At 56.9% G+C, this 112,509-nt stretch carries 120 protein-coding genes, 1 tRNA gene and 1 pseudogene (1 of these 122 running past the window's edge); 74 read left to right on the top strand and 48 right to left on the bottom strand.

The genetic code is table 11. The features are described from left to right. Positions 1-109: 109 nt before the first annotated feature. Both DS906_RS17800 and DS906_RS17795 read left to right on the top strand, forming a co-directional pair. Positions 110-2,026, top strand: a complete 1,917-nt coding sequence (locus tag DS906_RS17800) for a DUF3604 domain-containing protein (protein WP_113791439.1) — start codon at positions 110-112, stop codon at positions 2,024-2,026. 5 nt (positions 2,027-2,031) lie between these two features. Continuing rightward, the gene (locus tag DS906_RS17795) at positions 2,032-3,819 is read left to right on the top strand and encodes a DUF3604 domain-containing protein (protein ID WP_158541342.1); all 1,788 of its coding nucleotides are present in this window, start codon (positions 2,032-2,034) and stop codon (positions 3,817-3,819) included. Positions 3,820-4,042: 223 nt separating this feature from the next. On the opposite strand, the gene xylB is transcribed toward DS906_RS17795, so the two are convergent. Further along, entirely contained in the window at positions 4,043-5,479 is a 1,437-nt protein-coding gene (gene xylB / locus DS906_RS17790) for a xylulokinase (RefSeq protein ID WP_113791437.1), read from the bottom strand. A 120-nt stretch (positions 5,480-5,599) separates the two neighbouring features. Here xylB and DS906_RS17785 point away from each other — a divergent pair, with 120 nt between their 5' ends. From DS906_RS17785 to DS906_RS17755, 7 genes are all read left to right on the top strand, one after another. Then, complete coding sequence (locus DS906_RS17785; RefSeq protein ID WP_113791436.1) at positions 5,600-6,625, top strand: LacI family DNA-binding transcriptional regulator; 1,026 nt, start codon at positions 5,600-5,602, stop codon at positions 6,623-6,625. A 94-nt stretch (positions 6,626-6,719) separates the two neighbouring features. Next, positions 6,720-8,021 (top strand): sugar ABC transporter substrate-binding protein, encoded by a 1,302-nt coding sequence (locus DS906_RS17780; RefSeq protein WP_113791435.1) that lies wholly within the window; start codon positions 6,720-6,722, stop codon positions 8,019-8,021. Positions 8,022-8,127: 106 nt separating this feature from the next. After that, the gene (locus DS906_RS17775; RefSeq protein WP_113791434.1) at positions 8,128-8,994 is read left to right on the top strand and encodes a carbohydrate ABC transporter permease; all 867 of its coding nucleotides are present in this window, start codon (positions 8,128-8,130) and stop codon (positions 8,992-8,994) included. Between the two features lie 12 nt (positions 8,995-9,006). Then, positions 9,007-9,837: a carbohydrate ABC transporter permease gene (locus DS906_RS17770; protein ID WP_113791433.1), complete on the top strand. Its 831-nt coding sequence runs from the start codon at positions 9,007-9,009 to the stop codon at positions 9,835-9,837. Between the two features lie 12 nt (positions 9,838-9,849). Continuing rightward, complete coding sequence (locus DS906_RS17765) at positions 9,850-10,854, top strand: ABC transporter ATP-binding protein (RefSeq protein ID WP_113791432.1); 1,005 nt, start codon at positions 9,850-9,852, stop codon at positions 10,852-10,854. Further along, a complete protein-coding gene (locus DS906_RS17760; protein ID WP_113791431.1) occupies positions 10,851-11,624 on the top strand; it encodes an L-iditol 2-dehydrogenase in 774 nt (257 codons plus the stop codon). Before DS906_RS17765 ends, DS906_RS17760 begins: the two co-directional genes overlap by 4 nt. Further along, positions 11,624-13,135, top strand: a complete 1,512-nt coding sequence (locus tag DS906_RS17755) for a mannitol dehydrogenase family protein (RefSeq protein WP_113791430.1) — start codon at positions 11,624-11,626, stop codon at positions 13,133-13,135. The genes DS906_RS17760 and DS906_RS17755 overlap by 1 nt, the downstream gene beginning before the upstream one ends. A 229-nt stretch (positions 13,136-13,364) precedes the next feature. Here DS906_RS17755 and DS906_RS17750 read toward each other — a convergent pair whose 3' ends face one another. Next, a complete protein-coding gene (locus DS906_RS17750; RefSeq protein ID WP_113791429.1) occupies positions 13,365-14,960 on the bottom strand; it encodes a GMC family oxidoreductase in 1,596 nt (531 codons plus the stop codon). Positions 14,961-15,069: 109 nt separating this feature from the next. Here DS906_RS17750 and DS906_RS17745 point away from each other — a divergent pair, with 109 nt between their 5' ends. From DS906_RS17745 to DS906_RS17730, 4 genes are all read left to right on the top strand, one after another. After that, positions 15,070-16,308 (top strand): TRAP transporter substrate-binding protein, encoded by a 1,239-nt coding sequence (locus tag DS906_RS17745; RefSeq protein WP_113791428.1) that lies wholly within the window; start codon positions 15,070-15,072, stop codon positions 16,306-16,308. 66 nt (positions 16,309-16,374) lie between these two features. Next, the gene (locus tag DS906_RS17740; RefSeq protein WP_113791427.1) at positions 16,375-17,040 is read left to right on the top strand and encodes a TRAP transporter small permease; all 666 of its coding nucleotides are present in this window, start codon (positions 16,375-16,377) and stop codon (positions 17,038-17,040) included. Further along, positions 17,040-18,398, top strand: a complete 1,359-nt coding sequence (locus DS906_RS17735; RefSeq protein WP_058276698.1) for a TRAP transporter large permease — start codon at positions 17,040-17,042, stop codon at positions 18,396-18,398. Before DS906_RS17740 ends, DS906_RS17735 begins: the two co-directional genes overlap by 1 nt. A gap of 11 nt (positions 18,399-18,409) precedes the next feature. Further along, the gene (locus DS906_RS17730; RefSeq protein ID WP_113791426.1) at positions 18,410-19,189 is read left to right on the top strand and encodes an IclR family transcriptional regulator; all 780 of its coding nucleotides are present in this window, start codon (positions 18,410-18,412) and stop codon (positions 19,187-19,189) included. A 100-nt stretch (positions 19,190-19,289) separates the two neighbouring features. On the opposite strand, the pseudogene DS906_RS22555 reads toward DS906_RS17730, so the two are convergent. Both DS906_RS22555 and DS906_RS17725 read right to left on the bottom strand, forming a co-directional pair. After that, positions 19,290-19,469: pseudogene (locus DS906_RS22555) on the bottom strand (IS5/IS1182 family transposase); the annotation flags it as partial. Positions 19,470-19,655: 186 nt separating this feature from the next. Further along, the gene (locus DS906_RS17725) at positions 19,656-20,666 is read right to left on the bottom strand and encodes a LysR family transcriptional regulator (RefSeq protein ID WP_158541341.1); all 1,011 of its coding nucleotides are present in this window, start codon (positions 20,664-20,666) and stop codon (positions 19,656-19,658) included. Here DS906_RS17725 and DS906_RS17720 point away from each other — a divergent pair. From DS906_RS17720 to DS906_RS17710, 3 genes are all read left to right on the top strand, one after another. Next, entirely contained in the window at positions 20,665-21,630 is a 966-nt protein-coding gene (locus tag DS906_RS17720) for an NAD(P)-dependent oxidoreductase (RefSeq protein ID WP_113791424.1), read from the top strand. The genes DS906_RS17725 and DS906_RS17720 overlap by 2 nt on opposite strands. 16 nt (positions 21,631-21,646) lie before the next feature. Continuing rightward, the gene (locus DS906_RS17715) at positions 21,647-22,483 is read left to right on the top strand and encodes a 3-methyl-2-oxobutanoate hydroxymethyltransferase (protein ID WP_158541340.1); all 837 of its coding nucleotides are present in this window, start codon (positions 21,647-21,649) and stop codon (positions 22,481-22,483) included. 100 nt (positions 22,484-22,583) lie between these two features. Then, positions 22,584-23,621, top strand: coding sequence for a sterol desaturase family protein (locus DS906_RS17710; RefSeq protein WP_147235305.1), 1,038 nt, complete (start codon positions 22,584-22,586; stop codon positions 23,619-23,621). 127 nt (positions 23,622-23,748) lie between these two features. Here the strand turns inward: DS906_RS17710 and DS906_RS17705 are convergent, their stop codons facing one another. Both DS906_RS17705 and DS906_RS17700 read right to left on the bottom strand, forming a co-directional pair. Beyond that, entirely contained in the window at positions 23,749-24,621 is an 873-nt protein-coding gene (locus DS906_RS17705; protein ID WP_113791421.1) for an amidohydrolase, read from the bottom strand. Beyond that, positions 24,618-25,622, bottom strand: coding sequence for an ester cyclase (locus tag DS906_RS17700; protein WP_369935280.1), 1,005 nt, complete (start codon positions 25,620-25,622; stop codon positions 24,618-24,620). Before DS906_RS17700 ends, DS906_RS17705 begins: the two co-directional genes overlap by 4 nt. Before the next feature lie 161 nt (positions 25,623-25,783). Between DS906_RS17700 and DS906_RS17695 the strand changes: the two genes are divergently transcribed. The 16 genes from DS906_RS17695 to DS906_RS17625 all read left to right on the top strand — a co-directional run bounded on the left by DS906_RS17695 (position 25,784) and on the right by DS906_RS17625 (position 40,481). After that, positions 25,784-26,857: an ABC transporter ATP-binding protein gene (locus DS906_RS17695; protein ID WP_113791419.1), complete on the top strand. Its 1,074-nt coding sequence runs from the start codon at positions 25,784-25,786 to the stop codon at positions 26,855-26,857. A 48-nt stretch (positions 26,858-26,905) separates the two neighbouring features. Beyond that, a complete protein-coding gene (locus DS906_RS17690; RefSeq protein WP_113791418.1) occupies positions 26,906-28,117 on the top strand; it encodes an ABC transporter substrate-binding protein in 1,212 nt (403 codons plus the stop codon). A 66-nt stretch (positions 28,118-28,183) separates the two neighbouring features. Beyond that, entirely contained in the window at positions 28,184-29,206 is a 1,023-nt protein-coding gene (locus DS906_RS17685) for a carbohydrate ABC transporter permease (protein WP_113791417.1), read from the top strand. 1 nt (position 29,207) lies between these two features. Continuing rightward, positions 29,208-30,362: a carbohydrate ABC transporter permease gene (locus tag DS906_RS17680; RefSeq protein WP_113791416.1), complete on the top strand. Its 1,155-nt coding sequence runs from the start codon at positions 29,208-29,210 to the stop codon at positions 30,360-30,362. A gap of 127 nt (positions 30,363-30,489) precedes the next feature. Further along, positions 30,490-31,020: an ester cyclase gene (locus tag DS906_RS17675; RefSeq protein ID WP_108859141.1), complete on the top strand. Its 531-nt coding sequence runs from the start codon at positions 30,490-30,492 to the stop codon at positions 31,018-31,020. Between the two features lie 11 nt (positions 31,021-31,031). Continuing rightward, a complete protein-coding gene (gene hisD / locus DS906_RS17670) occupies positions 31,032-32,363 on the top strand; it encodes a histidinol dehydrogenase (RefSeq protein WP_113791415.1) in 1,332 nt (443 codons plus the stop codon). Beyond that, a complete protein-coding gene (locus DS906_RS17665; RefSeq protein ID WP_113791414.1) occupies positions 32,360-33,412 on the top strand; it encodes an ester cyclase in 1,053 nt (350 codons plus the stop codon). Before hisD ends, DS906_RS17665 begins: the two co-directional genes overlap by 4 nt. Next, a complete protein-coding gene (locus tag DS906_RS17660) occupies positions 33,412-34,176 on the top strand; it encodes an SDR family NAD(P)-dependent oxidoreductase (protein WP_113791413.1) in 765 nt (254 codons plus the stop codon). The genes DS906_RS17665 and DS906_RS17660 overlap by 1 nt, the downstream gene beginning before the upstream one ends. After that, positions 34,176-35,219 carry a LacI family DNA-binding transcriptional regulator gene (locus DS906_RS17655; protein ID WP_199528594.1) on the top strand — a complete coding sequence of 348 codons (1,044 nt, stop codon included), beginning with the start codon at positions 34,176-34,178 and terminating at the stop codon, positions 35,217-35,219. Before DS906_RS17660 ends, DS906_RS17655 begins: the two co-directional genes overlap by 1 nt. Continuing rightward, complete coding sequence (locus tag DS906_RS17650; RefSeq protein WP_113791412.1) at positions 35,216-36,205, top strand: nuclear transport factor 2 family protein; 990 nt, start codon at positions 35,216-35,218, stop codon at positions 36,203-36,205. Before DS906_RS17655 ends, DS906_RS17650 begins: the two co-directional genes overlap by 4 nt. Further along, positions 36,206-36,334, top strand: coding sequence for a hypothetical protein (locus DS906_RS22650; protein ID WP_255415428.1), 129 nt, complete (start codon positions 36,206-36,208; stop codon positions 36,332-36,334). Positions 36,335-36,397: 63 nt separating this feature from the next. Next, positions 36,398-37,363 (top strand): cupin, encoded by a 966-nt coding sequence (locus DS906_RS17645; RefSeq protein WP_113791411.1) that lies wholly within the window; start codon positions 36,398-36,400, stop codon positions 37,361-37,363. Then, positions 37,360-37,962 (top strand): class I SAM-dependent methyltransferase, encoded by a 603-nt coding sequence (locus tag DS906_RS17640; RefSeq protein WP_113791410.1) that lies wholly within the window; start codon positions 37,360-37,362, stop codon positions 37,960-37,962. The genes DS906_RS17645 and DS906_RS17640 overlap by 4 nt, the downstream gene beginning before the upstream one ends. Before the next feature lie 10 nt (positions 37,963-37,972). Further along, positions 37,973-39,097: a cobalamin-independent methionine synthase II family protein gene (locus DS906_RS17635; protein WP_113791409.1), complete on the top strand. Its 1,125-nt coding sequence runs from the start codon at positions 37,973-37,975 to the stop codon at positions 39,095-39,097. After that, a complete protein-coding gene (locus DS906_RS17630; RefSeq protein ID WP_113791408.1) occupies positions 39,094-39,789 on the top strand; it encodes an alpha/beta fold hydrolase in 696 nt (231 codons plus the stop codon). Before DS906_RS17635 ends, DS906_RS17630 begins: the two co-directional genes overlap by 4 nt. Next, positions 39,786-40,481 (top strand): RraA family protein, encoded by a 696-nt coding sequence (locus DS906_RS17625; RefSeq protein WP_113791407.1) that lies wholly within the window; start codon positions 39,786-39,788, stop codon positions 40,479-40,481. Before DS906_RS17630 ends, DS906_RS17625 begins: the two co-directional genes overlap by 4 nt. Positions 40,482-40,660: 179 nt before the next feature. Here DS906_RS17625 and DS906_RS17620 read toward each other — a convergent pair whose 3' ends face one another. Next, positions 40,661-41,530: a LysR family transcriptional regulator gene (locus tag DS906_RS17620; RefSeq protein ID WP_113791406.1), complete on the bottom strand. Its 870-nt coding sequence runs from the start codon at positions 41,528-41,530 to the stop codon at positions 40,661-40,663. A gap of 119 nt (positions 41,531-41,649) precedes the next feature. Between DS906_RS17620 and DS906_RS17615 the strand changes: the two genes are divergently transcribed. Genes DS906_RS17615 through DS906_RS17605 form a run of 3 tightly spaced genes read left to right on the top strand, consistent with a single transcriptional unit; the run spans position 41,650 to position 44,018 of the window. Then, a complete protein-coding gene (locus DS906_RS17615) occupies positions 41,650-42,516 on the top strand; it encodes a hypothetical protein (RefSeq protein ID WP_233494832.1) in 867 nt (288 codons plus the stop codon). Positions 42,517-42,527: 11 nt separating this feature from the next. After that, positions 42,528-43,076 carry an isochorismatase family protein gene (locus DS906_RS17610; protein ID WP_113791404.1) on the top strand — a complete coding sequence of 183 codons (549 nt, stop codon included), beginning with the start codon at positions 42,528-42,530 and terminating at the stop codon, positions 43,074-43,076. 30 nt (positions 43,077-43,106) lie between these two features. Then, on the top strand, positions 43,107-44,018 hold the full coding sequence (locus tag DS906_RS17605) for an NAD(P)-dependent oxidoreductase (protein WP_113791403.1): 912 nt from the start codon (positions 43,107-43,109) through the stop codon (positions 44,016-44,018). Positions 44,019-44,134: 116 nt separating this feature from the next. On the opposite strand, the gene DS906_RS17600 is transcribed toward DS906_RS17605, so the two are convergent. Continuing rightward, positions 44,135-44,614, bottom strand: coding sequence for an Lrp/AsnC family transcriptional regulator (locus DS906_RS17600; protein ID WP_113791402.1), 480 nt, complete (start codon positions 44,612-44,614; stop codon positions 44,135-44,137). An 87-nt stretch (positions 44,615-44,701) separates the two neighbouring features. On the opposite strand from DS906_RS17600, the gene DS906_RS17595 reads away from it, so the two are divergent. From DS906_RS17595 to DS906_RS17580, 4 genes are all read left to right on the top strand, one after another. Continuing rightward, positions 44,702-45,712 carry a pyridoxal-phosphate dependent enzyme gene (locus DS906_RS17595; protein WP_113791401.1) on the top strand — a complete coding sequence of 337 codons (1,011 nt, stop codon included), beginning with the start codon at positions 44,702-44,704 and terminating at the stop codon, positions 45,710-45,712. Further along, positions 45,705-46,829, top strand: a complete 1,125-nt coding sequence (locus tag DS906_RS17590; RefSeq protein WP_113791400.1) for an amidohydrolase — start codon at positions 45,705-45,707, stop codon at positions 46,827-46,829. Before DS906_RS17595 ends, DS906_RS17590 begins: the two co-directional genes overlap by 8 nt. 471 nt (positions 46,830-47,300) lie before the next feature. After that, positions 47,301-47,777, top strand: coding sequence for a hypothetical protein (locus DS906_RS17585; RefSeq protein WP_113791399.1), 477 nt, complete (start codon positions 47,301-47,303; stop codon positions 47,775-47,777). Continuing rightward, a complete protein-coding gene (locus DS906_RS17580; RefSeq protein WP_113791398.1) occupies positions 47,774-48,709 on the top strand; it encodes a polyprenyl synthetase family protein in 936 nt (311 codons plus the stop codon). Before DS906_RS17585 ends, DS906_RS17580 begins: the two co-directional genes overlap by 4 nt. Here DS906_RS17580 and DS906_RS17575 read toward each other — a convergent pair whose 3' ends face one another. The 4 genes from DS906_RS17575 to DS906_RS17560 all read right to left on the bottom strand — a co-directional run bounded on the left by DS906_RS17575 (position 48,710) and on the right by DS906_RS17560 (position 54,750). Further along, the gene (locus DS906_RS17575; protein WP_113791397.1) at positions 48,710-51,991 is read right to left on the bottom strand and encodes an adenylate/guanylate cyclase domain-containing protein; all 3,282 of its coding nucleotides are present in this window, start codon (positions 51,989-51,991) and stop codon (positions 48,710-48,712) included. 33 nt (positions 51,992-52,024) lie between these two features. Beyond that, positions 52,025-53,812 carry an FAD-dependent oxidoreductase gene (locus tag DS906_RS17570; protein ID WP_113791396.1) on the bottom strand — a complete coding sequence of 596 codons (1,788 nt, stop codon included), beginning with the start codon at positions 53,810-53,812 and terminating at the stop codon, positions 52,025-52,027. A 393-nt stretch (positions 53,813-54,205) separates the two neighbouring features. Continuing rightward, a tRNA-Ala gene (locus DS906_RS17565) sits at positions 54,206-54,281 on the bottom strand. A gap of 142 nt (positions 54,282-54,423) precedes the next feature. After that, positions 54,424-54,750, bottom strand: coding sequence for a TIGR02300 family protein (locus DS906_RS17560; RefSeq protein WP_113791395.1), 327 nt, complete (start codon positions 54,748-54,750; stop codon positions 54,424-54,426). Between the two features lie 100 nt (positions 54,751-54,850). Between DS906_RS17560 and DS906_RS17555 the strand changes: the two genes are divergently transcribed. From DS906_RS17555 to DS906_RS17545, 3 genes are all read left to right on the top strand, one after another. Beyond that, complete coding sequence (locus tag DS906_RS17555) at positions 54,851-55,546, top strand: M48 family metallopeptidase (RefSeq protein ID WP_233494831.1); 696 nt, start codon at positions 54,851-54,853, stop codon at positions 55,544-55,546. Positions 55,547-55,576: 30 nt separating this feature from the next. Then, positions 55,577-56,224, top strand: coding sequence for a GntR family transcriptional regulator (locus DS906_RS17550; RefSeq protein WP_113791393.1), 648 nt, complete (start codon positions 55,577-55,579; stop codon positions 56,222-56,224). A 111-nt stretch (positions 56,225-56,335) separates the two neighbouring features. Next, positions 56,336-57,463 carry a lytic murein transglycosylase gene (locus DS906_RS17545; RefSeq protein WP_113791392.1) on the top strand — a complete coding sequence of 376 codons (1,128 nt, stop codon included), beginning with the start codon at positions 56,336-56,338 and terminating at the stop codon, positions 57,461-57,463. 4 nt (positions 57,464-57,467) lie between these two features. On the opposite strand, the gene DS906_RS17540 is transcribed toward DS906_RS17545, so the two are convergent. The 3 genes from DS906_RS17540 to DS906_RS17530 all read right to left on the bottom strand — a co-directional run bounded on the left by DS906_RS17540 (position 57,468) and on the right by DS906_RS17530 (position 60,047). After that, positions 57,468-58,430: an acetyl-CoA carboxylase carboxyltransferase subunit alpha gene (locus tag DS906_RS17540; protein WP_108861352.1), complete on the bottom strand. Its 963-nt coding sequence runs from the start codon at positions 58,428-58,430 to the stop codon at positions 57,468-57,470. A gap of 101 nt (positions 58,431-58,531) precedes the next feature. Further along, the gene (locus DS906_RS17535; protein ID WP_113791391.1) at positions 58,532-59,215 is read right to left on the bottom strand and encodes a hypothetical protein; all 684 of its coding nucleotides are present in this window, start codon (positions 59,213-59,215) and stop codon (positions 58,532-58,534) included. A gap of 235 nt (positions 59,216-59,450) precedes the next feature. Continuing rightward, positions 59,451-60,047 (bottom strand): LysE family translocator, encoded by a 597-nt coding sequence (locus tag DS906_RS17530; RefSeq protein ID WP_113791390.1) that lies wholly within the window; start codon positions 60,045-60,047, stop codon positions 59,451-59,453. Positions 60,048-60,120: 73 nt separating this feature from the next. Between DS906_RS17530 and DS906_RS17525 the strand changes: the two genes are divergently transcribed. Both DS906_RS17525 and DS906_RS17520 read left to right on the top strand, forming a co-directional pair. Beyond that, entirely contained in the window at positions 60,121-60,573 is a 453-nt protein-coding gene (locus DS906_RS17525; protein ID WP_113791389.1) for an Lrp/AsnC family transcriptional regulator, read from the top strand. Positions 60,574-60,749: 176 nt separating this feature from the next. Then, a complete protein-coding gene (locus tag DS906_RS17520) occupies positions 60,750-61,265 on the top strand; it encodes a PA14 domain-containing protein (protein ID WP_369935213.1) in 516 nt (171 codons plus the stop codon). A gap of 42 nt (positions 61,266-61,307) precedes the next feature. Here DS906_RS17520 and DS906_RS17515 read toward each other — a convergent pair whose 3' ends face one another. Next, the gene (locus DS906_RS17515; RefSeq protein ID WP_113791387.1) at positions 61,308-62,267 is read right to left on the bottom strand and encodes an L-malyl-CoA/beta-methylmalyl-CoA lyase; all 960 of its coding nucleotides are present in this window, start codon (positions 62,265-62,267) and stop codon (positions 61,308-61,310) included. 295 nt (positions 62,268-62,562) lie between these two features. Here DS906_RS17515 and dgcN point away from each other — a divergent pair, with 295 nt between their 5' ends. The 3 genes from dgcN to DS906_RS17500 all read left to right on the top strand — a co-directional run bounded on the left by dgcN (position 62,563) and on the right by DS906_RS17500 (position 65,473). Next, the gene (dgcN, locus tag DS906_RS17510) at positions 62,563-63,564 is read left to right on the top strand and encodes an N-acetyltransferase DgcN (RefSeq protein ID WP_113791386.1); all 1,002 of its coding nucleotides are present in this window, start codon (positions 62,563-62,565) and stop codon (positions 63,562-63,564) included. A gap of 71 nt (positions 63,565-63,635) precedes the next feature. Further along, positions 63,636-64,601 carry an N-acetyl-D-Glu racemase DgcA gene (dgcA, locus tag DS906_RS17505; RefSeq protein WP_113791385.1) on the top strand — a complete coding sequence of 322 codons (966 nt, stop codon included), beginning with the start codon at positions 63,636-63,638 and terminating at the stop codon, positions 64,599-64,601. Between the two features lie 11 nt (positions 64,602-64,612). Beyond that, complete coding sequence (locus DS906_RS17500; protein WP_113791384.1) at positions 64,613-65,473, top strand: D-amino-acid transaminase; 861 nt, start codon at positions 64,613-64,615, stop codon at positions 65,471-65,473. A gap of 43 nt (positions 65,474-65,516) precedes the next feature. Here DS906_RS17500 and DS906_RS17495 read toward each other — a convergent pair whose 3' ends face one another. The 3 genes from DS906_RS17495 to DS906_RS17485 form a co-directional block, all read right to left on the bottom strand. Further along, positions 65,517-65,831 (bottom strand): DUF1244 domain-containing protein, encoded by a 315-nt coding sequence (locus DS906_RS17495; protein ID WP_113791383.1) that lies wholly within the window; start codon positions 65,829-65,831, stop codon positions 65,517-65,519. Positions 65,832-65,908: 77 nt separating this feature from the next. Next, the gene (locus DS906_RS17490; RefSeq protein ID WP_113791382.1) at positions 65,909-66,148 is read right to left on the bottom strand and encodes a DUF6868 family protein; all 240 of its coding nucleotides are present in this window, start codon (positions 66,146-66,148) and stop codon (positions 65,909-65,911) included. A gap of 67 nt (positions 66,149-66,215) precedes the next feature. Beyond that, complete coding sequence (locus DS906_RS17485) at positions 66,216-66,953, bottom strand: N-formylglutamate amidohydrolase (protein ID WP_113791381.1); 738 nt, start codon at positions 66,951-66,953, stop codon at positions 66,216-66,218. A 132-nt stretch (positions 66,954-67,085) separates the two neighbouring features. Here DS906_RS17485 and pyk point away from each other — a divergent pair, with 132 nt between their 5' ends. From pyk to DS906_RS17455, 6 genes are all read left to right on the top strand, one after another. Continuing rightward, the gene (gene pyk, locus DS906_RS17480) at positions 67,086-68,531 is read left to right on the top strand and encodes a pyruvate kinase (RefSeq protein WP_113791380.1); all 1,446 of its coding nucleotides are present in this window, start codon (positions 67,086-67,088) and stop codon (positions 68,529-68,531) included. A 245-nt stretch (positions 68,532-68,776) separates the two neighbouring features. After that, entirely contained in the window at positions 68,777-69,214 is a 438-nt protein-coding gene (locus tag DS906_RS17475) for a universal stress protein (protein ID WP_113791379.1), read from the top strand. Positions 69,215-69,228: 14 nt separating this feature from the next. Next, complete coding sequence (locus DS906_RS17470) at positions 69,229-70,779, top strand: sodium:alanine symporter family protein (protein WP_113791378.1); 1,551 nt, start codon at positions 69,229-69,231, stop codon at positions 70,777-70,779. Positions 70,780-70,961: 182 nt separating this feature from the next. Next, a complete protein-coding gene (gene rpmI, locus DS906_RS17465; RefSeq protein ID WP_010443552.1) occupies positions 70,962-71,162 on the top strand; it encodes a 50S ribosomal protein L35 in 201 nt (66 codons plus the stop codon). A 14-nt stretch (positions 71,163-71,176) separates the two neighbouring features. Next, positions 71,177-71,542, top strand: coding sequence for a 50S ribosomal protein L20 (gene rplT / locus DS906_RS17460; protein WP_058279005.1), 366 nt, complete (start codon positions 71,177-71,179; stop codon positions 71,540-71,542). A 132-nt stretch (positions 71,543-71,674) separates the two neighbouring features. Further along, entirely contained in the window at positions 71,675-72,661 is a 987-nt protein-coding gene (locus DS906_RS17455; protein ID WP_113791377.1) for a hypothetical protein, read from the top strand. A 42-nt stretch (positions 72,662-72,703) separates the two neighbouring features. On the opposite strand, the gene DS906_RS17450 is transcribed toward DS906_RS17455, so the two are convergent. Both DS906_RS17450 and DS906_RS17445 read right to left on the bottom strand, forming a co-directional pair. Further along, positions 72,704-73,162: a hypothetical protein gene (locus DS906_RS17450; RefSeq protein WP_113791376.1), complete on the bottom strand. Its 459-nt coding sequence runs from the start codon at positions 73,160-73,162 to the stop codon at positions 72,704-72,706. 162 nt (positions 73,163-73,324) lie between these two features. Then, the gene (locus DS906_RS17445) at positions 73,325-74,716 is read right to left on the bottom strand and encodes an aspartate aminotransferase family protein (protein WP_113791375.1); all 1,392 of its coding nucleotides are present in this window, start codon (positions 74,714-74,716) and stop codon (positions 73,325-73,327) included. Positions 74,717-74,935: 219 nt separating this feature from the next. On the opposite strand from DS906_RS17445, the gene DS906_RS17440 reads away from it, so the two are divergent. Next, positions 74,936-76,564, top strand: a complete 1,629-nt coding sequence (locus tag DS906_RS17440; RefSeq protein WP_113791374.1) for an acyl-CoA synthetase — start codon at positions 74,936-74,938, stop codon at positions 76,562-76,564. Here DS906_RS17440 and DS906_RS17435 read toward each other — a convergent pair. The 7 genes from DS906_RS17435 to hmgA form a co-directional block, all read right to left on the bottom strand. Then, positions 76,561-76,902 carry a DOPA 4,5-dioxygenase family protein gene (locus tag DS906_RS17435; RefSeq protein ID WP_113791373.1) on the bottom strand — a complete coding sequence of 114 codons (342 nt, stop codon included), beginning with the start codon at positions 76,900-76,902 and terminating at the stop codon, positions 76,561-76,563. The genes DS906_RS17440 and DS906_RS17435 overlap by 4 nt on opposite strands. 87 nt (positions 76,903-76,989) lie before the next feature. Further along, a complete protein-coding gene (gene maiA, locus DS906_RS17430; protein WP_113791372.1) occupies positions 76,990-77,628 on the bottom strand; it encodes a maleylacetoacetate isomerase in 639 nt (212 codons plus the stop codon). 19 nt (positions 77,629-77,647) lie between these two features. Beyond that, positions 77,648-77,845 (bottom strand): DUF2783 domain-containing protein, encoded by a 198-nt coding sequence (locus tag DS906_RS17425; protein ID WP_113791371.1) that lies wholly within the window; start codon positions 77,843-77,845, stop codon positions 77,648-77,650. A 5-nt stretch (positions 77,846-77,850) separates the two neighbouring features. Then, entirely contained in the window at positions 77,851-79,461 is a 1,611-nt protein-coding gene (locus DS906_RS17420) for an FAD-dependent oxidoreductase (protein WP_113791370.1), read from the bottom strand. A gap of 137 nt (positions 79,462-79,598) precedes the next feature. Continuing rightward, entirely contained in the window at positions 79,599-80,549 is a 951-nt protein-coding gene (locus DS906_RS17415; protein WP_113791369.1) for an MBL fold metallo-hydrolase, read from the bottom strand. A 10-nt stretch (positions 80,550-80,559) separates the two neighbouring features. After that, on the bottom strand, positions 80,560-81,816 hold the full coding sequence (gene fahA, locus DS906_RS17410; RefSeq protein WP_113791368.1) for a fumarylacetoacetase: 1,257 nt from the start codon (positions 81,814-81,816) through the stop codon (positions 80,560-80,562). Between the two features lie 22 nt (positions 81,817-81,838). Next, positions 81,839-83,194, bottom strand: coding sequence for a homogentisate 1,2-dioxygenase (gene hmgA / locus DS906_RS17405; protein WP_113791367.1), 1,356 nt, complete (start codon positions 83,192-83,194; stop codon positions 81,839-81,841). Between the two features lie 57 nt (positions 83,195-83,251). Between hmgA and DS906_RS17400 the strand changes: the two genes are divergently transcribed. Together DS906_RS17400 and DS906_RS17395 are read left to right on the top strand one after the other, a co-directional pair. Further along, positions 83,252-83,704 (top strand): MarR family winged helix-turn-helix transcriptional regulator, encoded by a 453-nt coding sequence (locus tag DS906_RS17400; RefSeq protein ID WP_113791366.1) that lies wholly within the window; start codon positions 83,252-83,254, stop codon positions 83,702-83,704. A gap of 60 nt (positions 83,705-83,764) precedes the next feature. Further along, the gene (locus tag DS906_RS17395) at positions 83,765-85,009 is read left to right on the top strand and encodes an adenylate/guanylate cyclase domain-containing protein (protein ID WP_113791504.1); all 1,245 of its coding nucleotides are present in this window, start codon (positions 83,765-83,767) and stop codon (positions 85,007-85,009) included. A gap of 77 nt (positions 85,010-85,086) precedes the next feature. On the opposite strand, the gene DS906_RS17390 is transcribed toward DS906_RS17395, so the two are convergent. Both DS906_RS17390 and DS906_RS17385 read right to left on the bottom strand, forming a co-directional pair. Continuing rightward, positions 85,087-86,553 carry a uracil-xanthine permease family protein gene (locus DS906_RS17390; protein WP_113791365.1) on the bottom strand — a complete coding sequence of 489 codons (1,467 nt, stop codon included), beginning with the start codon at positions 86,551-86,553 and terminating at the stop codon, positions 85,087-85,089. A 322-nt stretch (positions 86,554-86,875) separates the two neighbouring features. Beyond that, positions 86,876-87,685 (bottom strand): division plane positioning ATPase MipZ, encoded by an 810-nt coding sequence (locus DS906_RS17385; RefSeq protein WP_113791364.1) that lies wholly within the window; start codon positions 87,683-87,685, stop codon positions 86,876-86,878. Between the two features lie 217 nt (positions 87,686-87,902). On the opposite strand from DS906_RS17385, the gene DS906_RS17380 reads away from it, so the two are divergent. From DS906_RS17380 to DS906_RS17370, 3 genes are all read left to right on the top strand, one after another. Beyond that, complete coding sequence (locus DS906_RS17380; protein ID WP_113791503.1) at positions 87,903-88,790, top strand: AEC family transporter; 888 nt, start codon at positions 87,903-87,905, stop codon at positions 88,788-88,790. A gap of 81 nt (positions 88,791-88,871) precedes the next feature. Beyond that, entirely contained in the window at positions 88,872-90,467 is a 1,596-nt protein-coding gene (locus DS906_RS17375) for an MFS transporter (RefSeq protein WP_113791363.1), read from the top strand. A 161-nt stretch (positions 90,468-90,628) separates the two neighbouring features. Further along, positions 90,629-90,991, top strand: coding sequence for an N-acetyltransferase (locus DS906_RS17370; protein WP_158541339.1), 363 nt, complete (start codon positions 90,629-90,631; stop codon positions 90,989-90,991). Positions 90,992-91,071: 80 nt separating this feature from the next. Here DS906_RS17370 and rpmE read toward each other — a convergent pair whose 3' ends face one another. Next, the gene (rpmE, locus tag DS906_RS17365; protein WP_010437577.1) at positions 91,072-91,293 is read right to left on the bottom strand and encodes a 50S ribosomal protein L31; all 222 of its coding nucleotides are present in this window, start codon (positions 91,291-91,293) and stop codon (positions 91,072-91,074) included. An 11-nt stretch (positions 91,294-91,304) separates the two neighbouring features. Further along, on the bottom strand, positions 91,305-91,688 hold the full coding sequence (gene rplS / locus DS906_RS17360) for a 50S ribosomal protein L19 (RefSeq protein WP_058273331.1): 384 nt from the start codon (positions 91,686-91,688) through the stop codon (positions 91,305-91,307). A 378-nt stretch (positions 91,689-92,066) separates the two neighbouring features. Between rplS and DS906_RS17355 the strand changes: the two genes are divergently transcribed. Beyond that, a complete protein-coding gene (locus DS906_RS17355; protein ID WP_113791361.1) occupies positions 92,067-92,870 on the top strand; it encodes a GH25 family lysozyme in 804 nt (267 codons plus the stop codon). Here the strand turns inward: DS906_RS17355 and DS906_RS17350 are convergent. The 12 genes from DS906_RS17350 to ffh all read right to left on the bottom strand — a co-directional run bounded on the left by DS906_RS17350 (position 92,867) and on the right by ffh (position 100,247). After that, positions 92,867-93,229 carry a hypothetical protein gene (locus DS906_RS17350; protein WP_147235301.1) on the bottom strand — a complete coding sequence of 121 codons (363 nt, stop codon included), beginning with the start codon at positions 93,227-93,229 and terminating at the stop codon, positions 92,867-92,869. The two genes, DS906_RS17355 and DS906_RS17350, sit on opposite strands and share 4 nt — an antisense overlap. A gap of 197 nt (positions 93,230-93,426) precedes the next feature. Continuing rightward, positions 93,427-94,236, bottom strand: a complete 810-nt coding sequence (gene trmD / locus DS906_RS17345; RefSeq protein ID WP_113791359.1) for a tRNA (guanosine(37)-N1)-methyltransferase TrmD — start codon at positions 94,234-94,236, stop codon at positions 93,427-93,429. Further along, entirely contained in the window at positions 94,233-95,048 is an 816-nt protein-coding gene (locus DS906_RS17340) for a hypothetical protein (protein ID WP_113791358.1), read from the bottom strand. Before DS906_RS17340 ends, trmD begins: the two co-directional genes overlap by 4 nt. Continuing rightward, positions 95,048-95,551, bottom strand: coding sequence for a ribosome maturation factor RimM (rimM, locus tag DS906_RS17335; RefSeq protein WP_113791357.1), 504 nt, complete (start codon positions 95,549-95,551; stop codon positions 95,048-95,050). The genes DS906_RS17340 and rimM overlap by 1 nt, the downstream gene beginning before the upstream one ends. Continuing rightward, a complete protein-coding gene (locus tag DS906_RS22550) occupies positions 95,544-95,693 on the bottom strand; it encodes a hypothetical protein (RefSeq protein WP_233494830.1) in 150 nt (49 codons plus the stop codon). The genes rimM and DS906_RS22550 overlap by 8 nt, the downstream gene beginning before the upstream one ends. Before the next feature lie 6 nt (positions 95,694-95,699). Further along, a complete protein-coding gene (gene bluB / locus DS906_RS17330) occupies positions 95,700-96,335 on the bottom strand; it encodes a 5,6-dimethylbenzimidazole synthase (protein ID WP_113791356.1) in 636 nt (211 codons plus the stop codon). Between the two features lie 12 nt (positions 96,336-96,347). Further along, a complete protein-coding gene (gene rpsP / locus DS906_RS17325) occupies positions 96,348-96,737 on the bottom strand; it encodes a 30S ribosomal protein S16 (RefSeq protein WP_113791502.1) in 390 nt (129 codons plus the stop codon). A 67-nt stretch (positions 96,738-96,804) separates the two neighbouring features. After that, positions 96,805-97,101 (bottom strand): chorismate mutase, encoded by a 297-nt coding sequence (locus tag DS906_RS17320; RefSeq protein WP_058273325.1) that lies wholly within the window; start codon positions 97,099-97,101, stop codon positions 96,805-96,807. Further along, entirely contained in the window at positions 97,098-97,649 is a 552-nt protein-coding gene (locus tag DS906_RS17315) for a GNAT family N-acetyltransferase (RefSeq protein WP_113791355.1), read from the bottom strand. The genes DS906_RS17320 and DS906_RS17315 overlap by 4 nt, the downstream gene beginning before the upstream one ends. Beyond that, positions 97,646-98,191 carry a GNAT family N-acetyltransferase gene (locus tag DS906_RS17310; protein ID WP_113791354.1) on the bottom strand — a complete coding sequence of 182 codons (546 nt, stop codon included), beginning with the start codon at positions 98,189-98,191 and terminating at the stop codon, positions 97,646-97,648. Before DS906_RS17310 ends, DS906_RS17315 begins: the two co-directional genes overlap by 4 nt. Continuing rightward, positions 98,188-98,745 (bottom strand): GNAT family N-acetyltransferase, encoded by a 558-nt coding sequence (locus tag DS906_RS17305; protein ID WP_147235299.1) that lies wholly within the window; start codon positions 98,743-98,745, stop codon positions 98,188-98,190. Before DS906_RS17305 ends, DS906_RS17310 begins: the two co-directional genes overlap by 4 nt. After that, the gene (gene ffh, locus DS906_RS17300) at positions 98,742-100,247 is read right to left on the bottom strand and encodes a signal recognition particle protein (RefSeq protein WP_113791352.1); all 1,506 of its coding nucleotides are present in this window, start codon (positions 100,245-100,247) and stop codon (positions 98,742-98,744) included. The genes DS906_RS17305 and ffh overlap by 4 nt, the downstream gene beginning before the upstream one ends. Positions 100,248-100,537: 290 nt before the next feature. On the opposite strand from ffh, the gene DS906_RS17295 reads away from it, so the two are divergent. Next, positions 100,538-100,924: a hypothetical protein gene (locus tag DS906_RS17295; RefSeq protein WP_113791351.1), complete on the top strand. Its 387-nt coding sequence runs from the start codon at positions 100,538-100,540 to the stop codon at positions 100,922-100,924. Between the two features lie 69 nt (positions 100,925-100,993). After that, positions 100,994-101,524 (top strand): prolyl-tRNA synthetase associated domain-containing protein, encoded by a 531-nt coding sequence (locus DS906_RS17290; protein ID WP_113791350.1) that lies wholly within the window; start codon positions 100,994-100,996, stop codon positions 101,522-101,524. Here DS906_RS17290 and DS906_RS17285 read toward each other — a convergent pair whose 3' ends face one another. Both DS906_RS17285 and DS906_RS17280 read right to left on the bottom strand, forming a co-directional pair. After that, a complete protein-coding gene (locus DS906_RS17285; RefSeq protein ID WP_113791349.1) occupies positions 101,525-102,265 on the bottom strand; it encodes an aspartate/glutamate racemase family protein in 741 nt (246 codons plus the stop codon). It lies immediately after the preceding gene. A gap of 71 nt (positions 102,266-102,336) precedes the next feature. Continuing rightward, positions 102,337-102,918: an FMN-dependent NADH-azoreductase gene (locus tag DS906_RS17280; protein ID WP_113791348.1), complete on the bottom strand. Its 582-nt coding sequence runs from the start codon at positions 102,916-102,918 to the stop codon at positions 102,337-102,339. 118 nt (positions 102,919-103,036) lie between these two features. Here DS906_RS17280 and DS906_RS17275 point away from each other — a divergent pair, with 118 nt between their 5' ends. The 4 genes from DS906_RS17275 (at position 103,037) to DS906_RS17260 (ending at position 105,687) form a co-directional block, all read left to right on the top strand. Continuing rightward, on the top strand, positions 103,037-103,915 hold the full coding sequence (locus DS906_RS17275; protein WP_108861312.1) for a LysR family transcriptional regulator: 879 nt from the start codon (positions 103,037-103,039) through the stop codon (positions 103,913-103,915). Beyond that, the gene (locus tag DS906_RS17270; RefSeq protein ID WP_113791347.1) at positions 103,912-104,826 is read left to right on the top strand and encodes a DMT family transporter; all 915 of its coding nucleotides are present in this window, start codon (positions 103,912-103,914) and stop codon (positions 104,824-104,826) included. Before DS906_RS17275 ends, DS906_RS17270 begins: the two co-directional genes overlap by 4 nt. 62 nt (positions 104,827-104,888) lie before the next feature. Continuing rightward, a complete protein-coding gene (locus tag DS906_RS17265; RefSeq protein ID WP_113791346.1) occupies positions 104,889-105,167 on the top strand; it encodes a hypothetical protein in 279 nt (92 codons plus the stop codon). 106 nt (positions 105,168-105,273) lie between these two features. Then, entirely contained in the window at positions 105,274-105,687 is a 414-nt protein-coding gene (locus tag DS906_RS17260; RefSeq protein ID WP_058273315.1) for a universal stress protein, read from the top strand. A 2-nt stretch (positions 105,688-105,689) separates the two neighbouring features. On the opposite strand, the gene DS906_RS17255 is transcribed toward DS906_RS17260, so the two are convergent. Next, positions 105,690-106,025 (bottom strand): helix-turn-helix transcriptional regulator, encoded by a 336-nt coding sequence (locus tag DS906_RS17255; protein ID WP_113791345.1) that lies wholly within the window; start codon positions 106,023-106,025, stop codon positions 105,690-105,692. A gap of 231 nt (positions 106,026-106,256) precedes the next feature. Between DS906_RS17255 and DS906_RS17250 the strand changes: the two genes are divergently transcribed. From DS906_RS17250 to DS906_RS17220, 7 genes are all read left to right on the top strand, one after another. Then, the gene (locus DS906_RS17250) at positions 106,257-106,589 is read left to right on the top strand and encodes an AtpZ/AtpI family protein (protein WP_113791344.1); all 333 of its coding nucleotides are present in this window, start codon (positions 106,257-106,259) and stop codon (positions 106,587-106,589) included. 2 nt (positions 106,590-106,591) lie between these two features. Further along, positions 106,592-107,350 (top strand): F0F1 ATP synthase subunit A, encoded by a 759-nt coding sequence (locus DS906_RS17245; protein ID WP_113791343.1) that lies wholly within the window; start codon positions 106,592-106,594, stop codon positions 107,348-107,350. Positions 107,351-107,398: 48 nt separating this feature from the next. Next, the gene (locus tag DS906_RS17240; RefSeq protein WP_005981269.1) at positions 107,399-107,623 is read left to right on the top strand and encodes a F0F1 ATP synthase subunit C; all 225 of its coding nucleotides are present in this window, start codon (positions 107,399-107,401) and stop codon (positions 107,621-107,623) included. An 86-nt stretch (positions 107,624-107,709) separates the two neighbouring features. Further along, positions 107,710-108,261 (top strand): F0F1 ATP synthase subunit B', encoded by a 552-nt coding sequence (locus tag DS906_RS17235; protein ID WP_058273311.1) that lies wholly within the window; start codon positions 107,710-107,712, stop codon positions 108,259-108,261. A 5-nt stretch (positions 108,262-108,266) separates the two neighbouring features. Further along, positions 108,267-108,827: a F0F1 ATP synthase subunit B gene (locus DS906_RS17230; RefSeq protein WP_113791342.1), complete on the top strand. Its 561-nt coding sequence runs from the start codon at positions 108,267-108,269 to the stop codon at positions 108,825-108,827. 295 nt (positions 108,828-109,122) lie between these two features. Next, a complete protein-coding gene (locus tag DS906_RS17225; protein ID WP_147235297.1) occupies positions 109,123-109,956 on the top strand; it encodes a hypothetical protein in 834 nt (277 codons plus the stop codon). 3 nt (positions 109,957-109,959) lie between these two features. Next, positions 109,960-110,742, top strand: a complete 783-nt coding sequence (locus DS906_RS17220) for a class I SAM-dependent methyltransferase (protein WP_113791340.1) — start codon at positions 109,960-109,962, stop codon at positions 110,740-110,742. Between the two features lie 3 nt (positions 110,743-110,745). Here the strand turns inward: DS906_RS17220 and DS906_RS17215 are convergent, their stop codons facing one another. Then, on the bottom strand, positions 110,746-111,516 hold the full coding sequence (locus DS906_RS17215; protein ID WP_113791339.1) for a FadR/GntR family transcriptional regulator: 771 nt from the start codon (positions 111,514-111,516) through the stop codon (positions 110,746-110,748). A 155-nt stretch (positions 111,517-111,671) separates the two neighbouring features. On the opposite strand from DS906_RS17215, the gene DS906_RS17210 reads away from it, so the two are divergent. Further along, positions 111,672-112,509: the 5' portion of a PLP-dependent aminotransferase family protein gene (locus DS906_RS17210; RefSeq protein ID WP_113791338.1), read on the top strand. It continues 362 nt past the right edge of the window; only the first 838 of its 1,200 coding nucleotides appear in the window; the start codon lies at positions 111,672-111,674; the stop codon falls past the right edge of the window.

The raw sequence follows: 112,509 nt of genomic DNA, 5'->3' as shown, positions 1-112,509 counted from the left end.
TGCTCAAACGGACGGCCTAACTCTTGCCAGCCACAAGTAGGTTGGCCCGGATGCACAACTATCGCAGCAAAAATAAACGCGGATGGGTATTTGAACGAAAGGGTTTGAGATGACCATGCATTTGACTCTGGCAACTGCACTTGCGGTGTCGCTGACTTTACCTGCGCTGGCGCAGGATACGGCCTCGGCCGACAACGCGGCTGGGGACCTCAAGGGGCAACCATATTCTCCCAATGCCAACCGGGGATTTCCGACGAGGGTTCTGTTTGGTGATACGCATGTCCATTCGGCATTGTCGGCGGATGCAGGTGGCGGTGGCACGACTTTGATGCCAAGAGACATGTACCGGTTTGCCCGAGGCGAGCAGGTGACGTCGAACACCGGGCAGCCCGTCAAGCTTGAGCGACCTTTCGACTTTTACATGCTCACTGAACATACCGATGGCGTGGGGGTGATTACCGACATCAAAAAAGGCGCGCCAAACATCATGGCGGACGCACAGGGCAAGAAGTTTCACGAAGCGTTCGCGAAGGGCGGTGACGAGGCCAAACAGGCCAGCATCGACCTGATCGCGCAATTCAGTCAGGGCACTTTAAGCCAGGCGTTGCTGTATCAACCCGGGATGCCAGGCTATGACAATACTTGGCGCGATCTGGTACAGGCCGCAGAGGAATTCAACGACCCGCATGTTTTTACTGCGATGATCGCTTATGAATGGACCTCGTTGACCGAAGGCAACAACCTGCATCGCAATGTCATCATTCGCGATGGACCTGAGAGGGCGTTGCAAGTGGTTCCATTCCTGATGGCGCCTCCAATGGGCAGCCCGGATCCCCGCGACTTGTGGAAATGGATGCAAAGCTATGAGGACAAGACCGGAGGGGACGTGCTTGCTATTCCGCACAATCCGAACCTCAGCAACGGCATCATGTTTGCGCTGAATGACACGTTGAACGACAATGCGCCTTTCGATCGAGAGTATCTGCAAACCCGGCAGCAATGGGAAAAGCTGGTTGAAATTGGCCAGACTAAAGGAGACAGCGAAACCCATCCGATGCTGTCCCCGACAGATGAATTTGCCGAATACGAACGGTGGGATTGGGCCAATCTGGATATCTCCGAAGCCAAGACGCCTGAGATGCTCGCCACGGAAATGGTGCGCAATACGCTAAGAAACGGCCTGGTTTTTGAGCAATCCGATGGGATCAACCCCTTCAAGCTGGGCTTTGTGGGTGGTTCGGATATCCACACCGGGCTGACCACGCAGCTCGACAACAACTTCTTTGGCGCCTTTACTTGGATGGAGCCGTCAAAAACCCGCGCCACCTCGGTGGCCAAGGGCAATGCGGATTTGGGAATTTCCTATAAGGGTTGGCAATATGCCACTCCGGGTCCGACGGCCGTCTGGGCCACTGAAAACACCCGGGCAGGTATCTTTGATGCGATGGAACGGCGCGAGGTCTATGCGACCACGGGCCCACGCATCACAGTGCGGTTCTTCGGCGGAGACTTCGTGGCCGACGACATCAAACACCGCGAGTTGGCACGGATCGGCTATTCAAAAGGTGTCCCGATGGGTGGTGATCTGGCGGGTAGCGATGCACCGTCTTTCCTTGTTTACGCCCTGCGTGATCCGATTGGTGCTAACCTGGACCGCATCCAGATTATCAAGGGCTGGGTTGATGCAAACGGCGAGACCCATGAAAAAATCCATGACGTGGTTTGGGCCGGTGATCGCACGCCCGGTGATGACGGTAAATTACCACCCGTCGGAAATACCGTCGATCTGAGCATCCCAAGCTGGACCAATGATATTGGCCGGGCCGAACTGGGTACCGTGTGGACTGATCCGGAGTTCGACCCCTCGCAGCACGCATTCTACTATGCCCGTGTTATCGAAATCCCAACGCCACGCTGGACCGCCTATGATGCGGTTCGCTTTGATGTCGACATGCCCGATGAGGTCAAGATGATCACGCAAGAGCGCGCTTACACCTCGCCGATCTGGTACACACCTGAAGGATGAAGCCGATGAAAACACTTATTATTGCGACATCCACCTTGGCGCTGTCGACTATGGCATTGGCGGAACCCAACCCCATGCGTAACGCATACTTTGGTGAGACCCATATGCATACGGCACTGTCGCTGGATGCATATATCGGTGGTGCACGATTGATGCCATCTGACAGCCTGCGTTTTGCCAAGGGCGAACCAGTCTTGGTAAATGGACGTCACAAACAATTGTCGCGCCCGCTCGATTTTGCAGCGGTCAGCGATCACGTGGAATATCTGGGCGAGATGTATTCGACGATATTCCCCAGGGCACCAGGATACGAGCAGGAAGATCTGCAACAACTACGCAGCCTGGAAACGCTGAAAGACAAACAGGACTGGTTTTATAAATACGTCATTGCCAACAATCGCGGCGAAAATCCCACGCACCCACCTTTTTATCAGGGGCCTGAGACCACCAAATCCGGTTGGCAGATCATTATAGACGCGGCCGAGGAACACAATGATCCGGGCAGTTTTACAGCCCTGATTGCCTTTGAGTGGTCGGCGGCACCAAACGGTGGCAACATGCATCGCAACGTGATTTTCCGCGATAGCGTGATCCCGGGCCTTCCGATGTCAAGCTACGACTCCAACAAGGTCGAAGACCTCTGGGACTGGTTGCAAAACGCACAAGACAATGGATCAACCCTTTTGGCGATCCCGCATAATTCGAACGCGTCAAAACAGCAGATGTTTCCCGAACTCAACAGTTTTGGCAAAGCTCCAGACAAGGACTGGGCCAGCACTCGGCAGGCTTGGGAGCCGCTGATCGAAATGATGCAGATCAAAGGTAATTCTGAGGTGCACGAAGCATTCTGGCAGGCGGATGAGTTCGCTGGTTTCGAAAACGCAAATTCCATCCAGAAAAACTCAAACCGGTATTTCCACAAGCGCGACTTTGTGCGCGAAGGGTTGAAACTGGGACTGGCGGCCCATCAGGAGTTGGGCGTAAACCCCTACAAATACGGGTTCATCGGCGGCACTGACAATCATAACGGTCTGATGTCTGATCTGGCCGAAGATGATTTTATCGGCGGTCACGGTCCCGAAGATGGCAGTGTTGATCGACGTCGCAAGGGCGGGGTTGGCGGTTGGATCGACGGGATCGACCTTTCGATTGGTTCACTTGCTGGTGTCTGGGCCGAGGAAAACACCCGAGCCTCGATTTGGGATGCGATGAAACGGCGTGAAGCTTTCGCTACATCCGGGCCTCGGGTCAAAGTGCGGATGTTCGGTGGCTCGGACCTTGCGGACAATCCCACCGACCCCGTTGCGATGGTGGAAGATGGCTATGAAAACGGCGTGCCGATGGGTGGTGATTTGATTGGAGCCAAAGCGCCCACTTTCACCGTTTATGCGCAAAAAGACCCGGACGGCGCTAATCTGGATCGGATCCAGATCATCAAGGGCTGGGTCGACGCAACGGGCGAGATCCACGAAGAGATCATTGACGTGGCCTGGTCCGGCGATCGCGAGATCGCCGCAGATGGCAAACTTCCTTCGGTGGGTAATACTGTCGATCTGAAAACTGCCCTGTATACGAACGACATTGGCGCCCCAACATTGATTGGCAGTTGGACTGACCCTGGTTTCGACCCAGAGCAAGGCGCGTTCTATTATGCACGTGCTATCGAGATTCCGACACCTAGGTGGTCGACGTATGATGCCGTTCGATCTGGCCTTCCTTTGTTGGAAGAAGTCCCCGCTACAATTCAGGAACGCGCCTGGGGCTCGCCGATCTGGTACACGCCCGCCGGATAAAGCCGTTTCTTGAACCTCAGAATATACCGCGCCTGCAAGTCGCTCAGCGAGTGTCAGGTATTGGCGAAGCTAAAACCTAAAGGACCGTATCAGCACCAAGGCCAGCGGTGTTTGTGGATTGCAGCCAATGGTTGCATTGTCCACGCGCTGTGAATTCAAAAGACGCCTTTCCGAAATGACGAAAAGCTGGTTCACACGATCAAAGCAAACGATTGTACCGAGGTCAGTCGACCGCCCTCACTGCAGTGTAAAGTCGGCGAAACAAAGTCAGTCTGTCGTGCAGTGCGCCTAGGTCAACGGGTTCAAATCTGTCTTTTGTCTCGGGCTGAACCGCCAGATCGGCAAGATCAAAAGTACCAACTCCACAAGCCGCCAGCTGGGCCGCGCCGTAGGCGGGGCCAGAATCCGATCCCTCAGAGCGTATCACCGGCTTTCCTGTCACCGTTGCAATCAGGCCCAGCAAGAGGTCTGATTGACTGCCACCGCCGATTGCAGCCAATTCCGGTAGATTTTCTATCGTGTCTCCGAAGCTCTGCGCGGCGTCAGCAAAACAAAAAGCAATTGCTTCGACTACGGAACGGCAGAGATCCGCGCGCGTTGTCGAATCCTCAAGACCAAAGAAACAGGCGCGAATATGTGGATCCCCAAGGGGGCTGCGTTCACCTGTCAAATACGGTAGGAAAATCGGTCCGCGATCACCGCTGACCGTTTCAGCAAGCGCAACAACTTCGGCAGCGGACAGCCCCAATTGACCGCCAATCCACGAAATCGGCCTTGCGCCGTTCAGCATAGCGGCCATTTGGTACCAACGGTCGGGCAATGTGTGCGCAAAAGCATGCACATAGCGTTCAGGATTAGGCTTGAACCGGCGGTCCGCTACGAACAACTGGCCGGACGTCCCTAGGGAAATAAAGCCACGTGCCGGTTCGGTGGCGCCCAGAGATACCGCCCCGGTTGCCGCGTCTCCGCCTCCGGCAACGACGCGCGCGCCGGGTTTCAACCCGGTTTCGGCTGCGGCGTGCGCCGTCACGGTTCCGACGACGACGTGGCCGTCGAAAACCTGCGGCAGCCAATCGGGCGCTACATCAGTGGCTTCGGCAATTCCGACGTGCCATTTTCGCGATGCCTGATCGAGCCACATTGTACCGGCTGCATCGGACGTGTCGGTTGCCAACTCTCCATGCAGGCATAACCCGATGTAATCCTTGGGCAGCAGGATATGAGCAAGTCGGGCATAGTGTGCCGGCTCATGATGTTTCAACCAGGCGATTTTGGGTGCCGTGAAACCCGGCAAAGGGAGGACGCCAGCGATATAACCAATCTGCGGCTGGGCTTCGCGCAGTTCACCGCACTCACGTACCGCTCTGCTGTCATTCCACAGGATCGCCGGGCGGATCGGGCGCAGATCGCGATCCAGCAAAACGGCCCCATGCATCTGACCGGACAACCCGATGGCCTGCACCTCAGACAGCGTGACCTGTTTTGCAAGTTGGCTCAATGCATCGCGCGTCGCCTGCCACCAAGTATCCGGGTGCTGCTCTGACCAACCGGGCTGCGGCGAGGAAGTCTTTATGTCTACTGAAGACGTTGCAAGAATTCGATGGGTATCCGCACAAACAAGTTTGACCGCTGATGTTCCGATATCTATCCCGAGAAACATTCAATCCCCTTGCCCGCAGAAACGCCCGGACCTTGCATGGCTATTGATTTTTTAGCGCGCGCAAAGAATATGTAAAAATAGGATAAGATCAAGGCGGCTCAGATCCGCAGGCAGACTGACATGACCAAAATAAAGAATATGGAAGAGTTCGCAGCCCTCAGCGGCATTTCGCGGCCTACGGTATCCAAGTACTTTCACGATCCCGACAGCGTTCGCCCGACAACACGCGCCCGTATCGAAGAGGCGTTGGAGCGGTTCGACTATCGCCCCAATATTTATGCAGTGAACCAGAACCGGAAACTGACCAAGAATATCGGCATCGTCGTGCCCTATCTGGCTGATCCGTTCTTTGCCGAAATCGCGCGTTATTTGGAGCAAAGCTGTATCGCAGCTGGGTATCGTCCGTCCCTCTTTAGCTCCCATGGCGAACAAAAACTGGAAAACGACATTCTGGACGGGCTGCAATCCATGAAGCCTGCCGGGGTTTTGTTGGCGCCATTGGGACGGACCTCAGACCAATCAGTGATCGAGAGGTTCTGCGCCAATGTGCCGACCGTATTGTTCGACAGTAATCTAGAAGGTCTGGGTGCCGCGTTTATCGGGTCGGACAATTTCAGCTTTGTGTCGCAGACCGTAGAATATATGACCCGGACGGGCGAGCCCCCGTCATTCTTCGAAATGCGAACGCCTGCGAACCCGAACGCCAATAAACGCCGAAAAGCCTATATTGAAGTCATGGAGCGTCTCGGGTTCGAGCCGCATATCATCAGAGTTGACGGTAAGGGCTGGGCGTTTGAAGAGATCGGTCACAAGGGTGCGCTGAAAGTTCTGGCGGAAAACGAGCTGCGAACAAACTCGGTCCTGTGCAGCAATGACCGGCTGGCAATCGGTTTTCTGGCGGCCTGCTACGAGCAAGGGATTCGGGTCGGGCGACGGGACGATTGCGCGCTGCGTCTGGCTTCAAATGACGATCATCCCTTCGCAAAGTTCACTTGCCCCTCTCTGACCACGGCTGCGCATGATTATGACAACGTTGCCGGGCGTAGCGTCGAAACTCTGTTTGAACTCATTGAAAGTGGAGGGAAATTTGAAACACGGTCGGAAACATTGTTCCCTGCAAGGCTGGTTTTGAGGGATTCCGCGTAGCTCCAAAAATTAACGCGCGTAAAGTTTTCATTGACGCCGCGACAATTTTTGCATTACGTTCTCTGTACGACATCCAAGCTCAGGGAGGACAGGGATGTATTTGAGAAACGCACTTCGTGCGGCGACTGCAATGACACTCGTCGCGACGGCAGCAGCTCATGCGGATACCTTAACAATAGCGACCGTGAACAACGGCGACATGATCCGGATGCAGGGCTATACCGATAAATTCACTGAGGCGACCGGCATTGACGTCGAATGGGTGACGTTGGAAGAAAACGTGCTGCGTCAGCGCGTAACGACCGACATCACGACCAAAGGCGGTACGTTCGACATCATGACAATCGGCATGTATGAGACGCCGATCTGGGGCGCGAATGGCTGGCTGGTGCCGCTGGATGGCCTGTCCGAAGAATACGACGTTGGTGACATTCTGCCCGCGATGGCAGGTGGCTTGAGCCATGACGGAACGCTTTTCGCGGCACCGTTCTATGGTGAAAGCTCGATGATCATGTACCGCGCTGACCTTATGGAAAAGGCGGGCATGGAAATGCCTGAGGCGCCGTCCTGGCAGTTCATCAAAGAGGCCGCCGCCGCGATGACCGACCGCGACGCTGAGATCAACGGCATCTGCCTTCGCGGCAAAGCCGGTTGGGGTGAAGGCGGAGCCTTTATCACTGCGATGTCCAATTCATTCGGCGCCCGGTGGTTCGACGAAGAATGGAAGCCACAGTTCGATCAGCCTGAATGGGCCGACACACTGAATTTCTACGTTGAAATGATGAACGAATCCGGTCCTGCCGGCTATGCCACCAATGGGTTTAACGAAAACCTGTCGCTGTTCCAGCAAGGCAAATGCGGTATGTGGATCGACGCGACAGTTGCGGCGTCTTTCGTGACCAACCCTGACGACTCTACGGTCGCGGATCACGTAGGATTTGCGCTGGCACCCGACACTGGATTGGGCAAGCGGTCCAATTGGCTTTGGGCGTGGGCACTGGCTATTCCTGCCGGCACACAGCAAGAAGATGCTGCCAAGCAATTCATCGAATGGGCGACCTCAAAGGACTACATTGAGCTAGTGGCCGAAAGCGAAGGCTGGGCAAACGTTCCCCCGGGCGCACGTACGTCTTTGTACGAAAATCCGGAATACCAAAAGGTTCCGTTTGCTAAGATGACACTAGACTCCATCCTGTCAGCTGATCCGAACAGCCCGACGGTAAAACCCGTCCCGTACGTTGGCATCCAGTTCGCCGCGATCCCGGAATTCGCAGGCATCGCCACACAGGTGAGCCAGGAGTTCTCGGCAGTATATGCCGGACAGCAAACGGTTGAGGAAGCACTTGCCAAAGCGCAGGCTTTCACGGCCGAAGAAATGGAAGCCGCCGGTTACTGAGGCATCCTCCCAACGGGTGGGCAGAGGTCTGCCCCCCGTTCAACCCTTCCACAATTCGCGTTTTTCTCGCAGGCTGAGTTACGCCTGAACAGAGAGGGTTTGCGTTATGGCTACTCAACATTCTCGATCAGTTGCCCGCCTGATGATGGCACCCGCAGTGGTCCTGCTGCTTGGCTGGATGCTCGTGCCTCTGACGATGACGCTGTATTTTTCTTTCAAGAAATACCTGCCGCTGCGAGGAGGTGATCTGGGTTGGGTCGGGTTCGACAACTACGTTCGTTTCGTATCCTCCAGTTCCTTCTGGCCCGCGGTTCAAGCAACATTGGTGATCGTTGGCGGCGTGCTGGTGATTACGGTCATTCTGGGCATTCTGCTGGCCATGCTGCTGGATCAGCCCATGTGGGGGCAGGGCGTTGTCCGCATCCTTGTGATCGCGCCATTCTTTGTCATGCCGACCGTATCAGCGCTGGTCTGGAAGAACATGTTCATGGACCCGGTGAACGGTTTGCTGGCCCATCTGTGGCGCTTTTTCGGGGCTGAACCGATTTCGTGGCTGTCCGAGGCTTCGATGACCTCGATTGTTATGATCGTATCCTGGCAGTGGCTTCCCTTTGCGACGCTGATCCTGCTGACCGCTATCCAGTCCCTGGACAGTGAACAGCTGGAAGCATCCGAGATGGACGGTGCGCCGGTTCTGAAACGCTTTTATCACATCATCCTGCCGCATCTTGGTCGCGCCATTACGATTGTGATCCTGATCCAGACGATCTTTCTACTGTCGATCTTCGCCGAGATTTTCGTGACCACCGGCGGCGCCTTCGGCACCCGCACACTGACCTACATGATCTTCCAGCGCGTGTTGGAAAGCCAGAACGTTGGCCTCGGATCAGCCGGCGGTGTCTATGCAATCATCCTTGCCAATATCGTTGCCATCTTCCTGATGCGCATCGTCGGCAAAAACCTGGACGCGTGAGGAGACAAAACCATGGCCCGCACCGTCACGACACAACGCAAAACACTAAACACGGCCCTTGCCTGGGCCGTAGGTCTGCTGATCTTTTTCCCGATCCTCTGGACGATCCTGACCAGCTTCAAGACCGAGGCGCAGGCGATTGCAAGCCCTCCGATCTTCCTCAACTTCGACTGGACGCTCGAAAATTACGCCATCGTGCAGGAACGCTCTGACTATATGCGGTTCCTGTGGAATTCAGTCATCATCGCCGGCGGATCGACCGTTCTGGGTGTAATCGTCGCGATACCCGCAGCCTGGGCGATGGCGTTTGTTCCGTCCAAACGCACCAAGGACATTCTGTTGTGGATGCTGTCCACAAAGATGTTGCCCGCAGTTGGTGTTCTGTACCCGATTTACTTGCTGTTCATTCAGCTGGGTTTGCTGGACAGTCGCGGTGGGCTGGTCGTGGTGCTGATGCTGATCAACCTGCCGATCATCGTCTGGATGCTCTACACCTATTTCCGCGAAATTCCGGGGGAAATCCTTGAAGCGGCACGGATGGACGGTGCGACGCTGAAAGAGGAAATCCTTTATATCCTGACGCCCATGGCCATCCCCGGCATCGCCTCGACCGTTCTGTTGAACTTCATCCTGGCCTGGAACGAGGCGTTCTGGACCCTAAACCTGACGGCCGTCGATGCGGCCCCGCTTACTGCATTCATCGCCAGCTATTCCAGCCCCGAAGGTCTGTTCTTTGCCAAACTCAGTGCGGCCTCGACCATGGCGATTGCACCCATCCTGATCCTTGGCTGGTTCAGCCAGAAACAACTTGTCCGCGGCCTGACTTTCGGCGCTGTGAAATAAGGAAGACTTCGCATGGGACGTATACAACTCAAGTCCGTGACCAAAAGCTTCGGCGACGTAGAGGTCATTCCCCCGCTGGATCTGACCATCGAAGATGGCGAGTTCACCGTATTTGTCGGCCCCTCGGGTTGCGGCAAGTCCACTCTGCTGCGCTTGATTGCGGGGCTGGAAGACATGACCTCTGGTTCCATCGACATTGACGGCGCCGACGCAACAGACGTGCCGCCTGCCAAACGCGGGCTGGCGATGGTGTTTCAATCCTACGCCTTGTACCCGCACATGACCGTTCGCAAAAACATCGCATTTCCGCTGCGCATGGCGAAACAGGATCAGGCCGAGATCGACAAGCGGGTCGAAGGTGCGGCGAGCGTTCTGAACCTGACTGACTACCTGGATCGTCGTCCCGGCCAACTGTCTGGCGGGCAACGCCAAAGGGTGGCCATCGGTCGGGCCATTGTGCGCGAACCGGCTGCATTCTTGTTTGATGAACCGCTGTCGAACCTGGATGCCGCCTTGCGCGTTGGCATGCGGCTGGAAATCAGCGAACTGCACGAACGTTTGGCGACTACGATGATCTACGTCACCCACGATCAGGTTGAGGCCATGACTATGGCCGACAAGATCGTTGTGCTTCAGGCAGGTGTGATCGAACAGGTTGGCAGCCCGTTGGAGCTGTACCGTACGCCGCGCAACCTGTTTGTTGCAGGCTTCATCGGTTCGCCCAAAATGAACTTCATCGAAGGTCCAGAGGCGGAAAAGCTCGGTGCCCAAACCATCGGAATTCGCCCTGAACACATTGCGGTGTCTGAATCTGAGGGAGACTGGTCCGGCGTCGTAAGCGTTTCTGAGCACCTTGGCTCGGACACTTTCTTCCACGTCCACGAAACAGGGTTGGCCGAGACCATCACCGTCCGTGCAGATGGCGAGGTCAGCTTTCGCCACGGCGACCGTATCTATCTGACGCCACGTTCAGATGTCATTCACCGGTTTGATGCGAAAGGTCTGCGGTTCGAATGACGCGTCTGACCGGCAAAACCGCCCTGATCACCGGGGCCGCGCGAGGCATCGGACTGGCGTTTGCCAGGGCTTATGTGGCTGAGGGCGCGCGCGTCGCCATCGCGGACATAGACGGGCAGCGTGCGCAGGACGCAGCAACTGAGATCGGCGCGGCCGCGTTGGCCGTCGAGATGGACGTGACCAGCCAACAAAGCATAGAAGACGCCGTTGCACGAACGGCTGCACATTTTGGCCCAATCGACATTCTGATCAACAACGCAGCGATCTTCTCCGCTGCTCCAATCGTTGAAGTTGAGCGCGCTGACTACAACCGCGTTTTTGATATCAACGTTGCTGGCGCGCTGTTTACGATGCAGGCCGTTGCGCGCCACATGATTGATCACGGAACCAAAGGTCGGATCATCAACATGGCATCGCAGGCAGGGCGTAGGGGCGAGCGGTTGGTCGCCGTGTACTGTGCCAGCAAAGCCGCGATCATATCCTTGACCCAATCGGCCGGGCTGAACCTGATCTCTCATGGGATCAACGTAAATGCCATTGCCCCTGGTGTTGTTGATGGCGAGCACTGGGATGGTGTTGATGCGTTTTTTGCAAAGCACGAAGGCAAACCACTGGGCCAGAAGAAACGCGAAGTGGCTGCAGCCGTTCCCTACGGCCGGATGGGCCGGGCCGAAGATCTGACCGGGATGGCAGTATTTCTGGCTTCTGAAGATGCAAAGTACATCGTCGCACAAACCTACAATGTCGATGGCGGAAACTGGATGAGCTGATGGACCCTGTGGCGAATGCAAAACCTTCGGTACGGCTACGGCGTGACAGTCTTTCAGACCTGCCAGAGATTGTCGGGACCCCGGCCTATGCGCGCTCTGACTTGACACCGGGCATTGTCCATATCGGACTTGGCAACTTTCATCGCGCGCATCAGGCCTGGTATGTTCACCAGTTGATGCAGCTGGGCCAGGCCCATGACTGGGCAATCATCGGGGCAGGTGTCCGAAGTTATGACGCCAATATGCGAGAACGACTGTTGGCGCAGGACTGCCTGACAACGCTGATCGAACTGGACCCAAAAGGCATGTCCGCCGAAGTGATTGGTCCGATGATCGACTACCTTCCAATCGAAGACAACAATGCCGCGCTTATCAGGGCGATGGCCGACCCTGATATTCGGATTGTGTCGCTGACTGTAACCGAAGGTGGGTATTTCCCGGACGCCAACACTGATGCGTTCGATACGGATCACGCAGACATTCGTCACGATGCCGAGAACCCGGACCAGCCGCGCACGGCTTTCGGCGCTATTGTCGCGGCGCTCAGGCAACGGCGTACAAATGGCTTGAACCCCTTTACCGCGCTCAGCTGCGATAATCTTCAGGGCAACGGTGGAATTCTGCGAAACTGCGTTGTTGGTTTGGCGCGTCTATCCGACCCGGATCTGGCCGATTGGATCGATCAGAATGGCGCGTTCCCGAACTCGATGGTGGACTGCATTGTTCCTGCAACGACCGAGGAGGTCGTATCGCAATGCCGCGCACTGGGCGTCGACGACCGCGCACCGGTCACGCATGAGAACTTTCGCCAATGGGTGATTGAGGATGGTTTCTGCGCCGGCCGACCGCCCCTTGAGCAAGTTGGAGTAACACTGACGCAGGACGTTCACAGCTATGAGGCGATGAAACTGCGCATATTGAACGGCGGCCACCAACTGCTCGCAAATGTCGGGGAGATTCTGAATGTGCCCACGATTTCAGACTGCATGCAGAACCCGGACATCGTGGCGTTTTTCAGGAAAGTTCAGACGGAAGAAATTCTGCCTCAGGTCGAAGCCGTCCCCGGAACCACAGCAGCTGAATATCTTGGGTTGGTTGAGAGGCGATTTTCCAACACCACCATCCACGACACAACACGCCGCGTGGCATTTGATGGATCTTCACGACACCCCGGTTTCTTACTGCCGTCGTTGCGCGATGTTCTTGCAACTGGGTCTTCCGTAAATGGGCTTGCGCTGGCCGAAGCATTCTGGTGCCGGATGTGTGCAGGCGTTCGCGAAGATGGTTCAGAAATCGCCCCAAACGACCCTCATTGGGAGCATTTGCAAATCACCGCGCTGGCTTCCAAAGCCAATCCGATATTGTGGATCGAACAAAGCCAGTATTTTGGTGACTTGGGCCGAGACACGCAGTTCACAGACGCTTTTTCTACCTGGCTGGCCGCGATTTGGCAACGTGGTTGCCGCGAGGCGATAGCCGCCTTTACCGCTCTTGAGCCAAAGTCCCGCTAATTCTGCGGCAGGCATGTTTCAAGCCGGTCTCTGCGGTAGGGGCCAGCTTGGCAGGAGGTCTAGTGATGGTCGAAGAATAGGCACTCTTTGAGCGTTCTATTCTGGCTGTCCATGGTGCGTAAGCGCAGTAGGCCATTGCCTTCGACATGCCCGTGTAACTTATGGAATCTGACCATCTTGTACAGGTCAGATCCTGGCACGGATAAGAAAGGTCACGAAATGCCCAAAATCACTTGTTTGCGCATAGCAACTCACTGGCTTTTTCACCGATCATGATTGCTGGAGCATTAGTGTTGCCGCTGACGATTTCCGGCATGATGGAACAATCGGCGACGCGCAGGTTTTCGATCCCTTTGACCTTCAGGGTTGGATCCACAACAGAGCTTTCCGAGGTGCCCATCGCGCAAGTTCCTGTGGGGTGATAGATCGAGACTGAATTCGAGCGCGCCCAATCCAAAGTGCCTTCATAGTCATCGTTGGATAGATCCGAGGTTGGTCGGTACTCTTCTGAAATCTTTGACGCCAGTGGATTATGCCGGGCGATATCCCGCGCGATGTTCACGCCGTCGACGATGGTTCTGCAATCAGTTTCCGTCGACAGGTAGTTTGGAATGATCTTGACGTAGTTGGCGGGATCGGGGCCATCCAGATGCAGTTCTCCGCGGCTTTCCGGCCTCAGCTGACAGACGGACATTGTGAAGGCAGAAAACGGGTGCACGCCCTCTCCGGGACTGTCGGCAGACCAGGGTTGAACGTGGAATTGAATGTCGGGTGTCTGAACCTCGGGGCGGGTTTTCAGAAATCCGGTGGCCAGACTGGCCGCCATTGTCATAGGTCCGGCCCGGAATAGCGCGTATTTCAGCGCGATCCGTGCCTGATTGAACAGGCTGCGCACTTCATCATTCAGCGTTGGCTCGTTGCACTTGAAGACTAGGCGTGCCTGCAAGTGATCCTGCAGCCCTTTGCCGACGCCGGGCAGCGAATGAACAGCTTCAATGCCATTGGCCTTCAGATGATCCGGGTCTCCGATGCCTGACAACATCAAAATCTGAGGTGAGTTGATGGCACCACCGGACAAGATGATTTCACGGCGCACTTTGATCGACTTCACTTCACCCGATCGGTCGCGATAAAGAAGTCCGGTTGCTTTTTTGCCGTCCAGTTCGACCTTGGTTACCAATGCACGGGTGATGATGTTCAGGTTCGGCCTGTTCCTGATCGGTTTGAGGTATGCAACGGCCGCACTGCAACGACGACCATTCCGAGTGGTCAGTTGAAAGTAGCCAACGCCTTCCTGATCGGCCCCGTTGTAGTCAGGATTAAACGGGTAACCCGCCTCTTGGGCGGCGGCGACCCAGGCGTCACAGATCGGTCTTTGAATGCGCATGTTGGATACCGACAGCGGGCCGCCCGTACCATGAAACGCGTCTTCGCCGCGCTCCTGATCCTCGCTGCGTTTGAACAGAGGCAAGACGTCGTCCCAGCCCCAGCCGACATTGCCCATCTGACGCCAGCGGTCGTAGTCCTCTTTCTGACCGCGAACATACAAAAGCCCGTTCAACGAGGATGATCCGCCAAGAACCTTTCCGCGCGGCCAATCAATCGAGCGTCCATTCAAACCTGGGTCTGGTTCGGTGCGGTAACACCAATCCAATGAGGGGTTGTGCATGGTTTTGAAGTATCCAACCGGTATGTGAATCCACGGGTTGGTGTCAGGTCCGCCAGCTTCCAACAATGCCACTGTTGTGCTGGGGTCAGCGCTTAGCCGATTGGCAATGACGCAGCCCGAAGAGCCTGCTCCGACGACTGCATAATCCACCTCCATGACGGTCTCCTCCCAAGGTAACTGAAAAAAACACTATGCAACTTGTTCGATCTATACTAGCATTTTTTGATACAAAACGTCTCAATAATTGCGATCAGGGAGGTAAGCAATGGAGATCGGTAAGAAACTAAGCGGTGTCTCACGGCGGGATTTTTTCCGCGTAGCAGGGCGCTATGGTATGAGCTCAACGCTGTTGGCAGCGGGTGGCTTTGGCGGCGCGATGAGTTTGGCCAATTTGGCACAAGCCGCAGAATCAACTTATGAAAAAAGGTTCTCGAAAGAACCCAAGCACACGCTGAAATTCGGCGCATCAGGTTTCAATACGCGCAACCTGCTGATCGAACGGGCAGGGGCCATCGAATTCGCCCGAGATCTGGAAGAGCGCACTGACGGTGAGATTCGGATCGAGTTCATTGGCGACAACCAGATCTGCGGGCAACTGAGCTGTGTAGAAAAGACTCAGCAGGGAATCGTCGACATCTATGCGGCGTCGACCCAGAACTCTGCGGGCGGTGCGCCATATCTGAACGTGCTGGACTATGCCTACATGTTCCCCAGCAGGGCGGCCCAATATCACTTCTTCTACAGCCCCGAAAGCCAGCGCATTCTGCGAGACCCCCTCGAAAAGCGCCACGGGCTGAAATTCCTGTTCACCCACTGTGAACTGCGCGGCCTGCAAATGGGTTCGACGTTCTCTGACAAGCCAACTGTCACCAAACTGGAAGAACTGTTTGGGACAAAGAACCGTGTGACAGGGACACAGCTTGGCCGGATCGCCATGCAGCTTCTGAACCTGAATCCGGTGCCGGTGGCATGGGAAGAAACGCTGGACGCGCTCAAGACGGGCCTGATTGATGGGGCTGAAACCTGGGCCTCGGCTGTGGCTTATGCCAACATGTCACCTGTGGTGTCGCAATCGGTGAACCTCAAGTTCTTCTGTGGCACTGAACATACGTCGATGTCGGCCAAGGTGTTCGACGGACTTGGTGGTGAACTGCAGGACGCTGTTATGGAATCGTCCTATTTCACACAGGCCTTGATTCAGGGTGCAAATGAGGCAGCGCTGCTGAATACAGTGGGCTTCTCGGAGCCGCAATTGCCTAACACGATCTTCGCAGAAAACGGTGTGCGTCCTGCCTTCCTGGCGGATGATCAGATCAAACTGGCCGAGGAAATGTGTGCGCCGAACTTCAATCCTGAACCATGGGCGCAGTGGCGTGAGCGACTGAACAAATGGGCTGGTGGCATCGACACCTATCAGGAAATCTACGACATCGCGCGCGAAATTCCGGCAGACACGCTGCCCGAAAACGTTGAGCCCCGCCGTTGGTGGAAGGGCGCGGCCTGATCTAACATTTCGAGCCGGCCCTTCACGGGCCGGTTTCACCAAACACCGACTGGGAGGACGGGGTTCATGTCATTTTGGGCAGATATCGGGGCAATATTCAGCGCCTTGCTCACTCGCGATTCATTTGAAATCCAATCCGCATTGGAATCTGATGCCGCCTGGGTTGTTGGCGCCATTGCCGCCGCGCTCGGCGGTTTTCTGGTGATGCTGATCTATCGCAAAGTGCCCTTTGTTGAACGCCACTTCGAACGGTCGGTCATGGTCTATTCCTACCTCGCCATTGCGCTGATCATCTTCTGGGGTGTGATCGACCGCTTCGTCTTCAACGATCAGGAACCCTGGTCCACCACCATTCCCCCGCTTCTGTTCATGATAATGGCCTGGTTTGGCGCGTCCTATAATGTCCGCCTGCGCACGCATCTGAGTTTCAGCGAGTTTCGCACCGCGATGCCGCGCGGCGGTCAATTGGCGTGTTTGTTTCTGGATGCCATTTTGTGGTTCATCTTTGCGGTCATTGTGATCGTGACCACAACGCGCCTCGTGGCGTTGTCGGCCTCGAACTTCCAGATCGTGCTTGGGACAGACAACATCATGCAATGGTGGTTTCTGTTGGCCGCGCCTGTGTCCTTCTTTTTGATGGTTGGTCGCGTGTTTCAGAACCTTGCTGACGATCTGCACAACTGGAAAACCGGAGAGCCGCTGATCAAGCAGGCCGTGATAGGGGCAGACTGATGACAGACGGAACTTTGGTTACACTAATTTCGCTGGGCGTGACGTTTCTGTTCATGTTGGGCGTACCGGTACTGCTGGTCATCGGATACTGGGTGATCGGATGCTCATTCGTTCTGGGTTTGACACTCGACAATATGGGTGCAGAGCTGCTGAACGTGTTCAACAAAGGCTTCGCCCTGTTGGCGATGCCGCTGTTCATCCTGACCGGTGATCTGATCAACAAATCGGGTATTGCAAGGCGGCTGAGCGATTTTGCTTACTCCTGCTTAGGCTGGATACGCGGCGGGCTGGCTATGGCATCCCTTGGGGCATGTGGATTGTTTGCGGCGATTTCCGGGTCGAACTCCGCAACGACCGCAACCATCGGATCAATGCTGCACCCTGAGATGGTTAAAGGCGGCTATGACGAACGCTTTAGCGCGGCCACGGCGGCGGCGGGCGGTACGGTTGGGATCATCATCCCGCCATCCATCATCTTCATCGTCTACGGGTTCTTGATGAACCTGCCCATTTCCGAGCTGTTCGTCGCCGGTATCATACCTGGTGCGCTTATGGTTTTTGGCATGCAATTTGCGTGCTGGATCATCTGCCGGATCAACGGATGGGGGCACCTGATCCCGCTGCAACTGAACCGGATTCTCAAAACGGCATTTGGTGCATGGCTCGGCTTTTTCGCCATCGGTCTCGTGCTTTGGGGCATCTATACAGGCAAATTCTCACCGACCGAGGCGGCGGGTGTTACCGTTGGCTTCTGTGTCATCGCGGGCTTGGTCAGCTATCCGATCAACCGGATTATGGGCGCGCGGGATAATATCTCGCCCACAGACAAGAGCTTTGCCGAAATGCTGGTTGTCGAAGGATTCACGATCCCTGAGATCCCCTCGATCGTGATCCGCTCGGCCCAGATCACGGGAATCCTTGCGCCGCTGATCGCGATCTCGGTGGTCATGCAGCAAATTCTGTCGCTGCTTGGAGCACAACAAACGATCGGAGATTTCGTGACTTCGATGGGAGGATATTACGCGGTTCTGTTCACATCGATGGTCATCGTCTTCTTCTCAGGCATGGTGCTGGAAAGCTTGCCGGTGACGATTATCCTTGCGCCGATCCTCGCGCCAATTGCTGCGTCGGTAGGGGTCGATCCGATCCATTTCTCGGTGATCTTCCTTGTTGGCGCATCGATTGGGTTCATCACACCGCCTTATGGCCTGAACCTCTATGTTGCGTCCGGTGTGACAGGTGTGCCTTACTTCCGGCTGCTGCGCTACACTGTGCCGTATCTTGTGGCTTTGCTGTCTGTGTGGATTTTGGTCTCTCTGGTGCCTGATCTGGCCTTGATCTTGTTGCCAAACAACTAGAGTTTAGCGGGATGGCAAACGCAGACAGGCGAGAGAAAGAATCCCAAATCCCGACGAACCTGCGTTTGCTGTTGATCCTTGAAGAGGTTGCAAAGCGTGGGGTCGCAGTCAAACCATCAGACCTGATTGAATCATTGGGTTTGGCAAAACCGACAGTACATCGCCTGCTTCTAACGGCTGAGGCCGAAGGGTTCCTTCAACGTGATCTGGATGGCCGGTCCTATGGTCCCGGGCCACGATTGCGGCAGCTGTCGGTCAACACGGTCTCGTCGGAACACCTTCGGACAGCCCGCCTTGCGATCCTTCGGGGCATCGCCGATGAAATTGGCGAGACCTGCAACCTCGCCATCCCGGATCGGGAAGGAATGATATATCTGGACCGGGTAGAAACGAAATGGCCCCTGAGGATTCAATTGCCGATCGGCACTCAGGTTCCGTTTCATTGCACGGCCAGCGGCAAGATGTACCTGTCTACGCTTCGTGAGAACACGTTGGACGGGTTTCTGTCCGCTCGTAAGCTGAACGCGAACACTAAGAAAACAATAACTGACCCAGAAGCTCTGCGCGCCGAAATCCTGAACATCGCGCAAAGAGGGTATTCAACGGACGACGAAGAATTCATGCCCGGGATGACCGCCATAGCTGTCCCTGTTCTAGATGAGCACGAAAGGCTTGTGGCTACATTGTCTGTTCACGCGCCAACCCAGCGTCACGAATTGGACAGTTTGATGCAGTTCCTTTCGCTGTTGCAGTTTGGAGCCTCCAAAATATCGGGATTGCTGGCCTCATAGAAAAGTGTTGAGGCTTAGTCATTCTGTGGGTCCCAATCTAAATTGATTGTTGTTCTGTTCATCCCACCTTTCGTTCGACCAATCAGACGTCCGCGCGCCCCCCTTTAGTCGCCAATTCCCGGATTGGATCAGAGTAGTTCCTTGGAAGCTGCTTTAGCGCATGTCCCTTGGGGCAGATGCATTGAACGTTCTCAGCATCTCATTCGACGTCGGCACGGGTTCATGTTCCGTCGTTGTGCACGGAAATGTAGATGACTGGTATCTGCGGAGTGATCTGGCGCTTATTCCCAATATTCGCTGCGCTTACTTCGAACTGGGAAAATGCACTACAAGGCAAATTTCGCCGCGCTGACGTCCGAATGCCGTCCAGCGCGGAGGCTTGACCGTTGAAGCTCCCATCAGTATCCCAAAAATATCAGAGCTGAACACGCACGAACACAACCCGTTTGGACGAAGAAGTTTTGGTTTACCGAAAGATGTCTTCCAGCCAAGCTCCGAAACGCTGTTTGGCCACTGCATCCGCTTTTGAGTTTTGCCCCGCAATCAAATAGTGACTCTGTTCTATTGGAACTGCTTCACCAACTATGGCGACCTTTCTTCCGGTCTCAATGGCGGTTTTGGCAAACCTCTCGATAACGATCGCGTTGCCGCCACCTGCGGCCACGATGTCCACCGCCGCAATTGTCGTGTCGACTACAAAGGTCGATGCGTACTGGGTTTGTTGAACCCCGATTGCGGAAAAATACCGTTCCCACATTTGTTGGAATCCCAGAATGTGAATGAGCGGCTGTTGTTGCAGATCTTCGGTGGAAGGGGCTTTTCCCCCAGATATCTTGGGGGCAATACGGACGATCTGTTCAGTGGATATTTTCCGAGCAGGGATATCAGTCCACTCACCACTTCCCACCCGCAACTCGACATCGACATTTTCACGGCCTGCGGATTCAGCCCAAATGTTCGAGACCAGCTTTATGGAAATATCTGGGTGGATCCGCAAAAACTCGGGCAACTTGTGAGCGAGAAACAAGGTCGCCGTGGATATTGGCGCGCGTACGACCAGCTCGTGCTTCTGGTTTGATCCGAACAGGCTGATCGTTGACAGATCGATATCTCTTAGGGCTTGCCGCACAGAAAAAGCGTATGCCTGACCAACTTCGGTCAGGCTTAGGTTGCGTGCGGCGCGATAGAATAAGGGGCAACCAAGTTGCGCCTCCAACGAGCGGACATGCAGGCTGAGTGCCGATTGCGTGATACCCAGCTCAGCCGCGGCGGCAGTAAAGCTCAGATGCCGCGCGGCGCATTCAAAGGAGCGAAGCCAGATAGGGTTAGGAGATTGCGGCATACTTAGCACCAAAAATTTTCGCTGATACTTGCCGGTTTTATTCGTTTTACACAATGCCATCAACGTTTGTACTTTTTGCGAAGTAACATCTTTGCCGATCACCCGGCGGGAATTGAAACAGGGAACCACGCGCATGAAAGTTGGATTTATTGGCCTTGGAAATGTCGGCGGGAAACTCAGTGGCAGTTTGCTGCGCAATGGCATTGATCTAACGGTGCATGACCTCAACCCCGAACTTGTGGATGATTTCGTTTCGCGTGGGGCGACCCGGGGTGAAAGCCCGGCCCAACTGATGCGCGATTGCGACGCCGTAATCACCTGTTTGCCATCGCCCGCCGCTTCGGATGCTGTCATGCAACAGATGCTGTCCGAGGTGAAGCCGGGCAAAATCTGGATGGAGATGTCCACCACTGACGAAGCTGAGGTAAAACGCCTGGGCGCAATGGTGATGGACGCAGGAGGCGCAGCCGTGGATTGCCCGGTTTCGGGTGGATGCCACCGTGCGGCGACGGGCAATATCTCGATCTTTGCGGGCTGCGACCGTGCCACGTTTGACCGTATCGCGCCTTTCCTGAAAACCATGGGTCGCCGCATTCTGCACACCGGCGATCTGGGCTCGGCTTCGGTGCTGAAAGTCGTGACGAACTATCTGGCCACGGCCAATCTTGTCACCTGCTGCGAAGCGCTGGTCACCGCCAAGGCGGCCGGTATGGACCTCAACACGACCTATGAGGCGATGAAGATCAGCTCCGGCACGTCTTTCGTCCATGAAACCGAAAGCCAGGTGATCCTGAACGGCAGCCGGGACATTTCTTTCACCATGGATCTGGTCAAAAAGGATGCCGGTCTGTTCCAGCAGGTGGCTGACCGTCACAATGTGCCGCTGGAAATCTCGCCTATGCTGGTTCAGATCTTTGAAGACGGCATCGAACGCTATGGCGAGCGTTGTTATTCGCCCAACATCATCAAACGTCTGGAAGAGGCCACCGGTCTGGACATTCTCGCCCCCGGTTTCCCGCCGGAAATGATGGATGATGAGCCGGAAGAACCCGGTTATGAGGTGATCCCGCAAGGCTCTGAACGCAAAGCCGCTGAATAAAAAAAGGACAGCGGTTTTGAAACGGATCTATACTTTTGGTGGGCACCCGGCGACACGTAACCTGACGGTGGCGGATATCAAGGCAGGCAAGGGCACGCGTAAATTCGTACAGACGACCGCCCTGAACCGCACCGAGGCTGCCGCGGCTCAGGCCGCGGGCATTGATCATCTATCAATCGTCGATCACGATCTGGCCGAGGTCCGCGCCGGTGCGCCTGACACGTTCACGACTGCCGCGCTGATGGCCAGCGATTATGAGACCCATCAGGACATCCTGCGTGCTGGTATACGTGCCGCCACCGCCGGGGCAGACGCGGTTTACACGTTGCGCAGTTTCAAGGCCGTGGAACTGCTGGCCGACGAAGGGCTGGCCGTTCAGGGCCATCTGGGTTTAGTGCCCCGCCTGTCGACCCAGATCGGTGGATTGCGCGCCTATGGGCGCACTGCGTATGAAGCAATGCAACTGGTCGAGGATCTGCGACGGTTGGAAGACGCTGGTGCTTATGCCGTCGAGTTGGAATGCGTTGCCGACGAGGCGATTGCAGAGATCAGTCCGCGTACTGGGCTGATCACCCACTCAATCGGTTCTGGCGGGGCTGCCGATGTGATCTTCCTTTTCCAGGAAGACGCTTGCGGCGACACCCCAAACCCTCCGCGTCATGCCAAGGCCTTTGCCGATATGGCGGGTGCCCGTACCAAACTGGAGGCCGAAAGGATGAAGGGTCTGACCGCCTATCGTACCGCGGTTCTGGACGGCGGTTATCCCGACACTGCGACGAGCATCGGCATGAAGCCCGGCGAGCATGAAAAACTACGCGAAGCGCTGGACAAGCGCCGCCCGTTTCACGAGTAGGCCCCACGATGACCTGCCGTCTGTCACGGAAATACCCGTATGAGCCGCCTCCGGCGTCATCCTGACCCAAAAGGTACATTTGTTCAGGAAAGGAAGGCCCGTGACGACCGCAGATACGAACGCTCGGAAAACAGCTCATACCTCCGAAGATCCCGCCCCCATGAGCCGCGAATGGCACTGGCACCCGGAACTTCCGGTAAAGCACGCCCCCTATTGGCACTGGCCACCCAAATTCGACGTGATGGGGAAATGGGTCTGGCAGAACTGGCTGCAATTTTCGGATCGTTCGATCTATCTTGCACTGGCTTTTCTGGTGGCGTTCTGGTTGCAGCCCGTCGGATCCGATCAGGCCATTATTGGCATTGGCTGGATGTCATGGGTGTTCATTCGCAATTGGGTGTTGCTGTTGGTCGTCGCCGGTGGGCTGCATATGTGGTTCTACGGTGTCGACGGGCAAGGCAAGTTGCTGAAATACGACCCCCGACCCTACATGAAGCGCAAGAATGCGCTGTATAAATTCGGCTATCAGACCTGGGACAACATCTACTACTCGATGGTCTTTGGTGCGACCATCCTGTCGATGTTTGAATGCTTCCTGCGCTGGATGTACGCCAACAACTATATCGGCACGCTCAGCTTTGTCGCGCATCCTGTGTGGTTCATTCTGCTGTTCCCGATATTGGCGCTTTGGCAAAGCTTTCACTTTTATGCCGTTCATCTATTTCTGCATCAGCCGTTCATATACAGGCACGTACACGCGGTGCACCACCGCAACGTCAACACCGGCCCTTGGTCCGGTATGTCGATGCATCCGGTCGAATCCTTCGGGTATCTTAGCGCGATTTTGATTGTTCTGATCTTGCCCAGCCATCCCGTTCACATGATTTTCCTCGGCTACTGGCTGATGCTGGGCGCAGCGTCGTCTCATTCGGGATACGAAGCGATTTGGGCGCGCGATCGTCAGGCTTTGCTGATAGGTGCATTTTTCCACCAGCTTCATCATCGCTATTACGAGTGCAATTATGGCAATGCCGAAATGCCCTGGGATAAGTGGTTCGGAACTTATCATGATGGGTCCGAGGACGCCACAAAACGTACCCGCAACCGAAAGCGTGAAATGCACGCTCAGGGCAAATAGCCAAAGTTCCAATTGCTGGCATTCGTCTATGCAGCTTTGGTCAGAAAGGGCTCACTTTCAGGCATTTCGAGAACGAAGCAATCGTTTTGAAATGGCACCGAAAGACATGGGTTTGTGTGCTTCAGCGCTATTCAAAGCGATAGAAGCGTTTTGCCGTGCCGTGGAACACATCGTCCTGGTTTGATGCCGGGATGAGTTCCTGGTGCCTGGAAACAACTTCTTTGTAAGTTGAACTGAGGCTGTCGACCGGAAAATTCGACCCGAACATGCAACGGTCGGCACCAAACTGTGACAGGCAGGTTGCAACGATTGGTGAGACGCTTTCAGCGCTCCAGTTATGATCAAACATTCCGAGGCCGGAGAGTTTGCAACAGATTTGCGGTAGGTTTGATAACGTTTTTAACCCGTCCGCCCATCTCTGCAAGCCTTGTGCGGTTCGGTCGTGGGGGGACCCTGCATGGCAAAGAGCAATCCGGGTTTCTGGGGCCTGCGACAACACATCTGCGGTCATTTCCATTAACTCAGGCAGCAATTGAAGATCGAAGGATAGCCCGCGTGAGCCCAGTTGTTTCAGACCAGCCAAGAACTTTGGGTCTTCAAGCAGCGTGTTTGTGCCGGTGATTGCATCCTCGCCCGGAGCGCGGCCGATGATCTGTCGAACGCCGCGTACAGACGGCAGGGTTTGAAGGCTGTCGAGTTGTTTGTCCAGATCATTAGCGGTCAGATCGCAGAAGGCCACTTGCACCAAGGGCCAGTCCGGGAACTGGTCGGCCACTGATTGCACCCATCGCGCTTCGGCCCAGGGGTCAGCCGCGCCTACCTGAATATGGACCGAAGCGCCGAAACTCTCGGCTTCGGCTTCTGCACGAAATTCCGGCAGCAAATAGTTTCGTTGGATGGGGGAGGGGTCGCCAAAGAATCGAGCGACGCCCTTTTCCATGAGCCAAGGGTAGGTCACTGCAGTGAGGTCCCACAGGTGGTGATGTGCATCTATTCTCATAACGTTTCGATCCCCGTGGTGCGTTCCAGAATATCGACACCTTGCGCTTTCCAGAAGTGCAACAGGTCTATGAAGACCCAGTTTTCGGCCAGTTTGTCACCAGCGCGGCGATAGATATCGATCACCCTGAATTCGCCGGGTTTTCCAGTGGCCGGCATGCCCATGAAACCTCCGGACAGAGTGGCCGTGAAGTTGGGCCAGCCAAAGAAGCCGCCATAGTGTCCCTCGGCCAGGCGGCAGACATGATTGGTCTTTGATCGGTTTGCAAAAGCGGCGCGGAACGGGCCTGAGTGTTGCTTGGCATAGCGTTCTATCGTGTAGGTCGCGCCGATCCCTTCGGGTCCCCACCAGATCATGTCTTGGTGCCAAGTTTGGGCCAATTCATCCTCAAGCGACAACCCACTGTCCCATTGCCCGAGATCCGAGATCATCGCGTTGATGACCGCCAGCGTCTTTTCGCCTTCTTCAGCGGGTTGTGCGTTCAGCAGCAGGCCGTCATGGGGTCTTGGTCCGGGTTGCACCAAATGCGCCGCTGTTTGTGGGGGGAACGGATTCTGTCCGGCTTGCACCATCAGGTGCGGTATGTCGAAATACATTGCTGTTTCGACAATCCTGTCACCGGCGACCTTGTAGAACGCGCAATAGCGCAGGAATGCCAGCTTGCCAGTTGGGCGAATGCCCAGCCACGGGCGATCGAACAGCCCCATCAAATGCCCCATGGACACGACCCAGACGTCAGCCTCGTCGTGCAGCGAGTTTTGCCCCGCAAACAGGATATCTACTCGGTTCTGCATGCGGGTCAGGCAGCTCTTTAGTGGTTGCCAGAATTTCTGGGCAACCTGTTCGGCGCCATTGATTTCGTTGAATGGATGAAAGCCGCGCCACTTCAGTTCCGGGGCGCAGTATTGGCTCATTACCTTCGGGATTTCTTGTTCTGTCGCGGAATCCAATGCGGTGTGAAGTGCAGAGACGAGTTTTTTTTCTGTCTGAAAGGTCACGATATTTGCCATTGTGATCAAAGTTTTACGAGAGGCGCGAAGCCGGGTTGAGTCGGGTATTTGCGTTAGTTTTGCATACGTATGCAAAAAAGTCTTGCCTGAATTGGCATATGCGAATTACAGTTTTGCAAACGTATGCAAAATGATTCCTTGCAGGGGGCACCATGGCGGAAATTCAATTGCGGAACGTCGGCAAGCGATGGGGCTCATTCGTTGGGGTTCACAATTTCGACCTGACCATTGCAGATCGCGAGTTTCTGGTACTGCTCGGCCCCTCGGGCTGCGGCAAGACCACCACGATGCGGATGATCGCCGGGCTTGAGGACGTGACCGAGGGCGAAATCCTGGTCGATGGCAATGTGATCAACGATCTGGAGCCGAAGGACCGCGATGTTGCGATGGTGTTCCAGAGCTATGCGCTCTATCCCAACATGAACGTCTACGAAAACATCCGCTTTCCGTTGAAGGTCCGCGGCATTGACCCGTCGACCCATGACGAAAAGGTGCGCCGGGCCAGCGCGATGGTCGAGCTGGACGATTTTCTGCATCGCAAACCCGCCGAACTCTCAGGTGGTCAGCGACAGCGTGTGGCGCTCGCCCGTGCTATCGTGCGCGAACCAAACGTGTTCCTGATGGACGAGCCGCTGTCAAATCTTGACGCCAAGTTGCGGGTCTCGACCCGGGCGCAGATCAAGAACCTCAGTCACGAGCTGGCGGTGACGACGATCTATGTAACCCATGACCAGATCGAAGCGATGACGCTGGCCGACCGGGTTGTGGTGATGAAACAGGGCGTGGTGCAGCAGGTCGGCAGCCCCACGGAAATCTATGACATGCCGGCAAACACGTTTGTGGCCAGCTTCATCGGTTCACCCGCGATGAATTTGATTGATGGCGACGTTTCAGGCGGAGTGTTCCGTACCAAACACGTCGAAATCCCAGTGGATGCGCCAGACGGTCCTATGACGCTGGGCTTCCGCGCCGAGGATGCCAGCCTTGCCGAAGGGCAGGGCCAGATCACCGCACCGATCTACACGCTGGAATTGCTGGGCGACGCGACCATGATCTCGGTCCGAGTCGGTGGTGCTCTGGTCTCGGTCAAAGCCGATAAAGCCTACCGCGCCGAGATTGGCGAGACAGTCTCGTTCTCGGTGCCGAAAGAAATCTGTCACCTCTTTGAAGCTGAAAGCGGTGCGCGGATTGGGGAACAACCCCACAAACAGCCCAAACGGGCTTAACACCGGTCCGGACGTCGACGACGGACCGATCCTGACAGGGAGAAACGCATGAAACTCAAGACGATCCTTATGGCAGGTGCCATGTCCATCGCCGCCACCGGCGCATGGGCTGAATGCGCCTTTGAAAATGATGTGCCGCTGAAATCGCTGTCCGCCGGGTTTGAAGCCTGGAAAGCGGTGACGGATGCAATGGCCGAATGCGGCAATTTCAGCGCTTCGCTGGATCAGGAATTCCGCGAAAAGCAACCCGAAGCCTTTGCGGCTGATCCCGCACTTTATCAGATCGGCGGTGTATCGAACGCAACACTGGTCCCCTTGCTGAACGCGGGCACGATCCGCCCGCTGGACGATCTGGTTGAAAAATATGGCCAGGATCTGCTGCCCAACCAGTTGATCAAGGTGGACGGACAAACCATGGCGATCGCGATGATGGTGAACGCTCAGCACCTGATGTATCGCGATGATGTTCTGGCCGAACTGGGCATCGAAGAACCCAAAACATATGGCGACGTTCTTTCTGCGGCGGCCAAGATCAAGGAAGCCGGCGTCATGGACTATCCCATCGGTGGGACGTTCAAGACCGGTTGGAACCTCGGCCAGGAATTCATCAACATGTACCTAGGCGAGGGCGGTTTGTTCTTTGGCGACAGCAACATGCCTGCAATCAACAACGAGCAGGGCGTGGCCGCGCTGGAAACCCTGAAGGCCATGACCGATTACATGGACCCGGAGTATCTGGTTTCTGACTCGACTTATGTCCAGCAGCAGTTCCAGCAGGGCAAGATCGCCATGGCCAACTTGTGGGCCAGCCGTGCCGCAGCCATGAACGACGAAGCTGAAAGCCAGGTTGTTGGCAAGGTGACCATGGCGGCGGCGCCGATGGGTTCGGCAGTGCCCGCAACCACCATCTGGTGGGACGGCATCGTTCTGGCCTCAAACATGTCTGATGAAGAAGCCGATGCCGCCTTCCGCGTCGCGCTTGAAGGCATGGATACGGACATGGTCAGCGCCAACAATGATGTCGCCGTCTGGCTAAGCACGGCCTATTCCGCAGGCGCTTTGGCCGCCGGTGCAGCAGCTTCCGCTGAAGGGGGCGCCAAGGCGTATCCGGCATCCGGTCCTATGGGCATCATGCACACGTCGTTGGGTAACGGCTTGGCGGACTACCTGACCGGTGCCAAAGACGCACAAACGACGCTGGCCGATATCGAGGCAGACTACGTCACTGCCGCGAAAGAAGCAGGCCTGATCAGCAACTGATCCTCTCATGGGAGGGCTCCGGCCCTCCCATCCCTTTCCCCCGAGAACCATTAGAAAGGCAGAGCCATGAACTTCCGGACATTTGCTGCTTTTGTCGGTCCCTCTGTCTTTATGATGCTTCTCTTTATCGCGTTCCCTTTGGTCAGCGTGTTCCAGCAGAGTTTCTATGTCACCCAGCCGATCTATGAGACCGTCGAAAAGGAAACCTGCACCCCTGGTTTTGTGACGCAGACCTGCGTGACCGAGCAAGTGTCACAACCGAAGCTAGACGAGCATGGGGAGATAATTACGCAAACCCAATATGTCGGGCTGCAAAGCTATCGCAATGTTCTGGAACCCGAGCGTGCATGGCGGGCCATTAGTGACGGCAGCTGGAACGTGCTGTCCACGATCAATTTCTGGAAGGCCCTGCGGTTCACGCTGACATTTACACTGATCACTCTGCCGCTGGTGGTCGGTTGCGGGCTAGGGATTGCGATCCTGATCAACAATGCCGCGCGATCGATCCGCGGACCGGTGATTTTTATCTCTCTACTGCCATTCATAATCACGCCGGTGATAGGTGTCCTGTCGATCAATTGGCTGTTCCGCGGCGACGGTATCCTGACTGCGATGATGGAATGGTGGTTGAATCGCGATATCGCCCTATTTGCCCAAGCCTGGACAATAGAAGTTCTCATGATGATCTACCGGGTCTGGCACGTGGCGCCCTTTGCTGCCATCATCTTCTATGCCGGTCTGCAAACGGTCAATCAGGACAGTCTGGAAAGCGCTGTTATCGATGGGGCAACACGCTGGCAGCGGCTGAAATATATCGTCATCCCGCATCTGATGCCGCTGATCATCTTTGTATCGATGATCCACCTGATGGACAGCTACCGTGTCTTTGAAGAGATCGTCGGCTTCTCGAGCCAGGGCTACGTGATCTCACTGCAGTGGCTGACATTTGACTACCTGACGCCGGATCAGGCGGGCAACAGGTCGATCAGCCGGGCCTCGGCCAACTCAATGCTGACCATGATCGGCGTTGTCATCCTGCTTATCCTGCCGCTGCGCCGCACATGGCGTGATCATAAAGGAGGCCACTGACATGTCCTCGCGCGCGCTTCGCCAACCGCTCAGCCTGCGGCTGACCTCGAATATCTTTCTGGCGCTTTGGTGCCTGATCGCGGCCTTCCCGATCTTCTGGATCGTGGTGATGAGCTTTAAATCGCCGGTCGATGCATTCGACAGTAACGCGCTGAACGTGATTTTTGGCCCTGCCACGCTGGGCGTCGGTAAGGGGCTGTCGCTGCTGGATATCATTCTGGGTGTTGCGGTGATCTGGGCGACGATAGTCATCGCCAAAAAAACACTGCCGCCGATGGTTAAATCCTACTCGAAGCCCGGACAGGAATGGTTCGGGTGGGTCATTGGCGTACTGGTCGTTTTGGTGGGCTTTCTCGTGGTGTTCTTTGTTGTTTTGCCTGCCGTTCTAAGCGTGCTCAACCCATGGTTCGGACCTTTGGGCCGGGATGTGCTTGGCCTGACGACCGAGCACTACAAGACCGTTTGGATCGACCGGGGTTTTTCAAACAACTTCAAGAATTCGCTGATTGTGACGACAGGCGTGGTTACCGTGTCGCTGACCGTTGGCACGCTGGCGGGCTATGGCCTGGCGCGCTCGGGATCGACACTGGCTTTCTGGATCCTGATCGTGGCGCTGGTGTTCCGCGCACTGCCGCATTCGGTACTGGTGGCCGGTTATCTGCCAGTGTTCATCAATTCGGCCGAATGGCTGGCCCCGATCCTGGGTGACAACGCCCCGACGCTGTATGGCAAACCCTTTGCGGTGATCGCCGTTCTGGTCGCGATCAATCAGCCATTCACCATCTGGATGCTGCGCTCATTCTTTCAGAATATCCCGGCTGAACTGGATGAGGCGGCCCGTGTCGATGGATGCAGCCATTTCCAAGCCTTCCGCCGTGTCATCATGCCGGTGATGTGGCCGGGAGTGATCACCACAGGCCTGTTCAGTTTCTTGCTGGCCTATAACGACTTTCTTGTCACCGCGTTGCTGCTGGACGCGCAGAACCAGACGATGGTTCCCGCCATCGTCGGCATGTTCAACCGCGAGACGACGACAACAGACCAAGTGGTTGCCGTGGCCGCCGCCGTTTCGATCACCGCGCCGCTGATCTTCCTTGTGCTGATCTTCCAGCGGCAGATCGTCAGTGGTCTGACAGCCGGGGCGGTCAAAGGCTGATGAGCAACCATGCCCGCCATAATGCCATGTCGCGCCATCCGGCGCTGAACAGGATGCCGAGGGACTTTCTGAGTATTGGGGCTGCAACTCCCAAACTCTTCCTCTGGCAACCTGAAAGGACATAGACATGAAAGGTTCCCGTCCCGAACAAGCGGTTCTGACCCGCGACACGGACATGAGCAAAACCGAAGACACGCGTCGCGTGATCGAAACCATGGTGGATGGTCTGAACGACCACCGCATTGATGACATCGGAGAATTCTTCACCCAAGGCTTCCGCTGGATGGGCAATCAAGGCTGCGGCACCAAAACCGGGCTGAAAGAGTTTCAGGAAAACTGGCAGCGCCCGTTTCAAGCGGCGTTTTCGGACAAGACCTGCATCGATGAGGCCCGTCTTTACATGGGCGAATGGGCAGCAGCCTTTGGCCGTCAGGAAGCAACCCATACGGGTGAGTTTCTGGGCATCGCCCCCACCGGCAAGCGGGTCGAGATCCGCTATATGGATTTTTGGAAAGTCGTTGACGGCAAGATCGTCGACAACTGGGTGAATGTCGATTTCGCACATGTCGCGGCGCAACTGGGCGTCGACCTGTTCAACGGCGAAGGCTGGGAAGCATTTGACCGGGGTGAGAAATGTCCACCCCGACCCGAAAACTGAGGATTGGAAACATGGCAATCGAGTATCTTAAACGCGGCAAATCCGATGCGGACCGGGCGGAAGATGATGCCAAGACCCGCGCCGTGGTTGAGGCGACGCTGAAAGACATCGAAACCCGCGGTGATGCTGCGGTGCGTGAATTGAGTGAGAAGTTCGACAACTACTCGCCAGCCTCGTTCCGCCTGAGCCAGCAGGAAATCGATGACTTGATCGGTCAACTGACCGATAGGGAACTGGCCGACATCAAATTTGCTCAGGAACAGGTGCGCACCTTTGCACAGGCTCAGCGGGATTCAATGCTGGACATCGAGGTTGAAACCCTGCCGGGCGTGATCCTTGGCCATAAGAACATCCCCGTACAATCGGTCGGATGTTACGTCCCCGGAGGCAAGTTCCCGATGGTGGCATCGGCCCATATGTCTGTGGCCACGGCCTCGGTTGCCGGTGTCCCTCGTATCATCGCCTGTACGCCTCCGTTCAAAGGCACACCAAACCCGGCAGTGATTGCGGCCATGCATTTGGGTGGCGCGCATGAGATCTACGTTATGGGCGGTATTCAGGCCATTGGTGCGATGGCTTTGGGCACAGAGACTATTGATCCCGTTCACATGCTGGTTGGTCCCGGTAACGCCTTTGTCGCGGAAGCCAAACGCCAGCTGTTCGGGCGCGTCGGCATTGATCTGTTTGCAGGTCCCACCGAAACTATGGTGATCGCCGATGAGACCGCAGCAGATGCCGAACTGTGCGCAACCGACCTGCTGGGGCAGGCCGAACACGGCTATAACAGCCCCTGTGTGCTGCTAACCAACTCTCACAAGCTTGCCAAAGAGACACTGACCGAGGTGGACCGCTTGTTGCGTATCCTGCCGACTGCAGACACCGCGAAAGTGTCTTGGGATGAATATGGCGAGGTGATCGTCTGCGACACATATGATGAGATGCTGCAAGTCGCAGATGACATCGCCTCAGAACATGTGCAGGTGATGACAGATCGCGACGATTGGTTTCTGGAGAATATGACCTGCTATGGCGCGCTGTTCCTTGGTCCGCGCACCAATGTGTCGAACGGGGACAAGGTGATTGGTACGAACCACACCCTGCCAACCAAGAAGGCCGGGCGTTACACCGGTGGGCTTTGGGTTGGGAAGTACCTGAAAACGCACAGCTACCAAAAGGTTCTGACCAATGAGGCGGCGACACTGATCGGCGAATACGGCTCGCGTCTGTGCATGTTGGAAGGCTTTGTGGGCCACGCCGAACAGTGCAATGTCCGTGTGCGTCGCTATGGCGGCATCAACGTGCCCTATGGCGAGCCGGCGCCGTATCGGGATGCTGCTGAATGAGTGACAGGCATACACAGCATAAAGCCCTGATCGCTCCGCTCAGGGCTGCGATGTATGATTTTTCCGAGGCCGGTGTTCGCGCGGCACTGGCCGAGGTAACGGCCTCGGACGCCGTTCTCCACCTGTGCCATCCCTTTGGCGACAGCATTGGCAGCGACGCTTTCTATGACCGCGCCTATAAAGACCTGTTGACTGCATGGCCCGATCTGGAACGGCGGGATTACATCGTCATGGGTGGACCGGATGAACATGGTTCTGACTGGGTTGGATGCGGCGGCTACTACACCGGTACATTCACCAGCCCGTGGCTGGACATCCCGCCGACCGGCCACCAAGTCACCATGCGGTTTCATGAGTTTTACCGTTTCGAAAACGGCAAAGTTGCTGAAATGCAAGCCCTTTGGGATATCCCCGAGGTGATGATGCAGGCCAGTGCCTGGCCCATGGCCCCCAGTCTTGGCCGCGAATGGCACGTGCCCGGCCCGGCCACGCAGGACGGGTTCGTTCCCGGTCCGTATGATGAGGCAAAGGGCAAAGAGACCTGCAAGCATATCATCGACATGCTGGAGCACCTCAAGAAACACCCGTCGCAAGGCGGCCCCGAAGTTATGGAGATGGAGCGGTTCTGGCATCCCCGCATGAACTGGTATGGCCCCTCAGGCATCGGCACCGGACGAGGCTATGCAGGATTCCGCAACTGGCACCAGATCCCGTTTCTGAACGGGATGCCGGATCGCGGGCAGTACGTGGACGACATCACCTATCACTTCTTCGGCGATGGCGAATACGCGGCTGTGACCGGCTGGCCCAATATGATCCAGACCGTCACTGATGACGGCTGGATGGGCATCGCGCCCTCGGGCAAGAAAATCACCATGCGCAGCCTCGATTTCTGGCGGCTGGAAAACGGGCGCATTCGTGAAAACTGGGTGCTGGTCGATCTTCTGGATGCTTATCGCCAGCTAGGCGTTGACGTCTTTGCCCGTCTGCGGGAATTCAATAAGGCCCGAAACGTGGGGCGCATTGAAGTACCGGATGGAATGAGCTGATGACTGAATTGCCGCGCACCCCTTCGTTTTCCCTGAGGGGAAAGACCGCCCTGGTGACAGGTGCCTCTTCAGGCATTGGGCAGGGCTGTGCCGTGGCCCTGGCCGAGGCGGGCGCGCATGTCGTCTGTGCGGCCAGAGGCGAAGATCGGTTGAATGCAACTGTCGCTGCTCTGCAGGCAGAGGGTTGGTCGGCCGAGGCGCTGGTTTTGGATCAAGGCGATCTGGATGCGCTAAAGCAGCTTTTTGAAACGCGCAGCTTTGATGTTGTGGTGAATTCGGCCGGGGTTGCACGGCACAGTGCTGCTATTGAGACAACGCCAGAGGATTTCGATGTTGTCACCGGCGTCAATCTGCGTTCGGCCTACTTCCTATCGGCCTATGCCGCGCGTGCTTTGATCGAGGCTGACAGGCCAGGTTCGATCATCCACATCTCCAGTCAAATGGGGCATGTTGGAGGGGTCGAACGGGCGCTCTACTGTGCGACCAAACACGGGCTTGAGGGGATGGTCAAATCAATGGCCATCGAATGGGGCAAACAGGACATTCGGATCAATACGGTCTGCCCGACGTTTATCCGAACGCCTCTGACCCAATCTACCTTTGACAACCCAGAACGCGCCGCGTGGATCATGGATAAGATCAAGTTAGGTCGCGTGGGCGAGGTCGAAGACATCATGGGCGCGGTACGCTACCTCGCCTCAGACGCCTCGGCGCTGGTCACGGGCACTTCGATGTTGATTGACGGAGGTTGGACGGCAGACTGATGGCTGAGAAAGTAACATCACTTCAGGTCGCCCAGCTTGCAGGTGTCAGCCAGTCTGCCGTCAGCCGCGTCTTCACGCCGGGCGCTTCGGTCAGCAAGAAGACGGAAGAGAAAGTGCGCAAAGCCGCGACCGAGCTTGGCTATCGCCCCAATGTGTTGGCGCGCGCTATGGTGTCAGGCAAAAGCCGCATCATCGGTTTGGTCGTCGCCTATCTCGACAACTATTTCTATCCCGAAGCGCTTGAGAAGTTGTCGAACGAGTTGCAGGAGCAAGGCTATCACGTCCTGATCTTCATGGCCTCCAGAACCGCCGGAAACATTGACGACGTTATGGAGGAAATTCTTGATTATCAGGTTGATGGCGTGATCCTGGCCTCGGTCGCGATGTCGTCCGATATCGCAACACGGTGCCAACAGGCTGGTGTACCAGTCGTGCTGTTCAACCGTAGTCAGGATATCGACGGGATCACCTCGGTGACCTCTGACAATTATTCCGGCGGTCGCAAGGTCGCCGAATTCTTTGTTGCCGCAGGCCACAGTCGCATCGCTTATATTGCCGGTTGGCAGGGTGCCTCAACCCAGCGAGACCGCGAGGCCGGGTTTCGCGCCGCACTCGGTGATGCGGGTCAGGATTTGTACGCCTACGAAATCGGAGAGTTCCTGACCGAGAATGCGCGATTGGCCGCGCGCCGCATGTTTGATGTTGAACCGCAAAAACGACCCGACGCGGTGTTCGTCGCCAATGACCATATGGCGCTTGCCGTGATGGACGTCATTCGGTTTGAACTGGGAATGCGTATACCAGAAGACGTTTCTATCATTGGATACGATGACGTACCGCAGGCGGGATGGCTTGCCTATAACCTCACCACCATTCGTCAACGCGCCAACCTGATGGTTGCTGAGACCGTTGATGCCTTGTTGGACCATATTGAAAACCCGGCAGTTGCCGCAGCCCGCAAGGTCGCGATTGATGGGCCGTTGATCGTGCGCACTTCGGCACGGCTGCCCAAAGGCTGGACCCCGCAAAGGATGAGTACATGAAAGGCTTTGATCCCAAGTTCCGGGATTTTCCCGACTATATCATCGGAATTACCAAAGAGATCTGGGAAGACCGGGGCATCGCAACCCTGCACGAGTATTACAGCGAAGACATCGTCGTTCGCTCACCCGGTTCGGTGGTTTTGGGAAATCAGAATGTGATCGGCGCCACGATGGCGACCTTGGCCGAGTTTCCGGATCGGCAGTTGATGGGTGAAGATGTGATCTGGTCGGGCACGCCGGAAGAGGGCATGCTGAGCTCTCACCGCATCCTCTCCACTGCCACGCATCTGGCCGAGGGGGTTTACGGCAAGCCTACGGGTACAAAACTATGCTATCGAATTCTGGCCGACTGCCACGCCATCGACAACCAGATCAACGACGAATGGTTGATCCGCGATCAGGGCGCGATTGTGCGGCAGATGGGCTGGGACCCAAAGGAATACGCCGCTGATCTGATTGCGCGCGAGGGCGGTAAGGACAGCTGCACCAAGCCTCTGACCCCCGAAATCGACCAGCCCGGCCCCTACAAGGGTCGCGGCAATGATAATGAGTGGGGGCAGCGATATGCTGATATCCTGACCCGGATTATGAGTGCCGATATGGGCACAATCACGGCCGAATATGACCGTGCGGTGCAGTCGGAATATGTGGGCGGCGTCACGGGGCACGGCTGGGATGCTGTCGACCGTTTCTGGATGGGGCTGCGGGCAAGTTTCCCGAATGCTGAATTCAAGATTGAACACCAGATCGGGCGCGACGACCCGGATATGTCGCCGCGATCAGCAATTCGCTGGAGCCTTTGGGGCAAGCATGACGGATGGGGCATGTTCGGAGCGCCGTCGGGGGCACAGGTTTATGTCCTCGGCATCAGTCACGCCGAGTTTGGCGCACTGATTGCGGGGCAGCCGCAGTTGCGCCGTGAATACACTCTGTTTGATGAAACCTCGGTCTGGAAGCAGATCTTGTTGCAGAACGGAGAGGTCTGAGTGGCCCGCCCGGTCGCATATCGCATCCTTGCAGGTGGTCTGCGTGAAACCGGAGCCCGTCGACGTTTCCATGTGTTCCGTCAAAGCCTGCGGGCGCGGCGACTGAACCTGCGCCCGCCAGGGGAGTGAGCGCCTGTGCCGCCTGAGCACACGAGCTTGCATTCCTGAAAACAAAATATCGGATCATACGTAATGACCAAATCAGCCATCACTTCCCGCATTGTCCGCTACGGCGAGCTCCAACCCTGTAAAACCGCATTTATCGATGCCCATACGCCGGGCAGCGATCAGAAAGAGAATTTCACGATCATCGGCGGTGGCGTCTCGGAGTCCCCGGATCAACACGTGCACATCACCGACAAGGTCGGCTTCAACATCGGTGCCGCGGGTCAGCCGCCGAAATGCCGGAACTCATTGCACACCCACACAACGGCCGAGGTTTTCTTTGTTGCCAAAGGACGCTGGCGCTTTTTCTGGGGCCGTTATGGCACCGCCGGTGAGTTCATCGCCGAGGAGGGCGATATTTTTAACATCCCGACCGGCATCTTCCGTGGTTTCGAAAACGTTGGCCAGGACTACGGTATGATCATGGCAATCCTGGGCGGAGACGACGCGGGAGGAGGCGTCACTTGGGCCCCTCAGGTCATCGAAGATGCGCAGGCGCATGGCCTGACGCTGGGTGACAATGGCGTTCTTTACGACACCAAGAAAGGGCAAGAGCTGCCTCACAATGTGCGGCCAATGCCCTTGCTGACCGAAGAGCAGTTGAAGGGCTATCCTGAGGTTCCGGTTGAGGATGTCGTCGGCAAATATGTTGCACGGTATTGGGATTTGATGGCGTTGTCGGCCAACAAGCCTGCGCAGGTGATTGGCGAGAGCGGGCTGATCAAGGATAAGCCGGGGTTTGCGGTCGACTTCCTTGGCCGCGGGTCCTCTGTGACCGAACCGATTGCGACGGATAAACCTGTGGTTCTGATGCCAGCCAGCGGTCACTGGCATATCTCGATCGACGGGCACGAAACCACAATTTCGACAGGCGACACAGCTCTGGTTCTGCCCGGTGAATCCTATAGCGTTCAGCCATCAATGACCGGGCAGGCGGGCCTGTACCGGATCACTGCAACCGATGAACCGGCAGGAGCGACCTGGACAGGATGAGCGCAGACCCGAACGACACCCAAGCCATATATGAGCGGCAAGCCACAGAGTATGACAAGCGCCGCTCAAAGGCCCTGTTCGAAGCGCGCTGGCTGGCGCGCTTCACGGCCAGCCTTAAACCGGGTGACCATGTACTGGATCTGGGCTGTGGCACAGGCGATCCCATTGCGCGCTGGTTTATGGCCGAAGGGTTTGACGTCACAGGTGTCGATTTTTCCAAAGCCATGCTGGCCATCGCCAAAGAACGCTGGCCGGACGGGGATTGGCGGAAAGCTGACATGCGGGAATTTGAGCTGGATCAGCAATTCGATGGGATCATCGCCTGGAACAGCTTTTTTCACCTGACAGCGGATGAGCAGAAGAGCTGCATCACCCGCATGGCGCGCCATTTACATAGCGGTGGAATGCTGATGCTGACCGTAGGCCCACGCGCAGGGGAAGTCAGCGGTACGGTGGGATCAGAGCTCGTCTACCACGCCTCGTTGTCCCCGGCCGGTTATGCAACCTGCCTTGAAGAGAACGGGCTGCAATTGACCGGTTTTTTGGCCGAAGACCCCGAAACCCAAAGCCATACTGTGCTGATGGCACGAAAACTGTAAGGAGGTCTTTATGGCCGTAAAAACCACACATGTTGGGTCTTTGCCCCGAACACAGGACGTCGTGGATCTTATCTTTGCCAGGGAAAACGGTGAACCTTATGAAGCAGCCGCGTTTGACGCGTGCATGGCTGCCGCAGTCTCTGAAACGGTGCGCAAACAGGTCGAAGCTGGCGTTGATTTAGTCAGCGACGGAGAGACTTCGAAGATTTCTTACGCGACCTATGTCAAGGACCGCTACACCGGGTTTTCCGGTGACAGCCCTCGAAACGCGCCTGCAGATTTGAAGATGTTCCCCGGCTTTCTGCAGCGGCTGGCCAATGATGGCGGCACGCCGCAATACGCCCGACCAATGTGCACCGGCGAGGTGCGATCGAAAGGGCAGGGCGAGCTAGAGAAAGACATTGCCAACCTCAAGGCGGCTATGACGCAGCATGGGGTCGAGCGCGGTTTCATGAATGCCGCGTCCCCGGGCGTGATCTCTCTGTTTTTGCAGAATGATTTCTACCCCACGCGTGAGGCCTATCTGGCGGCGCTGGCCGATGCCATGAAAGAGGAATACGAAACCATCGTGGCCGCTGGTTTGGATCTGCAACTGGATTGCCCCGATCTGGCCCTGTCACGTCACATGCTATTCACAGACATTTCTGACGACGCGTTCGTCAAAATCGCAGACATGCATGTCGAGGCCCTGAACCACGCACTTCAGAACGTCCCGCAGGATCGCGTGCGGGTACATATCTGCTGGGGCAACTACGAAGGCCCGCACTGCTGCGACATTGCAATGGACAAGGTGTTCAGCACCCTGATGGCGACCAAATCGCGCTATGTCCTGTTTGAGACCTCGAACCCGCGTCACGCCCACGAGTGGACCGTGTTCCGCGACCGCAAATCTGAGATACCCGGTGACAAGGTTTTGGTCCCCGGTGTGGTCGACACCACCACCAATTTCGTCGAGCATCCCGCGCTTGTGGCCCAACGGATCGAACGTTTTTCGGGAATCGTCGGCGCGGACCGGGTGATGGCAGGCAGCGATTGCGGCTTTGGCACTTTCGCGGGCTTCGGCGCGGTTGACCCTCAGATCGCCTATGCCAAGTTGGCCGCGCTATCTGAGGGGGCCAAGCTGGCCTCCGCATGACACCCGTGATTTTCTTGCCGGGCATGATGTGTGACGCCCGGCTTTTTGGCCCGCAAATAGACGCACTGTCTGGCAGGATGCCGGTGATGACTTTCCCGTTGTCGCGGCATGACAGCGTACAGGCAATGGCAGATGACATTCTGCAAAATACGCCGTCTGAATTCGCGCTGGCAGGATTGTCGATGGGCGGTATCGTGGCAATGGAAGTATTGCGTCATGCCCCGGAACGTGTTTCGCGCCTGGCTTTGCTTGACACAAATCCACTAGCCGAAAAACCAGAGGTTAAAGCCCGCCGCGCGCCTCAAATGGCAGCCGTTCGCGACGGCAAGCTGAGGTCGGTGATGCGAGACGAGATGAAGCCCAGTTACCTGTCGGACGGGCCCAACCGGGGGGCTATCCTGGATCTGTGCATGGCAATGGCCACCGACTTGGGCCCTGACGTATTCTTGCGCCAATCGCAGGCTCTGATGGATCGCCCGGACCAAAGCGTGACGCTGACAGCTTACACGGGAAAGGCTTTGGTTCTGTGTGGGCAAGAAGATCGGCTGTGCCCCGTGGAACGCCACCAGTTGATGCACGATCTATTGCCAGACAGCGCGCTGGAGATCATCGAAGGCGCTGGGCATCTGCCGACATTGGAACAACCCCAAGAAACCACAGCGGCCTTGATCCGTTGGTTGGAGGACACATGACGCCATCCCTTTTGTCTCTGCTTCGCAAGGTCGATACCCCCACCGTCTGCAATGCCATCGAAGTGGCGCAGGGCAAGCGCGGGTTCGATGATTTCACTCGCGGCACCATGTTGTGTTCAGCGCCTGAAGAACCTCCGATCGTCGGTTATGCCCGCACGGCCAAAATAGCGGCAGTCAATCCACCGACCGAGCCGCCTGACGTCATCAAGGCCCGACGTATGGCCTATTATAAATACATGGCCGAAGCGCCCAATCCGTGCGTCGCGGTGATCGAAGATATGGATTATCCGGATTGCATCGGAGCCTATTGGGGTGAAATCAATACATCCGTCCACAAGGGTTTTGGTATGTCCGGTGTCGTAACCAATGGCGTCATGCGGGATCTGGGTGACTTACCCAAGGGGTTCCCGGTCGTCGCCGGTTCCGTCGGGCCAAGCCACGGTTTCGTCCACGTCCGCGAGATTGATACACCGGTTTCCGTTTTTGGCCTGACAGTTAATCCTGGCGAACTGGTGCACGCCGACCGTCATGGCGCGTTGGTCGTACCCGGTGATGTCGTCGATCAGCTAGAAGCCGCAATCCAAAAGCTATTGGCGACAGAACACATCGTCTTGGATGCAGCCTGTCAGCCGGAGTTTGATTTTGATGCTTTTGAGACCGCTTGGGCGGCCTTTGAAAAAGCCAGGGTCTGATTATTGGGGCAGTTACTCCACATGCCGGTTGAGTGGAGAAGAAAAAACCCAAGGTCTTGCTGATTTCAGTTGAGAAGTGATCTGGTATTTTCACCGAGATTTGCCTCGTCCCTGTTCATTCGCAGCGATCATCTTGTGGTCGGAACAAACTTGGCGGAGGGTCTCTTTGAAGACCATCGTCAAAAACGGGTTTGTAACCACTCGCAAAAAGCGGCCGAAACGTGTGACCCTGCCGTACCTGTTTTGTGTTGCAAGACGTAGTGGGCCTGGCCTGTATCAACGGGGGCGCCGACAATTTTGATCTGGCGGCCGCTTGCGATGGCTTGCTGCGCGAACCGGTTGATCATAATGGTGCAGCCGCTTTCCGCGGCCACCAATTCGCAGGCGGCAACCGAGGTATCGACGATAAGGCGCGGGGATACATCTGCATTGGGCAGACCACGGGCCGACAGATACCGCGCCCAATGATCGTCGAACCCCAGAACGTGGATGGCAGCGTGGGCCAGCAGGTCCTTGGGTGTTTTGATCTTTGGCGCGGTGCGCACACCGCAAACCGGAACGATGTACTCATCAGAAAGCTTGATCATGCGCGTGTCGGAATGGGTTTGCGGAGCCAGCAGGATGTCAATGTCCACGGGATGCCCTTCCCGACCGCTCTGCCACAAAGAGGTAACAAGTTTGATTCCGATACCGGGATGGGCGGTCTGAAAGGTGGCAAGTTGCGGCGCCAGCCAAATGATCATGGCCGCCGACGCCCGCACCACGATCGCCGTCTCCAAGGCAGGCCCAAATAGGCCGTTTGTGGAAAAAGCAATGTGCTCCAATGAATCCCGCACCGATATCAAATAGGCCCGGCCGATTTCCGTCAGTTGCAGGCTTTTCGCCTTGCGAATGAACAGTTTCTGCCCCAGCTGACCTTCCAGCGCCTTCATGTGCTGACTGACTGCCGTTTGTGTCAGCCCCAACTCTCGACTGGCGGCGGTAAAGCTTAAATGACGTGCGGCGGCCTCGAAAGTGCGAAGCCAGTTCAGATTCAGATTGCTTTTCATTGCCCATTCATAAGTTTTTTATGTGCATGGAGGCAAATTCTTTCATTTTCCTTCATTTTGGGCGACGGCTAGACAGAAATAATCGACGACGAAGTCGACCAGACGAAAAGGAGCGACCTATGCCGGAGATCATTCAAGAAACAGACACCGACATGGTTTTGAGCCTTGTGGATCTGGCGCGCTATCCCATTGCGGATCTGGAAAGTGCCGAAGGCGCTGCGTTTCTCAAGGCTTGTCAGGACCAGATGGAGGAACATGGCTGGTGCAATCTGGATGGGTTTATCCGTCCCGAGGCGCTGGTTGCTCTGGCCGATGAATCCAACGCCTTGCTGCCCACCGCTGACGTGCTGACCATCAAGCGCAACATCTACCAGGGCGCAATTGATCCGTCGCTGCCCAAGGATGATCCGCGTCGTAAGGAATATACGCATGTGGCAACGCAATTGGCGGACGATCAGCTGCCAAATGAAACGCTCATCCAACAGCTTTATCAGTCGCCGCGTTTGACGGACTTTGTGCGCCGCGTTCAAAAGAAAGAGGTGCTGCATCGTTGCGCCGATGAGTTTCAGGCGCTGAATGTCGTCGCCCTGCATCCAGGAAGCTGGCACGCCTGGCACTATGATACGACGGAATGCACCGTGACGTTGCTGTTGCAGGCCGCTGAAACTGGCGGTGATTTTGCCTTCTTGCCAAACTCGCGCACCGACGAAACCGAAGACCGCGAGGCGGTGGATCGTTTGCTTGCCGGCGATATGTCCCATGCACAGAAGTTTGACCGGGGTGCCGGTACTTTTACCCTGTTTCGCGGTGGCTATTCTTTACACGGGGTCACAGAGGTCGAAGGGTCGACCCGCCGTGTCACCGCGATTATGACATATGACGAACAGGAAGGCCGTTTGATCAGCGACGACATCAACATTCGGATCTATGGTGATCGCGTCAAAAATATTCTCGCGGATCGCGCAGCCCCCAGCATCAACGCATAAAGGACCAAGCCATGAAAACTGCTCTACTCGTCATTGATGTGCAAATGGCACTGGCTCATGAGGATGCAGCCGGTGCCGTGCGATCTTGCCCCGAGGCAGGCGACAATATCGGCCGGCTTCTGAGCAGGTTTCGCGCGCAAGGTGACAAGATCGTCCATGTGCATCACCACGGGCTTGACCCCGGCGATCCATTTCATGCGGATGCGCCTGGTGCGGCTGTTCAACCCTTTGCGGCACCGCAGGGGGATGAGCCGGTGATCATCAAATACGTCTCCAGCGCCTTCGCCGGAACCTCGCTCGAGGCTGATCTGCGCGCCGACAATATTGAGCGTGTGGTCATCTGCGGGGCCACGGCCAATCACTGCGCCGAGTCTGCCGCGCGCTCTGCAAGCAGTCTGGGCTTTGAGATGGTCTATGCCTCAGATGCCGTCTGGGCTTATGACGCGACCGGGCCGGACGGGGTGACCCACAGCGCCGAACAGATCCATTCCGTCACACTTGCCAACCTGCAGGGTGAGTTTGGTGAGGTATGTTCGACCGACACCATCCTGAACGCGTAAGCAAAACAACTAACCCCGAGGACCGCGAAGATGCGCATTGGATTTATTGGGCTTGGCACCATGGGCGGCCCTGCGGCCCTGAACCTGATCAAGGGCGGGCATGACCTGACGGTCTGCGACCTTGATCGAAACCGGGCAGAAGAGCACCTGGCGCTTGGGGCGAAGTGGGCAGAGACCCCTGCGGCAGCGGCGCAAGCGGCGGATATCGTGTTCACCATGGTCTTTGGACCAAAGCAAATCGAACAAGTGGCAGGCGGCGACGATGGGCTGCGGTCCGCCATGTCCGCGGGGCAGGTTTGGGTGGATATGACAACCAACAAACCCGCCTTTGTGCGCGAGCTTGCCGCCACCTTTGCTGAGATCGGAGTGCAGTTGATTGATGCGCCGGTCACAGGTGCCGTCGATGGCGCACGTACCGGCAACATGCCCCAATTTGCAGGTGGGGATGAGGCGACCGTCGCGCGTATTCGTCCTGTGATGGAGCTGATGGGGCCGCTACACTACATGGGCCCCAGCGGCAGCGGGTCCGTGACGAAACTGGCCAGCAATCAGCTTTGGGCCATCCATGCGACAGCCATGGGTGAAGCACTTGTGATGGCGGTGAAATCCGGTGTCGATCTGTCACGGGCCTGGGATGCGCTTAAGATCGGGGCCAGCGAAAGCTGGTGTATGCATCACGACGCCCCGTCCGTTTTTGCCGGACATTATGATCCGTCCTTCACCCTGGACCTGTGCCAAAAGGATCTGGGCCTGATCGTCGAGGCCTGCGACGACGCCGGCACCGCCGCCCCGGCCACACGGCTGGTGTGCACGCAGTTCGAAGCGGCCCGCGAAAAGTACGGGGGTGACAAGGGCGAATTGCATGTGGTGAAGCTTGAAGAGGACAATGCTGGCGTGTCACTTCGCCTTGACGGGGATTGGATCCCGCACTGGGAAAAATAACGAAGGGCCAATCTGGGCCCTAACCCCAAGGACGCGTGGCACTGGTTAATGAGCGCATCTGCTGCCCAGCATTCGAAGGGCCGCTTTGAAGCGGTAGCTGACGCAAATGTTGATCCTTATCGTTCCAGCCCAACATCCTGAACAGGAATACCCAAACCGACTTTCTTTCTTCCCATGACAACAGATGTGCGAAATCGACGGACGTTTGAGTTGTCGAAGAACAGTCGTTTCGTGAGTTCCTGAAAATCATCCATATCCTTTGCGGTGCAGACCAGACAGAAGTCGGCGTCTCCGGTGATGTAATAGCACTGCTGTACCATAGGCTCTGATTGCGCCTGACGTGAGAATGCGTCGATCTGATCCTGACGCTCACGCTCCAATTCGACCATGACAATGAAGCTCATCGCGACACCCAGCTTTTTCGGGTCAACGATGGCGACTTCCGATAGAATTGCGCCCGAGGTTCTGAGTGCCTTTAACCGCCGCTGAACAGAGGCCACGGACAAGCCTGTTTCGGACGCAAGCGCTTCGAGGCCTATCTTGGCATCGGTTTGCATCAAATGAAGCAGATTTCGGTCAAACTGATCGAGTTTCATGAGAATTTCCTTTGAGGCAAGAAAATTTCCCGATAATTAGGAAAAATTGACCATAATAGATCACCCTTCGCGTGTACAACTTTCTGTATGAAAAATCCAACGATACTCGATGTTGCAAAACCGCTGGCGCTGCTGGCTGCATGCCCTGCCTATAAACCAAGTCTGTTGGAGACACGCAGTCTCCAAGACAGACCTATTCTGATCAAGGACGAAACCAACAGGATGGGATTGGGCGCATTCAAAGCGCTCGGGGGCGTTTACGCTGTTGCCAAGCTGATAGAAGCGCGGGTTGGTCATCCTTTGGAACCAAACGCCTTTTTGGATGAGTCCGTAAAGGCCATCGCGCGTTCGATGACTTTTGTCTGTGCCAGTGCAGGCAATCATGGCATGGCCGTGGCCGCCGGTGCGCGGCTGTTTGGCGCAAAGGCCCGCATTCACCTTGCTGAAACAGTGCCAGAGGACTTTGCAATTCGCCTGCGGTGTAAGGGTGCTGAAGTTGTCCGATCGGGCGACGACTACGAGGCGAGCGTTGCGGCAGCCATAGCCGACGCAGAGGCATCTGGCGCAATCCACCTCGCCGATGGATCATGGCCTGGATATACGGAACCTCCGCGGTTGGTGATGGAAGGCTATACTGTCATCGCCGAAGAAATGCGGATAGAGTTGGAAAACTCTGGGAATTGGCCAAGCCACGTTTACTTGCAAGCAGGTGTTGGCGGGCTAGCTGCGGGGATCGCTTACATGATCCGGTCAACCTGGGCGGTTCAGCCAAAGATCATAGTGGTCGAACCGGATGCGGCCCCTTGCCTTGCCGAAAGCACCCGGGCGGGGCAGATCGTAACGGTTGAGGGCCCCGTGTCCAATATGGGGCGTCTGGATTGCAAAACGCCTTCTATGTTGGCTTTGGAAATTCTGGAACGGTGCGCCGACGACTGGGTTACGGTCACTGACTTGCAGGCCTTGGACGCTGTAAAACATGCGCGCGATCTGGGCTTTTCCACCACGCCATCTGGCGCAGCGGGGCTTGCAGCCTTGTTGACGGACGAGGCTAAATTGCCGTTGATCGTGCTGTCCGAAGGAGACGTTCCCGATGCTTGATCTCGTTGCGTTTCGCCGTGATCTGCATGCCCACCCGGAAACAGGCTTCGACCTTGACAGGACCTCGGAGCTGATCGCGGCCGAGTTGGAACGCGCGGGACTTGAGGTCAGCCGGGGTGTGGGCCGCACGGGAATTGTGGCCACCTTGCGCCGTGGTCCGGACGAAACCGCAATCGGTTTTCGAGCCGACATGGACGCGCTGCCGATACACGAGGCCACCAACTTGCCGTACCGCTCGGGAACGGAAGGCAAGTTTCATGGATGTGGCCACGATGGCCACAGCACCATGCTGTTGGGGGCCGCACTGGAGCTTGCGGCAGACTCGTCTTTTGACCGCACCATTCACTTCATCTTTCAGCCGGATGAAGAGAACGGAAACGGGGCCGCTGCGATGATCGCGGACGGATTGTTCGAACGTTTCCCGATGGCCGCAATCTTCGGCCTTCACAACATGCCCGGAATGGAGCTTGGTCACTTTGCCACGCAAAGGGGCTCATTCTGCGCGTTCGAGGATAATTTTGAGATACGCGTTCAGGGTCAGGGCGGGCACGCGTCCATGCCGGAGAAAGGCGTGGATCCGATTGTGACTGGGGCGGCAATTGTGCAGCAGTTACAGACAATCGTTTCTCGCACGCTTCCACCAAGCGAACACGCGGTCGTTTCCATCACTGAATTCCTGACGGATGGCGCGCGCAACATTCTGCCCAGCAACGTAACCCTAAGGGGGGATTGCCGGGGCTTTTCCAGGGATGTGTCCGAAAATATCGAGCGCAAAATGCGCGCCATAGTCGCCGGGGTATGTGCAGCACAAGGCGCAGAGGCGGAGGTTGATTACTCGACTTCCTTCCGGCCATTGGTGAACGATGCCAGAGCCACTGACATGATCGTGGGTGCCGCTCGTGATGTTGGCAGCGTTGATGCGGAATACGGTCGGGTAGGATTCTCTGAAGATTTCGCAGAGTTTCTTGCACACCGTCCCGGGGCCTTCATCCTGATGGGCAACGGAGTGGAGGGGAACAATTCGATGGCGCTTCATAACCCGTCGTATGATTTCAACGACGAGGCGATCAGACACGGGATCGCGTTCTGGACCAGCACCGCGCGGCGGGAATTTTGATGGCAAGCGGTGCCTGAATAAGCCCTAATAGCGGGCATTTTATCCGTCCAAGTTCCCAATCGAACCTTCGGCCGATCTCATGCGGCGATTGTTTTCTTTGCTGGGCCATTTTATCTGGTGACCACCGCCAGTGCCTCACCGAAACCCAGATACATTGCGTGACGCAGTTGTCGCAAAGCCTCATGGTCCGAACTTCAACCCAGTAGATCGCGGCAAATCTGTTTCGTATCGCCGTCTGCGCCATGTGACCCAAAACCCTCGGGGCGGGTGCTTTTTTCTTATACCGACGGCAGATCCCAAAGGTTAATAGATGGTTAACATATCTCGGTACTTGATTGCGCGGCGATCTTCTTGTTTTACTGAAAATCAAATCAACCCATGCCCAAACGCGGTGTGAATATACAGTGACAATCGGTACCAAAACTCTGAATCTACAGAACTTTATGACGATGCGGGCAATGGAGTAGCAAGATGGATCAAGACGACGGATCATCACACAATGAGTTTGGGAACCCCGGCTCGATTGACGATATGGTGGCGATGTATCTGGAGGCGCTTGAGGGTGTTCTAGGCTCGTTGCGGGACTACAGCGAAAAGGGTGCACGGGTAGAACCCGACGTGATGTTTCTGCTTGCGCAGGCACAAGCCCGGTGGCTCAGCTCGGCTTTGCGGTACTGGCAGCAGATTGCGACCATCGTCTCGACCCAAGGGACGGACGCGATCGAAGCAACCATACCCAGTGCGGATGGCCCGTCTTTGGAGGCCAGACAGCTGATCGTGCTGGACAAGGCCCGTGCCGTGTTACGCGAGATATCGGATCTGTCGCTGAGCGAGGCAAAACTGTTGCAACGTGATCTTATGGAAATCGAGGCTGAGCTTCGCAAGTCAGTCGGCCCCGTGGGTGATGACCGGGAAGGCCCCCATCGCTATGCAAAATCCAAACCATGAATAACGAAGGTGCCCGCGCCGATTGGGTGATACCGGAACTGGGATTTGAGTCTGAGACGGAACGGTTGCGTACAGCCATTGGCGCGTGGGTTGAATCCACATCCGAGGAGATGCGACCACAGTTAGAAGAGCAGTTTCTGGCCGGCTCAAAGTATTTCCGCCCGTTGACCTTATTTGCTTGCCAGACGGCCGTCGGCAGCGAAGAGATCACGGATGAAACCATCCAGGCGGCCGTAACGCTTGAGCTGTTTCATAACATGACGCTGGTTGTGGACGACATTCTGGACCAGTCGGACGAACGGCGCGGCAAACCGACCATGCACACGGCTTTTGGACAACTTGCGGCGCTGATGACGTCTGGGTTCATGGTTGCGGAAGGCTATCGGATGATGGCGACCGAGCCGCAGGTGGTCGAGTTGTTGTCCGAGTTGATGTCCCGGCTTGGCGCGGCCGAGATCGCGCAGTGGAACAGCCGCACGATGCCGCGCGGGGTCGAGGATTGGCGCAAGCTGGCGCAGGAAGATACCGGTTCGATGTTTGAGGTGGCTGCTTGTCTCGGCGACCGCAGCGAGGGGTTACGTCATTTCGGGGGACTTCTGGGCACCCTGTATCACGCCTGCGATGACGTGTCCGACGTGCGTGGAACCGAAGCCCTGGGTGGTGGGGGTGAAGAGGATATCCGCGACGGGATTCTAACCCTGCCGGCCGCGATAGCTGTACGCGAGCCTGCAATTGCCGAGATGTTCCGCGATCCGAACCCGGGCAATTACGACGCGCTGGCCGAGGCCTTTCGCGCCGCTTTGCCAGAAGCCGAGGCCGAACTGGACCGGATCGCCGCCTGCGCAATAGCCGAGGCCAAACGATTTGCCCGGAACCCCAAAAAGCTGATCACACTTGTGGATCGCACACGCGCTTTGGGCGAAGCCCGCTGATCACAAATAGGCGCGTGCTGCTTTCAGATACTGGCTGTCGAACCCTTCTTCGAACTGCGCCACCAGCGGTTTGATAAGCGCGCGTTGCGCTTCTTTCGCGGGCTGCAAAGATGCCAGACCCAGTGCCGCACGAATTTGCCATGCCAGCGCGGACCGGCTTTCGGCGGCGTCAAATGCAGCGCGATAATGCCGCTCTGCGCCACTGGTATCGCCACGTTTCTGCGCCAGTTCTCCTTTGACCAGGCAAAGGTCAAGTACGTGGTTCAGTTCGCCGCCAACTTGCAGTGGTTGGTCAAGATCGTCCAGAACACGTGCGGCATCCTCGATCCGGTCCTGCGCCAGCAGCAGGCGCGCGTGATTGGCTTCAAAGCAGACGCGGTGGTAATGGACACCGGCATTCTTACAGGCAGCAACCGCCGTGGCCGTGATCTTTTCGGCCTCTTCCAGTTGACCGAGTTTTGCCATGGCCCGGGCGCGCCAGAACGATGCCCAGACACCCAGGAACCTATAGCCATATTCTCCGGCAACCGCGCTGCATTCTTCTGTTAGGTCCATGACCTGTTCCCAGTCACCGTTCCAGTCGTGAATGCGGATCACTCCGTTCGACAGAGCATAGACAAGCGAATAGGGGTCTGGCAGCGACCGGGTGTAATTCAGGATGTCATTGCCGACCTTCACTGCCTGATCCGGGCGGCCCAGAGACCAAAGCGCCGCTGCCCGGAAACATTCTGAGATCACTTTGGGTTCTGCGGCCGACAGGCGTGGCCCCGGCTGGTCCCAAATGCCTTCATCATAAAGCTGCAGCACCCGTTCGCCATAACGCACCGACTCGGCATAGTCGCCGCGGTTGAAATGCGACCATGCCTGCATCGAGGCGGAATAGACTTCATACCGGGTGTTGCCGCTGCGCATGGCCTCGTCTGCGAGCGCCGCAAAGGTCTCGTGCCCCGAGCTTACGTCGCCACGCATGGTTTCAAATGCCCCGATGCCGTAAAGAACCGCAACGCGCAAGTCGGGGTCGTCAACATCCAGGAACAGCTCGCGGGAGCGCTCAAAAGCGGTCTGCGCCTGTGGCGAGGCATAGCTGGTCGCTGCAAAGTGCACGACGCCGATGGTTGACTGCAATTGCAGCTCCAACTTGGCGCGATCCGTCAGGTCGTCGACCTCGCCGACATATTCCAATCCGTTGCTAAGCTGGGCCAGTGCTTCCTTCATCGAGGCCCGACCCCAGGCAGATTTACCAGCTGTCAGCCAATAGGGAACTGACCGGTCGCCCAGACCGGCGGCAACAAAATGGTTTGCCACTTGTTCCGGTCCGGACTTGCAGCGTTCGGGAAATTTTTCTTCCAGTGTTTCGGCAATCTTGCCATGCAATTGTTGCCGCCGCCTCCGCAGTATGGATCGATACGCTGCCTCCTGAATCAAAGCGTGGCGGAACATCAGGCTTTGACCGGTTTGGTCCGGGTATGCAAGGTCTGCGTCACCCAGTTGCGAAAGCGAGTCCGAGAGCTCGGGCAGCGGAGTTCCGGTCACCTGAGACAGCAGGTCGACATCGAATTCCCGGCCGATCACAGCCCCGATTTGGGCGTATTCGCGGGCGGCCCCCAGCTTGTCGAGACGCGCCATCAAACTGTCTTGCAGGGTTTCAGGCACCAGATCCGCACTGTTTCTGAATTCCATCGCAGAGCGGGTCAGCTCTTCGGCAAATAGCGGCACGCCGTCCGATCGTTCCAAAAGTTGCTGGCGCTGTTCAGGAGAAAACGTATCCGACCCTGTCATGCTGTCCAATAGCTCTTCGACTTCTGCGGGTTTGAGGCGCGCCAGTTCGCAGGTGATCAGGTGATCTGCCTGCCAATCATGGGTGAATTCTGGCCTGCAGGTCACAAGCAACAAGATCTGATGATCGGCGAGTTTGGCGGCGAATTTGGTCAGCAAATCCAGCGATGTGGGGTCAATCCAGTGCAGGTCTTCGAAATGCACCAGAAGTGGTGTCCGCTTAGATTGTACGATGACCTGTTCGATTAGCATGTCGATCGTGCGGGTTTTTTGCAGTTCGGGCGACAGGTTCAGCGGTGGATACCTGTCAGAGGGCAGAGAAAACAACGACGCCATTAAGGCGCGCGCTTCGTTCAGATTATCTTCGGCGACTACCAGTTTTTCCAGCTTGTCTAACCGGGCTTCGCTGTCATCGTCTTCCGTGAACCCGAGCACGGTTTCGATCTGACGGCGGATGGGATACAGGGCCGTGTTCTCGAAGTAGGGCGCGGATTGCAGGTGAAGGACGGTGGCGCCTTCGCCCTTGGCCTGATCCACCACCTCATATGTTAGGCGGCTTTTGCCGATACCGGCCTCACCAGAGACAAGGCAGACACGCCCCTTGCCTGATTTGGCATCCTCCCAGGCCGACATCAGGTGCGTCCGCTCGGGCGTGCGACCGACCAGTGGTGTAAGCTGCCGCCGTGCCGAGTTGACGGTGAACCGGTCCTGACGCTGTGCCGTGGATATGACACGCCAAGCCACCTGACCGGGGTCAAACCCCTTCAGATGGATGTTCTCTAGCGCTTCATAGACGAACATATCCCCCAACAGCGAGTGCGTCTTGTTGCCGATTACGATCTGCCCCGGCTTTGCCAACCCCTGTAGTCGGGCGGCAAGGTTTGGCGTATCCCCAGCCACGGCAGAAGTTGAGTTCACTCCGATCTGGTCGAGATCACCGGCCACAACCAAGCCACTTGCAATGCCGATGCGGGCCTGCAGGCGGTCACCTGCTGCAGTATCCAGCCCGGCGACGGCCTCGACAATCTCCAAAGCCGCGCGGCATGCGCGTTCAGCCGCGTCCTCTTGGGCGATCGGATAGCCAAAATAGACCACAACGCCATCACCAAGGTATTGGGCCACGTGCCCCCTGGCATCTTTGACCAACTGCGAAACGGTATCCTGATACAACGCCATAACATCGCGATAATCTTCGGGATCAAGCCGTGCAGACAGGGCGGTCGAGCCGACCAGATCACAAAACATGATGGTAAGGTGCCGCCGTTCGGCGCTTTCCTCACCCGTCATAGCTCCGCTGGGTCTGGGCTGTGCCGCGTCCGGTTTCAGTGCCGTGATCGCCTTGCTGATTTTCAGCCGATGACCCAACACCGTGACACCCATTTCTCTGAGATGGTCACCTGTCACATCTTCAAGGATGTCCAGATCGATACCGTTCTCATCAAACAGTTCGGTGTATTGTGGCAGGCCAATTTCGTTCAGCCATGCCGCAATCGATTTAGTTGTCATCAGTCGTCTCTTATTCGTGCAAGGTATTCTTGTTTACTTTTTACGGGGCTTGCCGTCTTCTGTATAGTTCCAGAACATGGGGCCCAGGCCCAAAGTCTTTTCGTTCCACTTACTTGCAGGCAGCCAATCCGTAAATAGCGAACCAAGGTCCTCGGGGTTCGGTGTGAATTTTGTCTTTGGAAACTTGAAGTCTTTCGGTGGCCATAGCTTATTAATCCCCAGCGCCTTGTCCGCAAGCGTCCAGGCTTTTGCACTGGCGGCATAAGGTGCCCAGGCGATCTTGAGCGTCTGAAACATCTGACTGGGATAGAAATCGGGTGTGATCACCTCTACCGGTTTACCTGCATCGCCTTTGTCCGGTTCTCTTTGCGCGGCCTGACGTACGCCTTCAGCTGCGATCAGCCCTGTTGCACAAGCTCCTTCGACGGTCGAAACATCTGCGAAATTTCTGACGTAAGTCCCGGCAAGAAACAGGTTCTGGAACTTAGTCTCGACCTCGGGGCGGTGTTCCCAACTGCCAGTGAGGTTGGCAAAAAGCTCTTCGCCCGTATTTGTGTCGACAGAGGTCTGGAACAGATCGATATCAGCCTCGGTTATCTCTAACTTGGCAGTGATTTCTCGCAGAATATAGTCGATCGCGGTTTTGGGGTTTTTGAGATCCAGAATGAGGTTCTGGTTTTCGTCTCGGCGTTCGGGTTTTACAGACAACAGCGATTTGAAATCCGATACTGTCACATAAAGGAAGGTGTTTTTGAGGCCCCACGTCGCCGAGTAGTTGAGGAACGTCATCTCATAGGGCGTATCCATGAAAACCACCACTTCCGTAGGGATGCCGGGTAGTTTCCGCTTGAGATAAAGCTCGACCGACGCCATCGGCTCGGCTTCCAGATATCGCAACTGGCCCAGGGCAGGGTCGGCATTGTACAAATCATCGGTCACCATCGATGCCATCCCACCAGGTGTAATGCTGATGATCACGTTCTCATCGCTTACATCTTCGACGATGTCTTTCTTTGCGACCTTCCAATCGGGATTAACCGATGGCGACTTGGTCACCTTGTCGAACACCAGCCGCTCGATCCGAGTTCCATCCTCACTGGGATGAACTTCGCGAAGTCGGTGACGGTACTTGAGTTCGAACCGGTCACCAAACTGCTTGAGCTTGGCATGGAAAGGATCAATCAGGGTGTCCTTCTTGGATCCATCAAACAGCCAAAGCTGCGGAACTGGAACGCGGTTGCCATATTTCAGGAAGGTTTTGTAGCTGCGCGCTGAAGCTTGCCAACTGTCGATGGCCCAGACGGTCTGCCAGATCTTCTCGTGAAGTTTTGCGACGTCATCGGTGCAATAGGGCCGTCCACGCAGCCACCCGTTGAACGACATTCGGTCCAGCTTGTCATCTTCACTGTCCGGGATCGAAAGCAGATCGACCATCGAATACATGAACAGGAAGAGTTCAGCAGGCGGCGCCGCGCCGCCGGTGAGATTGCGATAGAAATCCTGAATGCCGCCCGGGTTCACCATTTCCGGCATGTTGTCGAGATCACCGTCATAAAGAAACTTGAAAGCTTCGCGTGGTGTGAAGTTCTCTTCGATCCCCAGGTCTTCTGCGACCGACCAGAAGTTGTAATACCAATTGCACAGCATGTGATAGCTGTGCTCGCGCGGATAATCGCCGTGGTCGTGCTCCTTATGGGACCGCAACATTCCACCAATGAAATTGTCCTGCTCATACAGCGTGACGTGGTATCCCCGCTCCAACAAACGCAGAGCCGCGGTGAGCCCGGCGATCCCGGCCCCGACGATTGTTACCTTATGCATGCTCACTCCCCCGGTTTTCTGCGTCACAAGTCTGCAATAGCAGACCGGCGCCGTCAAAACTTGTCTAAGGTTACGCTGCTTCAGGCATCAAAGGAAACTATTTCAGAGTGTTGCGGGAAAATGATCCGCATGACGAATGGTGCAAAGGGTCATGTCGCTGCCGTGAAGATACGGTTCTGTGACTAGGGTAGGGGCCTTGGCTGAATCAGAAATGCTGCGCGATGCACGAATGGCAGTATTTCGTGCTTCCTGCGCGCAGCAAGAAATTGCAGTGACCGCCAAGGGCTCATTCCCACCCTTCTCTGTACGTTGAACTAAGTTCCGACCCGGTCACGCAGGGAATTCCGGCGGCCAAGAAGGAAGAGCTGTAGTTGGCGTACAACTGTTAGGTTTTGGTGGAGCCTAGGGGAGTCGAACCCCTGACCTCTTGCATGCCATGCAAGCGCTCTCCCAACTGAGCTAAGGCCCCTTCCAGGTACCGCCGTAGCGGTGGACGGACGTTTATGAGACGGCGGCGATGAGCGCAAGTCCAAAAATGGAGATTGCGGAAAAGTTTCTGCCTCTCATCCGAGGGTAGTCAGAGGCGGCGCAAGGGCCGCCCCGGACCGCTTTTAGCTGTCGTCTTCCGCTGGCATATCGGTGATCTCGTCCAGCGAAACTTCTTCGCTGCTGTCGTCATCATCGTCCAGCAGATCATCGTCGAGTTCGACGTCGACACTGTCGTCATCGTCCATAGCCAGATCTTCTTCCGACGCATTTTCGCGTGCTTTGGCCGATGCGGCATCTTCCGCGTCTGCGGCGATCATCCGGCTCTTGCCGGTTTCAAGCTCCACGATCTCGCCGGTGTAGGGGCTGATGATCGGGTTCTTGTTCAGGTCGTAAAACCGCTTACCGGTGGTCGGGCAAACGCGCTTTACACCCCATTCTTCCTTGGGCATTTCAGATCCCCTTGATATCAGGTGAGTCGTAGTAATGATTCAGGTCACGTGCCACATGCAGCGGGCACTGTCAAAGCCTTTGAGCAGGAGAAACAGGCACATGGGGGATCACGCATTGCCCGGAAAACCGCCGGTGCCGCTAACGCTGCGCAAATCGGCCAGGGCGCGGCGTATCAGCTTGCGGATTTCTCAATTGGATGGGCGGGTTACACTGACCTACCCTAAAGGTGTGGCTGAAGCCGAGGCGCTGAATTTCGCCAAGGTCAAGGAAGACTGGATCCGTCAGCATCTTGAGGATCGACCCGACCCATCAGCCGTAGGATTCGGGCAATCAATCCCCATAGAAGGCAAAGATAGGCGAATCGTACCCGCAGAGGGTCGACGCGTTCTGCTGCGCGACGCAGAGGTTGCAGTCCCCAAAGGGGCGGAAGCCCGGCGATTGGCAAGGTTCTTAAAGGAACTGGCGCGGGATCGCCTGACCGAGGCCTGCGACGATTATGCGACAATGTTGGGCCGACCTTACTCTAGCCTGACCCTGCGCGATACGCGGTCCCGTTGGGGATCGTGCAGTTCGGCTGGTGGTCTGATGTTTTCCTGGCGTCTGATCCTCGCGCCATCGGACATTCTGCATTATGTCGCCGCACATGAGGTCGCGCATCTGGCCGAAATGAACCATTCGCCCGCGTTCTGGTCGCAGGTCGAGCGCCTGTTTGGTGACTGCAAAGCCCAAAGGCGCTGGCTGCGCGACAACGGGGCGCAGCTTCACCAGTACAGATTTGATGGCGCGACGAGTTGACCGCGCGGCGATTTGTGATCACATGGGGTTATGTTAAGCGCTCGCCCAACCGACACCCAACCTGCAGCTCATGATCTGGTCTATCGAGCCCTGCGCTCACGCATCATGCACGGCGACATAGCGCCCGGGCAGGCGTTGACCCTGCGCGGGATCGGCAAAGAATTTGATGTCTCAATGACGCCAGCGCGCGAAGCGGTGCGGCGACTGGTGGCCGAAGGGGCGTTGTTTCTGTCTTCCTCGGGTCGGGTGTCTACGCCCGAGCTGACCAATGACCGTATCGAAGAGCTGGCGGCTCTGCGTGCACTGCTCGAGGTCGAGCTGGCCAGTCGCGCATTGCCCCGTGCACATATGGCCCTGATCGACCGCTTGCAGAGCATTAACATGACCGTCGCGGAAATGGTCACGAAACGGGATGCTGTCGGTTACATCCGGTCGAACCTGGAATTCCATCGTACACTGTATCTGCGTGCTCAGGCTCCGGCGATGCTTGCCATTGTGGAAACGGTATGGCTTCAGCTGGGGCCAACAATGCGGGCGCTCTATGGGCGGTTGCGGCGGACAGAGCCGCCGCATTATCACAAGCTGATCATCGCCGCGTTGAAGGCGGGGGATGAGCCCGGATTGCGGCTGGCCCTTCGTTCAGATGTGACCCAAGGCCTACGGATGCTGGTCAGCTGAGCGGCTTGTCGCCGAAGTGATTGGGTTGCCATTTCCGGGCGCTGCGGAACTAGCTTGCGCACTTGGTCTGCGATACTCTGACCCAAATCACAACAAGAGCAGATTTCAGACATGATCAATCGACGCCTATTTTCAATTGGACTTGGGTCAACCTTTTTGGCCGCCTGTTCCGGTGGCACGCCAACCAGCGCCCCGGCAACGCGGATGCGGGCCGTCCCCAACGCAGGGTGGGACGCCTGGGTCGCCGGTTTTAAATCGCGAGCGACCTCGCAAGGCATTTCTCCGGCCACTATCAACCGGGCCTTTCAAGGTGCGGGGTATTTACCAGACGTGATCGAAAGGGACCGCAATCAGGTCGAATTCAAACGCTCGCTTGAGGACTACCTGGCGATTGCAGCTTCCGATGAACGGATCGCAACCGGCAAGCAGATGCTGGTGCGCCATGCCGGAACCCTGTCAGCGATCGAGGCAAAATACGGTGTCGACAAAGAGGTTATCGTTGCTGTCTGGGGCCTGGAAAGCCGTTATGGATCTCGCCGGGGGGACGTGCCGGTGGTGTCGGCGGTGTCGACTTTGGCCTATGACGGGCGCCGCGGCGCGTTTTTTGAAAAACAACTGATTGCTGCCCTGAAGATCATTCAAGAGGGTGACACGACGCCTGGAAACATGACCGGCAGCTGGGCCGGGGCGATGGGGCACACGCAGTTCATCCCGACATCCTACCTGGCTTATGCGGTGGATTTCACCGGTGATGGCCGTCGGGATATCTGGTCCGAGGATCCCACAGACTCTTTGGCCTCGACCGCCGCATATCTGGCGCGGGCTGGTTGGGTTCGCGGACAGCCTTGGGGTGGCGAAGCAGGCACTGTTTCGGGAACGCCTGTCGCGGTGTTACAGCCGCAAACGCCGGGGCCGCGCATTGCTGTGTTCAGCAATTTCCAGGTGATCAAGCGCTATAACAACTCGGACAGCTACGCGATTGGCGTTGGGCATCTGTCGGACCGGATCGCGGGTGGTGCGCCGTTTCAAGCCTCGTTCGGACCCGATGCAACCGGGTTGACGCTGGAGGATCGCAAAGAGCTGCAGCGCCGTCTGACATCCGCAGGATACGATACGCAGGGCGCGGATGGGGTTATCGGCAACAACACGAAATCCGCAATCAGCGCATATCAGCGCGCCAGTGGTTTGGCCGTAACCGGGGAACCTTCGGCGGCTTTGTTGCGCCAGCTCGGCGGCTGACGGTTTAGGCCGCCAACCCTTTCGAGCCGATATCCAGGAACTTTTGGCGGCGGTCCTTGATCAGGGCTGCCGCATCCTTGCCATCCAGCTCTTTCAGCATGGCAGCAATGGCGCCTCGTACAGAGTCGACCGTTGCGGCGCGGTCGCGATGCGCGCCACCTTTGGGTTCGGTGATAATGTGATCACAGACGCCCAGCTTTTGCAGGTCTTGCGCGGTCAAGCGCAGGGCCTCGGCGGCCTCACGCATTTTCTCCGAGTCTTTCCACAGGATCGACGCGCAGCCTTCGGGCGAGATCACCGAATAAACCGAATGCTCCAGCATCGCGACGCGGTTTGCCGTGGCAAACGCTACTGCACCGCCGGAGCCACCTTCGCCGATGATCACGGATACCAAAGGCACGCCGATCTTCAGGCACATCTCGGTCGACCGTGCGATGGCCTCGGACTGGCCGCGTTCTTCGGCACCTTTGCCCGGATATGCACCGGCCGTGTCGATCAGGGTAATGACAGGCAGGCCAAAACGCCCGGCCATTTCCATCAGGCGTACGGCTTTGCGATACCCCTCGGGTCGGGCCATGCCGAAATTCCGTTCGATCCGCGATTTGGTGTCTGAGCCTTTTTCGTGTCCAATCACCATGACAGGCTGGTCATCGAAACGGGCCAGACCACCAATCACAGCCAGATCGTCGGCAAAGTTGCGATCACCCGCCAGCGGCGTGAATTCGGTAAACAGCTCTGCCACGTAATCCTGGCAATGGGGGCGTTCAGGGTGACGTGCGACCTGACATTTCCGCCACGGAGTGAGGTCACCGTAAAGCTCGTCCAGCAGCTTGGCAGCCTTGGCGTCCAGCGCAGCGGCTTCTTCGGCCACGTCCATCTCTTCGTTGGCACGGGCCAGCGCGCGCAGTTCCTCGGCCTTGCCTTCGATCTCGGCCAGGGGTTTTTCGAAATCCAGATACTGGGTCATGACGCCTCTCAACGCGGAAGTTCCATGCTATATGAACTTGCTGTCAGAGGAATGCAACACAAGGTAAAGCGGGCCCCGATCAAGGGCCGCGCCGGTATGGGTCACTTCACAGGTACGTAGCTGGACGGTAGGCCGTCGTCGTCAGCGTTCACCATGTAGTACTGGTTCTCGCCGCTGTCCCAGACCAGAAATGCGTCCGCGCCTTCGGGTTTGGTCTGTTCGCCCCATGGGGCCTGAATGGTCAGAGTTTCGCTTTTTGCATATCCCAGATCAGACAGGCGCAGCATATCAACCGGTGTCGTCTTGAGCGCGCCGACAATGCCGGGCGCCTGATCTTCGAACATCGCCTTGACTTCAGGGGCCATGTCCAGCCGTTCGATCAGGCGCGTATTCTTGGCCGCAACATCGTCCAGCGAAACCAGCTCGTAGGCCTCGTCAAACGTGCTCTTGCCGATGATGTAAAAGTCCGGGCCATCCTTGCGGAACTGCAGCGCAATAATCGAACCGGTGTTCTCGGTCAGGTAAGCCTGATCGTAACTGGTGCCATCAACCGAACCGAGGTTGTCGCGGATCGCGTCGGGGATGGCGTCGAAGTCATCGCTGGTCAGCTGCCAGCCAAGGATCGGTCGATCCTTGATATAGGCTTCGGGCGCAGGGTTATGCTGACTGACACGTTCGGAAATCATGGATTGCGTCTGGAGGTCATCGGCCTGCGCAATAACCGGCATTGCGGCAAGGACGGCGGCAAACACGATTTGGCGGAACGGGCGAGATGGATTGTTCATTTTGGTCCTCATTTACCATGTTGAAAATCTATTGGTGTCGTGAGTTATGCGCACAGTGTAACATTCTTACCTGTGTATTCCGATGTGATTTCAGCAAAATTCGTAGCTGCGGAATAAGCATCCTTAGGCGGGCTAAGGGGTAGGGTGCCGATGACTAACTGTTATAAAGACCGTGTTCTGCGTGTGCTGGCCCACATTCATGATAACCAGGCCGAAGACCTGCCGCTGAAATTGCTCAATTCGGGTAAAGGACCGGGTAGAGCGAGCCAACGAGCAAGGCCGCCATTGTCCAGTTAAACACCATCAACCGGCGCGGGTTCGTCAGGATGCGTGCCATTTGCTGTCCCAGAACGGTCCATGTGCTGACCGAGGGCAGGTTGACCGCTCCGAAAACAAGGGCCACGACAACGATGGCCTGAAGGGTCTGGTCCGGTGTGTAGGCGGTTGTGGCTGTCAGGGCCATGGCCCAGGCCTTTGGATTGACCCACTGAAACGCTGCCGCCTGCAGGAACGTCATCGGCGTGCCTGCCGTGCTTTGCCCCTTCGCCGGGGCGGCATGGGCGATTTTCCAAGCAAGAAAAAGCAGATACGCAACAGAGGCGAATTTCAGCACCGTGTAGCTGATCGGATATCTGTCGAATAGCTGCACCAGTCCAGTGCCGACCAATAGCACCATGAAGGTAAACCCAAGCCCGATCCCCAGCATATGCGGGATGCTTTTGCGAAAACCGAAATTGGCCCCAGACGCCATCAGCATCAGGTTGTTGGGTCCAGGTGTAATGGACGAGACAAAAGCAAAGGCGATCAGGGCCAGAAGGATATCGTAGGTCATGAGTTGGATAATTGCTGCAATCCGAACAAATGAAATTGCGTTTTAATGCGCGATCTCGTTAATGTCACAATCAATGGCGAAAATTGACCACATAAATCAGCAAATATTGCGAGAGCTTTCGCAAGACGGCCGCATCAGCAATCTGGATCTGGCAGACCGGGTGGGGTTATCGCCTTCTGCCTGCCTGCGTCGAGTGCAGGAACTTGAGCGTTCGGGTGTAATTTCGGGTTATCGCGCAGTTTTGAACCCATCCGAGATTGGCGTCGGATTCGTCGCCTATATCGGCGTTGGGCTGGGTGAACATACCAAAGCTGCACAGGAAGGGTTCGAACGCGCCCTTCAACGTGTGCCGGAAGTGGTCGAATGCCACAATATCACGGGAACCATCGAATACCTGTTGCGCGTGGAATGCGCGGACTTGTCTTCGTACAAGACATTCCACACCGAGGTTCTGGGAACACTGCCACATGTGACGTCGATCACGTCATATGTGGTGATGGATTCCCCCAAAGATATGCGCGCCTGACTTTGGAATTGTGAACGTCAACCGGCTTGCCGGGTGAATTTTCACAGCCTAGTGTCTTCTCAAGGATCTGATCGAAAGGGGAACAACCCCTACAGGCCACACACAGGGAGAAGATAATGAGATTTGTTCGCATTGGGGCGCTAATAGCAGCCGCGGCGTTTATCGCCAGTTCAGCAGTGGCCGCGCCGCTCAAATTGCAACCCGCCAGTCCGCAGCCCAGTCCAAAAGCGGGATTGAATGTAAAATATGTGGGAACTGGCACACAGCGCAAAATCCGCAACCTCACTCATGCCAAGCAGTTGTTGCCTAAGGCTCAGCCGGGGCAGCCGCTGAGCGGTTTGGATTATCGGGACACAAACGAGGGCGAAGATGTTTTGACGTTCGACCACCACTATAATGTCGCCGCAGAAATCACCGGTTACATGCGCTTTGACTCACCGGGAGTTTACGAGTTGGAGACGTGGTCGAACGATGGGATCGATGCCTGGGTCGGTGGGCAGCAGATCGGCAAAGTCAACAGTATTCAGGGTTGCGAGGCCAATCAACGAACCGAAGTAGAGGTGCCGAAGGCGGGTTGGTATCCGCTGAAGATAATCTATTTCCAAAAGCTCGGTACATCTTGCTTGATGATGAAGTCGGGAAAAAAAGGTGACCGTTTTACATGGACGCCCAATAACGTCTTTGGTCGGTAGGTTCCAAAAAAGGCGTCCGTTAGGACGCCTTTTTTGATTGGATCAATTTGCGGCGATCAATTCGGCCTGCGCCACGATCACCTCGGCCTGTTTGATCGAGGCGATGTCGACCAGACGACCTTTGTAGACAGTTGCGCCTTCGCCATTGGCTTTGGCTTGCTCCATCGCCGCCAGAATTTCGCGCGCCTCAGACACGGCTTCGTCTGATGGGGTAAAGACCTGATTGGCCAGTGCGATCTGCTTGGGGTGGATTGCCCATTTTCCGACCATGCCCAATGTGGCCGAGCGTTTGGCTTGCGCGATATAGCCTTCGTCGTCTGAGAAGTCGCCGAATGGTCCGTCGACCGGCAGAACGCCGTGCGTCCGGCATGCAGCAACAATGGCAGTCTGCGCCCAATGCCACGGGTCGGACCAGTGCTTTTCTCCCTCATGCAGCATGTAGTAGTTCTCTTGCGTGCCACCGATGCCGGTGGTCTGCATCCCCATCGAGGCCGCAAAGTCTGCTGCACCCAGGCTCATCGCTTGCATGCGCGGAGACGATGCCGCGATGTCTTCGACATGGGCAACGCCAGCTGCGGATTCGATGATGACCTCAAAGCTGACGGGTTTTGTACGGCCCTTTGCGCGCTCGATGGCAGTGACCAGCGCGTCCACGGCATAGACATCCTCTGCGCATCCGACCTTGGGGATCATGATCTGATCCAGCCGGTCGCCGGCCTGTTCTAGCAGGTCGACCACGTCGCGGTACCAATAGGGGGTGTCCAGCCCGTTGATGCGCACGGACATGTATTTGTTGCCCCAGTCGACGTTGTTCAGCGCTTCGATCACATTTGCGCGGGCGGCGTCCTTGTCCGAAGGCGCGACCGAGTCCTCGAGATCGAGGTTGATTACGTCTGCGGCCGACGCGGCCATTTTCGGGAACAGCTTGGTGTTTGATCCCGGTCCGAACAACTGACAACGGTTGGGGCGCGCGGGGGCGGCGGGTTGGATGCGAAAGCTCATCTGGACCTCGTGCGAGAAAGGAAATTACGATTTTCTTTCCTCATGGGGTATTAAATTGCGCAAGCCATAGCAAGCATCTTTGTGCAGGTGCGGCAATGCAATCGCAGCAATTGCCGCAATACAGGGTCAAAACAGCGATTAAAGTTTAATCGCTTTGAAAACTTGAAAGATCAGTGCGCAATTTAGGGAGAAGGCGCAAAAATTTCCCACGTGACGGGGCGTCGTTGGGCGAAAACGCGAAACACTCGTGGAAATCGTCCCATAGATTGCGCCAGAATCAAAGGAGTGAACCGCAATGATCGAGACACCGTACCTGCTGTTTTTGGGCGATGCGCCCGACCAATTGGCGGCCAAAGTTGCAATCGGCATTAAGGACTGGCGTCCTGAGAATGCCGTTGGCCAGTACCGTATGGAAGGTTGCAAGGCTGATCTGGGCCTGACCGACATGTCCCTGACTGAGGCGAAAGAAGCCGGCGCCAAGACGCTCGTTATCGGCGTCGCCAACCGTGGTGGCGTGATCAGCCAGGAATGGAAGAAAGTTCTGGTCATGGCGTTGGAGGAAGGCTTCGACCTCGCCTCTGGCCTGCACAACCTGCTGAGCGACGAGCCCGATCTGGTTGCCGTCGCCGAGGCCACCGGCCGCAAGCTGCACGATGTTCGCGTGCCTTCGGTGGAATATCCGATTGCAAACGGCATCAAGCGCAAGGGCAAGCGCTGCCTGGCGGTTGGGACCGATTGCTCGGTTGGTAAGATGTATACGGCCATGGCGATGGATGCCGAGATGCGCCAGCGCGGTATGAAGTCGACCTTCCGTGCAACCGGTCAGACCGGCATCCTGATCACCGGGGACGGCGTGCCGTTGGACGCGGTCATCGCGGATTTCATGGCCGGTTCGGTCGAATGGCTGACACCTGATAACGATGACGATCATTGGGATTTGATCGAAGGGCAGGGGTCGCTGTTCCACGTGTCCTATTCCGGTGTGACCATGGCGCTGATCCACGGCGGCCAGCCGGATGCGCTGATCCTGAGCCATGAGCCGACCCGCGACCATATGCGTGGGCTGCCAACCTATCAACTGCCGACATTGGAAGCGCTGCGCGACACGGCGCTGGGTCTGGCCAGGGTTGCCAATCCGGATTGCCAGGTCGTTGGTATTTCGGTCAACACCCAGCATATGTCCGAGGATGACGCCACTGCGTATCTGGCCAAAGTCGAGGCTGAAATGGGCCTGCCCGCGACCGACCCGTTCCGCTTTGGGTCGGGCAAACTGGTGGATGCGCTGGCCGCACTGTGATCTAAGCGCGTCGGAGGCGGGATTGTCCGCCTTCGGCGAGAGTATTTTGAAAAAGATGAAGGAGCTGGCGCGTGCAGGTAGAAATCTCTCGTGACGTGTTTCGGCTGGCGCAGGTTTTTACGATCTCGCGCGGGTCTCGGACCGAGGCCAAGGTGCTGACGGTTCGGATTTCTGACAGAACCCATCAGGGGTGGGGCGAATGCGTGCCCTATGCCAGGTACGATGAAACGCTGGACTCGGTCGAGGCCGAGATTGCAGCTTTGCCTGCCGAGTTTACCCGCGACAGCCTGATGGACCTTTTGCCTGCCGGGGCGGCACGGAATGCGGTTGATTGCGCCCTTTGGGACCTTGAGGCCAAGCGCGCAGGAAAGCGGGCCTGGGATCTGGCCGGGCTGCCGATTCCGGGGCCAGAAATCACAGCGTATACGCTGTCGCTGGATACCCCGGAAAAGATGCAGGCGCAGGCCGCAGCCAATGCGCATCGACCCTTGCTGAAGATCAAGCTGGGCACACCGGATGACATGCCCCGGCTGGAGGCCGTGCGTGCAGGTGCACCAGATGCCACGGTCATCGTGGACGCCAACGAAGGCTGGTCAGCTGCGGTTTACGCCGACCTTGCCCCGCATCTGGTGCGTTTGGGTGTGGCCCTGGTCGAGCAGCCTTTGCCCGCCGGGGAAGATGACGCCCTGATTGGAATGGAGCGCCCCGTGCCGGTGTGTGCTGACGAGTCCTGTCATGATCGCACCAGCCTACCAGCGCTCAAGGGCAAGTATGACGTGGTCAACATCAAGCTCGACAAAACGGGCGGCTTGACTGAGGCGCTGGCCCTACGCCAACAGGCGCTGGCTGAAGGTTATCGCGTGATGGTCGGATGCATGGTTGGCAGCTCTCTAGCCATGGCGCCTGCGACACTGTTGGCACAGGGTGTGATGGTGACAGACCTTGACGGGCCGCTTCTGCTGGCCGAAGACCGCGACAACCCGCTGATTTTTGATGATGCCGGAGTGCACCCGCCCAAAGCGGACCTCTGGGGCTGAGGAGACAAGACATGACCCGCACCGTTTATGTAAATGGCGAATACCTGCCCGAGACCGAGGCCAAGGTGTCCATCTTTGACCGTGGTTTTCTGTTTGCAGACGCTGTCTATGAGGTCACCAGCGTTCTGGATGGCAAGCTGATCGATTTCGAAGGTCACGCCGTGCGTCTGAAGCGGTCTCTGGATGAGCTGGAGATGGCTGAACCCTGTACCAAAGATGAGCTGCTGGAAATTCACCGCAAGCTGGTAGAGCTGAACGGCATCGAAGAAGGTCTGATCTATCTGCAGGTCAGCCGTGGATCGGATGGCGATCGAGACTTTGTATTCCCGTCCGCAGATACTAAGCCCAGCCTTGTGCTGTTCACCCAGAACAAGCCGGGCCTGGCCGATAGCCCAGCCGCCAAGAAGGGTGCCAAGATCATCTCGATCGAAGACATCCGCTGGGGCCGCCGCGACATCAAAACCGTGCAGCTGTTGTACCCGTCGATGGGCAAGATGATGGCCAAGAAGGCGGGCTGTGACGATGCGTGGTTGATTGAAGACGGTTATGTGACCGAAGGCACTAGCAACAACGCCTACTACGTCAAGGACGGCAAGATCGTCACCCGCCCGCTGTCGAATGACATCCTGCACGGCATCACCCGCAAGGCCGTGCTGCGCATGGCGGCCGAGGCACAGATGGAAGTTGAAGAGCGCCTGTTCACCATCGAAGAAGCCAAAGAGGCGGATGAGGCCTTCACCACCTCGGCCAGCGCGTTTGTCATGCCCGTGGTCGAGATTGACGGGGTTGCGCTGGGCGACGGTACACCGGGACCAATCGCCAAGCGTTTGCGAGAGATTTATCTGGACGAAAGCCGCAAGGTCGCAATCTAAAGAAAAGGCCCGCCAGATTGGCGGGCCTCTTTCGGTTTGGGCGTCATCCCTTGTTCGTTACATTCTCTTCGAACGCGACTTTGAAGGCGGCCTGTTTTTCCAGGCTGGCGTCGGTCTGGTATTTGGCTTTCCACTCATCCATGGTCATGCCGTAGTAAATTTGACGGGCTTCGTCCTTGCCCATCTCAATGCCTTTTTCGTTGGCTGCTTCCTGATACCACCGCGACAGACAGTTGCGGCAGAACCCGGCCAGATTCATCATGTCGATGTTTTGCACATCAGTGCGGTCCTCCATCAGATGCTGTTGCAAGCGACGGAATGCGGCGGCCTGAAGTTCGATTTCGGTTTGCTTGTCCATGGTCTAGCTCCGGATGACAGAAATGCGTGCTGTATGTGACCTAGCGGCCCGTGGGCGATGTTTCAACAATCAGCGTATCAGGCCAGTTTCAAAGCCAGCCATGGGGTGATGCAGAAGATCAGCGTCAGGGTCTTATAATTTGCCAGGTACCGGAAATACGCCCGTTTCACTGCGGGGCGTTCCATCTGGAACATTTTGCCGTGGATGCCTGCGATCCAATCCTGCAACAGCAAGATCATCATTGTGGTGAACAGCAGAACCGCGATGTTAAGCACGGCCATCCAGCCAAAGACGGACGTCAGAAATTCCTGAGTCATTGTGGCCTCCTTTGCCCTTTTAATATGTGGTCTGGGGCGGGCTCTCACAAGGAAGTGAGGGCTTTTGTCACAAGCCGCTTTGGTCCAGCGCGTCCTGAAGGATGGGGGCTAGCCGCTCGGCCCATTCTCGCTGTCCCGCGTGTTCGGCAATCAGGTCATTGCGCAGCTCGATCAGTGCGTTGGGGCGACCAAAACTGGTACAGTGTTTGTCAATGGCATCACCGGGCAGCACGCCGGTGTAGGGTTCATTAACGCCAACGCAAAGGTCACTCTCGGCCTCAAGACGGTTGATCAACGGGCCCGAGAACCGTTCGTCCGGAGTGTGCAAAACCCCGACATGCCAGGGGCGGGGATCACGACCCCTTAGTTGCCGCGTAAACGAGTGCATCGACACGATCACCGCATGCGGCAACGCGGCCATCTGCGCCAGCGCGTCATGATACGGGCGATAGCACATGTTCAACCGTCGCTCTCGTTCTGCCGCATCGGCGTGCCGGTTGCCGGGAATGATCGACCCGTCATAGAGCTTCATCAACAAGGTCGGATCATCTTCGCCGCGGTTCGGATCAATCACGAGGCGGGAAAAATTGGCTGCGATCACGGGCGCATTCAAAAGCTCACCCAGATGCTTTGACACCTCGTAGGCACCTACATCATAAGCGATGTGGCGTTCCATATCTTCACGAGGCAGGCCAAGGTCGCCACCGTGGATTTCGGGCGGAACCAAGTTGGATGCGTGGTCGCATGTGATCAGCCAACGCGAGGGCCGATCCGCGCCGTGGATAAAAAACGGGGAATACGTCATAAGCCTGTCATCTAGTTTGTCGCAGGTGTAGGGCAGTTGCTTTGAAAAGGGAATTGCGCAATAAGCAGGCTGAGCAATGTTTGCGGTAACATTTGCGCAGGATCAAGAGAAGATGTTAGGAGAGCCAGACCAATGCGACGCCTGAGAAATGTGAAAATCGTGGCGACGCTGGGACCGGCGTCTAATGACTATGACATGATCCGCGCGCTGTACGAGGAAGGCGCAGACGTCTTCCGCCTGAACATGAGCCACGGCAGCCATGATGAGATCCGCGAACGCCACCGGATTATCCGACAGATCGAAAAAGATCTGGACAGGCCAATCGCAATTCTGGCCGACCTTCAAGGACCCAAGCTGCGTGTCGGGGTGTTCGCCAACGACGCAGAAGAACTTGAAGAAGGCGCCGCCTTCCGTCTGGACTTGGACCCTGCGCCCGGAGATATCACCCGCGTTTGTCTGCCGCATCCTGAGATTTTTGCCGCGTTGGAGCCGGGTGCGCGGCTTCTAGTCAACGACGGCAAAATCCGTCTGACCGTGCAGGACTGTGGCCAGGATTTTGCCAATTGCACCGTTGAGGTTGGCGGCACGATCTCGAACCGCAAAGGTGTGAACGTTCCTGATGTGGTGCTGCCGCTGGCCGCTTTGTCGGCCAAAGACCGCGACGATCTGGAATTTGTCTGTCAACTGGGCGTGGATTGGCTGGCGCTCAGCTTTGTGCAGCGTGCCAAGGATGTGTTTGAGGCCCGCGCGCTGGCTGATGGGCGTGCGTCCATCCTGTCCAAAATCGAAAAGCCTGCAGCGGTCGAGGCATTCGACGACATTCTGGATGCCTCAGACGGGATCATGGTCGCGCGCGGCGATCTGGGTGTCGAGCTTCCGGTGTCAGCCGTGCCCCCGATCCAGAAACGACTGGTGCGCAAATGCCGTGGGGCGGCTAAGCCTGTTATCGTGGCCACCCAGATGCTGGAAAGCATGATCGAAAGCCCGATGCCAACCCGGGCCGAGGTCTCGGATGTGGCGACAGCAATCTACGAAGGCACGGATGCGATCATGCTCAGCGCGGAATCGGCTGCTGGTACGTACCCGATCGAGGCTGTGCAAACCATGAACAAGGTCGCCATCGAGGTCGAAGCGGACCCGACCTATACGCAGATCATAGCGGCGTCCCGGACGGCAAAGGGGACCACTATTGCCGATGGTATCGTTGCCGCCGCGCGCGAGATTGCCGAAAAAACAGATATCAAAGCGATTTGCTGTTTTACCCAAAGCGGCACCACCGCGCTGCTGACCGCCCGCGAACGTCCCGGCGTTCCGATCATCGCAATGACGCCTGCCACCGGAACCGCGCGGCGTCTGTGTCTGAGCTGGGGTTGTCATTGCGTGATGACGCCCGAGCTTGAACGGTTCAAAGGTGCCGTCGTCAATGCGGCCCGTGCGGCCCGTGCCGGTGGGTTCGCATCCGAAGCCGATCAGATCGTAGTGACTGCCGGTGTGCCTTTCAACGTCCCGGGAACGACCAATATTTTGCGCATCGCACCCTGTGATGAACGGCTGATCTATAACACCGATCCCGGCTGATTACAGCAATGCCGGGCCCGGTGAAATATAGTATCAAACCGATACGCCTAAATTTTAGGCGAAAAAATAACAACAATTTCAATTGTATAGCGAATTATTGGTTGCTCCCATAAGATAACTCTCTGTTTTTTGGGGTTTTTCCGGGATACTCGGGCGCATGGGCGGTCCACTTAATAAGTTCCAGGTTCCGGCTGCCCTGCCGGGGGCACGGGTCCCGGCATAACCAAAATTATTGGAGGAACGTTATGACAACGAAAATTGTCATTGGACTGGACGGGACAGAAACCGGAGAACGCGCCATCGTCTTTGCCAAAGATCTGGCTGGCCGAATTGGCACGTGCGAATTGCTGGTTGTTTATGTCATCGAATGGTCCCCATTTACTTTTCAGACCCCTGAGGAAAACGCGTTGCGGCACAAGCGGCGTGAAGAAGAAATCGAACTTGCGACGAACCGGATTGTTACCCCGGCTGTCGAGGCTCTGACCGCAGATGGTTACACAGTGCAGGGCATCGTGCGTCATGGCGACGTGGCCGAAACCCTGAACGCGATTACCGTTGAAAATGGCGGCTCGCAGATCATCGTCGGGCGCGCCTCGGCCGATGGTTTCAAGAAACGCTTGTTTGGCAGCTCGACCCAAAATCTGGTCATGCACGCCGATGTGCCAGTCACTGTTGTGAACTGACGGGAGGGATGAGAATGACTATGTTGAAACATCTCTGGCTGGCTGTAATCGCCGCCTTGATCGCCGCACCTGCAATGGCGCAAGAGACGCCCGGGCTGGACGACAAGATCAATCAGGCATTTGCCGATTTCACCGGGCCATTTGTCAGCTTTATCTTTGCACCGTTCCCGGGAACCAGTTTCCCGTGGATCGTGGGTTGGTTGGTCGTCGCGGCGACTGTTTTCACGCTGTACTTTGCCTTTGTGCAGCTCAGGTTCTTTGGCCATGCGATCAGCCTTGTCAAAGGCGACTACTCCGACCCCAATGACGCGGGTGAGGTCAGCCACTTTCAGGCTCTGGCCACGGCGCTGTCGGGTACGGTTGGCCTAGGCAACATCGCCGGTGTAGCGGTTGCCGTCGGTATCGGCGGACCGGGTGCCACCTTCTGGATGATTGTCGCGGGCCTTCTGGGCATGGCGTCGAAATTCACCGAATGTACGTTAGGCGTGAAATACCGCAACGAATACGAGGATGGCACCGTTTCCGGTGGCCCGATGTACTATATGTCCAAGGGTTTTGACGAGCTGGGCCTGCCTGGAGGCAAGATTCTGGCCGTCCTGTTCTCGATCTTCTGTATTCTGGGCGCGCTCGGCGGGGGCAATATGTTCCAAGCCAATCAGGCGCATGCGCAGATCGCGGGCATTACCGGAGACTATCCCGGTTGGATCACAGGAGTTGTTTTTGCAATCATCGTGTTCCTTGTCATCGTGGGCGGTCTGAAATCCATCGCACGGGTGACCGAAAAGGTCGTGCCGTTCATGGGAGTTCTGTACGTCGCTGCGGCGCTGGTGATCATCATCATGAATGCTGATCAAATCGGCTGGGCGTTCGGTCAGATCTTCGCAGGTGCCTTCACCGGCCTCGGCGTCGCTGGTGGAATGGTCGGAGCACTGATCCAAGGTTTCCGCCGTGCCGCGTTCTCGAACGAAGCGGGCGTGGGTTCTGCGGCCATCGCACACTCGGCGGTGCGGACCAAAGAGCCGATCACCGAAGGGTTCGTCTCGTTGCTTGAGCCGTTCATCGACACCGTTGTGATCTGTACGATGACGGCGCTGGTGATCATCATCACCCAGCAGCTGATCGTCGATCCGGAAACCGGCAATTACATGCTGAACGAAGCAGGCAACGCAATTGCGACCGTTGATGGCAACTCGGGCGTCAGCCTGACCTCTGCCGCCTTTGGCAGCGCCTTCAGCTGGTTCCCATATGTGCTGGCGATTGCGGTGGTCTTGTTTGCCTTCTCGACCATGATCAGCTGGTCCTACTATGGCCTCAAGGCCTGGACCTACCTGTTCGGGGAAGGCCACGCCAAGGAGCTGGTGTTCAAGGTCATCTTCTGCATCTTCGTGGTGATCGGTGCGGCGGCCAATCTTGGCCCTGTCATCGACTTCTCGGATGCGGCGATCTTTGCGATGGCGGTCGTGAACGTCTTTGCGCTGTACTTCCTGATGAAGGTGGTGCGCGAAGAACTGGCGTCTTACGCTTCACGATTGAAGAGCGGCGAAATCCGCAAATTCGAGCATTAACTCAAACCACCGGGGCGGCCTTTGTCGCCCCGGTGCCTGATCAGCCTGCGAAAAGCGCAGATTCTGCTCGAATCCCCCTTGCTAGTATGACGGAACTTGCGTAAACGGCGCTTCTGATCGCGTGACCGGCCAATGTGGCATGCCGAGTCGCGTTTAGTACCGAACCCCGAAAGGAGACGGAAATGCCTAAGATGAAGACAAAGTCGAGCGCCAAGAAGCGCTTTAAGGTGACTGCGACCGGTAAGGTCCTTGCTGGCCAGGCCGGCAAGCGTCACGGCATGATCAAGCGGACCAAGAAATTCATCCGCGACGCCCGTGGCAACACCACCCTGTCCGCCCCCGACGCCAAGATCGTCAAGGGCTACATGCCCTACGACCGATAAGAGGAGATTAAGAGATGTCCCGCGTTAAAGGTGGAACCGTAACTCACGCCCGTCACAAGAAGGTTATCAAGGCCGCCAAAGGTTACTATGGCCGCCGCAAGAGCACCTTCAAGGTTGCCCGTCAGGCCGTCGACAAGGCCAACCAGTATGCAACCCGCGACCGTAAGAACCGCAAGCGCAACTTCCGCGCGCTGTGGATCCAGCGTATCAACGCTGCTGTCCGTTCGCATGACGAAGCACTGACATATTCCCGCTTCATCAACGGCCTGACCTTGGCCGGTATCGAAGTGGATCGCAAAGTTCTGGCCGATCTGGCCGTGCACGAACCGGAAGCGTTCGGCACGATCGTCGCCCAAGCTCAGGCCGCTCTGGCTGCCTGATCCTCTCTTAGCAGAGACAGTGAATGAAGGGCCGTCCCATATGGGGCGGCCTTTATCTATTGTAGCAAGGGAGAGGTTGCAGGGCACACGTTTTAGTTGTGCATTTTGATTCCCATTGATACCAAGATACCTATGATTTTGGTTTATTTCCTTACCTTTGCCGTTTTCGTCGGTGCGTTCTTCTTTTTCCGAAGCTTTTCCGAAGGTCTGTCGCTCGCGCTTTCATTCGTACTCATAGGCGCCTTGATCGCGATCATTTGCATCATTTCTTTTTTTTCGATGTCGCAATACCCTTCCGGAGATTTTACCGATCAAATCTACCAACGCTTTGGTGCATATTTTATCGTTGCCCCGCTGGGAGCGGCAGCCGCGGGTATGGCCGTTGGTGGGCTGGTTAACATCCTCCGCTTACCAATGATTGTTCAATTAGTGGTCGTTTGTCTCGTTCTGGCTGTGCCTGTCGCTATCGGCGTAAATGCAAACAATCAGGAAGAGCAGGAAAGAAAACGTAAGGCGGCCTATAGGGCAGCAATGGAGTTGACGAATGTGTCCGGCACTTTTGGTTCTGAAACAGTAACGATACCGGTTTCACCTATCGTTTCGGTAGGAACACGCTGCAAAGTGCGGCCGGGTGAAAGCGATATGAAATGCCAAGCAAGCTTTGATCAGTCCAATACATTTGAGGTTTTTCATGGCTTTGGTTTAGATAATTTAGACTTCTCGGCACTGATTGTTTGGCACCCCGGTCCAGACTGCCGGGTTCAGAGCAAATGTGGTCAATTTAGAAGCTGGTGCGAGCGACGCCCTGATATGACCAAAAGCGTTTGGTGTTGGTCAGAACACAAATTAAAAATTGTGATGCGAACCGACCGCAAGCACCGGAACGAGGAAGACATCGACAAACCACTGTTAACACAATCCAATCCAGTCGCTGGTCTGCGTATTCGATGCCGTGAAGGATTGTTCAAACCGTGGTGCAAAGCGCATTTCGAGGTCGCTCCTGACGTGCGTACAATCGTTACCGTAGAAGATATCGAGCCGGGACATGAAGAAACCGTGGTCCGCGAAGCAGTGTCCTATGCCCAGAGCCTCTGGTTAGAGATGACTCGCAAAAAATAACTCTACGCTGCTCTAAGCTACACGCCGGTGATTGTTCTCGGGTTACTTGCCCTCTTTCTTCACCAACTGCGCCGCAAACGCCACGCCTGTGCCCGGACCGGCATAGGTGACCATGATCACGTCATCCAGGTAGACTCCGTTGAAAATCCCCGCCGAGACGTCTTCGCCCGAAATCCCGGCCTCGGCCAGAACAAAGCGGGTGGGATCGTCCAGGCTGAAGGTGCCCATTGCTTCCTCAACGATCCAGTCTTTGTCGCCGATGCGCCGCCAGCGATTGGTGGCGGTGATCAGGTTGCCGTCCAGTTTGGTGACCTCCAGCTCCATCTCGGTTTTCAGCAGGCCCTTCCCGTGGTTTGGGTTCGATTTGGCGAAAGCCACCAGATAGGTGCCATGCCAGGTGCCGACGATCTGCGGAAAGCCGCTGCCTTCATCAGCGCTGGAAGGGGTGGCGACCGCGAGAATGGCCACTGCAGCGAGGCTTCGGATGAGCTTGAGTACCATTGGACACGTCTCCTGCATGGGGTGTGATAGCCACAGGGTACTTGAGTTGGCGCTTTTGACAAACCCGTATACGTAAACACAAAAAAACCGGCGCGGGTGGCGCGCCGGTTTAAGTTCATCTGCCGTGATTGCGTGAGTGTTGGCAGATGTATTCAGTTAGGTTCAGCCGAATACACGACCCAGTGCGCCGTCGACCGCGTCGGTGATCTGGTCGATGTCGTCTGCGGTTGCAATCAGTGCAGGCGAGAAGCACAGCGTGTTGTTGCGGCTGGGGATCGAACGGTTGGTGGCACCGATGATGACGCCCTGCGCCATACAGTCGGCAACGACCGCCTGAACCTTTTTCTCGTCCATTGGCTCTTTGGTGACACGGTCTGAAACCAGTTCGGCACCCAGAAACAGGCCCTTGCCGCGCACGTCGCCGATAACTTCGTGCTTTTCCATCAGCGCCTGCAGGTTGCCCAGCATCCGGTTGCCCATATCAATGCAGTTCTGCAGCAGGTTCTCGTCTTCGATGATGCGCATGTTTTCGATCGCAGCAGCTGGACCGGCGGTGCAGCCACCAAAGGTTGAGATGTCGCGGAAATAGCTCATCGGGTCCGACATGTCGTCTTTGAACATGTCAAAGACTTCCTCGGTGGTAACCATCACGGCAATCGCCGCATAGCCCGAGGCAACGCCTTTGGCCATGGTCACGAAGTCCGGCTTGATGCCGTACTGCTGATAACCGAACCAGGTGCCGGTGCGACCTACGCCGCAGACAACTTCGTCGATATGCAGCAAGATGTCGTACTTTTTGCAGATTTCCTGCACGCGTTCCCAATACCCTTCGGGCGCTTCGATGACGCCACCACCGGCGGTCACAGGCTCAAGGCACAGGGCACCAACGGTTTCGGGACCTTCGCGCAGGATCACTTCTTCGATCTGATCCGCGGCCCAGACGCCAAAGTTTTCTTCAGGCGCGCCGTCCAGCTCGTGCTTGCGGTATTCCATGCAGTGGGGAACGCGGACGAAATCGGGCGCGAAGGGGCCGTACTGCGCAGTACGCTCGTCCTGACCGCCTGCAGACATGGTCGCCAGCGTCGAGCCGTGATAGTCGCGGTCACGGTACAGGATCTTGGTTTTCTTGCCGCCATAGCGCTTGTGCGCGATCTGGCGAACCATCTTGAACACCTTCTCGTTCGCCTCAGAGCCGGAGTTGGTGTAGTAGACCCGGCTCATGCCCGGCATTTTTTCGATCAGCATTTTAGCAAAGATCGAACCGGGGATCGAACCTGCGGTATTGGCGAAATAGCACAGCTTCATCAGCTGGTCGTGAACCGCCTTACAGATCGATTCGCGGCCATAGCCAACGTTTACCGTCCAGACGCCGCCGGACACAGCATCCAGATGCTCTTTGCCGTTCTGGTCCCAGACGCGCATGCCTTTGCCTTCGACAATGATCTTTGGATCATTGGTTTCCAATGGCTTATGCTGCAGCAGGTGGTGCCAGATATGGGCGCGGTCGGCCTCGACCACGTGGGAGAGATCGTTTTCGTTGAACGTGCCGTCCATGACATGTCCTTTCAGAATGACTGGGGCGCGGGTTGCCAAAAATGGGCTTTCCCGGCTTTGTGTTTCGATGGCTCAGATCACCGCGAAAGCTCTGTCGGAGATAGGGCCAGATTGCACCATCCCGTAATTCCAGTCTATGGCCGCGCCGTATTTTTACGGGTTTGTCAGAAGATCAACTTTGTGCTCAATTCGCCGAAATGGACGAGGGAGGGTTAGTAAATGACACAAGCCAGCATCTACGAGCGTCATTTGGACAAGTGCCGGGCAAACTATACTCCGCTGTCACCGCTGAGTTTTATCGAGCGGACGGCGCAGATTTATCCGGATTACCCTTCGGTAGTATTCGGCGCGCGCCGCTATACATGGGCTGAAACCTATGCCCGCTGCCGCCGGCTGGCAGGCGCATTATCCGCACGCGGAATCAGCGCGGGCGACACGGTTTCTATCATTGCGGCCAACATTCCGGAAATGTATGAGGCGCATTTTGGCGTGCCGATGGCAGGTGCTGTTCTGAATGCCATCAATACCCGATTGGACGCACCGATCATTGCCTTCATTCTGAATCACGCGGAATCCAAGGTCCTTCTGGTCGATCCCGAGTTCTCAGGCGTGGTCAAAGAGGCGCTGAAACAGGTGGATCACGATGTACTGATCATCGATATCGAGGACCCGAGCTTTGACGGTGGTGAGAAGCTGGGCAGCCTGACCTATGACGCCTTGCTGGACGAGGGCGACCCTGAATTCAACTGGTCGCTTCCCAAGGATGAGTGGGACGCGATCACGCTGAACTATACCTCAGGGACAACAGGCAATCCCAAGGGCGTCGTGTATCACCACCGGGGCGCTGCGCTGAACGCGCAGTCGGACCTGCTGGACTGGAACATGCCAAAGCACTCGGTCTATTTGTGGACCCTGCCGATGTTCCACTGCAACGGCTGGTGCTTTCCCTGGGCGATGGCCGCCAATGCGGGCGTTTCCGTCTGCCTGCGGGCCGTGCGGGACGAACCGATTTATGCGGCGTTCCGGGATGAGAAAGTCACGCATTTCTGCGGCGCGCCGATCGTTCTGAACATGCTGGCCAATGCGCCCGACCACCTCAAGGATTTCGATCATGAGATCAAGGTGATGACCGCCGGCGCACCGCCACCCGCCGCGGTGATCGAAAGCATGGAAAACATGGGCGTCGAGGTTACCCATGTCTATGGATTGACCGAGACTTATGGTCCGTCGGTTGTCTGCGCCTGGAAAGACGAGTGGAACGACAAGGGGGCCGAAGACCGCGCCGCGCTGAAAGTCCGTCAGGGTGTGCGCTATACGGCTCTGTCTGGGCTGATGGTTGCGGACTCGGACACGCTGGAACCGGTGCCTGCTGATGGTGAGACGATGGGTGAGATTTTTATGCAGGGAAACGTTGTCATGAAAGGTTACCTGAAGAACGCCGAAGCCACCGACAAGGCGTTTCGTGGCGGATGGTTTGCCTCGGGTGATCTGGGGGTGATGCATCCGGACGGCTACATCGCGCTTAAGGACCGGTCCAAGGATATCATCATTTCAGGGGGTGAGAATATCTCATCCGTCGAGGTTGAGGATATCCTTTACAAGCACCCGGCGGTGATGGAGGCCGCCGTGGTTGCGCGCCCGGATGACAAATGGGGCGAAACGCCCTGTGCGTTCATCGAACTAAAGCCAAACGCGCAGGCGAGTGAGGCGGATATCATCGCATTCTGCCGCGATAACATGGCCCATTTCAAAGCACCAAGGACGGTGGTGTTTGGACCTTTGCCCAAAACCTCGACCGGGAAAATTCAAAAGTTCAAACTAAGGGATCAGGCGCGGGCGCTGAATTAAGCGCCTATTTTGTCAAAGATTGACAGGTCAAGATCCAGCATTTCGCCCATCCAGATCGCTCGGTCCCGGTGGTCCGCCAGGTGATCTCCGGTTTCCGGGTGGGTGAAAATGGTCAGGCCTTGCCGGTTCAGCATCAGCCACGGCATGACTTGATCGAACACGTCCGGGCCAAAGCCCAGCTGGCAGCTCCATCGCGGGTGGGGGCCTACATTTTTGGCATGCATGCGCCCCACCTGCACCGGAAACAGATCGGCGACCTCTTCACAGACCTGCTGGGCAATGGCTTGCGTGTTTGCGTCGAAATAGACATGGGCGTGATAGCCGTTGATCTCTGACATTGGGGCCTCTTGCATACGTTTCGAACAAGGTACGGCGCTGCGAATGGTATTGCCATTTGCGCCGTCACACAGGCTCTGTGCGCCAGTTCAAGCGGGTGCGTGGAGATCTGGGTGGGCTGCGGCAAAGGCGGGATTTTCGGCACAAGCGACCTCGGCGCTTAGACTGCGCGGCAAGTCCGATAAATCCACGTCCCAACGGCGCGCATTAAACATTTGCGGGACTAGACAAACATCGGCCAGTCCGGGCTTGGCCCCGGTGCAATAGGGCGCTTGTTCAAAACCCTCGAGAAGCGCCTCAAAAGCCAGTAGGCCGGGGCGAATGAAATGGCGCATCCAGTCACCGGGCATACCTTCAGCGCCATTACTCAGCGAAGTGGCATATTGCGCGACCGACAAATTGCAGACCGGATGCACATCAACCGCAATGGATTGCGCCAAAGCCAGCGTACGCGCCCGGGCCGCCGGTTCCGGAGGCAACAGTCCAAGGCCGCGAGTTTGGTCAAGATAGTCGATAATGGCCAGAGATTGCGTCAACCGCAGCCCATCAATCTCGAGCACGGGTACCAGCCCCTGTGGATTACGCGCCAAGTGGTTGCCGGACCTTTGTTCGCCCGCTGTCAGATCAATTGAAACAGCGCGATAGCTGATCCCGGCCAGATTCAGCGCGATGCGTACCCTGTAGCTGGCCGAAGACCGCCAAAAGTCATACAACACCACGCCGCTCATCATCGATCTCCTCGGTTCGTCAGGTGTCCTTCAGCGTGGCGGCTTTCAGGGCGCTAGACAATACACTTGCGTTGCCGATGTGATTGGCCAGGACCAGAACCAGACGAGCATTCAGGGCGTCACTGTCGGCTTTGACCAGCCCATCATGCGCCGCCACCAGATCGGCATAGAAACCGTCAGCATTTTCCAGATTGGGGGAAAGGATCAGATTGGTCATGTCGCTCACTCCTTGCCGGTTGCCCGGCGGATCGCCTTCCGGAACGCATTTTCTTCGAATGTATCGCGACGGGCTGCAACATGTTGGTCAGGCCGGATCAGATACACTGCACCCGTGGCATTACCCAGATACCTGCGCTTCAACTCCAAAGACAGGTCATCCTTGACCGACAGGGCCAGCCGCGTTGCCTGCACGCCGCCCTCTTCGATACTGTCGGGTGCATCCGCATCAATTGTCAGCAGCGTGAATTTCCCAGCCAGTTTTGGCAGCAGGAAATCATCGCCCAAAGGCGCGTCCGGGCACGCAGAACCGGGGCGCGTAACCTCTGGCCCGTTCAGCGCGTCGGCAGAGCTGAGCGATGATGCGGTATAGGCGCAGGGTGTGCTCAAGCGGCCGGAATTGACCAACGGGCGCGCAAACTCATAATGCTCACTGAGGTCCAAAACAGCATCCCGCAACAGGCGCGACATGTCGGACTTGGGCGTGATGAATTCGGTCGATTGCGTGGACGCGCTGATGTTCTTATCCGCAGCCTCGACCCGTTCGCGATTGTAGCTGTCCAGCAAAAACTCGGGTGCTTCGCCGTCAATGACCAGCTTCAGTTTCCAGCACAGGTTGTCTGCGTCCTGTATGCCAGAGTTGGCCCCCCGAGCGCCAAAAGGACTGACCTGATGAGCGCTGTCGCCAGCAAACAATACGCGACCATGGCGGAACCGCTCCATTCGGCGGCACTGGAACGTGTAGATCGAGACCCATTCGAGTTCGAATTTCACGTCTTCACCCAGCATCGCCTTGAGCCGCGGGATCACGTTTTCAGGTTGTTTTTCATGTTCTGGATTGATGTCTTTTCCCAGTTGCAAGTCGATCCGCCACACGTTGTCTGGCTGTTTGTGCAGCAGAGCGGACTGTCCCCGGTTAAACGGCGGGTCGAACCAGAACCAACGCTCGCTCGGAAAATCCGCCTGCATCACTACATCAGCGATCAGGAAGTTGTCTTCGAATACGCGCCCTTCGAAATCCAGACCCAGCATGCGGCGGCTGGGCGAGTTCGCCCCATCACAGGCAATCAGCCAATCCGCCTCAACGTTGTAGGGGCCTTCGGGTGTTTCGACCTCAAGCTTGACGTGATCGTCATGCGTGCCGATGGCTTCGACCTTGTTCTGGCCGCGAATTTCAATGGGCGCGCCCCCGGTCTGCAACTCCCGCACCCGTTCGACAAGCGCCTTTTCAACGTAGTATTGCTGAAGATTGATGAAGGCTGGATTCCCGTAGCCGGTGTCGGGCTGCAGGTGAAACTCATAGACTTGGCGGTTGTCAAAAAAGACTTTGCCCGCATCCCATAGAACGCCTTTTTCAACCATCTTGCGCCCCATTCCCAAACGGTCGGCAATCTCCAGTGAACGTTGCGAGAAACAGATTGCCCGGCTACCGAAACTGACCTTGTCATTGTCGTCCAGTACCACGACCTGAACACCCTGCTGGGCCAGATCAATGGCAGTGGCCAGCCCAACTGGACCGGCTCCGATTACGATAACCTTGTGTCTTACTGAGCTTGCCGCGTCTTGGTCCGGGCTGCGTTGATAGGCATAGAGCGGGAATTCGAAGATCTTGTTCATGGGTTCTCCCCCGATACTCAGGCGCCGTGGGCGCGCAAGGTCTTGCCCTCTGGCACGGGTGCGCCGGAAGGCCTCGGCCCATGATTTCACCTATTTCCCCTGTGCAAAACGATCTGGATCAAGTTTGCCCGACTTCTTCAGCCTTGCAGGGCCTCCCACATCTCAAGATCGCGCTGCGCGGTCCAGATGCGTGGCGTGTCGATGCCGCGCGCTTCGTCATAGGCGCGGGCGACATTGAAGGGCAGGCAATGTTCGTAGATCGCGTAATCGGCGAATTTTGGATCGCACTCTGCGCGCACTGCATCCCATGCCTCTTTCAGAGATCCACCGCGTGCCGCCACTTTCGCAGCCGGGCGATAGGTGCTTTCGACAAAGTCACGGGTGTTTTCGATCGCTGCATTGACCATGTCCTTGCCGACCAGGGCGTTTCCGCGCCCCGGTGCGATGGCATCGACGTCGAACCACTTGATTTCATCCAGCGTATCACCCCAATCGCTGAAATGCCCGTCGCCGCAATAGCAGGCCGAGTGGTATTCGACGATGTCACCGGTGAACATGACATTCTGGTCGGGTACGTGAATGACGACGTCACCTGCGGTGTGGGCGCGGCCCAAATGCATAAGATCGACCCGGCGATTGCCCAGATAGACCGTCATCGTGTCGCTGAATGTGGTGGTGGGCCAGGTCAGGCCGGGGATGCTTTCATGACCTTCAAACAGGCGGGGGAAACGCTGAAACTCGCTGTCCCAGTCCTCTTGCCCGCGTTCAACGACCATGGCGCGTGCCATGTCGGACATGAGGATCTGTTGCGCACCAAAGGCGCTGGCCCCCAATACGCGGACTGCGTGGTAATGGGTCAGCGCAACATGCGTGATCGGTTTGTCGGTCACGGATCGCACGCATTCGATCACCTTGTTGGCCAGGCGCGGGGTCGCCTGCGCCTCGACTATCATGACGCTGTCATCGCCGATGATGACGCCGGAATTCGGATCGCCTTCGGCGGTGAAGGCAAAAAGACCCTCGCCGACCTCGGTGAAAGAGATCTTCTTTTCCGACATGTCCCCTTGGGACGCAAATGCCTTGGCCATGATGAGTTCCTTATCGGGTGTATGGGTTTTCAAGGGCAGGCAACAGAGTCCCAACACAGTCGCCAAACCCGATGGTGTAGCCTTTGCCCTTGGCAGCACCTGTCAGGGTCAGAGTGTCACCGTCCTCGATAAAAGTACGGGTTTCGCCGGTATCCAGTGTCAGCGGTTCCTTTCCGCCCCAGCTGAGTTCCAATAGCGAGCCCCGCTCTGATTTTGTCGGACCGGAAATCGTGCCAGACCCAAGCAGGTCGCCCGTGTTCATCGGGCAGCCTGAGGTCGAATGGTGTGCCAGTTGTTGGGCGGCCGAGTAGTACATTTCGTTGTAGTTCGTCCGAGCAATGACTGTGGCGTCTTTGCCGTCGGGCTCCATCGTTACCTCAAGATCAATGTCATACAGCATCGGACCGCAGTCTTTGATGTGATCCAATAACTCGAATTCACGCGCAGGCGTGTCGCAGCGGAAGGGTTCCAGCGCCGCCTTTGTCACAATCCACGGGCTGATCGAAGTCGCTGTGGCTTTGGCTTGAAACGGCCCCAAGGGTTGATATTCCCAGGCCTGAATATCGCGTGCGGACCAATCGTTCAGCAGAACATAGCCAAAGATGTTGTTGTCGGCCTCTTGAACCGAGATGGGTCCGTCCGAGGGTGTACCGACAATCGCGCCCATCTCAAGCTCGATGTCAAAACGACGGCTAGGCAGAAAAGCGGGCATGTCATGATCGGGCGACTTGAGCTGGCCCCAAGGCCGACGGATATCGGTGCCCGACACGACAACGGATGAAGCCCGGCCGTTATACCCGATGGGGATATGCAACCAGTTTGGCGGCAGGGCGTTTTCCGGTCCGCGGAACATGGTGCCGACGTTTTGCGCGTGGTGACGTCCGGCATAGAAATCGGTGTATTCGCTGACCGCAAAAGGCATGTGCATTTCGGCGTCGATCTGAGCAATAAGCAACGGTTCAACCTGCGCCTGTTCCTCTGCGCCTTCGGCCAACAATGCGGTCAGGCGGTTGCGCAATGCAGCCCAGACGGCAGGACCTTCCTCCATCAACGGGTTCCAGAAGGGCAGGTCGAAGAATGGCTCGTCGGCCAGTTCGATCAGGCCCCCTGCCTCGGCTGCGGTGACGTCCAGAATCATGTCGCCAATCGCCACGCCGCACCGCGGATCATCTCCTTCGGTCGAGAAAACGCCGTATGGCAGGTTGTTCAGGGGAAACGGGTGATCGGCCTCATTGGCCGAGGCCACCCAGGATTTCGTTAATGGCATGTATTCAAACCTCTTTTGGGTGTCACTTTTTGCCCGGTGTGCCGTCGAACTTTTTCTCAAGCGACGTCCAGCAGTCGATGTAGTCATCCTGCAACGGGGCTTCGTTGGCTGCAAATGGTGTCAGATGCTGCGGGAAACGGGTTTCGAACATGAAGGACATCGTGTTGTCCAGCTTGTCTGGCCCGAGGTTTGCGTTTGATGCTTTTTCAAACGCTTCCCGATCCGGCCCATGCGGCAGCATCATGTTGTGCAGGCTCATGCCGCCCGGAACAAAGCCTTGCGGTTTGGCATCATACTGGCCGTAAATGTTGCCCATCAACTCGGACATGATGTTCTTGTGATACCAGGGCGGGCGGAACGTATCCTCGGCCACCATCCAGCGTTCGCGGAACAGGACAAAATCGATGTTTGCCGTGCCCGGTTGCCCCGAGGGCGCGGTGAGGACAGTAAAGATCGACGGATCGGGATGGTCGAATAGAATTGCACCGACCGGACAGTAGGTGCGCAGGTCATATTTGTAGGGCGCGTAGTTCCCGTGCCACGCCACCACGTCCAGCGGGCTTTGGCCGATCTTTGTGGTATGGAATTGCCCGCACCATTTGACCGTCACGGTCGAAGGCACCTCGCGGTCTTCAAACGCCGCCACCGGAGCCTTGAAATCGCGTGGATTAGCCATGCAATTGGCCCCAATTGGACCGCGGCCAGGCAATTCGAACTTCTGGCCGTAGTTCTCGCAGACAAACCCGCGTGCCGGGCCTTCCAGCACCTCGACACGGTACACGAGGCCACGGGGGAGAATGGCGATTTCCTTGGGTTCCAGATCAATGATTCCGAGTTCAGTCGCGAACCGCAGGCGACCTTCCTGTGGCATCACCAACATCTCGGAATCGGCCGAGAAGAAATAGTCATCCTCCATAGAATCGGTGACCAGATAGATGTGGCTGGCCATGCCCACCTGCGTGTTCACATCCCCCGCCGTAGTCATCGTTCGCATCCCGGTCAGCCAGGTGAGGCCTTCATCGGAATGGGGCACCGCATCCCAGCGGTATTGGCCTAGACTAATCACGTCCGGGTCAACGCACGGCGCAGATTTCCAATGCGGTAGATCGAATTTTTCATAACGGTGCGAATGCTTGACCGACGGGCGGATGCGATAGCACCATGTGCGCTCGGGCGGGTTGGCCGTGAATGCCGTGCCGCTAAGCTGTTCACCATAAAGGCCGTAATTGCAGCGTTGCGGGCTGTTCATGCCCTGCGGCAGCGCGCCGGGAAGGGCCTCGGTCTCGAAGTCGTTTCCAAAGCCGGGCATATAACCCGCATGCGTGCCAACGGGCGTGCTGGCTTGCGTCATTTTGTGCGGATCCGTCGGATGGTTCATCCTGTGTTCCTCCAATTGCTGCTTGTCGAGTAATAGTTGATTTTGTAACTAACAAGCATGACTCAGGACAAATCTGCCAAAAAAGATGACTTTGATCTGCAGGAATTCCTGCCGTACTTGCTGAACCGTGCAGCCGAAGAAAGTTCGCTGGAGTTTCAGCAGGTCTATAAGGACCGTTACGGAATGCTTCGCACCGAATGGCGCGTCTTGTTTCATCTGGGAAATTACGGCGAGATGACTGCGAAAGAAATAGGTGAGCGTGCCAAAATCCACAAAACCAAGGTCAGCCGTGCAGTTTCGAAATTGGAACAGCGCCGATACTTAGCCCGTAATCGCGACACATCCGACCGCCGGGTTGAACAATTGACGCTGACATCCGCAGGTCAGACGGTTTACAGGGATTTGCGCCTGGTGGCCGAGGCCTATGATACAAAGCTTGCTGGCCTGTTTTCCCGTGACGAAGCAGAACTGTTGCGCAAAATGCTTCGGCGTCTGGCGCATATGGATTGACCACTGGTAATTCACCGCCGCAATTCCCAGATGAAGCCCAGAACAAAAATGGGACAAAACATGACGACCTTGGATGCCGATACGGCAAAATCAAGCGATCTGATCAACTGGCTGGTCGCGCGCGGGCTTGAGGGTGTCGAAAAAGAAGAACTGCTGGAAGAGTACTGCAATCGCCTGGTGGAACTGGGCGTTCCGCTGATGCGATTTCACGCGGCCCAGTCGACCCTGCACCCGATTTATGGCGGAACCGGCTATAGCTGGTATCACGGCAAGGGCGGGGAATATCAAAGGTTCGAATACTCTGAACAACCTAGCGATCAATGGCGTGCTAGCCCTCTGTTTGCTGTTCTGAACGAAGGCGAAAGCGTCGTGCACGAACGGTTGTTGGATCAGAACGAACCCAGCCGATTTCCCTTGCTGAATGAGCTGCGCGAACATGGTGCCACTGAATACTACGCGACGGGCGTGTCCTTTGACATTCCGACTCACAATCAGCCGAAGGACGCAAAAAAGGCGGTGAACGGTGTATTGTTGTCTTGGACGTCAAACGCGCCCGAGGGGTTTAAGGACAGCGATCTGGCGTTGATCAATACAGCCCTGCCGCCTCTCGGATTGGCTTTGAAATCTGCAAACAACCAACGGATATCAAAGGACCTTATGCGCGTCTATTTGGGACGTGATGCCGGTCGGCGCGTTTTGTCCGGCGAAATCAGGCGCGGGTCGCTTCAGCAAATCGATGCGGTGATCTGGAACTTTGACCTTGAGGGGTTCACCAGCCTGTCCGAAGAGCTGCCGGGTGATGCCCTTATTGAGATGCTGAACGAGTATCTGGCCGCTGCTATCGACGTGGTCCACAAATGCGATGGAAGCATCCTCAAGTTCATGGGTGACGGGCTAATGGCCATGTTCGATGTCGGAGAGATCGATGCGGACGCGCGCGCAGCATTGGCGGCCGTCGGCGAATTGGAGACATCGATGGCGAAACTGAACGCACAACGTTCTGCCGATGGCCTGCCTGTGTCGAACTATACGCTGGCCCTGCACGCAGGTGAAATTCTGTACGGCAATATCGGATCTGAGAACCGCCTGGACTTCACCGTCATCGGCCCGACTGTCAACCAGACCGCGCGGATTGCTGGAATGCACCGGTCGCTGGGGCAACGGATCCTGATATCGGACGATGTGGCGAAGGCCGCGCAACCTTGTGCTTCGGAGCTGGTCTCAGTCGGTCGTTACATGCTGCGTGGAGTGCCGGAACCGAAAGAACTGTTTACGGTTTACAAAGCGAACGACGCACGGGATTAAGTTTGCGTTTCGTGGCCGAAATTAATTACGGCTTGGGCCTATCCATTTGTGAACAGGCCCAAGAAATGGTTTCTGGCTCAGACGTGATCGTCCTTAACCAACGCGCCGCGCCCGTGGCCGGCCATACCCCCAGAAACTTCTTCTGTCGCCTCATCAGCGAGTGTCTCTGGCAGGATCAGGTTAAGCACGATAGCGATAAACGCTGCTGGAAGGATGCCTGACGCGCCCAGGACCCGCAGGGTGTCGGGCAGGTGCTGCAGCGCATTTGCCGATCCGGGTGCCACGTTCATGACTTCGAGTTGAAGCCCCAGACCAATCGAAAGCGAAACCGCAAAGATCACCATGTTCCGCCGGTTCCATACAACATCCGACAGCATGGATACGCCTGCGGCGACAACCATGCCGAACATGACTATGACGCCGCCGCCCAGCACTTCGATCGGAACCGTTCGGATCAACCCTCCGACTTTGGGCACCAGACCACACACAATCAGGAAAATGGCACCAATGGTGACCACGTGGCGGCTCATGACACCGGTCATAGCGATCAGACCGACATTCTGGCTGAACGAGGTATTCGGGAACCCACCAAAGATGCCTGCAATGGCAGAGCCGATACCGTCTGCATACGTGGCGCCTTGAATTTCTTTGTCGGTCGCCTCACGACCTGCGCCACCTTTGGTGATCCCCGAGACATCGCCAACCGTCTCGACGGCGGACACAAAGGCCATAAGACAGAAACCGATTACTGCGGCGAACGAGAACTCGAAGCCGTATTTGAAAGGCTGCGGCAGTGCGAAAGCCGCAGAGCGTTCCCACGAGCCAGAGATCACCTCGACGGGTAATTTCCCGACCAGCAGGCAATAAACATAACCCACCAGAATACCGACCAGAACGGCCGACACCGAAAGCATGCCACGCGCAAAGAACTTGAGCCCCAAAGTGACAAACACAACGATCAGCGCGGGTGTCCAACTGGACAATGAGCCATAGCTTTCAGCACCCGAAGCCTTGGCTGGTACACCTCCGGCTGCGTATTCGATGCCGACCTTAACCAGTGCAAGACCAATCATCGTTACGACCAGCCCAGTGACCAAGGGCGGTAGTGCAAAGCGTATCCTGCCGATTACCGTGCCCAACAGCGCATGAAACAAGCCACCGATAATCACGCCCCCGAACAGGGCGGCAAGACCGTCTACGCCTTTTCCGGCAACCAGAGGGATCATGATCGGAATAAAGGCGAAGGATGTGCCCTGTACGATCGGAAGCGCTGCGCCAACCGGGCCAAGCGTTACCGTTTGCAACAACGTTGCTACACCGGCAAAAAGCATCGACATTTGGATCAGGTATAGCAACTCGGGAAAGTCCGGGCTGTTTGAGCCAAAGCCAAAACCCGCCGCGCCGGCAACGATAATCGCCGGAGTAACGTTCGATACGAACATTGCAAGCACGTGCTGTATCCCCAGCGGTACGGCCCGGTAAATGGCTGGAAAATAGTTTGGATCCCGAAGCTGCTCCGGCGTCCCAATGGATGAATCGGTCATGGCTGTCCTCCCGTCAACGCGCGATTTGGCGTCCTGTCCCTTGATAACCCGGTGTGGAATTCACATCCCGATCCATTCAAAGTTGTCTATTATTAGATCAGGTGGATAGTGGTGATTATCAAAAATACCAAAAAGGTGCTTTGGATAGTTGTATTTTTGGTAAAGATACGAATGGCGGTACAAAGTCAGCCTTAACGCGACGCTGAAGCTTCAGGCTGCCGGTATTGTCAAAACTCATTGCCCAAAAGGGCAGGGGCGCACACCTGATCTACGATTTTGGCGAGGTATGGTAGCGCTGGGGCTGGAACGTCCAAACGGGGCGTCAGAAGTCGATCTCAACACCCGGCAGGTTCAGCTCTTTCATCATGTCGCGCAGCTCTTGCCGTGCAGCGATGTTCGAAATGTTCAGCTGTTTGACCCCAATATCCTTGAGGTCCAGCAAGGTCAGGCCACGTGGGAAAAGCTCGCGGAAGATAACCCGCTCGGAGAAACCCGATGCGACGCGGAAGCCGATGCGCTGGGACAGCATCTCAATCGCGCGCTGCATCTTTTCCTTGTTGACCATGCGCTGGGTGCCGACGCGGTTGCGGACAACCACCCAGTCGATGGGCTTTAGTCCCGCCTGCGCACGCAGTTGGCGTGCGTTCCACACCATTTCCGAATAGACCGACGGACCCAGGATTTTTTCGCCCTTGGAGTCGATCCGTGCAAGCAGGTCAAAGTCGATAAAGCTGTCATTCAGCGGCGTGATCAACGTATCGGCCAGTGAATGTGCCACCTGACTTAGGCGGGTGTGCGATCCGGGGCAATCGATCAGGATGAAATCACTGTCACTTTCCAGCTCGGCCACAGCGGCAGACAAACGGTGGTCATAGATGTTCTCGCCAGGTTTCAGCTTGGCCGCATCAATCTCGGGCAGATCGTGGTGGCGGGGGCTGGGCAGGCTCAGGTCCGGGTCTTTCAGAAAGTTTTCGCGGTTTTCGAAGTACCGGCCAAGGCTGCGCTGCCGAAGATCAAGGTCCAGTGTGCTGACCTTGTGACCCAAGCGCGCCAGCGCTGTAGCGACATGCATCGACACGGTCGATTTGCCTGCGCCGCCCTTCTCGTTCCCCACTACGATAATATGTGCCATGCTTGTATTCCCACGTCCCGCCGTGCTTACCCACACGTTGTTACCAACCACTATATGTTGTGGAAGCCGGGAAGGGAAGAACCCCAAGCGCCCTAGCAGGGCAATATCAGGCTCTAATTTGGAAAACTCAACCGGCTGTGTCGGTTAGGACGCGTGCTTGTCAAAACGGACCGGCTGTTTCACAGTTCAAATCAGGGTTTTGCAACAGGGGAACCGGTTGGACCATCTGTTTTTGAACGTTCTGAACGTGGTTCTGCCGGTGCTGATCTGCGCCGGGGTCGGCTATGCCCTTGCCGTGATCAAGGCACCGTTCGACAACAAAGTCATCGGTGGAATCGTCTCGCGCGTTGGATACCCGGCGCTGATCATCTCGCATCTGTCCACGACCCAAATTGCGGTTGGCACCTTTCTGGACGTCATGATGGCCGCAGCGCTGGCCATTGCGGGGTTCGGAGTGTTGGGATTTCTGGCACTGAAGGCCATGCGACTGCCGGTTCGGGCCTTTTTGACGCCGCTGATGCATGGGAACGTGGGCAATATCGGGTTGCCTATCGCCTTGCTTGCGTTGGGTGATGCGGGAATGGCCTATACGATGGGATTTGTCGTGGTCGTGTTGATTAGCATTTTCACCATCGGCATGTGGATCCCGGCGGGTGAGTTTTCGCCCAGAAAGCTCGTCACGTCCCCGATCATTTATGCAGTGATCCTGTCTCTGATCCTTATGGCGAGCGGATCAAGCTTGCCTCAACCGCTGGCAAAGTCCTTCGACATTCTTGGGGGGCTGTCGATCCCACTGATGCTGCTGACATTGGGCCATACGCTGGCGACGTTGCGGATCAAAAGCCTGGGCCGGGCGGCGCTGTTGACCGTTCTGCATCTGGTCATGGCAATTGCAATCGCCAGCGCTTTGGTATGGGTTTTTGCTTTCACCGGGGCTGAGCGTGGCGCGGTGATCCTGTGTTGCCTGATGCCGTCCTCGGTTGCGACTTACCTGTTCATTGACCAGCACGTGCCGGAATACGGGCCGGATGTCGCTGGTTTCATTCTTGTGTCGACGCTGGCCACGATCATCGTCCTGCCGATTGCGCTGTCCTACTGGATCTAAAGCCGACCCTATGCGCAGCGACAAAAATCGCTAAACTGCTGAGTAATTGCATTTAAGAACAATGAGTTTTGGGGTGGATTTATGACCGACAAGACGCCTTCTGACCCAACGCACGAGGGGGGTGCCCGCGTTGTGCTGGCGATGACAGCCATCTGCATGATGGTTGTTGGGTTTAACACAACGGCCGTCGCGACCATTCTGCCGAACCTCAAGGCCGAGTTCGATTTGACGCCATCCGGCCTGCAATGGGTGATGGCAACCTATACCGTGGCCAGCGCCACGCTGGTCACGATTGTCAGCCGGTTGGGCGATATTACCGGCAAGATGGGCGTGTTCTTCGCTGGGATGATTGTCTTTGGCATTGGGTCCGCCTCGGTCCTGGTTGCGCAAGACGGCTCGATGCTGCTGTTTGGGCGCGGCGCGCAGGGCGCGGGGGCTGCGGCCCTGTTTGGCACGTCTTTGTCACTGTTGACCGCCGCCACACCCGAAGAGCAGCGCGCAGGTGTTACCGGCGCATGGGGCGCAATTGTAGGTCTTGCCATTGGCGTCGGGCCGATCGTCGGGGGGGCCTTTGCCCATTATATCAGCTGGCGCGCGGTGTTTGCGACCGATCTGGTGTTGCTGGTCTTCGCCTTCCTGATTGGGCTGCATGTCAGCCGACGCGGGTACGTGCCGGACACGCGTCAAACCGGGGCCAAGTTTGATTATCCGGGTGCTTTTGCGTTGCTTTTGTTCCTTGGCCCGCTGTCCTTTGCGCTCAGCAATGGGGAAAGTAGCGGGTGGGCAACGCCGATGACATTGATGCCGCTGGGAGTCGCAGCAGTGGCGACAATCATCCTTGTTATCGTGTCCCGCCGGAGCGACGATCCGTTGATCGAGCTGCGATACTTCAAGCATCCACGTTATTTTATGGCCGCCGTTGGTATGTTTTTCACCGGCTTCACGCTGTTCTGTTTCTTTGTGTATTTCAACACGTTCGTTCAATCCCCGGATGCCTTCGGATATTCGCCCATCGGCGCAGGTTTGGCGATCATGCCGCTTAGCCTCAGCATGTTCGTAATCTCGGTCACCGCACCCCGGTTTCTGGCGCCCTACAGCTTTCAATGGCCGATCGCGATCGGCTTGGGGGCGATGGCCTGTGGGTTCTTGCTGTTGATGACAACTTCGAACTCCACCCAATATGCAGAGATCTGGTGGAAGCTGATGATCGTCGGCATTGGATTAGGTATCTGTTTTTCACTTTTGCCCCGGCTCGGTCTGCGCGTGTTGCCAGAAGAGCATGTGGGGCAGGGGTCCGGGGTGATTAACGCCTGCCTGTATTTTGGCGCGACACTAGGAGCCGTGGTCGGAGGTTTGGCCGAAGCAATTACGACCCGCAGAGGTATTTCCGAAGTCATGAACGCTTTGCCCACCGGGTCCGCCCAGCGAGAAGATCTGGCCCATGCCCTGACCCATGGGACGCCGAGCCAAATCCAACAACTGATCGCTAAAATGGATCCTGAAAATAGTAGTGCTTTGGCCAAAGCCCTTCGGGACTTGCAGGACAACGCCTTCGACAGCGCGATGCTTGTTGCTGCAGTGGCGGCTCTAGTCGGAATGGCTTTGGCGTTGATGTTGCTTCGGGGCCAGGTTCCGCCCGTACACAGCGCAGCCGAGCTGACGCGTGCGAAGGGTTGAGTTCGCTTTAACTGTTCGCAATTCTTCTACTGGAAGTCCGGCTGTGATAGTGGGTCTCCATGGTTGAGTTTGCGTTACTCTCTCAAAAAACCTTGCGTCCTTTGGCGGCATTGTCTGTGCGCGAAAATCAGGCAGGATTTGTCGCGACAAATCTAATGACGATGGCACAGTCGATTTTCGAACCGGGGTCAGAAATCTATGGCATTTGGGATGGCGGCGATGCGGTGGGTTTGCTTGCCATAATCGACATGGCACATCCCGACGCAGATTTGGATGACGGGGATGACCCGGATGGCGTCTATATCTGGCGGCTGATGGTCGACAAATCTCGTCAGGGCCGGGGCTATGGAATGGCCGCATTGGATTTTGCAAAATCCGTGGCTTTGAAAAAGGGTCGCTCCAACCTGGTGATCAGCGTTGTCGACGAACCGGGCAATGCGCTGCCGCTTTATCAATCGTTCGGGTTTGCGCCGACTGGCCGGCTTGTCGATGGTGAGGTCGAATTGATCATGCGACTGGCTTAGCCACTTATTTTTGGCAACGTTCTACGCACAAAAAAAGGCCGCCCCGGTGGGCGGCCTTTCGCATCTCAAACGGGTCTGGCTTAGAAGCCCAGACCTTCGTATTTCTTCTTGAACTTCGACACACGGCCGCCGGCGTCCAACAGGCGCGACGAACCACCGGTCCATGCAGGGTGCACAGAGGGGTCGATTTCCAGAGCCAGCTGATCGCCTTCGGCGCCCCAGGTGGATTTCATCTGAACTACGGTGCCATCGGTCATTTTGACGTCGATGACGTGATAATCGGGATGGATGTCTTTTTTCATCTTTCCGTTCCTTACGCTTCGGCGCCAGCCTTGGGCTTGTAGTTGGTGACTTCTGCGATACGCGCGGATTTACCACGGCGCGAGCGCAGATAGTACAGTTTGGCGCGACGGACGCGGCCACGGCGGACAACGGTGATGCTGTCGATGTTGGTCGAATACAGCGGGAACACACGCTCCACACCTTCGCCAAACGAAATTTTGCGAACTGTGAACGCACCGGCGATGGTGTTACCGCCTTTGCGGGCGATGCAGACGCCTTCGTAGTTCTGTACACGGGTGCGCGACCCTTCGGTCACTTTAAAGCCGACACGGATGGTGTCTCCGGCTTTGAAATCGGGGATGTCTTTCCCCAGGGCGGCAATCTGTTCCGCCTCAAGCTGTGCGATCAGGTCCATCGCATTTCTCCTATCTGCTCGTGGTTGGTCCACGAAGTTGAGCACGGCCTGAGAGCTCTTGGTCTTCATCGGGTCCTGCGTACAGCCCGCCAGAGGTCAGATCGAATATTCCTTTGGTCCGGTCCGCCCTGCCGCGCCGTGGCCGAAGAAAGCCGGGCGTCACGCCATGATGCAAACCAAAACACCGGAGTCGCATGTCGCGGCACCGGATTGCGCTGCTTTACGGGCTTTGTGGGCAGGGATCAAGCCTGAATCGCAAGAATGGTCAGGGCCAGATGGTAAGATTTCGCCACCAGCCAACAACACCGTTGCCTTGTCAGGCAGATCAGGCATTCTAGAGGGAATTATAAGAGCAGAAATTTAGAACAGGAACATACCATGCGCACAGCATTGATGCTGGCTGTTTTGGCCTTCGCGACCCTGTCCTGCGGTCGCAGCAGCCCTCCGCCCCAACAGGTAGAAGCTAAGGCATTTCTGAGCACCACGTCGCCCTCGGTCATTTTTCCAAGCTTTGGGGATGCCAAGCCGCACGAGTGGGAAGGCCGGCACCCGGGGAATTATCCGGTTCACGGGCTCGATGTTTCGCGATGGCAGGGTCCCATTGATTGGCACAGGGCAAAGTCATCCGGTGTCAGTTTCGTATTCATCAAGGCGACCGAGGGGGGGGACGTGGCCGACCCTTTGTTTGATGATCACCGGCGCGGCGCGCAAGCCGCGGGCGTTCCCTGGGGGGCTTATCACTACTACTATTTCTGCCGACCGGCGCATGAGCAGGCGAAATGGTTCATCGAGAACGTACCCCGAGGTGCCGACCTGCCGCACGTACTGGATATGGAATGGACGCCACATTCCAAGACCTGCACCATCAGGCCTGATGGGGCGACCGTGCGGTCCGAGGCGAAGCGGTTCCTTGATATCCTGGAACGCCACTATGGCCGCCGCCCGATCGTCTATACGACCGTGGATTTCTACGGTGACACCGATATCGCCCGCCTGCCCAAGACGGAATTCTGGCTGCGGTCGGTCGCCGGGCACCCGCGCAACGTTTACCCCAAGGCCGCGTGGCGGTTTTGGCAGTATACGGGCACGGGTTTGGTCCCTGGCGTTCAGGGGAAAGTGGACATCAACACATTCAACGGCCCGCCTGAGATATGGGCCAGATGGAAGGCGGGGGGCGCTTAGCCGCTTGGTGCCCCATAAGTTTCAATGGTTCCTCCGGCCACAAGGTGATCCAGACGGCGTACCCGTTCTTGGCCAGATGTGTGATGCAGCCAGAACCGCTCTCCATCAGTCAGTTCGCGTCGCTCGAAGCCAAGTTCGGTCATGCAGCGGTGCACCTGGTCAATTTCACCCTGTGAGCGAAGCTTATCGTCGAAGGGCGCCGTGACGATGGGGCCTAGGATCACGCCCCACAGCAGGATATTCGTGGCGTATCCACCAATCACCGCGCTGTTGCCCCCAATATCTTCCTCGGTGGCGCATGATTGCACGGCGACCTTTGCGGAGTGCAGGTTATGGCCCGCCTGAGTGGGCACTGCCATCTCAAGAGGCTTGGTTGTGCAAGCTGAAAGGGCAAGCACAGCTAAGCATATGATTTTTTTCATTTAGCAGCCTGTTATGCGTTGAATTGAAATCGCATTTTGCAATATCTTCAAGATGAGTATTTTTTCAGATCATCAGCTTCAAGTGGTGTTCGCCAAATACAGGAACGTGCTGCATACAAGCCACACTCGGGGTATCAATCCTGTGTGTCGTCCCCGGATTCCTCATAGCGTTCCCACAGATCAGGGCGTCGTTTGCGGGTGATCTCTTCAGACATCTGGTGCCGCCATTCGGCAATGCGCCCGTGATGACCAGACATCAGAATGTCGGGGATCGGGCGGCCTTTCCAATCTGCGGGTCGGGTGTATTGCGGGTGCTCTAAAAGACCCGAGGAAAAGCTTTCGTCTTCGGCTGAGGCCTGGTTGCCCAATACGCCGGGAATCAACCGCACAGTTGAGTCAATCAGCGCCTGGGCCGCAATCTCACCTCCGGTCATCACGAAATCCCCAAGGCTGACTTCCTGAACGCCGTAATGTTCCAACACGCGTTCATCGACGCCTTCGAACCGACCGCAAAGCAAGGTCATGCCGTCGCAGCGTGCGAGGTTTTGCATCATACGTTGATCCATGCGGCGACCGCGCGGGCTGAGGTAGATCAATGGCCAGTTGCCCTGCACGCCAGCCATTGTGTGTTCGATTGCCTCACCCAGCACGTCTGCGCGCAACACCATACCCGCGCCGCCGCCAGCCGGCGTGTCATCGACATTGCGATGCTTGCCAACGCCGAACTGGCGCAGATCCACGGTCTCTAATTGCCACAACCCTTCTTGCAAGGCTTTGCCCGTCAAGCTTTCGCCGAGAACGCCGGGAAAGGCGGAAGGGAACAGGGTGATGATTTTTGCCTTCCAGACCCCGTGCAGATCAGGTGTCGGAGTCATCAATTCACGCGGCTTCAGCGTGGGTCGGATTGCCTTGCGTCCGTGAGATTTGCTTGGCTTGTCTGTCATATTGTGCCGACCATCGCGTTCTTTGCCCGCTCTACTACCAGCGCTTTTTGCCGGGTCAGTTCCGCTTCGTCCAGATGGGATCGGTTCAGTGTCAGCAATTCGGCCAGCACGCTTTCCGGCAGCCTGCTGTTGGATTTTGTGGGCGGCACCAAAAGCTGCGCCTTTTCCCGAGGCAAGTTCAGGAAATCGGCAAAAGGCGTGCCGGGACCAAAGCGTCGCAGCTGCATCTCTTCCAGCCACTCTTCGGTTACGGTGACCGACGGCAGTTTCTTGCGAATGTCCGAGACCGTTTCCTCAAGCGGGGGCAGGTGATCCATTTTCGCGCGGAAGGTTTCAAAATCCTGGACCTCGCGGGTTCTCTGAAGATCGTGCGCCCAAAGGCTGCGCAACCACGCCCCTCGCTGGCGCAGGGACAGGTAGATCGTGATATCGACCTTCTGATCCTCGAACCGATCGCGGATGGCGTCTACCAGACAAGCGGCCAGATCCGGCGCGGCAGCATATCCCTGCTCTATATTGCGGCTGGGACGCAGGCCGCTGAAATTCTCTTCACTGACGATCAGGCCGCGTTTTGTGCCGAAGTTCCGCGTAGCCAGATACTCTCGGGTCTGCGAGCTGAATTCGGACAGCGTTCCCACGGTTCCATAGATGGAATGTCGGGTCGAGCTATCTGACAGCCCCGATTTGCGCGTCTTGTAAGGCAGCAAAAGCGCGAAATGCGGCCAGATCAATTCGCGATTTTCATACAGAAACGACTGTGCTGCGGTGGTTCCGGTCTTGTGGAGCCCCAGATGCAGCAGAACGCGTCGCATCAGATTAGCCCTTCGGGTGGGTCTACGATGATGCGGCCTTTGTCCAGATCCACAGTTGGAACAACCTCAAGCGTGAAGGGCAGAAAAACGGTGCCTTTCAACCCTGGCCCATGCAGTTCCAGCAGATCGGCGGCGCCGTGGTTTTGTACCGACTTCACACGACCCAGCAGCGTTCCGCCGGTGTCATAGACCTCAAGCTCGATCAGGTCGGTGTGGTAAAACTCATCATCAGGCAATGATGGCAGTTGATCACGCCGCGCGAACAGGCGTAGGCCGTTGATGGCGTCTGCCTGTTCTTTGGTCTCGATCCCACCCAGGCGCGCCGCAAAGCCGTTTTTGATTGGGCGGGTCAAGACCAGCGGATAGCGTTCCTTGCCGTCTTCATCAGTTAGGGGCGAATAGGTCTCGATATCCTCAGGGATGGCGCAAAAGCTTTTCAGCCGCACTTCGCCGCGCACGCCGTAAGACCCCGCAATGCTGCCCACGCAGATCAGATCAGTCATTTGGCTCTTCCGTCGTTAAACATAATCCGTCCTGCCAGTCGCCAAGCGGGGCACATGCCTCGCGTTGGTTATTGCGCTCAAAGAACACGCCCACAATAAAAGCGATCAGCAACAGGATGGGAAGTCGTATCAGTCCGATCATCTGGCTTTACCGCGTTTCGATATGCAACCGGGCGCTGCGCTGTTCCCAGCCGGCACGCTCAAGTTCGGGTCTTTCAGACATTTCTTCCGGCCAGCCCACGCAGTAGTAGCCGACCAGAGACCAATCGTCAGGCACGGTCAGGTCGCGTTTCATCTGTTCAGGATCAAGGATTGAGACCCAGCCCAGACCCAATCCCTCGGCCCGCAAGGCGAGCCAGAACAAGGTGATAGCGGCGACGACGGAATAGCGGCGCATCTCGGGCATCGTGCCCGCGCCCAGCCCCAGGCCTTTGTTGGTCGTCTCGTCCGAGAACACAGCCAGCTGAACAGGCGCTTCCTGCATGCCGGACAGTTTCAGGCGGCTGTATTTCAGCGCCTTGTCGCCCGAATAACCTGCAAGGGCCTTTTCATTGGCGTTTTGGAAATTCTCTAGCGCTGCGGCACGCGCCGCCTCGCTTTCGACGCGAATGACGCGCCAGGGTTCGCTCAAGCCCACCGAAGGGGCCAGACGAAATGTGTCGAGGCAACGCGTCAGCACCGCCTCGTCCACGGGATCGGTGCGAAACCGGCGCACATCGCGCCGGAGCCGCATCAGCAGTTCAAACTGCGTGCGAAAATCGTCGGTGAAATCCTGATCCTGCACGCGCTGACCTGCTTACTCTTCTGCCGCTGCTTCTTCAGCCGGAGCAGCAGCTGCCTCGGCTGCTGCTGCAGCCTTTGCAGCTTTCTCTTCCACGCGTTCCTGAGCTTTCTTGCCCGGGGTACCCTTGTTGGGGTTGTTGCGCTCGGCCTTGTTAAGGGTGCCGGCAGCTTCCAGCATGCGTGCAATACGGTCGGTGGGCTGTGCGCCCTGATCCAGCCAGTACTGAATGCGCTCCATGTTCATTTTCACGCGCTCTTCGCTGTCTTTCGGCAGCAGCGGGTTGTAGGTGCCCAGTTTCTCGATGAAACGGCCGTCGCGCGGCATGCGGCTGTCAGCAGCTACGATGCGGTAGAAGGGACGCTTTTTCGAGCCGCCGCGGGCGAGACGAATTTTCATTGCCATGGTGGTATCTCCTTTGGATGGCATCACGCCAGAGGCGTGTCATTGTTAAAGCCGGGATTTTCCCGGTTTAGTTCTGGTGTTTCTTATGGTGTCGGATGACTTCCTGAATGATGAAATTCAGGAAAGCCTTGGCGAAATCTGGGTCCAGATGGGCCTTGTCCGCCAGGTCTTCTAACCGTGCAATCTGCGCGGACTCGCGCGAGGGATCGGACGGGGGAAGGTCGTGTTCGGCCTTGAGCTTGCCAACGGCCTGAGTGTGCTTGAACCGCTCGCCCAGCGTGTAGACGAGGATCGCGTCCAGCCGGTCGATGCTTTCGCGATGCTCTTTCAGCAACGTCGCAGCCCGAGTCACAGGGTTGTTCATTGGCCGGTCCTTTCGGTGGTCAAAGCGGTGTCAGAGAATTCGAGTTTCGGGTGCCGCCAAACCTGGCAGCGTTGACCCACAACCTCGCTTTCGCGTTCATAGGTGGCGCCAAGACGTTCAGCCAACGCGCGCGAGCGGTTGTTTTCATGGGCGATGTACGAAATCGGGCCATTCACCCCCTGGTGTTGGGCGGCATAGGCGCGGGCAGCCATCGCGGCCTCGAACGCAATTCCTTTGCCTTCGAAACCATCGAAAATGACCCAGCCCAATTCGGGTTCATCCCAGCCCGGCGCGTTGATGATGCCGGTCCAGCCAGCAAAGGTGCCGCTGGCCTTTTCGACGATGTGCCAACCACCGTAACCCATAATGGCCCAATGCCCGAAACGGCCCAAAAGGGACCGCCATGCTTCCAGTGGCGTTTTTGGTCCACCGACCATGCGGCTGCGGTCCGACGCGAAGAAGGTTGTCATAGCGGGCAGGTCACCTTCGTGCGGTGCCCGCAGGATCAGGTTTTCTGTTTCTACAGTGGGGATGGTGTACGAGGTCATGCGTAGGCCTCCATCCCGCCGTTTACCAGATCGGCCGGGGCAGGGTGCCGCCAGACTTGCATTGTACCAAAAGCCGGGTGTTCGAATGTGTAATCGAACTGGGCACCCAGACGTTCGGCCACGGCCTTGCTGCCCAGATTTTCCGGGTCGATCAGCGAAATTGCCGTTTCCCAATCTAGTACATCATAGGCATGCGCGCGCGCCGCCAGCGCGGCCTCGGTCGCGTAACCTTTGCCGGTGGCGTTGTTCATCAACGTCCAGCCGATTTCAGGTTCGGGCCAGCTGTGCGGGCACCACAGGCCGACGTGGCCGACATAGGTGCCGGTGTCCTTTTCCTCGACACCCCAGAACCCATAGCCGCGCATGGCCCAATGGCCCAGCAGCATGGCAATGGCGCGCCATGTTTCATCAGGGCGCAGGGGGCCGCCGACGAATTTCGACGCATCGCTGGCATAGAACTCGGCCTCGGCCTCGAAGTCCGCTTCGCTAGGGGCCCGCATGATCAGGCGTTCGGTTTCCAACCTGGGGATCGACGGTGTCATGCCTGCACCTCGCCATAGCGCCAGACACGCTGATCTTCGTCAAAGGCGTTCTCGGCCGCTGCGTCCCGGGATGCGCCAAGGCGTTGCGCCAACGCATTCGAACGCGTGTTCGACCGCGAGACATAACTGACGAACTGGCCCGATCCGAGCAGGTCGAAACCGAAGTCACGTACCGCAGTGCAGGCCTCAGTGGCGTAGCCTTGCTTGCGGTGTTCGGCGCTGAACATATAGCCAAGCTCGGGTTCGCGGTCATCCCATTCCAGCCCCAGCAAAACGAAACCAGCGATCTGATCATTGTTCTTCAGGGTCACCGTAAACAGGCCATGCCCATGCAGAAGCCAGCCGGAGGTGTAGAAAGAGAATTCAGTCCAGGCTTCCTGGTCGGTGCTGCCAAAGCTTTCGCGGCAAATCTCCGTCCAATCTGACAGGTCATCCAGAGTGGGCGCACGCAGAACCAGCCGCCGGGTATTAAGAACCGGCAGGGCCGCGCGATACCGCGCTGCTGCCATCGCCGCCTTTCCGGACGGGGGCTGGGTGCAGCGTGCTGGCGTCACTTTTTCTTACCGAAACCGCTCAGACCCGGGGGCAAGGCCATACCGCCGCCCATTCCAGGCATACCGGGCATCTTGCCGCCCATCGCTTTGGCCGCCTGTTCCAGCGCCTTGGGGTCCATGCCTGCAGCCATGTCTTCGGGCGAGGGGCCGCCTTTGCCGAACATGCCTTTCATGGCCTGTTTCAGCATCTTGCCTTTGCCCATCTTGCCCATCTTCTTCATCATGTCCGACATCTGCCGGTGCATCTTGAGCAGCTTGTTGAGGTCACTGACCTCCATGCCGGAACCCGCCGCGATGCGTTTCTTGCGGCTGGCTTGCAGCAGTTGCGGGTTGGCACGTTCGCGTTTGGTCATGGACTGGATCAGGGCGATCTGGCGCTTGAGCACCTTGTCGTCCATGCCTGCCTCTTCGACCTGCTTGGCCATCTTGCCCATGCCGGGCATCATGCCCATCATGCCCTGCATGCCGCCCATCTGGATCATCTGTTCCAGCTGCATCTTCAGGTCGTTCATGTTGAACTGACCTTTGACCATGCGCTTCATCATGCGCTCGGTCTGTTCCATCTCCATCGTTTCCTGGGCTTTTTCGACCAGGGCAACGATGTCGCCCATGCCCAGAATACGTCCCGCGATCCGGTCCGGCTCGAAGGTTTCGAGCGCGTCCATCTTCTCGCCCAAACCGACAAAGCGGATCGGCTTGCCTGTAACCGCGCGCATCGACAGCGCCGCACCGCCGCGCCCGTCGCCGTCCATCCGGGTCAGGACGACGCCGGAAATGCCGACCTTGGCTTCGAATTCCTCGGCCACTTCAACGGCGACCTGACCTGTCAGGCCGTCGACGACCAGCAGGGTCTCGCGCGGGTCAACAACGTTACGAACTTGCTCGACCTCGTTCATCAGCACTTCGTCGATGTGCAGACGGCCAGCAGTATCCAGCATATAGACGTCATAGCCACCCAACGTCGCCTGTTGCTTGGCACGTTTGGCGATGTCGACGGGTTTCTGGCCAGGAACGATCGGCAGGGTATCGACACCGACCTGCGTGCCCAGAACGGCCAGCTGATCCATCGCCGCGGGGCGATAGACGTCCAGCGAGGCCATGAGGACCTTCTTGCCCTCTTTCTCTTTCAGGCGCTTCGCAAGCTTACCGGTCGTGGTTGTCTTACCCGAGCCCTGCAGGCCGACCATCAGGATCGGGGCAGGCGGGTTGTCGATTTTCAGCGCACCTGGATCATCCTCACCGCGCAGAGTATCGACCAGCGCGTCATGCACGATCTTGACGACCTGCTGTCCGGGGGTGATTGACTTGGTCACCGCCTGACCGGTGGCCTGATCCTGCACTTTCTTGACGAATTCACGGGCAACCGGCAGCGAGACGTCGGCCTCAAGCAGGGCCACGCGCACTTCGCGCAGGGCAGTCTTGACGTCTTCTTCAGACAGAGCACCCTGTTTGGTCAGCCGGTCAAAGACGCCAGAGAGGCGTTCGGATAGATTTTCAAACATGCCTTCGGCCTCCAATGCCGGTTATCTGTTGGCGTGCCCTAGATAGGATGCGCCGGTTAAATGCACTAACGCCCCCACGGGCGTAACACGCTGGTGGGGGGCGATCCCTGAACGACTCAAGGGACCGGAAGATCAGACGCTTCCGGATGTTTGAGCGGGAATTAGGCGGATTGCGCGTCAGAGTCAAGGCGAACCAACCCGGATGTCGCACACACGGGGTCGTGATTGGCACAGGTTCGTGTTTTCGGACAAGGAAAGGCAGGAAAGACCATTTTCAGGGATTGAACACAATGATCAGAGTGATTTCCAGCCTGCTTATCGGATGCGCAGCGTCCATGGCCTCTGCCGAAGAGAAACTGCTGAGTTCGGCAGATATCGAAACGCTGTTTCAAGGCGCCACAATCAAAGGTCTGCATTATGGCGTTGAGACACGTCAGTATTTCTCTACCTCTGGCTTGACGCTGTGGATCAAGGAAGGTGACGCAACCCCATCTGAGGCACGATACAAAATCGAAGACGATCAGTATTGTTCCAGCTGGACAGGCCTGTGGGCCGAAGAGGAGTATGGGTGCTTTTCCGTGGCACAGGACGCAGATCAGGGTCTGTACTACTTTTTGTCCGATGGTTTTCGCGCACCGTTTGTTCTGAACGACGGCTTCGATCTGAGCTTTGACTGATCTCTTTTAAGGTTGCAAAGATCGACGCCTTTGGGGCAGATCAGCGCGTGAATGGCCAATAGGGTTCCCATGGACGCATCATCTGCTTTTCAGGATACATTACCGATCAGTTCTGACGCGCTGCTGGCGCAGCTGGGCGACTGGGGGTTGGCGCACCGGCTGCATACTCACGTGCCGTTGCGTACAGTCGAAGAGGCCAAGGCGGCCGAGGGCCAGTTCATGGAGCCCGGCGAAAATGCTTTGCGCCTCAAGAACCTGTACCTGCGCGACAAGAAAAAGCGGAACTATCTAGTGACGCTGGAACAAAGCCGCGAGATTGACCTCAAGGCACTGGGCACAGAGCTGGGGATCGGCAACCTGTCCTTTGGATCGGCGGATCGCCTGTTTCAGAACCTCGGCATACGCCCCGGCGCGGTCAGTCCGCTGGCCATGATCAACGGTGTGCAAAACGATGTGCGGTTCTTCATGGACGCCGCCGCGCAAACGGCGGACATCATCTATATGCATCCTCTGGTAAATGACCGGACCGTCGCCATGACACGCGATGACCTGACGGCGTTCTTCGATCAGATCGAATGCGAGGTCAACTGGTTGCCGTGATCAATCGCTTAGCGCCTCGTTGAGGGCTGCGGCGACATGGGCGGCGGACGGGTTGACGAAAAGATGGCCGTCAGCCTCGAAAACAGGGTCGTCCAGGTGGTCGGGAAAGGCCAGCGGCAGTTCGGTGCACGCCAACAGGATTGCGGTTCCCGGCTTTGCATGCTTGTCGCAGAAAGCCACTAAACGTGCGCGCGCGCTGTCAGACGCGCCGCCGTAGAAGTCACTGTCGATCATCGCCTGCATCTCGGCAATTTCCGTTTCGGGCAGGCGATCATTAGCTGCGATCCCTTCGGCGGCCAATCGGTCTGAATAATTGCTGGCCTGCATGGTCACTGTCGTTCCCAGAACCAGGGCTGTGGACACCTTGGCAGATGCTGTGGCCTCAGCCGTTGCATCGAAAATGCTGAGAATGGGCATGGTGATACCTTGCCGGATCGCATGCAGCCGCGCGTGCGGAGTGTTCGAGGCGATGATGCCAAAGTCGCAGCCCGCGTTTTCAAGCGTCAGCAATGCCTCGCAAAACACCGCGTCGAATCCGGACCAACTGGCCTCATCCCCAGCGGTTCCCCGCAGGGCGCGGGTTTTGGCCTGCGTAACGGATTCGATTGTCATAGGCGGGATCGGCAGGGGCGAGCCATGGCCGCGATTGGCAAAGTGCCTGCTGGCCCCTTCTGCGATCGCTCGGTAATAATCCACGGTCGAGGCCCAGCCCACACCGCCCAGAATGCCGATTTTCTTCATGATAAACGCCCAGTCTGTACATCTCGCTTAAGGCAGACTGGACGTTTCACAAGGCAAAGGCCAGAGGTGGATCAGGCGGCGAGTTGAGTTACCGCCTTTTGCGCATTCGCCAACGCGGTGTCCGCATCCAGCGCCATCCTGTCAGCCGCAATCACGTCGACGTCGTGGATACCGATGAACCCCAGAACGTGTTTCGCGTAGTTGGTGGCAAAGTCGATCTCAGACCCTACTTCGGTGCCGCCGGACGCGATTGCCAGCACGGCGCGCTTACCTTCCAGCAGGCCTTTGGGGCCGGTTTCCGAATAGGCAAAGGTCAAACCAACGCGGGCGACGAGGTCGATCCAGGCCTTGAAGGCCGCAGGCACCGAGAAATTGTAGATCGGCAGCCCGATGACAATGGTGTCGGCGTTTTGCAGCTCGCTAACCAACTCGTCGGACAGGGCCAGCAGATCGCGCTGAACCTCGTCACGCTGATCGGCGGGGGTGAAGTTGGCGTTGATCCAGTCTTCGGTAAGCAGCGGCAGTGGGCTGGCAAGATCTCGGCGGATGATGCGTCCGGCGCCAAGATGCCCGATAATCTGGCCGGAAAGGTCGCGGGTGGCGGATCCGGTACGGCGGGCCGAGGCGTCGATATGCAGGATGGTCTTGGTCATGTCAGGGTTTCCTTTTTGGCGGGGTATCTGTTTCCGATCCCAATATGAGTGTTGCGCCAGCGAACGAAACACGGATATACCAACAGGTATTGTTGGAATTTGCACAGTGAGCTTGGGCATGGATAATTGGGACGAAGTCAAAACCGCCTATCAGGTCGCTCGGATGGGCACTGTCAGCGGCGCGGCCGAAATCTTGGGCGTGCACCATGCCACCGTGATACGCCATATCGACGCGATCGAGGCGCGGCTAGGCGTCAAACTGTTCCAGCGTCATGCCCGTGGCTATACCCCAACCGATGCCGGAGAGGACCTTCTGCGCGTGGCTCAGGCCACAGAAGACCAGTTCAATCAGTTGGTGGGCCGGATGAAGGGGCGCGGCGATGATGTGTCGGGCGAATTGGTTGTAACATCTCTGGCCTCGCTGGCGCCCTTGGTCGTTCCCGCCCTGTCTGAGTTCCAATCAATGCATCCTGGCCTTATTGTGCGTTACCTGACCGGGGACCGCCTGTTCCGTTTGGAATACGGCGAAGCGCATGTCGCTATCCGAGCGGGCGCTGCCCCGGATCAGCCTGACAATGTAGTGCAACCATTTATCCCGCAAGAAATCGGCTTGTTTGCCAGCAAGTCTTACATTGCGCGCCGCGGTCGACCGGCCAGCCTGGATGAATTCGCCGATCACTTGTTTGTCGGCACGGATGATGAGAACAGCCGCGCACCGTTTTCCAGGTGGCTGCGCGAAAACGTTCCTGCCGAGGCAATCGCATTCCGCTGTACCAACAACTTCTGCATGCGCGAGGCGGTTCTGGCTGGTGCTGGGATCGGCTTCATGGCCCGGTGGGAAGCAACCCGCGATCCGGAACTGGTCGAAGTGATGGAACCGCTGCCCGAATGGTCGGGCAAACTATGGTTGGTGACACATGTGGACCTGCACCGAACAACCAAGGTGCAGGCGTTCCTGTCCTTCCTCAAGGAACAGTCCAAGGGCTGGCTTTCGTGACACCGCAGGCACGTGGCCATCTGGCCATGATCACCTTCTCGGTTTTGGTGGCAGGTAGCTTCTCGCTGGGCTCCATCGTGGCCAATCAGATTGCCCCGCTGGCGATTACAGCCGGACGGTTTCTGATTGCGGCCGTCATCATCGGCATTGCGGCGCTGGCCACCACCGGGTTGCCGCGCAGCGCTGCGCAAGCGCCGTGGCGATACGCCATTTTGGGCGGGCTGTTTGCCACTTACTTTGTTCTGATGTTTTACGGCCTTAAAACCGCCGACCCGGTCAGCACATCCGCGGTATTCACCCTGACGCCGGTCATGTCGGCCGTCGCCGGATGGGTTCTGCTGCGCCAGATCACCACACCGCGCATGGCGTTGGCCCTGACGGTGGGGGCGACCGGGGCTTTGTGGGTGATTTTTCGCGCCGATTGGCAGGCCTTTCGCGCCTTCGAGATTGGTGGCGGAGAGATCATCTTTTTCTGGGGCTGCTTGGCACATGCAATCTACACACCGATGGTGCGAAAACTGAACCGGGGTGAACCGGCGGTGGTCTTTACCTTTGGTACGCTGGTTGCTGGCTGCGTTATCCTGACGGTGGTCGGCTGGTCAGATATCCGCGCAACCGATTGGGCAAACCTGCCGCTGATTGTCTGGGTCAGTCTGCTGTATCTTTCTATCTTCGCAACGGCCTCCAGTTTCGTTCTGGTCCAGTTTGCAGCGCTGCGCCTGCCTTCGGCCAAGGTTATGGCCTACACATATCTGATCCCCAGTTGGGTGATCCTGTGGGAGATCGCGCTTGGGCGGCCCGCGCCAACCGTCATGGTGCTGGTCGGTGTCGTTTTAACCGCGATCGCGCTGGTTCTGCTGCTCAAAAGCGAAGAACAACCTACGAAAGGCACTGCGCCGGTCTCGGAATGACCCTTGCCATTTGGCCGTAATCTAACAACCCTCGGGTCTGATGAACCATCCCGGAGGGAATGATGAAGCAAGCTATTCTAATTGTCGTCGGTGCGACCTTGTCTGCCTGTACGCAAGGAGGGGGACAGGGGTCGTCAGAGACCGACCTTCAAGGCAGTTGTGAGGCGCTGGTATCGGCTGAGACGGGTGTTCAGGCCGCTGACGTCAACGCGGTTTCGACCGAATCCGTGTCGACTGGAACAATCACGACAATTGAGGTCGCTGGCGCTCAGGCACCGTGGTTGTGTCTTGCGGATGCAACGGGTGTGATCATCGGTGTCGAGTATAGTCAGGAAGGCTAGCTGGGAACGGGCCAAACCGACAGAAATGGTCGCGGTCATCTACATGAGGTAGATCAAAGTGCTCTATTCCTGAGCCCGCTAACATCGGGGGCAGGAGGAAGATGCCATGTTTAGTCACATTATGATCCCGGTTGATATTCACCTGCCGCCGGAAATTCGCAAAGCTCTGGATGTCGCGGCGCAGATGGCGAGATGGCAAAACGCCCGGATCACGATCGTCAGCGTGACCGGAACCCAGCCGGGCGACGTCACGCATTCAGATGCCGAGATCAGCACCGAGCTGCAAGCCATTGTGGATCAACTTACCGAGCAGAGTGGCTCCGAGGTTTCAGCGCGCAACATCCACTCGGTAGATGTAGCTGCAGAGGTCGACGGTGACCTGACGCGCGCCGCCGAAGAGATTGGGGCCGATTTGATCGTCGTTGGGACCCATGCACCGCGCATCACAGACCACATCTTTTCCAGCCATGCCGGATATCTGGCCAAACATGCCAAAGTATCGGTGTTTGTCGTCAGATAGGTCTAGGGATCGTCTGTTACAGGCAGTTCGACTTCCAGAAATCGTTCAAACGCATCCAGATTGACCGGTTCGAACTGACCGAACCCCTGCATCCAGACGGATGCCGCGCGCAGCGCATCCGGTTCCAGCTTGCACCACTTCACCCGCCCGCGCTTTTCCTGGCTGATCAACCCAGCCTTGGTCAGAATAATCAGATGTTTCGAGATCGCGGCCAGCGACATCTCGAACGGGTCGGCGACGTCGGTGACGGCCATGTCATCCTCCAGCAGCATCGCAAGGATGGCGCGGCGGGTCGGGTCGGCGAGGGCCGCGAAAACGGTATCGAGGTCATTGGACATGCCATCGCTCAATCACAGCGCCCGGTTTTGGTCAACCATTTGGTTGAATATGCGAATTGAGTGGTTTTTGCGCGGGCCGATGGGCGGGGGTAATTAAGATGCGCCTCAATAGTCCGAATAAATTACACGAAAACAATACCTTAACCTGCGGCAAATCGGGCGCTGAACACCGTTGACTCTGTGCCCGTCGCCCCTTAGCACCCTACCCAAGACTGTGCGAGGAAAACGCCCGTGACTGATGATGACCAAAAGCAGCGTATGGCGCAGCTGGCGGCCAAGATCGCGGCGAAGAAAAAGGCCCAAAAGCCTGAGACCCGCGCAGACGCCGACTTTTCCGGGGGCGAGCTTGCCTGGAGGATGGTCATCGAAATGGTTTCCGGTCTTGGGATCGGATTTGGCATCGGATATGGGCTGGACAGCCTGCTCGGGACAATCCCGATATTTCTGGTGCTGTTTACAATACTGGGCTTGGTCGCCGGGGTGAAGGTTATGCTCCGCAGCGCACAGCAAGCTCAGGAAAAGCAAACGGCGGCTGAGGCAGCCGACAAGGACGAGAGGGACTGAACGTGGCGACTGAGACCACCGCAGCAGAAGGCAGCAGCCTGGTATTTCACCCGATGGATCAGTTTATCGTCAAACCGCTGTTCGGCGATGGTGCGATAGCATGGTACACGCCCACCAACGTGACGCTGTGGCTGTTTCTGGCCATTGTTGCCGTCATAGGTCTGCTGGTCCTGAGCACTTCGAAGCGCGCCATCGTTCCGACCCGTATGCAATCGATCGCGGAGCTGGCCTACGGCTTCATCTACAAGATGCTCGAAGACATCTGCGGTAAGGAAGGCGTCAAGTACTTCCCCTATGTCATGACCCTGTTCATGTTCATCGTGACCGCGAACTTCCTGGGTTTGATCCCGACATCGTTCACCACCACATCGCATTTCGCCGTGACCATCCCGCTGGCACTGGCCGTGTTTCTGACCGTGACCATCCTGGGTTTCGTCAAGAATGGCGCCGGGTTCCTGGGCCTTTTCTGGGTTTCAAGCGCGCCGCTGGCGCTGCGCCCGATCCTGGCGATCATCGAGCTGATCTCGTACTTTGTGCGCCCGGTGAGCCATTCCATTCGTCTTGCCGGTAATGTCATGGCAGGTCACGCGGTTATCAAGGTGTTCGCAGGCTTCGCCGCGATTGCCGTGATCTCACCCGTGTCCGTTCTGGCGATCACCGCAATGTACGGCCTCGAGGTCCTGGTGGCCTTCATCCAGGCCTACGTATTCACCATTCTGACCTGTGTTTACCTGAAAGATGCGCTGCATCCTTCGCACTAAGGTCCGATATCCAAACATCGAAACTTCCAATTCGTAAGGAGAAACATCATGGAAGGCGATCTCGCACACATCGGCGCAGGCCTGGCAGCAATCGGTTCCGGCGCAGCCGCAATCGGGGTGGGCAACGTAGCAGGCAACTTCCTTGCCGGCGCCCTGCGCAATCCGTCGGCGGCTGCTTCGCAGACCGCAACCCTTTTCATCGGTATCGCATTCGCAGAAGCCCTGGGGATCTTCGCATTCCTGGTCTCGCTGCTGCTGATGTTCGCCGTCTAATCTGCGGAACCTGATCCTTACGCGCAGGTGGGTCCAAGCCATAGCGGCCCACCTGTTGTAAAGACAACGTTCCGACGGAGGACATCATGGCGACAGAACCCGTATACGAAGAGATTGCAGGTACCTGCGTTGACTCTCATGGGTCGGCGATCGGGATGCCCCAGCTCTGCTTCGATTGGTTCCCCAACCAGATTTTCTGGCTGGTCATTACGCTGGTCGTCATCTTTCTGGTCCTGTCTCGCGTGGCCTTGCCCCGCATCGCAGCAATCCTGGCGGAACGTCAGGGGACCATTACAAATGACCTGGCTGCGGCCGAAGATCTGAAGGCCAAAGCGGTCGAGGCTGAAGAGGCCTATAACAAGGCGCTGGCCGATGCCCGTTCTGAGGCACAGCGTATCGCAGCGGAAGCCCGCGCTGAAATTCAGTCTGGTCTGGATGACGCGATTGCCAAGGCAGACTTGGAAATCGCTGCAAAGGCGGCTGAATCGGAAAAGGCAATTGCCGATATCCGTGCCGGCGCGCTGGAAAGCATTCAAGTGGTTGCCAAGGATACGGCAGCTGAACTGGTCACAGCACTGGGCGGCGAGGCAGATGCCAAAGCCATCGACAGTGCAATTGACGCGCAGACGAAAGGATAAGTGACATGCGGAATACTCTTGCCCTTATCCTGACCGTCGGCGCCGCCAGCCCCGCGCTGGCTGCAAGCGGCCCGTTCTTCTCGCTTGGCAACACCGACTTTGTGGTCCTTCTGGGCTTCATCGTTTTCATCGCGGTCCTGTTCTACTTCAAGGTTCCGGGCATGATTGGTGGCGCGCTGGACAATCGCGCCGACGGCATCAAGTCCGAACTGGACGAAGCCCGCGCCCTGCATGAAGAGGCACGCAGCCTGTTGGCCTCGTACGAGCGCAAGCAGCGTGAAGTGCAGACCCAAGCGGATGCCATCGTGGCCGCAGCCAAAGAAGATTCTATCTTGGCGGCAGAACAGGCAAAGGTCGATTTGGAGAATTCCATCGCCCGCCGTCTGGCTGCAGCTCAGGACCAGATCGCTTCGGCTGAGGCGTCAGCTGTCAAGGAAGTCCGCGATCAGGCCATCACCGTTGCGGTATCGGCTGCCAACGCGGTTCTGGCCAAGCAGATGACGGCCTCACAGGCGAACAAACTGATCGACGCAGCGATTGCGGATGTTGGTGACAAACTGCACTGACACCGACAGATAGCAGACAAGTAACAGAAGTGACCCGGAAGCCGCATGCTTTCGGGTCATTTGTTTTCTACAAGGACGACGCGCGATCCTAATCTAGTCACTTGTGCAGCGGATCCGAATTGTGATTTGACGGATGCAAAGGCGTTGTTTGGGCGTTTTATGACAGAGCCATAGTGCGTCCACCTTCCTTTCCGGAGGCTCTGGGATTGCACAGAACAAGGTCGGATGAAGTAGAAAGCTGAAATCCGGAAACAGGAAAAGAGTGACCGTGCCCGCCACAGACAACACAGTTTCCATGAACATTGTCGGCGCGGTGCGTAACGGGGGTTCGGCTCTGAAAGAAACGATCCATCGGATCGAAGACCTGTCGAAACGGGTAGGGCAATACTCGGTCATCATTGCCACCAATGACAATACAGATGACACCGATCAGACACTGTCCGAATACGCAAAGCGGTGTGCCGAGGTTCAGATCATTCGGCTGGATGGTGTGATCTCGGGTATTTCTGAACGTGTTGAGCGTATCACCGCTGCTCGAAATTCTATACTTGAAACTCTCGAAAAGAATGGTCGTGACAACCACCTGACTCTGATGCTGGATTTAGACGGGCCGAACATCTGTCTGAATCCCGAAGCTGTTTTAGCAGCGGCCAAGCGTTCGGATGTTCAGTGGGAAGCGGTTTTTGCAAACTCAAGGCCTGCCTACTACGACCTATATGCCTTGCGCTGCCGGGGGTGGTGCGAACAGGACGTTTGGCAAGCGATACACAACGCACGTAAGCCTCTGTTTGGTAGGCAAAAATGGCGTCGAAACCTTTTGAAGACTATGATCCATGACCGTCAGTTTCATATTCCAGAAGATTGCCAACTTATACCTGTCGACAGCGCATTTGCGGGAGCCGGCCTTTATAAAACTCAGGCGTTACGAGGCTTGAGATATAAATGCCGAGATGAGGAGAACCGGCTGGTCTGTGAACATGTCCTGTTTCATCAGGAAATGCGTACACGAGGTGCCAGGCTCTATATCGACCCGGCTTTGATGACTATCGCGCCGCAAGAGCATCTTGGTGAGGGCAGCGGAGCACCATTTCCACCGAACCTACAAAACCTTTCGAGCGGAGCAACGTGATCAATGCCCTATTCTCCAATCACCGGGCAACTTGGAGTGTTGCTTTTTGAAAGCGAAGTGATCGGGCGACACCCGGCAAAGTACTTTCTGGATGAAAGCTGCGGTTATATCTGGGTGGAAAACCCGACATGGCTGGAAGAAGCGTATAGCGATGCCATCGCGTTGACGGATACAGGGATCGTTGCCCGAAACCTGTCAAACCTGCGCCGTGTTTCAACAGCCATGCGAGCGAATGGTCTTGCAGATGCCCGTGGGATCGACATTGGCGGAGGCTATGGGCTGTTTGTTCGCGGCCTAAGGGACATTGGACTGAATTTTCACTGGTCCGACCCCTATGCAGAAAACCTGTTGGCGCGTGGGTTCGAGGCGGATGATGGAACATATGCAGTTGCCACGGCCTTTGAAGTTCTTGAACATTTGCCGGATCCGCTTTCGTACATAAAAGAGGCGCGCACGAAATTTGATTTCGAGACGCTCTTTTTTTCGGCGACTTGCTTCGATCCAAAGGATCTACCGCCGCGCGACTGGTGGTACTGGGCTTTTGAGACGGGCCAACACATCAGCTTTTTCTCTGAGCAAAGCCTGGATTATATGGCTGAGCAGTTGGAGATGCAGAAAGTCCACCTCCGTGGAGACCTTTATGCCTTCACTGCGCTGGACAGCCTCACGTGGCCCAGCCGGTGGCAGCAATGGAGAATTCGAAAAGCGTTCCGCCGTGCCAGCCTGACGCAACAGGACTATGAAGACATGAAGCAACGCGTAAAGTCGATGCAACTCAAACGTTGACGATCACAGTGTGCCTGCCTCGTGCTGAAGGCGTTGCTGAGCGATTTCTTCGTTTCTTTCTGCTTTTTGCTGATCGGCCATGCAGCGTTCAACAAAGCTGAGATGTTCTTGAACCGCGTGTCTGGCCGCAGCCGTGTCGCGTGCCTGAAGCGCCGTGTTGATGGCGCGGTGCTGGTCTAGAATTGCTTCGCGCGTCGTTTGCTGCTGGAACATCATCTGGCGGTTATAAAACACGCCCTGCCGCAACAGATCGTACATTGACCGCATCATATGCAGCATGACCACATTGTGGCTGGCCTCGATGATCGCCATGTGGAATTGCGCGTCCAGCTGCGCCTCATCTTCGGTCGCGTTGCTGGTATGGGCGGCTTCCATCTTGTCAAAGATCGTCTGGACCACCTTCAGATCGCTGTCCGACCCCAACCGAGCAGCACGTTCGGCGGCTAACCCTTCCATGTCGCGCCGGAACGAGAGGTAATCGGACACCGCCTCATCATGGCTGCCGAACAGTCGGATCAGCGCCGGGGAGAAGGCTGAACCCAGAACTTCGGCCACATAGATGCCGGACCCTGCCTTTGCTGTCAGCAACCCTTGGCCTTGCAGGTCTGCGATCGCGTCGCGTAGGGACGGCCGGGATACGCCCAGCCGCTCGGCCAATTCGCGTTCGGCGGGCAGACGTTCGCCGGGGCGCAGTATGCCGCGCAGGATCAGCAGTTCAATTTGGCGAACCACCGCGATCGAAAGCTTTTCGGTCTGAACTTTTTGAAAAGGCATGCGGGCGTCATTCCGGAAATTGGTCAAATGATATGACCACGGATGGCGGCGAGGTTCAAGAATGCGGGGTCACGTGGTCTAAAATATTAGGTCAGCATTGTTGACTTTATGCTGTTCCTCTCTACGCTGGCCGTGACTGAGAGCGGAGGAGACTCATGTCTACGCACGAATTGTTCGCCACGCGGGCATCCCGGATGAAAGCGTCTGAGATACGCGAATTGTTAAAGCTGTTGGATCAGCCGGGGATCATCTCGTTTGCAGGCGGCATCCCCGATCCTGCCTTGTTCCCGACCGAAGGGTTTTCAGCTGCGTTTCAGGCTGCTTTAGGCCCGGACCAGAAGGCTCAGGCGCTGCAATATTCCGTCAGCGAAGGTTACGTCCCGTTGCGGGAATGGCTCATCGACCACATGCGTTCAATCGGAGTGGAATGCAGGCTTGAGAACATCCTGATCACGTCAGGCTCGCAGCAGGCACTGGATTATCTGGGTAAACTCTATCTGTCGCCGGGAGATACTGCGCTGGTCGGATGGCCGACCTATCTGGGCGCATTGGCCGCTTTCAATGCCTACGAGCCGCGGTTTGACCGCCTCAGCATCAATGGCAACCGGGGCGCGGCTGAGCACGCGGCGTCAGCGGGCGAAGGCGCGGTCAAATTCGCCTATCTCTCGCCCGATTTCGCCAACCCGACAGGCGAAACCGTGGATCTGCGGGGGCGGGAGGCGCTGCTGGATCTGGCAGATGCGCTGAACTGTGCAGTGATCGAGGATGGAGCCTATCAGGCCCTGCGTTATGACGGTGATGCCATCCCTCCGGTTCTGGCGCTGGAACTGGCGCGCAAAGGGTCGATTGAGGATTGCCGTACGATCTATTGTGGTAGTTTTTCGAAAACCTTGTCTCCGGGATTGCGGGTTGGTTGGGTTGTGGCGGCAAAGCCAGTGATTTCCCAATTGGTGTTGATGAAACAGGCTGCCGATCTGCATTCGGCAACCATCA

Origin of the sequence: Ruegeria sp. A3M17 (genome assembly GCF_003318255.1) — a bacterium.
Lineage (GTDB): Bacteria > Pseudomonadota > Alphaproteobacteria > Rhodobacterales > Rhodobacteraceae > Ruegeria.
This window is presented reverse-complemented; position numbering and strand designations above follow the sequence as displayed.

Coding starts and splice junctions, on each gene's coding strand:
- DS906_RS17455 (WP_113791377.1), top strand. CDS start 71,675: ATGATTTTGGTTTATTTCCTTACCTTTGCCGTTTTCGTCGGTGCGTTC.
- DS906_RS17535 (WP_113791391.1), bottom strand. CDS start 59,215: ATGAACAATCCATCTCGCCCGTTCCGCCAAATCGTGTTTGCCGCCGTC.
- DS906_RS17490 (WP_113791382.1), bottom strand. CDS start 66,148: ATGACTCAGGAATTTCTGACGTCCGTCTTTGGCTGGATGGCCGTGCTT.
- DS906_RS17570 (WP_113791396.1), bottom strand. CDS start 53,812: ATGCATAAGGTAACAATCGTCGGGGCCGGGATCGCCGGGCTCACCGCG.
- DS906_RS17475 (WP_113791379.1), top strand. CDS start 68,777: ATGACAACGAAAATTGTCATTGGACTGGACGGGACAGAAACCGGAGAA.
- DS906_RS17580 (WP_113791398.1), top strand. CDS start 47,774: ATGAATAACGAAGGTGCCCGCGCCGATTGGGTGATACCGGAACTGGGA.
- rimM (WP_113791357.1), bottom strand. CDS start 95,551: ATGACTGATCTGATCTGCGTGGGCAGCATTGCGGGGTCTTACGGCGTG.
- DS906_RS17375 (WP_113791363.1), top strand. CDS start 88,872: ATGACCGACAAGACGCCTTCTGACCCAACGCACGAGGGGGGTGCCCGC.
- DS906_RS17740 (WP_113791427.1), top strand. CDS start 16,375: ATGTCATTTTGGGCAGATATCGGGGCAATATTCAGCGCCTTGCTCACT.
- DS906_RS17235 (WP_058273311.1), top strand. CDS start 107,710: ATGGCGACAGAACCCGTATACGAAGAGATTGCAGGTACCTGCGTTGAC.
- DS906_RS17745 (WP_113791428.1), top strand. CDS start 15,070: ATGGAGATCGGTAAGAAACTAAGCGGTGTCTCACGGCGGGATTTTTTC.
- DS906_RS17615 (WP_233494832.1), top strand. CDS start 41,650: ATGCCGGAGATCATTCAAGAAACAGACACCGACATGGTTTTGAGCCTT.
- DS906_RS17385 (WP_113791364.1), bottom strand. CDS start 87,685: ATGGCACATATTATCGTAGTGGGGAACGAGAAGGGCGGCGCAGGCAAA.
- DS906_RS17215 (WP_113791339.1), bottom strand. CDS start 111,516: ATGCCTTTTCAAAAAGTTCAGACCGAAAAGCTTTCGATCGCGGTGGTT.
- DS906_RS17550 (WP_113791393.1), top strand. CDS start 55,577: ATGTTAAGCGCTCGCCCAACCGACACCCAACCTGCAGCTCATGATCTG.
- DS906_RS17585 (WP_113791399.1), top strand. CDS start 47,301: ATGGATCAAGACGACGGATCATCACACAATGAGTTTGGGAACCCCGGC.
- DS906_RS17415 (WP_113791369.1), bottom strand. CDS start 80,549: ATGGCCAAGGCATTTGCGTCCCAAGGGGACATGTCGGAAAAGAAGATC.
- rplS (WP_058273331.1), bottom strand. CDS start 91,688: ATGGACCTGATCGCACAGCTTGAGGCGGAACAGATTGCCGCCCTGGGG.
- DS906_RS17485 (WP_113791381.1), bottom strand. CDS start 66,953: ATGACGTATTCCCCGTTTTTTATCCACGGCGCGGATCGGCCCTCGCGT.
- DS906_RS17575 (WP_113791397.1), bottom strand. CDS start 51,991: ATGACAACTAAATCGATTGCGGCATGGCTGAACGAAATTGGCCTGCCA.
- DS906_RS17630 (WP_113791408.1), top strand. CDS start 39,094: ATGACACCCGTGATTTTCTTGCCGGGCATGATGTGTGACGCCCGGCTT.
- DS906_RS17595 (WP_113791401.1), top strand. CDS start 44,702: ATGAAAAATCCAACGATACTCGATGTTGCAAAACCGCTGGCGCTGCTG.
- DS906_RS17370 (WP_158541339.1), top strand. CDS start 90,629: ATGGCACAGTCGATTTTCGAACCGGGGTCAGAAATCTATGGCATTTGG.
- rplT (WP_058279005.1), top strand. CDS start 71,177: ATGTCCCGCGTTAAAGGTGGAACCGTAACTCACGCCCGTCACAAGAAG.
- hmgA (WP_113791367.1), bottom strand. CDS start 83,194: ATGAACCATCCGACGGATCCGCACAAAATGACGCAAGCCAGCACGCCC.
- DS906_RS17315 (WP_113791355.1), bottom strand. CDS start 97,649: ATGACCTCGTACACCATCCCCACTGTAGAAACAGAAAACCTGATCCTG.
- DS906_RS17605 (WP_113791403.1), top strand. CDS start 43,107: ATGCGCATTGGATTTATTGGGCTTGGCACCATGGGCGGCCCTGCGGCC.
- DS906_RS17695 (WP_113791419.1), top strand. CDS start 25,784: ATGGCGGAAATTCAATTGCGGAACGTCGGCAAGCGATGGGGCTCATTC.
- DS906_RS17555 (WP_233494831.1), top strand. CDS start 54,851: ATGGGGGATCACGCATTGCCCGGAAAACCGCCGGTGCCGCTAACGCTG.
- DS906_RS17730 (WP_113791426.1), top strand. CDS start 18,410: ATGGCAAACGCAGACAGGCGAGAGAAAGAATCCCAAATCCCGACGAAC.
- DS906_RS17440 (WP_113791374.1), top strand. CDS start 74,936: ATGACACAAGCCAGCATCTACGAGCGTCATTTGGACAAGTGCCGGGCA.
- DS906_RS17540 (WP_108861352.1), bottom strand. CDS start 58,430: ATGACCCAGTATCTGGATTTCGAAAAACCCCTGGCCGAGATCGAAGGC.
- DS906_RS17785 (WP_113791436.1), top strand. CDS start 5,600: ATGACCAAAATAAAGAATATGGAAGAGTTCGCAGCCCTCAGCGGCATT.
- DS906_RS17755 (WP_113791430.1), top strand. CDS start 11,624: ATGGACCCTGTGGCGAATGCAAAACCTTCGGTACGGCTACGGCGTGAC.
- DS906_RS17685 (WP_113791417.1), top strand. CDS start 28,184: ATGAACTTCCGGACATTTGCTGCTTTTGTCGGTCCCTCTGTCTTTATG.
- DS906_RS17680 (WP_113791416.1), top strand. CDS start 29,208: ATGTCCTCGCGCGCGCTTCGCCAACCGCTCAGCCTGCGGCTGACCTCG.
- DS906_RS17720 (WP_113791424.1), top strand. CDS start 20,665: ATGAAAGTTGGATTTATTGGCCTTGGAAATGTCGGCGGGAAACTCAGT.
- DS906_RS17495 (WP_113791383.1), bottom strand. CDS start 65,831: ATGGACAAGCAAACCGAAATCGAACTTCAGGCCGCCGCATTCCGTCGC.
- DS906_RS17500 (WP_113791384.1), top strand. CDS start 64,613: ATGACCCGCACCGTTTATGTAAATGGCGAATACCTGCCCGAGACCGAG.
- hisD (WP_113791415.1), top strand. CDS start 31,032: ATGGCAATCGAGTATCTTAAACGCGGCAAATCCGATGCGGACCGGGCG.
- DS906_RS17350 (WP_147235301.1), bottom strand. CDS start 93,229: ATGGCAGTGCCCACTCAGGCGGGCCATAACCTGCACTCCGCAAAGGTC.
- DS906_RS17600 (WP_113791402.1), bottom strand. CDS start 44,614: ATGAAACTCGATCAGTTTGACCGAAATCTGCTTCATTTGATGCAAACC.
- DS906_RS17675 (WP_108859141.1), top strand. CDS start 30,490: ATGAAAGGTTCCCGTCCCGAACAAGCGGTTCTGACCCGCGACACGGAC.
- DS906_RS17640 (WP_113791410.1), top strand. CDS start 37,360: ATGAGCGCAGACCCGAACGACACCCAAGCCATATATGAGCGGCAAGCC.
- DS906_RS17400 (WP_113791366.1), top strand. CDS start 83,252: ATGACTCAGGACAAATCTGCCAAAAAAGATGACTTTGATCTGCAGGAA.
- DS906_RS17780 (WP_113791435.1), top strand. CDS start 6,720: ATGTATTTGAGAAACGCACTTCGTGCGGCGACTGCAATGACACTCGTC.
- DS906_RS17590 (WP_113791400.1), top strand. CDS start 45,705: ATGCTTGATCTCGTTGCGTTTCGCCGTGATCTGCATGCCCACCCGGAA.
- rpmE (WP_010437577.1), bottom strand. CDS start 91,293: ATGAAAAAAGACATCCATCCCGATTATCACGTCATCGACGTCAAAATG.
- DS906_RS17435 (WP_113791373.1), bottom strand. CDS start 76,902: ATGTCAGAGATCAACGGCTATCACGCCCATGTCTATTTCGACGCAAAC.
- DS906_RS17795 (WP_158541342.1), top strand. CDS start 2,032: ATGAAAACACTTATTATTGCGACATCCACCTTGGCGCTGTCGACTATG.
- DS906_RS17450 (WP_113791376.1), bottom strand. CDS start 73,162: ATGGTACTCAAGCTCATCCGAAGCCTCGCTGCAGTGGCCATTCTCGCG.
- DS906_RS17760 (WP_113791431.1), top strand. CDS start 10,851: ATGACGCGTCTGACCGGCAAAACCGCCCTGATCACCGGGGCCGCGCGA.
- ffh (WP_113791352.1), bottom strand. CDS start 100,247: ATGTTTGAAAATCTATCCGAACGCCTCTCTGGCGTCTTTGACCGGCTG.
- DS906_RS17645 (WP_113791411.1), top strand. CDS start 36,398: ATGACCAAATCAGCCATCACTTCCCGCATTGTCCGCTACGGCGAGCTC.
- DS906_RS17610 (WP_113791404.1), top strand. CDS start 42,528: ATGAAAACTGCTCTACTCGTCATTGATGTGCAAATGGCACTGGCTCAT.
- DS906_RS17650 (WP_113791412.1), top strand. CDS start 35,216: ATGAAAGGCTTTGATCCCAAGTTCCGGGATTTTCCCGACTATATCATC.
- DS906_RS17240 (WP_005981269.1), top strand. CDS start 107,399: ATGGAAGGCGATCTCGCACACATCGGCGCAGGCCTGGCAGCAATCGGT.
- rpsP (WP_113791502.1), bottom strand. CDS start 96,737: ATGGCAATGAAAATTCGTCTCGCCCGCGGCGGCTCGAAAAAGCGTCCC.
- DS906_RS17280 (WP_113791348.1), bottom strand. CDS start 102,918: ATGACCAAGACCATCCTGCATATCGACGCCTCGGCCCGCCGTACCGGA.
- DS906_RS17530 (WP_113791390.1), bottom strand. CDS start 60,047: ATGACCTACGATATCCTTCTGGCCCTGATCGCCTTTGCTTTTGTCTCG.
- DS906_RS17420 (WP_113791370.1), bottom strand. CDS start 79,461: ATGAACAAGATCTTCGAATTCCCGCTCTATGCCTATCAACGCAGCCCG.
- DS906_RS17355 (WP_113791361.1), top strand. CDS start 92,067: ATGCGCACAGCATTGATGCTGGCTGTTTTGGCCTTCGCGACCCTGTCC.
- pyk (WP_113791380.1), top strand. CDS start 67,086: ATGCGACGCCTGAGAAATGTGAAAATCGTGGCGACGCTGGGACCGGCG.
- DS906_RS17655 (WP_199528594.1), top strand. CDS start 34,176: ATGGCTGAGAAAGTAACATCACTTCAGGTCGCCCAGCTTGCAGGTGTC.
- DS906_RS17725 (WP_158541341.1), bottom strand. CDS start 20,666: ATGCGCGTGGTTCCCTGTTTCAATTCCCGCCGGGTGATCGGCAAAGAT.
- DS906_RS17545 (WP_113791392.1), top strand. CDS start 56,336: ATGATCAATCGACGCCTATTTTCAATTGGACTTGGGTCAACCTTTTTG.
- DS906_RS17800 (WP_113791439.1), top strand. CDS start 110: ATGACCATGCATTTGACTCTGGCAACTGCACTTGCGGTGTCGCTGACT.
- DS906_RS17255 (WP_113791345.1), bottom strand. CDS start 106,025: ATGTCCAATGACCTCGATACCGTTTTCGCGGCCCTCGCCGACCCGACC.
- DS906_RS17395 (WP_113791504.1), top strand. CDS start 83,765: ATGACGACCTTGGATGCCGATACGGCAAAATCAAGCGATCTGATCAAC.
- DS906_RS17220 (WP_113791340.1), top strand. CDS start 109,960: ATGCCCTATTCTCCAATCACCGGGCAACTTGGAGTGTTGCTTTTTGAA.
- DS906_RS17775 (WP_113791434.1), top strand. CDS start 8,128: ATGGCTACTCAACATTCTCGATCAGTTGCCCGCCTGATGATGGCACCC.
- DS906_RS17425 (WP_113791371.1), bottom strand. CDS start 77,845: ATGACCAATCTGATCCTTTCCCCCAATCTGGAAAATGCTGACGGTTTC.
- DS906_RS17750 (WP_113791429.1), bottom strand. CDS start 14,960: ATGGAGGTGGATTATGCAGTCGTCGGAGCAGGCTCTTCGGGCTGCGTC.
- DS906_RS17285 (WP_113791349.1), bottom strand. CDS start 102,265: ATGAAGAAAATCGGCATTCTGGGCGGTGTGGGCTGGGCCTCGACCGTG.
- xylB (WP_113791437.1), bottom strand. CDS start 5,479: ATGTTTCTCGGGATAGATATCGGAACATCAGCGGTCAAACTTGTTTGT.
- trmD (WP_113791359.1), bottom strand. CDS start 94,236: ATGACAGACAAGCCAAGCAAATCTCACGGACGCAAGGCAATCCGACCC.
- DS906_RS17620 (WP_113791406.1), bottom strand. CDS start 41,530: ATGAAAAGCAATCTGAATCTGAACTGGCTTCGCACTTTCGAGGCCGCC.
- DS906_RS17735 (WP_058276698.1), top strand. CDS start 17,040: ATGACAGACGGAACTTTGGTTACACTAATTTCGCTGGGCGTGACGTTT.
- DS906_RS17660 (WP_113791413.1), top strand. CDS start 33,412: ATGACTGAATTGCCGCGCACCCCTTCGTTTTCCCTGAGGGGAAAGACC.
- DS906_RS17230 (WP_113791342.1), top strand. CDS start 108,267: ATGCGGAATACTCTTGCCCTTATCCTGACCGTCGGCGCCGCCAGCCCC.
- DS906_RS17225 (WP_147235297.1), top strand. CDS start 109,123: ATGAACATTGTCGGCGCGGTGCGTAACGGGGGTTCGGCTCTGAAAGAA.
- DS906_RS17470 (WP_113791378.1), top strand. CDS start 69,229: ATGACTATGTTGAAACATCTCTGGCTGGCTGTAATCGCCGCCTTGATC.
- DS906_RS17265 (WP_113791346.1), top strand. CDS start 104,889: ATGAAGCAAGCTATTCTAATTGTCGTCGGTGCGACCTTGTCTGCCTGT.
- DS906_RS17445 (WP_113791375.1), bottom strand. CDS start 74,716: ATGGACGGCACGTTCAACGAAAACGATCTCTCCCACGTGGTCGAGGCC.
- DS906_RS17705 (WP_113791421.1), bottom strand. CDS start 24,621: ATGAGAATAGATGCACATCACCACCTGTGGGACCTCACTGCAGTGACC.
- rpmI (WP_010443552.1), top strand. CDS start 70,962: ATGCCTAAGATGAAGACAAAGTCGAGCGCCAAGAAGCGCTTTAAGGTG.
- DS906_RS17340 (WP_113791358.1), bottom strand. CDS start 95,048: ATGCGACGCGTTCTGCTGCATCTGGGGCTCCACAAGACCGGAACCACC.
- DS906_RS17625 (WP_113791407.1), top strand. CDS start 39,786: ATGACGCCATCCCTTTTGTCTCTGCTTCGCAAGGTCGATACCCCCACC.
- DS906_RS17690 (WP_113791418.1), top strand. CDS start 26,906: ATGAAACTCAAGACGATCCTTATGGCAGGTGCCATGTCCATCGCCGCC.
- DS906_RS17665 (WP_113791414.1), top strand. CDS start 32,360: ATGAGTGACAGGCATACACAGCATAAAGCCCTGATCGCTCCGCTCAGG.
- DS906_RS17635 (WP_113791409.1), top strand. CDS start 37,973: ATGGCCGTAAAAACCACACATGTTGGGTCTTTGCCCCGAACACAGGAC.
- DS906_RS17260 (WP_058273315.1), top strand. CDS start 105,274: ATGTTTAGTCACATTATGATCCCGGTTGATATTCACCTGCCGCCGGAA.
- DS906_RS17515 (WP_113791387.1), bottom strand. CDS start 62,267: ATGAGCTTTCGCATCCAACCCGCCGCCCCCGCGCGCCCCAACCGTTGT.
- DS906_RS17310 (WP_113791354.1), bottom strand. CDS start 98,191: ATGACACCGTCGATCCCCAGGTTGGAAACCGAACGCCTGATCATGCGG.
- DS906_RS17560 (WP_113791395.1), bottom strand. CDS start 54,750: ATGCCCAAGGAAGAATGGGGTGTAAAGCGCGTTTGCCCGACCACCGGT.
- DS906_RS17770 (WP_113791433.1), top strand. CDS start 9,007: ATGGCCCGCACCGTCACGACACAACGCAAAACACTAAACACGGCCCTT.
- DS906_RS17295 (WP_113791351.1), top strand. CDS start 100,538: ATGATCAGAGTGATTTCCAGCCTGCTTATCGGATGCGCAGCGTCCATG.
- DS906_RS17275 (WP_108861312.1), top strand. CDS start 103,037: ATGGATAATTGGGACGAAGTCAAAACCGCCTATCAGGTCGCTCGGATG.
- DS906_RS17320 (WP_058273325.1), bottom strand. CDS start 97,101: ATGAACAACCCTGTGACTCGGGCTGCGACGTTGCTGAAAGAGCATCGC.
- fahA (WP_113791368.1), bottom strand. CDS start 81,816: ATGCCATTAACGAAATCCTGGGTGGCCTCGGCCAATGAGGCCGATCAC.
- maiA (WP_113791372.1), bottom strand. CDS start 77,628: ATGAGCGGCGTGGTGTTGTATGACTTTTGGCGGTCTTCGGCCAGCTAC.
- DS906_RS17390 (WP_113791365.1), bottom strand. CDS start 86,553: ATGACCGATTCATCCATTGGGACGCCGGAGCAGCTTCGGGATCCAAAC.
- DS906_RS17525 (WP_113791389.1), top strand. CDS start 60,121: ATGGCGAAAATTGACCACATAAATCAGCAAATATTGCGAGAGCTTTCG.
- DS906_RS22550 (WP_233494830.1), bottom strand. CDS start 95,693: ATGATCGGACTGATACGACTTCCCATCCTGTTGCTGATCGCTTTTATT.
- DS906_RS17290 (WP_113791350.1), top strand. CDS start 100,994: ATGGACGCATCATCTGCTTTTCAGGATACATTACCGATCAGTTCTGAC.
- dgcN (WP_113791386.1), top strand. CDS start 62,563: ATGATCGAGACACCGTACCTGCTGTTTTTGGGCGATGCGCCCGACCAA.
- DS906_RS17765 (WP_113791432.1), top strand. CDS start 9,850: ATGGGACGTATACAACTCAAGTCCGTGACCAAAAGCTTCGGCGACGTA.